Source organism: Stenotrophomonas sp. Steno-Z4 (assembly GCF_056393145.1).
This window is the reverse complement of record NZ_JBWJPC010000001.1, coordinates 682,298-796,372: the sequence shown is the minus strand read 5'-3', so window position 1 is coordinate 796,372 and position 114,075 is coordinate 682,298. Positions and strand designations below refer to the sequence as shown.

Annotated in this window: 96 protein-coding genes, 1 pseudogene and 1 riboswitch (2 of these 98 only partly in view); of the genes and pseudogenes, 48 read left to right on the top strand and 49 right to left on the bottom strand. The window is 67.2% G+C overall.

Annotated features, from left to right (window positions below; translation table 11 throughout):
- Both AC06E7_RS03520 and AC06E7_RS03515 read left to right on the top strand, forming a co-directional pair.
- On the top strand, nt 1-245 hold the 3' portion of the coding sequence (locus AC06E7_RS03520) for a DUF2845 domain-containing protein (RefSeq protein ID WP_143584386.1). It extends 25 nt beyond the left edge of the window; 245 of the gene's 270 nt are visible here — the last part of the coding sequence; its start codon lies off the left edge, out of view; it ends in the stop codon at nt 243-245.
- 348 nt (nt 246-593) lie between these two features.
- Nucleotides 594-1,574: an AraC family transcriptional regulator gene (locus AC06E7_RS03515; protein ID WP_478063011.1), complete on the top strand. Its 981-nt coding sequence runs from the start codon at nt 594-596 to the stop codon at nt 1,572-1,574.
- Nucleotides 1,575-1,590: 16 nt separating this feature from the next.
- Here AC06E7_RS03515 and AC06E7_RS03510 read toward each other — a convergent pair whose 3' ends face one another.
- The 3 genes from AC06E7_RS03510 to AC06E7_RS03500 form a co-directional block, all read right to left on the bottom strand.
- Nucleotides 1,591-4,386 carry a PAS domain-containing hybrid sensor histidine kinase/response regulator gene (locus AC06E7_RS03510; protein WP_478063009.1) on the bottom strand — a complete coding sequence of 932 codons (2,796 nt, stop codon included), beginning with the start codon at nt 4,384-4,386 and terminating at the stop codon, nt 1,591-1,593.
- A 108-nt stretch (nt 4,387-4,494) separates the two neighbouring features.
- Nucleotides 4,495-5,445 (bottom strand): cation diffusion facilitator family transporter, encoded by a 951-nt coding sequence (locus tag AC06E7_RS03505; protein WP_095362922.1) that lies wholly within the window; start codon nt 5,443-5,445, stop codon nt 4,495-4,497.
- A gap of 28 nt (nt 5,446-5,473) precedes the next feature.
- A complete protein-coding gene (locus AC06E7_RS03500; RefSeq protein WP_478063007.1) occupies nt 5,474-5,764 on the bottom strand; it encodes a hypothetical protein in 291 nt (96 codons plus the stop codon).
- Nucleotides 5,765-5,885: 121 nt separating this feature from the next.
- Between AC06E7_RS03500 and frmR the strand changes: the two genes are divergently transcribed.
- Genes frmR through fghA form a run of 3 tightly spaced genes read left to right on the top strand, consistent with a single transcriptional unit; the run spans nt 5,886 to nt 8,174 of the window.
- Nucleotides 5,886-6,161, top strand: coding sequence for a formaldehyde-responsive transcriptional repressor FrmR (gene frmR / locus AC06E7_RS03495; RefSeq protein ID WP_068853984.1), 276 nt, complete (start codon nt 5,886-5,888; stop codon nt 6,159-6,161).
- 55 nt (nt 6,162-6,216) lie between these two features.
- A complete protein-coding gene (locus AC06E7_RS03490; RefSeq protein ID WP_478063005.1) occupies nt 6,217-7,326 on the top strand; it encodes an S-(hydroxymethyl)glutathione dehydrogenase/class III alcohol dehydrogenase in 1,110 nt (369 codons plus the stop codon).
- A 17-nt stretch (nt 7,327-7,343) separates the two neighbouring features.
- Nucleotides 7,344-8,174: an S-formylglutathione hydrolase gene (gene fghA / locus AC06E7_RS03485; protein WP_068853982.1), complete on the top strand. Its 831-nt coding sequence runs from the start codon at nt 7,344-7,346 to the stop codon at nt 8,172-8,174.
- Nucleotides 8,175-8,177: 3 nt separating this feature from the next.
- Here fghA and AC06E7_RS03480 read toward each other — a convergent pair whose 3' ends face one another.
- From AC06E7_RS03480 to AC06E7_RS03445, 8 genes are all read right to left on the bottom strand, one after another.
- On the bottom strand, nt 8,178-9,038 hold the full coding sequence (locus AC06E7_RS03480) for a PA4780 family RIO1-like protein kinase (RefSeq protein WP_068853981.1): 861 nt from the start codon (nt 9,036-9,038) through the stop codon (nt 8,178-8,180).
- 129 nt (nt 9,039-9,167) lie between these two features.
- On the bottom strand, nt 9,168-9,839 hold the full coding sequence (locus AC06E7_RS03475; RefSeq protein WP_478063003.1) for a M23 family metallopeptidase: 672 nt from the start codon (nt 9,837-9,839) through the stop codon (nt 9,168-9,170).
- Between the two features lie 6 nt (nt 9,840-9,845).
- Nucleotides 9,846-10,811 carry a L,D-transpeptidase family protein gene (locus AC06E7_RS03470; RefSeq protein ID WP_478063002.1) on the bottom strand — a complete coding sequence of 322 codons (966 nt, stop codon included), beginning with the start codon at nt 10,809-10,811 and terminating at the stop codon, nt 9,846-9,848.
- A gap of 121 nt (nt 10,812-10,932) precedes the next feature.
- Complete coding sequence (locus tag AC06E7_RS03465; protein WP_478063001.1) at nt 10,933-11,268, bottom strand: hypothetical protein; 336 nt, start codon at nt 11,266-11,268, stop codon at nt 10,933-10,935.
- Nucleotides 11,269-11,348: 80 nt separating this feature from the next.
- A complete protein-coding gene (locus tag AC06E7_RS03460; protein WP_068853977.1) occupies nt 11,349-12,293 on the bottom strand; it encodes a DegV family protein in 945 nt (314 codons plus the stop codon).
- 83 nt (nt 12,294-12,376) lie between these two features.
- The gene (locus AC06E7_RS03455; protein WP_478063000.1) at nt 12,377-13,012 is read right to left on the bottom strand and encodes a DsbA family protein; all 636 of its coding nucleotides are present in this window, start codon (nt 13,010-13,012) and stop codon (nt 12,377-12,379) included.
- A gap of 58 nt (nt 13,013-13,070) precedes the next feature.
- Nucleotides 13,071-14,342 (bottom strand): amidohydrolase family protein, encoded by a 1,272-nt coding sequence (locus tag AC06E7_RS03450; protein WP_478062999.1) that lies wholly within the window; start codon nt 14,340-14,342, stop codon nt 13,071-13,073.
- Nucleotides 14,339-15,748: an amidohydrolase gene (locus AC06E7_RS03445; protein WP_306987562.1), complete on the bottom strand. Its 1,410-nt coding sequence runs from the start codon at nt 15,746-15,748 to the stop codon at nt 14,339-14,341. The genes AC06E7_RS03450 and AC06E7_RS03445 overlap by 4 nt, the downstream gene beginning before the upstream one ends.
- Nucleotides 15,749-15,850: 102 nt before the next feature.
- Between AC06E7_RS03445 and AC06E7_RS03440 the strand changes: the two are divergent.
- Together AC06E7_RS03440 and AC06E7_RS03435 are read left to right on the top strand one after the other, a co-directional pair.
- A pseudogene (locus tag AC06E7_RS03440) lies at nt 15,851-15,937 on the top strand (AMP nucleosidase); the annotation flags it as partial.
- Nucleotides 15,938-15,990: 53 nt separating this feature from the next.
- A complete protein-coding gene (locus AC06E7_RS03435) occupies nt 15,991-16,530 on the top strand; it encodes a DUF924 family protein (protein WP_095362913.1) in 540 nt (179 codons plus the stop codon).
- A 62-nt stretch (nt 16,531-16,592) separates the two neighbouring features.
- On the opposite strand, the gene grxD is transcribed toward AC06E7_RS03435, so the two are convergent.
- Nucleotides 16,593-17,519: a Grx4 family monothiol glutaredoxin gene (grxD, locus tag AC06E7_RS03430; protein ID WP_095362912.1), complete on the bottom strand. Its 927-nt coding sequence runs from the start codon at nt 17,517-17,519 to the stop codon at nt 16,593-16,595.
- 57 nt (nt 17,520-17,576) lie between these two features.
- Between grxD and AC06E7_RS03425 the strand changes: the two genes are divergently transcribed.
- Nucleotides 17,577-18,428 (top strand): polysaccharide deacetylase family protein, encoded by an 852-nt coding sequence (locus tag AC06E7_RS03425; RefSeq protein ID WP_478062996.1) that lies wholly within the window; start codon nt 17,577-17,579, stop codon nt 18,426-18,428.
- On the opposite strand, the gene AC06E7_RS03420 is transcribed toward AC06E7_RS03425, so the two are convergent.
- From AC06E7_RS03420 to AC06E7_RS03405, 4 genes are read right to left on the bottom strand one after another with little or no spacing between them, the layout of a single operon-like run.
- Nucleotides 18,331-18,690 carry a hypothetical protein gene (locus AC06E7_RS03420; RefSeq protein WP_478062994.1) on the bottom strand — a complete coding sequence of 120 codons (360 nt, stop codon included), beginning with the start codon at nt 18,688-18,690 and terminating at the stop codon, nt 18,331-18,333. The genes AC06E7_RS03425 and AC06E7_RS03420 overlap by 98 nt on opposite strands.
- Entirely contained in the window at nt 18,687-19,328 is a 642-nt protein-coding gene (locus AC06E7_RS03415; RefSeq protein ID WP_083214206.1) for a methyltransferase domain-containing protein, read from the bottom strand. Before AC06E7_RS03415 ends, AC06E7_RS03420 begins: the two co-directional genes overlap by 4 nt.
- Before the next feature lie 56 nt (nt 19,329-19,384).
- Complete coding sequence (locus AC06E7_RS03410) at nt 19,385-20,008, bottom strand: SGNH/GDSL hydrolase family protein (protein ID WP_336442586.1); 624 nt, start codon at nt 20,006-20,008, stop codon at nt 19,385-19,387.
- A gap of 1 nt (nt 20,009) precedes the next feature.
- Nucleotides 20,010-21,284: a pyridoxal phosphate-dependent aminotransferase gene (locus AC06E7_RS03405; protein ID WP_068853968.1), complete on the bottom strand. Its 1,275-nt coding sequence runs from the start codon at nt 21,282-21,284 to the stop codon at nt 20,010-20,012.
- Between the two features lie 125 nt (nt 21,285-21,409).
- On the opposite strand from AC06E7_RS03405, the gene rsgA reads away from it, so the two are divergent.
- On the top strand, nt 21,410-22,501 hold the full coding sequence (gene rsgA / locus AC06E7_RS03400) for a ribosome small subunit-dependent GTPase A (RefSeq protein WP_320458004.1): 1,092 nt from the start codon (nt 21,410-21,412) through the stop codon (nt 22,499-22,501).
- A gap of 20 nt (nt 22,502-22,521) precedes the next feature.
- Here the strand turns inward: rsgA and AC06E7_RS03395 are convergent, their stop codons facing one another.
- Together AC06E7_RS03395 and AC06E7_RS03390 are read right to left on the bottom strand one after the other, a co-directional pair.
- On the bottom strand, nt 22,522-23,004 hold the full coding sequence (locus AC06E7_RS03395; RefSeq protein WP_095362906.1) for an RES family NAD+ phosphorylase: 483 nt from the start codon (nt 23,002-23,004) through the stop codon (nt 22,522-22,524).
- Nucleotides 23,001-23,465: an antitoxin Xre/MbcA/ParS toxin-binding domain-containing protein gene (locus AC06E7_RS03390; RefSeq protein ID WP_176472588.1), complete on the bottom strand. Its 465-nt coding sequence runs from the start codon at nt 23,463-23,465 to the stop codon at nt 23,001-23,003. Before AC06E7_RS03390 ends, AC06E7_RS03395 begins: the two co-directional genes overlap by 4 nt.
- A gap of 208 nt (nt 23,466-23,673) precedes the next feature.
- Here AC06E7_RS03390 and AC06E7_RS03385 point away from each other — a divergent pair, with 208 nt between their 5' ends.
- The gene (locus AC06E7_RS03385) at nt 23,674-24,942 is read left to right on the top strand and encodes a flavohemoglobin expression-modulating QEGLA motif protein (protein WP_414715862.1); all 1,269 of its coding nucleotides are present in this window, start codon (nt 23,674-23,676) and stop codon (nt 24,940-24,942) included.
- 143 nt (nt 24,943-25,085) lie between these two features.
- Complete coding sequence (locus AC06E7_RS03380; RefSeq protein ID WP_478062991.1) at nt 25,086-27,380, top strand: TonB-dependent receptor; 2,295 nt, start codon at nt 25,086-25,088, stop codon at nt 27,378-27,380.
- Between the two features lie 116 nt (nt 27,381-27,496).
- Here the strand turns inward: AC06E7_RS03380 and phbB are convergent, their stop codons facing one another.
- Genes phbB through AC06E7_RS03365 form a run of 3 tightly spaced genes read right to left on the bottom strand, consistent with a single transcriptional unit; the run spans nt 27,497 to nt 30,789 of the window.
- A complete protein-coding gene (gene phbB, locus AC06E7_RS03375; RefSeq protein WP_068853963.1) occupies nt 27,497-28,237 on the bottom strand; it encodes an acetoacetyl-CoA reductase in 741 nt (246 codons plus the stop codon).
- 16 nt (nt 28,238-28,253) lie between these two features.
- Nucleotides 28,254-29,579 (bottom strand): CitMHS family transporter, encoded by a 1,326-nt coding sequence (locus AC06E7_RS03370; protein WP_447786616.1) that lies wholly within the window; start codon nt 29,577-29,579, stop codon nt 28,254-28,256.
- 28 nt (nt 29,580-29,607) lie between these two features.
- Nucleotides 29,608-30,789 carry an OprO/OprP family phosphate-selective porin gene (locus AC06E7_RS03365; protein ID WP_478062989.1) on the bottom strand — a complete coding sequence of 394 codons (1,182 nt, stop codon included), beginning with the start codon at nt 30,787-30,789 and terminating at the stop codon, nt 29,608-29,610.
- Nucleotides 30,790-31,005: 216 nt separating this feature from the next.
- Here AC06E7_RS03365 and AC06E7_RS03360 point away from each other — a divergent pair, with 216 nt between their 5' ends.
- From AC06E7_RS03360 to AC06E7_RS03340, 5 genes are all read left to right on the top strand, one after another.
- The gene (locus AC06E7_RS03360) at nt 31,006-31,695 is read left to right on the top strand and encodes a response regulator transcription factor (RefSeq protein WP_217538567.1); all 690 of its coding nucleotides are present in this window, start codon (nt 31,006-31,008) and stop codon (nt 31,693-31,695) included.
- Complete coding sequence (locus tag AC06E7_RS03355; protein ID WP_478062988.1) at nt 31,682-33,067, top strand: sensor histidine kinase N-terminal domain-containing protein; 1,386 nt, start codon at nt 31,682-31,684, stop codon at nt 33,065-33,067. The genes AC06E7_RS03360 and AC06E7_RS03355 overlap by 14 nt, the downstream gene beginning before the upstream one ends.
- A complete protein-coding gene (locus AC06E7_RS03350; RefSeq protein WP_478062987.1) occupies nt 33,064-34,125 on the top strand; it encodes an ABC transporter substrate-binding protein in 1,062 nt (353 codons plus the stop codon). The genes AC06E7_RS03355 and AC06E7_RS03350 overlap by 4 nt, the downstream gene beginning before the upstream one ends.
- A gap of 156 nt (nt 34,126-34,281) precedes the next feature.
- Nucleotides 34,282-34,935 carry a LuxR C-terminal-related transcriptional regulator gene (locus AC06E7_RS03345; RefSeq protein WP_093533592.1) on the top strand — a complete coding sequence of 218 codons (654 nt, stop codon included), beginning with the start codon at nt 34,282-34,284 and terminating at the stop codon, nt 34,933-34,935.
- 1,864 nt (nt 34,936-36,799) lie between these two features.
- Nucleotides 36,800-37,135, top strand: a complete 336-nt coding sequence (locus AC06E7_RS03340; RefSeq protein ID WP_478062986.1) for a SymE family type I addiction module toxin — start codon at nt 36,800-36,802, stop codon at nt 37,133-37,135.
- A 300-nt stretch (nt 37,136-37,435) separates the two neighbouring features.
- Here AC06E7_RS03340 and AC06E7_RS03335 read toward each other — a convergent pair whose 3' ends face one another.
- Together AC06E7_RS03335 and AC06E7_RS03330 are read right to left on the bottom strand one after the other, a co-directional pair.
- On the bottom strand, nt 37,436-40,084 hold the full coding sequence (locus tag AC06E7_RS03335) for a hybrid sensor histidine kinase/response regulator (RefSeq protein WP_478062985.1): 2,649 nt from the start codon (nt 40,082-40,084) through the stop codon (nt 37,436-37,438).
- A gap of 56 nt (nt 40,085-40,140) precedes the next feature.
- Entirely contained in the window at nt 40,141-41,307 is a 1,167-nt protein-coding gene (locus tag AC06E7_RS03330) for an OprO/OprP family phosphate-selective porin (protein ID WP_068853954.1), read from the bottom strand.
- Nucleotides 41,308-41,567: 260 nt separating this feature from the next.
- Between AC06E7_RS03330 and AC06E7_RS03325 the strand changes: the two genes are divergently transcribed.
- Nucleotides 41,568-42,917, top strand: a complete 1,350-nt coding sequence (locus AC06E7_RS03325; RefSeq protein ID WP_093533597.1) for a dicarboxylate/amino acid:cation symporter — start codon at nt 41,568-41,570, stop codon at nt 42,915-42,917.
- A 253-nt stretch (nt 42,918-43,170) separates the two neighbouring features.
- Nucleotides 43,171-45,459, top strand: a complete 2,289-nt coding sequence (locus tag AC06E7_RS03320; protein WP_068853953.1) for an NADP-dependent malic enzyme — start codon at nt 43,171-43,173, stop codon at nt 45,457-45,459.
- Nucleotides 45,460-45,878: 419 nt separating this feature from the next.
- On the opposite strand, the gene AC06E7_RS03315 is transcribed toward AC06E7_RS03320, so the two are convergent.
- A complete protein-coding gene (locus tag AC06E7_RS03315) occupies nt 45,879-49,229 on the bottom strand; it encodes a GH92 family glycosyl hydrolase (protein WP_478062983.1) in 3,351 nt (1,116 codons plus the stop codon).
- A gap of 325 nt (nt 49,230-49,554) precedes the next feature.
- Here AC06E7_RS03315 and AC06E7_RS03310 point away from each other — a divergent pair, with 325 nt between their 5' ends.
- The 3 genes from AC06E7_RS03310 to AC06E7_RS03300 are packed head-to-tail and all read left to right on the top strand — an operon-like array spanning nt 49,555 to nt 52,184.
- Nucleotides 49,555-49,752 (top strand): zinc-finger domain-containing protein, encoded by a 198-nt coding sequence (locus AC06E7_RS03310; RefSeq protein WP_068853951.1) that lies wholly within the window; start codon nt 49,555-49,557, stop codon nt 49,750-49,752.
- A 16-nt stretch (nt 49,753-49,768) separates the two neighbouring features.
- Nucleotides 49,769-50,881 (top strand): glycosyltransferase, encoded by a 1,113-nt coding sequence (locus AC06E7_RS03305; RefSeq protein WP_307106233.1) that lies wholly within the window; start codon nt 49,769-49,771, stop codon nt 50,879-50,881.
- Nucleotides 50,862-52,184, top strand: coding sequence for an O-antigen ligase family protein (locus AC06E7_RS03300; RefSeq protein ID WP_478063618.1), 1,323 nt, complete (start codon nt 50,862-50,864; stop codon nt 52,182-52,184). The genes AC06E7_RS03305 and AC06E7_RS03300 overlap by 20 nt, the downstream gene beginning before the upstream one ends.
- A 105-nt stretch (nt 52,185-52,289) precedes the next feature.
- Here AC06E7_RS03300 and AC06E7_RS03295 read toward each other — a convergent pair whose 3' ends face one another.
- Complete coding sequence (locus tag AC06E7_RS03295) at nt 52,290-52,721, bottom strand: REP-associated tyrosine transposase (protein ID WP_449324583.1); 432 nt, start codon at nt 52,719-52,721, stop codon at nt 52,290-52,292.
- A gap of 147 nt (nt 52,722-52,868) precedes the next feature.
- Nucleotides 52,869-53,789 carry an LpxL/LpxP family Kdo(2)-lipid IV(A) lauroyl/palmitoleoyl acyltransferase gene (locus tag AC06E7_RS03290; protein ID WP_068853949.1) on the bottom strand — a complete coding sequence of 307 codons (921 nt, stop codon included), beginning with the start codon at nt 53,787-53,789 and terminating at the stop codon, nt 52,869-52,871.
- 98 nt (nt 53,790-53,887) lie between these two features.
- Here AC06E7_RS03290 and waaA point away from each other — a divergent pair, with 98 nt between their 5' ends.
- Complete coding sequence (waaA, locus tag AC06E7_RS03285) at nt 53,888-55,189, top strand: lipid IV(A) 3-deoxy-D-manno-octulosonic acid transferase (protein WP_184125520.1); 1,302 nt, start codon at nt 53,888-53,890, stop codon at nt 55,187-55,189.
- A 48-nt stretch (nt 55,190-55,237) separates the two neighbouring features.
- Here waaA and AC06E7_RS03280 read toward each other — a convergent pair whose 3' ends face one another.
- The 3 genes from AC06E7_RS03280 to AC06E7_RS03270 form a co-directional block, all read right to left on the bottom strand.
- Nucleotides 55,238-56,605, bottom strand: coding sequence for a TolC family outer membrane protein (locus AC06E7_RS03280; protein WP_478062981.1), 1,368 nt, complete (start codon nt 56,603-56,605; stop codon nt 55,238-55,240).
- Between the two features lie 16 nt (nt 56,606-56,621).
- Nucleotides 56,622-57,275 (bottom strand): protein-L-isoaspartate O-methyltransferase family protein, encoded by a 654-nt coding sequence (locus AC06E7_RS03275; protein WP_478062980.1) that lies wholly within the window; start codon nt 57,273-57,275, stop codon nt 56,622-56,624.
- A gap of 137 nt (nt 57,276-57,412) precedes the next feature.
- Entirely contained in the window at nt 57,413-58,084 is a 672-nt protein-coding gene (locus AC06E7_RS03270) for a TetR/AcrR family transcriptional regulator (protein WP_478062979.1), read from the bottom strand.
- Between the two features lie 123 nt (nt 58,085-58,207).
- Here AC06E7_RS03270 and AC06E7_RS03265 point away from each other — a divergent pair, with 123 nt between their 5' ends.
- Both AC06E7_RS03265 and AC06E7_RS03260 read left to right on the top strand, forming a co-directional pair.
- Nucleotides 58,208-59,338, top strand: coding sequence for an efflux RND transporter periplasmic adaptor subunit (locus AC06E7_RS03265; protein WP_478062977.1), 1,131 nt, complete (start codon nt 58,208-58,210; stop codon nt 59,336-59,338).
- Nucleotides 59,339-59,342: 4 nt separating this feature from the next.
- The gene (locus AC06E7_RS03260) at nt 59,343-62,516 is read left to right on the top strand and encodes an efflux RND transporter permease subunit (RefSeq protein ID WP_478062975.1); all 3,174 of its coding nucleotides are present in this window, start codon (nt 59,343-59,345) and stop codon (nt 62,514-62,516) included.
- 301 nt (nt 62,517-62,817) lie between these two features.
- On the opposite strand, the gene leuB is transcribed toward AC06E7_RS03260, so the two are convergent.
- The 9 genes from leuB to ilvC all read right to left on the bottom strand — a co-directional run bounded on the left by leuB (nt 62,818) and on the right by ilvC (nt 72,457).
- On the bottom strand, nt 62,818-63,879 hold the full coding sequence (leuB, locus tag AC06E7_RS03255; RefSeq protein ID WP_478062973.1) for a 3-isopropylmalate dehydrogenase: 1,062 nt from the start codon (nt 63,877-63,879) through the stop codon (nt 62,818-62,820).
- Nucleotides 63,869-64,447 (bottom strand): 3-isopropylmalate dehydratase small subunit, encoded by a 579-nt coding sequence (gene leuD, locus AC06E7_RS03250; RefSeq protein WP_478062972.1) that lies wholly within the window; start codon nt 64,445-64,447, stop codon nt 63,869-63,871. Before leuD ends, leuB begins: the two co-directional genes overlap by 11 nt.
- Nucleotides 64,447-65,868 carry a 3-isopropylmalate dehydratase large subunit gene (gene leuC, locus AC06E7_RS03245; protein ID WP_478062971.1) on the bottom strand — a complete coding sequence of 474 codons (1,422 nt, stop codon included), beginning with the start codon at nt 65,866-65,868 and terminating at the stop codon, nt 64,447-64,449. The genes leuD and leuC overlap by 1 nt, the downstream gene beginning before the upstream one ends.
- Nucleotides 65,869-65,916: 48 nt before the next feature.
- Nucleotides 65,917-66,699, bottom strand: coding sequence for a methyltransferase domain-containing protein (locus tag AC06E7_RS03240; RefSeq protein WP_478062969.1), 783 nt, complete (start codon nt 66,697-66,699; stop codon nt 65,917-65,919).
- A gap of 11 nt (nt 66,700-66,710) precedes the next feature.
- Nucleotides 66,711-68,264 (bottom strand): 2-isopropylmalate synthase, encoded by a 1,554-nt coding sequence (locus AC06E7_RS03235; RefSeq protein ID WP_478062968.1) that lies wholly within the window; start codon nt 68,262-68,264, stop codon nt 66,711-66,713.
- Nucleotides 68,261-69,358, bottom strand: coding sequence for a threonine dehydratase (locus AC06E7_RS03230; protein WP_478062966.1), 1,098 nt, complete (start codon nt 69,356-69,358; stop codon nt 68,261-68,263). Before AC06E7_RS03230 ends, AC06E7_RS03235 begins: the two co-directional genes overlap by 4 nt.
- Nucleotides 69,359-69,463: 105 nt before the next feature.
- A complete protein-coding gene (locus tag AC06E7_RS03225; RefSeq protein ID WP_068853936.1) occupies nt 69,464-69,724 on the bottom strand; it encodes an ACT domain-containing protein in 261 nt (86 codons plus the stop codon).
- Nucleotides 69,708-71,444, bottom strand: coding sequence for an acetolactate synthase 2 catalytic subunit (ilvG, locus tag AC06E7_RS03220; protein WP_478062965.1), 1,737 nt, complete (start codon nt 71,442-71,444; stop codon nt 69,708-69,710). The genes AC06E7_RS03225 and ilvG overlap by 17 nt, the downstream gene beginning before the upstream one ends.
- A 38-nt stretch (nt 71,445-71,482) precedes the next feature.
- A complete protein-coding gene (gene ilvC / locus AC06E7_RS03215; protein WP_093533610.1) occupies nt 71,483-72,457 on the bottom strand; it encodes a ketol-acid reductoisomerase in 975 nt (324 codons plus the stop codon).
- Between the two features lie 507 nt (nt 72,458-72,964).
- Between ilvC and ggt the strand changes: the two genes are divergently transcribed.
- Nucleotides 72,965-74,683 (top strand): gamma-glutamyltransferase, encoded by a 1,719-nt coding sequence (gene ggt / locus AC06E7_RS03210; protein ID WP_478062964.1) that lies wholly within the window; start codon nt 72,965-72,967, stop codon nt 74,681-74,683.
- A 547-nt stretch (nt 74,684-75,230) separates the two neighbouring features.
- On the opposite strand, the gene AC06E7_RS03205 is transcribed toward ggt, so the two are convergent.
- A complete protein-coding gene (locus AC06E7_RS03205) occupies nt 75,231-76,802 on the bottom strand; it encodes a BCCT family transporter (protein WP_478062962.1) in 1,572 nt (523 codons plus the stop codon).
- Between the two features lie 68 nt (nt 76,803-76,870).
- Nucleotides 76,871-76,972: riboswitch (TPP riboswitch) on the top strand.
- 113 nt (nt 76,973-77,085) lie between these two features.
- Here AC06E7_RS03205 and thiC point away from each other — a divergent pair.
- From thiC to AC06E7_RS03180, 5 genes are all read left to right on the top strand, one after another.
- A complete protein-coding gene (gene thiC / locus AC06E7_RS03200) occupies nt 77,086-78,855 on the top strand; it encodes a phosphomethylpyrimidine synthase ThiC (protein WP_478062961.1) in 1,770 nt (589 codons plus the stop codon).
- Nucleotides 78,856-78,969: 114 nt separating this feature from the next.
- The gene (locus AC06E7_RS03195; protein ID WP_068853930.1) at nt 78,970-79,647 is read left to right on the top strand and encodes an ion channel; all 678 of its coding nucleotides are present in this window, start codon (nt 78,970-78,972) and stop codon (nt 79,645-79,647) included.
- Between the two features lie 293 nt (nt 79,648-79,940).
- Nucleotides 79,941-82,247 carry a winged helix-turn-helix domain-containing protein gene (locus AC06E7_RS03190; RefSeq protein WP_478062960.1) on the top strand — a complete coding sequence of 769 codons (2,307 nt, stop codon included), beginning with the start codon at nt 79,941-79,943 and terminating at the stop codon, nt 82,245-82,247.
- A gap of 123 nt (nt 82,248-82,370) precedes the next feature.
- Nucleotides 82,371-83,252 (top strand): helix-turn-helix transcriptional regulator, encoded by an 882-nt coding sequence (locus tag AC06E7_RS03185; RefSeq protein WP_093533616.1) that lies wholly within the window; start codon nt 82,371-82,373, stop codon nt 83,250-83,252.
- A gap of 68 nt (nt 83,253-83,320) precedes the next feature.
- A complete protein-coding gene (locus AC06E7_RS03180; RefSeq protein ID WP_093533617.1) occupies nt 83,321-86,164 on the top strand; it encodes a TonB-dependent receptor plug domain-containing protein in 2,844 nt (947 codons plus the stop codon).
- A gap of 178 nt (nt 86,165-86,342) precedes the next feature.
- Here AC06E7_RS03180 and AC06E7_RS03175 read toward each other — a convergent pair whose 3' ends face one another.
- A complete protein-coding gene (locus AC06E7_RS03175; RefSeq protein ID WP_095363564.1) occupies nt 86,343-87,464 on the bottom strand; it encodes an HDOD domain-containing protein in 1,122 nt (373 codons plus the stop codon).
- 152 nt (nt 87,465-87,616) lie between these two features.
- Entirely contained in the window at nt 87,617-88,153 is a 537-nt protein-coding gene (ppa, locus tag AC06E7_RS03170; protein WP_068853925.1) for an inorganic diphosphatase, read from the bottom strand.
- A gap of 185 nt (nt 88,154-88,338) precedes the next feature.
- Between ppa and AC06E7_RS03165 the strand changes: the two genes are divergently transcribed.
- From AC06E7_RS03165 to AC06E7_RS03140, 6 genes are all read left to right on the top strand, one after another.
- Entirely contained in the window at nt 88,339-88,854 is a 516-nt protein-coding gene (locus AC06E7_RS03165) for a hypothetical protein (RefSeq protein ID WP_306987590.1), read from the top strand.
- Nucleotides 88,855-88,863: 9 nt separating this feature from the next.
- A complete protein-coding gene (locus AC06E7_RS03160) occupies nt 88,864-90,087 on the top strand; it encodes a helix-turn-helix domain-containing protein (RefSeq protein WP_478062957.1) in 1,224 nt (407 codons plus the stop codon).
- A gap of 44 nt (nt 90,088-90,131) precedes the next feature.
- The gene (locus AC06E7_RS03155) at nt 90,132-90,800 is read left to right on the top strand and encodes an NHL repeat-containing protein (protein ID WP_478062955.1); all 669 of its coding nucleotides are present in this window, start codon (nt 90,132-90,134) and stop codon (nt 90,798-90,800) included.
- A 53-nt stretch (nt 90,801-90,853) separates the two neighbouring features.
- Nucleotides 90,854-91,354 carry an RNA polymerase sigma factor gene (locus AC06E7_RS03150; protein WP_478062954.1) on the top strand — a complete coding sequence of 167 codons (501 nt, stop codon included), beginning with the start codon at nt 90,854-90,856 and terminating at the stop codon, nt 91,352-91,354.
- A gap of 76 nt (nt 91,355-91,430) precedes the next feature.
- A complete protein-coding gene (locus tag AC06E7_RS03145) occupies nt 91,431-92,393 on the top strand; it encodes a FecR family protein (RefSeq protein WP_478062952.1) in 963 nt (320 codons plus the stop codon).
- Nucleotides 92,394-92,527: 134 nt separating this feature from the next.
- A complete protein-coding gene (locus AC06E7_RS03140) occupies nt 92,528-95,452 on the top strand; it encodes a TonB-dependent receptor domain-containing protein (RefSeq protein ID WP_478062950.1) in 2,925 nt (974 codons plus the stop codon).
- Between the two features lie 80 nt (nt 95,453-95,532).
- Here the strand turns inward: AC06E7_RS03140 and AC06E7_RS03135 are convergent, their stop codons facing one another.
- Nucleotides 95,533-95,778 (bottom strand): DUF2789 domain-containing protein, encoded by a 246-nt coding sequence (locus tag AC06E7_RS03135; protein WP_478062947.1) that lies wholly within the window; start codon nt 95,776-95,778, stop codon nt 95,533-95,535.
- A gap of 182 nt (nt 95,779-95,960) precedes the next feature.
- Here AC06E7_RS03135 and AC06E7_RS03130 point away from each other — a divergent pair, with 182 nt between their 5' ends.
- Complete coding sequence (locus AC06E7_RS03130; protein ID WP_426805717.1) at nt 95,961-96,548, top strand: biliverdin-producing heme oxygenase; 588 nt, start codon at nt 95,961-95,963, stop codon at nt 96,546-96,548.
- A gap of 28 nt (nt 96,549-96,576) precedes the next feature.
- Complete coding sequence (locus tag AC06E7_RS03125) at nt 96,577-96,939, top strand: YbaN family protein (RefSeq protein ID WP_320458074.1); 363 nt, start codon at nt 96,577-96,579, stop codon at nt 96,937-96,939.
- A 233-nt stretch (nt 96,940-97,172) separates the two neighbouring features.
- On the opposite strand, the gene AC06E7_RS03120 is transcribed toward AC06E7_RS03125, so the two are convergent.
- Nucleotides 97,173-99,200 carry a sodium-translocating pyrophosphatase gene (locus AC06E7_RS03120; protein ID WP_478062946.1) on the bottom strand — a complete coding sequence of 676 codons (2,028 nt, stop codon included), beginning with the start codon at nt 99,198-99,200 and terminating at the stop codon, nt 97,173-97,175.
- A 350-nt stretch (nt 99,201-99,550) separates the two neighbouring features.
- Between AC06E7_RS03120 and AC06E7_RS03115 the strand changes: the two genes are divergently transcribed.
- Nucleotides 99,551-100,054: a hypothetical protein gene (locus tag AC06E7_RS03115; RefSeq protein ID WP_478062944.1), complete on the top strand. Its 504-nt coding sequence runs from the start codon at nt 99,551-99,553 to the stop codon at nt 100,052-100,054.
- 62 nt (nt 100,055-100,116) lie between these two features.
- On the opposite strand, the gene AC06E7_RS03110 is transcribed toward AC06E7_RS03115, so the two are convergent.
- The gene (locus AC06E7_RS03110; RefSeq protein ID WP_068853914.1) at nt 100,117-101,373 is read right to left on the bottom strand and encodes a 6-phosphofructokinase; all 1,257 of its coding nucleotides are present in this window, start codon (nt 101,371-101,373) and stop codon (nt 100,117-100,119) included.
- Nucleotides 101,374-101,512: 139 nt separating this feature from the next.
- On the opposite strand from AC06E7_RS03110, the gene AC06E7_RS03105 reads away from it, so the two are divergent.
- The 3 genes from AC06E7_RS03105 (at nt 101,513) to AC06E7_RS03095 (ending at nt 104,432) form a co-directional block, all read left to right on the top strand.
- Nucleotides 101,513-102,076 (top strand): adenylate kinase, encoded by a 564-nt coding sequence (locus tag AC06E7_RS03105; RefSeq protein ID WP_068853913.1) that lies wholly within the window; start codon nt 101,513-101,515, stop codon nt 102,074-102,076.
- A 368-nt stretch (nt 102,077-102,444) separates the two neighbouring features.
- On the top strand, nt 102,445-103,809 hold the full coding sequence (mpl, locus tag AC06E7_RS03100; protein ID WP_478062943.1) for a UDP-N-acetylmuramate:L-alanyl-gamma-D-glutamyl-meso-diaminopimelate ligase: 1,365 nt from the start codon (nt 102,445-102,447) through the stop codon (nt 103,807-103,809).
- Nucleotides 103,810-103,820: 11 nt separating this feature from the next.
- Complete coding sequence (locus AC06E7_RS03095; protein ID WP_095363574.1) at nt 103,821-104,432, top strand: LON peptidase substrate-binding domain-containing protein; 612 nt, start codon at nt 103,821-103,823, stop codon at nt 104,430-104,432.
- A gap of 108 nt (nt 104,433-104,540) precedes the next feature.
- Here AC06E7_RS03095 and AC06E7_RS03090 read toward each other — a convergent pair whose 3' ends face one another.
- Nucleotides 104,541-106,529, bottom strand: coding sequence for a bifunctional DedA family/phosphatase PAP2 family protein (locus AC06E7_RS03090; protein ID WP_478062941.1), 1,989 nt, complete (start codon nt 106,527-106,529; stop codon nt 104,541-104,543).
- A 56-nt stretch (nt 106,530-106,585) separates the two neighbouring features.
- Here AC06E7_RS03090 and AC06E7_RS03085 point away from each other — a divergent pair, with 56 nt between their 5' ends.
- From AC06E7_RS03085 to AC06E7_RS03075, 3 genes are all read left to right on the top strand, one after another.
- The gene (locus tag AC06E7_RS03085) at nt 106,586-107,248 is read left to right on the top strand and encodes a protein kinase family protein (protein ID WP_282247339.1); all 663 of its coding nucleotides are present in this window, start codon (nt 106,586-106,588) and stop codon (nt 107,246-107,248) included.
- A 30-nt stretch (nt 107,249-107,278) separates the two neighbouring features.
- The gene (locus tag AC06E7_RS03080) at nt 107,279-107,566 is read left to right on the top strand and encodes a hypothetical protein (RefSeq protein WP_478062940.1); all 288 of its coding nucleotides are present in this window, start codon (nt 107,279-107,281) and stop codon (nt 107,564-107,566) included.
- 496 nt (nt 107,567-108,062) lie between these two features.
- On the top strand, nt 108,063-108,557 hold the full coding sequence (locus AC06E7_RS03075) for a hypothetical protein (RefSeq protein WP_478062938.1): 495 nt from the start codon (nt 108,063-108,065) through the stop codon (nt 108,555-108,557).
- 186 nt (nt 108,558-108,743) lie between these two features.
- Here the strand turns inward: AC06E7_RS03075 and AC06E7_RS03070 are convergent, their stop codons facing one another.
- A complete protein-coding gene (locus AC06E7_RS03070; protein WP_478062936.1) occupies nt 108,744-109,430 on the bottom strand; it encodes a hypothetical protein in 687 nt (228 codons plus the stop codon).
- An 86-nt stretch (nt 109,431-109,516) separates the two neighbouring features.
- Between AC06E7_RS03070 and AC06E7_RS03065 the strand changes: the two genes are divergently transcribed.
- The gene (locus AC06E7_RS03065; protein WP_184127132.1) at nt 109,517-110,359 is read left to right on the top strand and encodes an SDR family oxidoreductase; all 843 of its coding nucleotides are present in this window, start codon (nt 109,517-109,519) and stop codon (nt 110,357-110,359) included.
- Between the two features lie 53 nt (nt 110,360-110,412).
- On the opposite strand, the gene AC06E7_RS03060 is transcribed toward AC06E7_RS03065, so the two are convergent.
- Complete coding sequence (locus AC06E7_RS03060; protein WP_184127134.1) at nt 110,413-111,285, bottom strand: ion transporter; 873 nt, start codon at nt 111,283-111,285, stop codon at nt 110,413-110,415.
- A 74-nt stretch (nt 111,286-111,359) separates the two neighbouring features.
- Between AC06E7_RS03060 and AC06E7_RS03055 the strand changes: the two genes are divergently transcribed.
- Nucleotides 111,360-112,589 (top strand): acetylornithine transaminase, encoded by a 1,230-nt coding sequence (locus AC06E7_RS03055; protein WP_068853906.1) that lies wholly within the window; start codon nt 111,360-111,362, stop codon nt 112,587-112,589.
- 172 nt (nt 112,590-112,761) lie between these two features.
- On the opposite strand, the gene AC06E7_RS03050 is transcribed toward AC06E7_RS03055, so the two are convergent.
- Nucleotides 112,762-113,376 carry an HAD-IA family hydrolase gene (locus AC06E7_RS03050; RefSeq protein ID WP_478062934.1) on the bottom strand — a complete coding sequence of 205 codons (615 nt, stop codon included), beginning with the start codon at nt 113,374-113,376 and terminating at the stop codon, nt 112,762-112,764.
- A 125-nt stretch (nt 113,377-113,501) separates the two neighbouring features.
- Between AC06E7_RS03050 and azu the strand changes: the two genes are divergently transcribed.
- On the top strand, nt 113,502-113,948 hold the full coding sequence (azu, locus tag AC06E7_RS03045) for an azurin (RefSeq protein WP_478062932.1): 447 nt from the start codon (nt 113,502-113,504) through the stop codon (nt 113,946-113,948).
- A 25-nt stretch (nt 113,949-113,973) separates the two neighbouring features.
- Here azu and hemL read toward each other — a convergent pair whose 3' ends face one another.
- A protein-coding gene (gene hemL / locus AC06E7_RS03040; RefSeq protein WP_478062931.1) for a glutamate-1-semialdehyde 2,1-aminomutase crosses the window boundary here: on the bottom strand, nt 113,974-114,075 show its end. It continues 1,188 nt past the right edge of the window; the window shows 102 of its 1,290 coding nt (coding positions 1,189-1,290); its start codon lies beyond the right edge, outside the window — the gene reads right to left on this strand; its stop codon occupies nt 113,974-113,976.

Sequence of the window (114,075 nt, the reverse complement as noted above, 5' to 3'; positions counted from 1 at the left end):
CGCTGTGCCTGATGGCCGGCGCGGCGATGGCTGACAGTGTCCGGTTCGGCAACAATCTGGTGAATTCGGGCGACAACGCAGGCCGGGTCGTCCAGGTGGCCGGCAAGCCGGACCGGGTCATCCAGGAAGAAAGTGACCAGGGCGGGAACCTGGGCGAGCGCTGGGAGTATTACCAGTCGCGCAAGACCGTCCAGATTGTTTTCCGGGACGGCCGGGTCACTGCCATCCGGGAAATCTTCAACTGACCACGCCGGCGGCGGACCATTTGTCCGCCAATGCGTTGCGCACCCCCGTGATGTGCCATGCTTCCTCCTTCCAACAGGGAGCATGCCGTCATGGCCAAGGGTCTGGACAAGCAGAAAGAGCAGAAGAAGAAACCTGCCAAGACTGCGAAGGAAAAGAAGGCGGAAAAAAACGAGAAGAAGAGCACGCGCGGTTTCGCACCGACCTGATCCCTTCCGTTCGCTTCACCGCTTTCACAACGTAGGGGCTCTACCCCCGGCAGTACAAATACCGGTCGTGCAACCGTGCAAGTTCGGTTTCGCGGCCGGCGTTGCCGACGCATCCTGTCCCACCGGAACCGGGTAACTCCGATGCCGTTGCTGAGCTTCACCGACTTCGAGGCCTACGCAGACGCGCTCGCCGGCGTGGACGGCCTGATGCGCGTGACCGGACCGGTGGGCCGTGCATGGACGCTGGACATCCTGGACGCCGGTGAGGTCACCGCGATGCTCGGCGTGGACGGCGCCCCGGCGCTGTACAACGGGCTGAGCCAGCCCGGTCGATACGTGGTCCACATCTCGCTGCCCGGCAGCGATGCGTTCATGCAGGGGAGCGCGACGGCCGATGACCAGTTCGTCTGGTTCGCACCGGGTGTGGAGGTGCACGGCTTTACCCGCAGGCAATCACAGTTCCTCGCGCTGGACCTGGACGCCGCTGCGGTGGTGCAGCGTGCGCGCGAAGTGGCCGGACTGTTCGACGACCATATCGATCGTACCTACGCGGTGAATGTCGGCCGTGCCGGGATGGCACCGATCATCACCCTGGTCACCCGCGCACTGGCGATCCACCGGCAGAGCCCCAGCGTGTTCGATGAGCCCAGTGTGCGCCGCTCGTTCAGTGGCCAGGTGATCCACGCACTGCTGCGCTGCATGGTGCTGGCCAATCCCGAAGCCGTGCGGCGCACGCGCGGTCGCCCGACCTTGCCGCGCAACGAGATCATCCGCCTCAGCCTGGACCACATCCACAAGAGCATCCGGGGGGAAGCGGTGATCGGTGACCTGGTGCTGAGCGCGGGCACCTCGCAGCGTTCGTTGAGCCGCGCGTTCGATGAAGTGTTCGGCATGGGGCCGCACCAGTACTTCATGCTGGAACGGCTGCACGTGATCCGCAAGGCGCTGCGCGAGGCTACCCCGGGCGACACCGTCACCTCGGTGTGCGCACGTTACGGGGTGTGGGACCAGGGGCGCTTTGCCGGCATGTACCACCGCACGTTCGGCCTGCATCCGTCGATGGAGCTGGCGGCGGCGCTGGAGTCATGGCGGGCCAATACAACCGCCAGGGACAAACGCTGAGGCGCCGCGCCGCGGCCTAGCGTGTCTCGGCCAGTACCGCGCGCACGCGCGAGGCCAGGGTATCCACGTTGAACGGCTTGCCGATCAGCTGTACGCCCGGGGCGATCACCCCATCGCGCTCCAACGCGTTGCGGCTGTAGCCAGTGGTGAACAGCACCTTGAGATCCGGTCGGCGACGCAGGGCCTCGTCGGCCAGCTCGCGTCCGTTGACCTCCGGCATCACCACATCGGTGAAAAGCAGCGCGATGTCCGCATGCTGGTCAAGCAACACCAGCGCCGCGGCCGCGCCATCGGCGGCCAGCACGTCATAGCCCAATGCAGTGAGCGCTTCCACCGAGAACTGCCGCACGGTCGGCTCGTCTTCCACCACCAGGATCAGCTCGCGGCTGCCTGCGGGCATCCGAAGCCCGGCCGGTGCCGCAGGCGCCACCGGCGCCACCTCGGCCACCAGTCGGGGCAGGTAGAGTTTCACCGTGGTTCCCCGGCCGATTTCCGAGCACAGCTTCACGTGGCCGGCCGACTGTTTGACGAACCCATAGACCTGCGACAGCCCCAGCCCGGTGCCCTGACCGACCTGCTTGGTGGTGAAGAACGGATCGAAGGCCTTGGCCACCACCTCGGGTGACATGCCGCAGCCGTTGTCGGCCACGGTGATGAGGATGTACTCGCCACGGGGCACCCCGGGGTGCTGCTCGGCGTTGCCGGCGTCGATCGTGCAGTTGGACGTCTCCACTGCCAGCCGCCCGCCACCGGGCATGGCGTCGCGCGCGTTGACCGCCAGGTTGAGGATGACGTTCTCCAGCTGGTTGGCGTCGGCGAAGGCCAGCCACAGGTCGGCGGCCAGCAGGGTTTCCAGCCGGATCGTGCCGCCGAGCGAGTGCACGAACAGGTCGGACATGCCCGACACCAGCCGGTTGGCATCCACCGGCACCGGCTGCAGCGGCTGCTGGCGGGAAAACGCGAGCAGGCGCTGGGTAAGCTGGGCGGCGCGGTTGGCGCCATCGATGGCCATGTCGATGTAACGGCTGACCAGCGGGTCGCTCTCGCCCAGGCGCAGCGACAGCAGGTCCAGCGGTCCGATCACGGACGCGAGCATGTTGTTGAAATCGTGCGCGATACCGCCGGTGAGCTGGCCTACCGCTTCCATCTTCTGGCTCTGCCGGAGCGCATCCTCGACCCGGGTGCGCTCGGCGACTTCCTCTGCCACCCGGATCTCAAGGTGCTCATTGAGTTCCTTCAGGCGGGCCTCGGCGGCTTTGCGCGCGGTGACCTCGATCGCCACGCCGACCACGCGCACGCAGCGGTCGCCCTCGAAGTGGCCACGGCCCTTCGCCGCGACCCAGCGCACCACGCCGTCCTCCTTGCCGATGGTGCGGTATTCCACATCGTAAAGCGCGCGTTGCGCAGGATCGGCGGCGGCGGCGAAGGCGGCGCTGGTGGCCTCGCGGTCGAGCGGATGCAGGCCGTTGTAGAAATCGTCCAGGCGCACCGCAACATCGGGTGAGATGCCGAACATCGCCTTGGTGCGCGGCGGCCAGATCAGCACGTCGTGCACCAGGTCCACGTCCCAGAAGCCCATGTCACCGGCCTCGGTGGCGAAGCGCAGCCGTTCCTCGCTTTCGGCCAGGGCGGCTTCGGCTGCCTTGCGCCCGGACAGGTCGAGCATCGCGCCGATCATGCGCACCGGCTCGCCCGCCGTGCCGAGCAGCACCGCGCCGCGGTCCAGCACGTCCGCGTAGCTGCCATCGGCGCGGCGGAAGCGGTACTCGCCGTACCAGATCGTGCCGCCGCCGTCGATCACGGTGTGGATGTCGGCATCAATGCGCGGGCGGTCGTCGGGATGGATGTGGTCGAGCCACCACTGCGCGTCGGTTTCCATCCGGTCGTGGCCGAACAGGTCGGCCAGCGCCTCGTTCCAGACCACCTGGCCATCGGCCATGCGCCAATCCCAGATCGCATCGTTGGTGGCGCGTGCCGCCAACCGGTAGCGCTCTTCGATCTCCCGGTGACGTGCTTCGGCGGCCTTGCGCTCGGTGATGTCCAGCGAGGTGCCGATCAGCCCCACCACGTTGCCGTCGGCATCGCGCAGGGGGGCCTTGGTCGAGAGCCAGTAGGCGCGACGGCCGTCGGGGAAGCTGATGTCCTCCTCCAGCTGCTGGGACTGGCCGGTGGCCATGATGCGTTCATCGGTGGCCATCACGGCAGCGGCCTGCACCGGGTCGTTGAGCAGTTCCGCATCGGTGCGCCCGACGTACTGCTCCGGCGGCAGCCCGATCAGCTCGGTCGTGCCGTGGTTGCCCATCAACAGCCGGCCCTGGCGGTCCTTGGCGTAGACCACGCCGGGGGCCGCGTCCAGGAAGGAGCGCAGCAACGTCTGCGCCTGGTCGCGCTCGGTCTCGATCAGGCGGCGTTCGTCGATATCGATCAGCACGCCCTGGAACCCGGTGGCGCGCCCCTGCGCATCCAGGTCGACCCGGCCGATGGCCTCGATCCATCGGTACTCGCCGTCGGCATTGCGCGCGCGGTACTGGTGCGCATAACGCCCGCCGCGCATGAGCGCATCGCTGATGGCCGCTGCCAGCTCCGCATGATCGTCAGGGTGTACGGCGGACAGCACCTGCTCCAGGCGCAGCTCGCGATGCGATGAGCCCGGCTCCAGCCCGAATGCGTGGGTCAGCGCGTCGTCCACGGTCAGCCGGTCGTGGGCCACGTCCCAGAACCACGTGCCGACGATGGCGCCGGCGGCAAGCGCCATCTTCACCCGCTCGGTGTCGCGCCCGCTGTGCTTGTCGGTGGGATCGGTAACGTTCAAAGGGCTCTCGCGGGCGAAATGGGGCGTGCGCAGGCCGGGTAGATTATCTGATCGCGTGTAGCGACCATGAAGACGGACCCGGCGCGGCCGGCGCGCGAGCTGAAGGCTTCATCCCGGGTCGCCCAACGCCGCGCGCCGCGCGTGGTACACCTCCGGCGTCTGGGGCTTGACGAACAGCGCCACCAGCTCCGGGTACTCCTGTTTGACCGCGCGTTCGATACGCGTGATGCACGCCTCGATCTGCGGGGTGGTGCGGTCGTCCTCGAATTCGGCGCTCAGCATCGCCACCACCTGGTCCGGGCCCATCTGCATGGTGGTCACCCCGTTGGCGTTGCGCAGGTCCGCATCGGTGTTGGCCACGGCCATGATGCGCTGTGCCACGTGCGGGTGGGCCGGCTCGCCGACCAGCAGCCCCTTGGTCTCGCGCGCCAGCAGGAACGCGGTGGCGGCCAGGACGCCGGCAATGCACAGCGAGGCCACGCCGTCGAGGACCGGCATGTCGAGCCATTGCGCCGCGGCCAGGCCGATGGCGGCGAACGCCAGGCCGAGCAACGCGGCGCTGTCTTCCAGCAACACGGTGAAGGTGGTGGGGTCCTTGCTGCGCCGGAAGGCTTCGAAATAGCCCTGCGACCCCTTGGTCGCGCGGAATTCGCGCAGCGCCACCCACCAGGAAACGCCCTCGAACACGAACGAGATACCCAGCACCACGTAGCTCACCGTGTGGTTGGTGGCCGGTTCCGGGTGGCGGATGTGCTGGATGCCCTCGTAGGCCGAAACCCCCGCACCGGCGGCGAACACCAGCAGCGCCACGATGAAGCTCCAGAAGTACAGCTCACGGCCATAGCCGAACGGGTGCAGGGTGTCGGGCTTCTTGTCGGCGCGGTGCAGGCCGTACAGCAGCAGGAGTTCATTGGTGGTGTCGACCAGCGAGTGCACGCCCTCGCTGAGCATCGCCGAACTGCCGGAAAGCCCGGCCGCGACGAACTTGGCGATGGCGATGCACAGGTTGCCGACCAGCGCGGCGTAGACAACAAGACGGGAGCCGGACGGCTTGGCCATGGCGTGCCTTCCGAGTGCAGGGCGCCGCTCAGAAGCGGATGGTGACCATCGGTGCCCTGCGGCGCATGGCGCTGTCGCGCAGCACCGGTGCCGGGGCGGTACTGGCATCGAGTCGTGCGTGGCTGATGGCCTGGTGCGAGCCGCACTGTTCGCAGCGGAACAGCGCGCCACCGGGCAGGTGGATCAGCTGGCTGGATCCGCAGGAGGAGGTCGTACCGCAATTGCAGTCAACGGTCAGCGACAGGATCCGCTCGACACTGCCGGACGCGGCGTAGTTGGCTTCGAAGGAGCGGACAACGAAGGAGGGGGCGTCGGGCATCGTCGGTCCGGGTGGGGTGGGGTTGGAACGAGCATCCATGGACGGCCGTGACGGCCTCGTGCAGCACCCGGATTCGATCTGTGTATACTATCCCCCAGTATAGTTCTCTGGTCGCGCTGCCGTGCCGCATTCCCCGGAAGAAAAGAAGAAGGTCCTGGCCCGGGTGCGGCGCATCCGCGGCCAGTGCGATGCGCTGGACCGCGCGCTGGAAGCCGGCGCCGAGTGCGGCCCGGTGCTGCAGCAGATCGCCGCCATCCGTGGCGCCGTCAACGGGCTGATGTCCGAGGTGATGGAAGCCCACCTGCGCGAAGAATTCGGCCAGCCGGCGCAGTCCGATGCGCAGCGTGCCGAGCGCGTGCGCGACATGAGCGCGCTGATCCGTTCCTACCTGAAGTAAGCGCGCGTCCTGCCGCGCGCTGTCCCGCCCTGTCATCTGTCCTGGAGCCCTCCCCATGAAATCCCGTGCTGCCGTTGCCTTCGCCGCTGGCGAACCGCTGAAGATCGTCGAAATCGACGTTGCCCCGCCGCAGAAGGGCGAAGTGCTGGTGCGCATCACCCACACCGGGGTCTGCCACACCGATGCCTTCACCCTGTCCGGCGATGATCCGGAGGGCCTGTTCCCGGCCGTGCTGGGCCATGAAGGCGCCGGCATCGTGGTGGAAGTGGGCGAGGGCGTGACCAGCGTCAAGCCGGGCGACCACGTCATTCCGCTGTACACCGCCGAATGTGGTGAGTGCCTGTTCTGTACCTCGGGCAAGACCAACCTGTGCGTGGCCGTGCGCGCCACCCAGGGCAAGGGCGTGATGCCCGATGGCACCACCCGCTTCTCCTACAACGGCCAGCCGATCTACCACTACATGGGCTGCTCGACCTTCAGTGAGTACACCGTGGTGGCCGAAGTCTCGCTGGCGAAGATCAACCCGGAGGCCAACCCGGAACACGTGTGCCTGCTGGGCTGCGGCGTCACCACCGGCATCGGCGCGGTCCACAACACCGCCAAGGTGCAGGAAGGCGATTCGGTGGCCGTGTTCGGGCTGGGCGGCATTGGCCTGGCAGTGATCCAGGGCGCGCGCCAGGCCAAGGCCGGCCGCATCTTCGCCATCGATACCAACCCGTCCAAGTTCGAGCTGGCCAAGCAGTTCGGCGCCACCGACTGCATCAACCCGAAGGACTTCGACAAGCCGATCCAGCAGGTCATCGTGGAAATGACGACCTGGGGCGTGGACCACACCTTCGAATGCATCGGCAACGTCAACGTGATGCGTGCGGCGCTGGAATGCGCGCACCGTGGCTGGGGCCAGTCGGTGATCATCGGTGTGGCCGGCTCGGGCCAGGAAATCTCCACCCGCCCGTTCCAGCTGGTCACCGGCCGCTCGTGGAAGGGCACTGCCTTCGGTGGCGTCAAGGGTCGCAGCCAGCTGCCGGGCATGGTTGAAGATGCGATGAGGGGCGATATCGAACTGGCGCCGTTCGTCACCCACACCATGGGCCTGGAAGCGATCAACGAAGCCTTCGACCTGATGCATGAAGGCAAGTCGATCCGCTCGGTCGTCCACTACTGATCACGGCGGGAATGCCCATGGAACGCATCGAACACCGCGCCGCCTTCGGCGGTTGGCAGGACGTGTACCAGCACCGCTCGGCGGTGCTCAACTGCGAAATGAAGGTGGCCGTGTACCTGCCGCCGCAGGCGGCCACGCAGAAGCTGCCGGTGCTGTATTGGCTGAGCGGGCTGACCTGTACCGAGCAGAACTTCATCACCAAGGCCGGCGCGCAGCGATATGCGGCGGAACATGGCGTGATCCTGGTTGCGCCCGATACCAGCCCGCGCGGCGATGATGTGGCCGATGCCGAGGGCTACGACCTGGGCAAGGGCGCGGGGTTCTACCTCAATGCCACCGAGCAGCCCTGGGCGGCGCACTACCGCATGCACGACTACATCGTCGACGAGCTGCCGGCGCTGATCGAGGCGCACCTGCCGGCCACCGGCGTGCGCAGCATCAGCGGGCATTCGATGGGCGGGCATGGCGCGCTGGTGATCGCGCTGCGCAATCCGGGGCGCTACCGCAGCGTCTCGGCGTTCTCGCCGATCGTGGCCCCGACCCGGGTGCCGTGGGGGCAGAAGGCCTTCGGCGCGTACCTGGGCGAGGATCGCAGCGGCTGGACGCAGTGGGATGCCAGCGAACTGGTGGCCACGGCCGCCGAAAAGCTGCCGCTGCTGGTCGACCAGGGCGCAGGCGATGAGTTCCTGGACAGCCAGCTGCAGCCGCAGTGGCTGCAGGCTGCGTGCACCGCGGCAGGGCATCCGCTGCAACTGCGGATGCAGCCGGGGTATGACCACAGCTACTACTTCATCGGTACGTTCATTGGCGAGCACATCGCGTATCACGCCAAGGCGTTGTACGCCTGACGCTTACGCGTCTTCTTCTTCCGCCGCTTCGCGGCCCTGCTGGCGGATCAGCGCTTCTTCGCGCGCATCGTTGATGGCGTGGCGGACGCTGTCCAGGTCGATGGTGGATTCGTCGTGGACGAATTCACCGGTCAGCGGGCTGTCCGGCAGCAGGTCACCGGCCTCGAACAACGCCCACATCTCTTCGCCGTACCAGGTGTCCAGCAGCTCCGGGGCCGAGCGCCCCAGGTAGGCGGTGAGGTTGTTGACGTCGCGCAGCAGCATGCTGCGCGCGGCGTTGTTGCCCCCGGCGCTCACCACCTGCGGGAAGTCGATCACCACCGGGCCATCGGGGCCTACCAGCACGTTGTACGGCGACAGATCGCCGTGGATCAGGCCGCAGCACAGCATCAGGACCACCTGGCGCACCAGGATCCGGTGGAACTCACGGGCCTGGTCCGGCTCCAGTTCGACCTCGCCCAAGCGCGCGGCGGAGAAGCCTTCGGCATCGGTCACCAGTTCCATCACCAGCACGCCGTGGAAGTACCCATGCGGCTCGGGCACGCGCACGCCGGCATCGCGCAGCTGGTACAGCGCATCGACCTCGGTGTTCTTCCAGGCGGTTTCCTGCTGCTTGCGGCCGTACTTGCTGGCCTTGCCCACCGCGCGCGCCTCGCGGCTGCCCCGCACCTTGCGGCCTTCCTGGTACTGCACGCGCTGCTGGAAGCTGCGCTGGGCCATGTCCTTGTATACCTTGGCGCAGCGCACGTCGTCGCCGCTGCGTACGACGTACACGGCCGCTTCCTTGCCGCTCTTGAGCGGGCGCAGTACTTCGTCGATCACGCCGTCTTCGATCAGCGCCTGCAGGCTTTCGGGGGTCTTCACGTAATCTCGGTCAGGAGGGCGGCGCCAACGCGCCAACCGGCAAGGGAGGGCCGGCGATTCTCGCACCTTCGCGGCGGCCGGGCCAATTGCGCACCCCATCCCGGTTCAGCCACGCCGGCCGGGCAGGGCTCAGGGCAGGGCCTGCTCACCGCGCAGCACCGGGTAAGGATTGAGCGACTCGCCCTTCCACCACTGCTTCTCCGGGCCCAACCGGTGGATCTCGAAGTGCAGGTGGGGGGCGTCCGGGCTGGCGTTGCCGGTATGCCCGACATAGCCGATCACGTCGCCGCGCTTGACCGCCTGCTTCTCGGCCAGCCCGTCGGCGTAGCGCTGCAGGTGGGCGTAGTAGTAGCAGTAGGTGCCGCCCGGCTCGAACTGGTACACGGTCAGCCCGCCGCGTTCGCTGTCGAACAGCTTCTCGATGGTGCCATCGGCCACCGCCAGCACCGGCGTGCCCTCGGCGGCCAGGATATCGATGGCATCGTGCACCCGGCCCTGGCTGCGCGCATCGGTAAAGGTGTCCTGCAGCTGCGCGGCCGTGATCCCCTGCACCGGCAACAGCAGCCCCGACGGGGTTGCGGCAGTGCCTGGCCCTGCCTGGGTGCCTTCAGCAGGTGCGACCAGATCCGCCCTGGGTGCGCCAGTCCCTGTCTGGCGGCTTTCAGCCACGGGCGCCGCTGCCACCGGCGCGGCCACCACCTGCGCCGCAGCCGCCTTCTCCGGGACATCATTCCCGGACGCCAGCAACCACCACCCGGCCACGCCAATCACCACACCCAGTGCCAGCAATCGCGTCAGCATCGTCGTTTACTCCTGCATCACCACGGGCACCGAGGCGTCCACCGCATCGGCCACCTGCAGCGCGTCCCAGTTGGTCATCCGCACGCAGCCGTGCGATTCGGTCTTGCCCACGTGGCCCGGTTCGGGGGTGCCATGCAGGCCGTAATGCGGTTTGGAAATATCGATCCAGACCGGCCCCACCGGATTGTTCGGGCCGGGCGGCAGGGTGGCCTTGCGGTCGCCGGCCTTGGCATCCCAGAACAGCTTGGGGTTGTAGTGGAACGGCGGATCGCGGGAGATGCCCAGGATCTTCCATTCGCCGATCGGCAGCGGGTCGTGCTGGCTGCCCGACGACACCGGGAACTGCGCGTACACCTTGCCCTGCGCGTCATACAGGCGCAGCGTCGAATCGGACTTGTCGATGACCAGCTTGGCCGCCTTCGGCAGCGCAGCAGGAGCGATGTTCGGCACCTGGATCGTGCTGCCGGCCTTGCCCAGGTCCACGCCCGGGTTGAGCGCCTGCAGCAGCTTGGGATCGGCATGGAAGCGCTCGCCGAGTGCCTCGCCTACCGAGGTGAAGCCCATTGCCTTGAGCTTGGCCTGCTCGGCAGGCTGCTTCGGAATCGGCTGGAAGGGGCCCGCCACGTCTTCGGCGGCGAGGGTATAGCTGACCAAAGGCGGCGTGCTGTCCGGCTGCAGCGCCTGCCAGGTGGCGTCGTCCAGCTCGCCGGTCACCTTCAGGCCACGTGCGGCCTGGAAACCGGCCACCGCGCGCTTCTGGTTGGAGCCCACCATGCCGTCGATCTGTCCCGGCGAAAAGTGCGCCCGGTCCAGCAGCACCTGCGCATGCAGGTCCGAGCGCGGGCCGGTGGCCACGGCGCCGTCTTCAGCGATGGGCGCGGGCAGGGTAGCCGGTGTCTGTGCCAGTGCCGGGGTTGCGGCGGCCAGGGCAAGGGCAAGCAGGGAAGCGGAAGCAGGCAGGCGCAGCGGCATCGAATACTCCAGGGCAGGTTCAACCCCACCATGCCGGAGCGCGCTGCACAGGCCCTGTGAAATGCCTGACGGGCAGCTGACCGGCAACGCGATGTGGTGGCGTCGCCGGTCGGGTCGGTTTTTACCGGACGTCGCGCAGTTCCCAGTGGTGGCCGGCGAGCAGGCGCAGCCGCTCCTTCAGCACATCGCTGTTGATGGTGGTGCTGACCACCAGGTTGATGCGCAGGTCCTTCTGCTCACCCGTCACGGTCGCATTCGGGTCGGTTGCACCCCACTGCGGCTCGACGGCATCGGGATCCGGCTGCTTGGAGCGCCAGCGGTCGAACAGGCCGGTGGTGCGCAGCGCGGCCTGCAGCTCCTCGGCGAAACCGCCGGCGCTCTGCGAACGGAAAGAAAGATCGGGATCGTTGCCGTGTGCCTTGGAAGGGTCCGGCAGGCTGATGAAATACTGCGACATGGTGGTCTCCGTTGAATGCGCCAAGGCTGGCAGATGCACGGTGGAATCGGTGTGCAGAAACCGGCCGCTCGTCCGCTGGCTCAAGCGCTGAAGGTGTGCGGTTCGTCGGCAAAACCAATCGTGACCGCGCCCTTGCCCACGTTGACCATGCCGGTCAGGCTCATCACCGATTCGTACACGTCCACCCCGTGCGCCTTGCAGGTCTCGCGCAGGCTGGCATAGCCCGGCAGCGCCTGCAGGTCGGCCAGTTCGCCGCCATAGCTCACGCACACCGTGGGCGTCATCAGGCCGCCCTTGACCCGCTGGCCGACGAAGTCGAACAGCTTCTGCACCGCATTGTCGAAGCCCTTGATCTTGGCCACCGGGCCGGTGGTGCCGCGGTAGCCGTGCAGCACCGGCTTGATGTCCAGCGCGCTGCCCAGCGCCGCGCTGATCAGTCCCACGCTGCGGTCGCCCTTGTGGCGGGCGCGGGCGCGCATGTAATACAGGTCGCGGGTGACCATGTACCCGTGCACGTTCAAGGCCAGCTGCTCCAGCCGCTCGCGGATCTGCTGCACGCCGGCGCCGCTGTCGCGCAGGCGCACCGCTTCCACTGCAGTCACGCCCTGCGCGGCGAACAGGTTCTGGGTGTCCAGCACGCGCAGCGCGAACGGCGAGTTGTGACCCGCCGCCTGGCGCACCGGCTTGTAGTCGTTGAGGATGGCGAAGCTGGCCTGCATCGCGTTGTCGTGGATCGGGCTGCGGGTCTTGGTGATCGTCATGCAGAACACATGGTCGTAATCGATCACCAGCTTGCCCAGGAACAGATCACGGATCTGCACCACGCTGAAGGGAATGGTTTCGGCCTCGGCGCCATGCTCGGCCACGTGGGCGTGCAGGAAACTCAGGGTGGCCTGTTCGTCGCGGTGGTCGGCCAGCACGGCCTCGCCAATCCGGACGGTGATGGGCAGCAGCACGATGTTGTGCTGCTGGATGAAGTCCTGCGGTAGATCACAGGCAGAGTCGACCACGATTCCGATGCGCATCCTGTTTGCCCCCTCCAGGCAGGGTGTCCGTTCGAAAGTGTGAAAGCTATCTCAAATCGCGTCCGGCTGCCTGACCACGCCGGTCAGCTTGGCCGGCTGCGCTCCACCGCCACCGGCAGCGTGTCGATCCGCTGCCATTCCGGCTGCTGCAGCAGACCGGGATCGGCCAGCACCGCGGCCATCAGCGCGTGGCTTTCGTTGCCCCAGAACAGCTCGCCATCGATGGACAGGGTGGGGACCCCGAACACACCGGCAGCGATGGCCGCCTCGGTGTTCTGGCGCAGCTGTTCCTTGACCGACGGCGCCGAGACGGCGACCACGACGTCGCGCACGTCCAGCATTGCCGCCGGCAGCGCCAAGGCCTGTGGCGTATCGGCCGCGCGGCCGTCGCGCCAGATCCAGTTGAACAGGATGTCCACCGACGCCGGCGTGGCGTCCGCCGCCAGGCACAGGCGCAGGGCCGCCAGCGGGTTGAACGGGTGGCCGGGCGGGAAGCGCAGCGGCACGCCCTGCTGCTGCGCCTGCCACAGCACCTGGCGGTAGGTGAAGCGACGCTTGGCCGGGATTTCGGCCGGGCCCAGGTTGCCCAGGTGGTGCAGCACCGCGCCCAGCGCGATCGGCACCGGGGTGATGCGCTCGAACTGCGGCAGCGTTTTCAGCTGCTGCCAGTGCAGGTAGGCGAACGGTGAGACGAAATCGAAGTACCAGCGCAGGGTCATGACGTTCCTTGGCGGTGCAGCCAGGCAGGGCCTGGCTCTACGGGTGGGTGAGCGGACCTTATCGCGAATACGCCCTGGGTTCGCGGGTGGCCGGGGCGGCGTAGCGGTCGCGCAGTTCGGTCTGGCGCGAGCGCATCGGCATGGCACGGCCCCCCAGCCAGACCTGCTCGGCGTAGTGGCCCACGTCCAGCGGGTCGCCTTCCCACAGCACCAGGTCGGCCAGCTTGCCCGGCTCGATGCTGCCCAGCGTGTCACCCACGCCCAGCACCTGCGCCGGTACCCGGGTCAGCCCGGCCAGGCCATCCTGCCAGGGCAGGCCGTTGGCCACGGCATTACCGGCCAGCTGCCGCATCTTGCGCGCGTTGTGCGAGGCATCGTCGCGCTGGGCGAAGCTGACCTGCACCCCGGCAGCGTGCAGCCGCGCGGCATTTTCCAGGGTCGCACCGAGCTGGTCGAAGCTGGTGGGCAGGTTGCCCAGCGCATCGACGAACACCGGCACCTTCGCCTGGGCCAACAGCGGCGCCACCCGCCACGCTTCGGCACCGCCGGCAATGGCGATGCTCACCTTCTCGCGCGCCGCCCAGCGCAGCAGCTGGCGGATGTCCGCCGCGCGGTCCACCTCCACCACCAGCCGCCCCTGGCCGGCCAGGTAGCGGGCCAGCGTGGCGCGGCCGGCGGGGGTGAGCAGGGCATGCGGCGAATCGACCGGCACCCGGTTGCGCGCTTCGCTCACCATCTGCTCCAGCAGCATCCACTGCGCCGCCCGCGAGCTGCCGGTGAGTTCGGCACCGGACGCGCCGAGCCGGATGAACAGCGCGCGCGGGCCGATCGGATCGGCGCTGCCGTCCAGCCGCATCACCCCGCCCTGTCCGGCGATGAAGCTGCCACTGGTGTTGGCCCCCAGCGCGGTGAAGCCGATGCCGTCCAGCCGTGCCACCGGGATCAGTACCGAGGCCGGGTTGTAGGCCAGCGTCACGTCGAATTCGGGGCGCAGCGGCTGGTCTTCCAGCTTGAGGCCGCTGTCCACCGTGGTGGACTCACCGGACACTTCGTCGATGCCGATGTCGGTGATGCCGCCAAACAACGCCGGGGTGAGCGGGCGACCGTTGGCCTCCACCACGGTGGCACCGGCCGGCGCGACCAATCCGGTGCCCACGGCGCGGATCACGCCGCCCTGGACCAGCACATCGCCGTGCTCCAGGCTGCCGCGCGCGCTGGCGGTGTGTACCGTGGCATTGCGGATCAGCAGATCCTGCGCCCAGCTCGCCGGCGCGGCGCCAAGCAGTGCAAGAAGCAGCACGCTGCGCTGTAGTACGCGGGTGCCAGTCATGGGCGTGCCTCCTGGCCGAGCATGAAGTCCGACAGTGGCTGCCGGCGTACGTCCTGGCGGTCGTAGACCTGGTGGCCGTCGATGTAGACCTTCTCGGCCAGCGCGTAGGAACTGAAGGGGCTGCCGTTCCACACCACCACATCGCCCATCTTGCCCACCTCCAGGCTGCCGGTCTGCTTCTCCACGCCCAGCGAGCGGGCGGCGTTGAAGGTCAGCCAGCCGATGGCGCGCTCGGGCGCGATCTGCATGCCGGCGCGGCGCGCGTTGGCGATCACCTTGGCCGCCTCCTGGTTGAGCCGCTGGATGCCTTCGGGCGAATCCGAATGCACGATCGCGCAGCTGTTGGCCGGGCGGTCCACCAGCGCGATGTTTTCCTGGATGCCGTCGAAGGCTTCCATCTTGAAGCCCCACCAGTCGGCCCAGAGCGCACCGCAGACGCCTTCGGCGGCCAGCCGGTCGGCCAGCTTGTAGGCCTCCACGCCGTGGTGGAACGCGGCGATCTTGAAGCCGAACTCCTTGGACAGGTCCAGCATGGTGGCCATTTCATCGGCGCGGTAGCAGTGGATGTGCACGCGGATGTCGCCGTCGATGGCGCCGGCCAGCGTGTCGAGCTTCAGGTCGCGCTTGCCACCGGTATCGCCGGCGCTGTCGCCCTTGTCGCTGCCGCCGAACCAGCGCTTCTTCTTGACCTTCTTCGGGGCGTTCTTGGCCAGGTATTCGCTGGCGTCGATGAAGGCAGCGCGGTAGCCGGCCACGTTGCCCATGCGCGTACCCGGCGCAACGCCTTTGCCGCCGCCATACACCCGCTTGGGGTTTTCGCCGCAGGCCATCTTCAGGCCCCACGGCGCACCGGGGAACTTCATGGCCTGGTAGGTGGTGGCCGGGACGTTCTTCAAGGTCACCCCGCGCCCGCCGACCAGGTTGGCCGAGCCGGGCAGTACCTGCATCGAGGTCACCCCGCCGGCCAGCGCGGCGGCAAAGCCCGGGTCCTGCGGCCATACCGAATGCTCGGCCCACACGTTGGCGGTCACCGGTGCAGTCATTTCATTGCCATCCGCATGCGCGCCGACCCCGGGGCTGGGATACACGCCCAGATGCGAATGCACGTCGATGATGCCGGGGGTGACCCACTTGCCGGTGCCATCGACCTGCACCGCGTTGGCCGGTGCCTCCAGCGCGCTGCCCAGCGCGGCGATGCGGCCATCGCGCAGCAGAAGGTCGGCCTGCTCCAGGCGCGCGCCGGTGCCGGTAAGCACGGTGGCGTTGCGGATCAGCACCGGGGCCGAGGTGATCGGCGCATAGGTGCTGGGGTAAGGGTCCTGGGTGAAGCGCGATGCTGCCGGCGCCGAAGGCGCAGCCAAGGTGAACAGCGCCAAGCCCAGCCCGGCGGTCAATCGTGTACGCATGTCATCCCCGATGCGGCGTGAAAGATCCCCCGCGACGCTAGCCGCTGGCCGGCGCGTTGCCAAGTGGCCAAGTGCATGCCCGGTCCGCCGCCATCTTGCCAAGAAAACCATATCCAGATCGGTGTCGAGGCGCTTAAGCTTATACGGCGCAACGGCAAGTCGGTCCGCCACCTGCGCGTTGACGAATGATGGTAATGGCATGGGTGGGCGCCGGGATGGCGCGCCGCCCGCAGGGGTAGTGAATGGACGTGGCGGCACAAGTGGTGGAATTCTGGCGCAACGCGGGACCGCAGCAGTGGTTCGCGCGCGATGACGCGTTCGATGCGCGTTTCCGCGAGGCATTCCTCGACGAACACTTCGCTGCCGCACGCCGTGCGCGCGAGCATTGGCTGGAAACGGCCGATGGCGCGCTGGCGCTGATGATCCTGCTCGACCAGTTTCCGCGCAACTGCTTCCGCGACACCGCCCATTCCTACGCCACCGACGGCCTGGCCCGCCACTACGCCATGCGCGCGGTGGAGGAAGGCCTGGACCTGCAGCTGGTGCCCAAGCTGCGCGCCTTCATCTACCTGCCGTTCGAGCATTCCGAAGACCCGCAGGACCAGGAACGTTCGGTGGCCATGTTCGACGTGCTGGGCGACAAGGAATACCTGCAGTATGCCGAACTGCACCGCGACATCATCCGCCGCTTCGGGCGTTTCCCGCACCGCAACGCGGTGCTCGGGCGGATGCCAACGCCTGAGGAGCTGGATTATCTTGCCGAGGGTGGGTTTGCGGGCTAGCCGTTTGAACAAAAAAAACGCCGGCAATGCCGGCGTTTTTTTCATCGCGATTGAATCCGCGATCAGTACTTCGGCACGCTGTTGTCCACCGCATCCGACCAGGCATCGATGCCGCCGGTGATGTTGTAGACCTTGCTGAAGCCCAGCGCACGGAACTGTTCCGCCGCCTGCGCGCTGCGGCCACCGTGGTGGCACAGGAACGCCAGCGGGGTGTCCTTGGGCAACGCTTCTAGGCGGGCACGGTTGTCGCCGTCGAAGGTTTCGAACGGGGCGTTGATCGCGGCAATCGCGCGTTCGTCCGCTGGGCGCACGTCCACGATGGTCACGGTGCCGGCGCGGCGCTGGTCGTCAGCGTCACGAACGGCGAGTTCCTGCACGGCCTTCGGTGCGTTCGGGTTGTCGATGGCCAGGCCCTTGCCACGGATGTCGTCCACCCAGTCGATGGTGATGCCCTCGGCGCGGCGCGCGCTGGCCAGGTCGAACTGCACGCGCAGGCCGTTGGATTCGGCGGCAATCGCGTTGTCGTCGTGCGGGGCCAGCTGGAAGTTCGGCTGGAAGCTGGCATCGATGCTCAGCTGCAGCGAGGCACCCGGTGCATCAGCCAGCGCACCGCGCAGCATTTCCACTGCGGCCGGGGTCACGGTGATGCGCGGCGGGGTACGGTCCGGCGCGGCCAGGCCCAGCACGCTGCTCAGCTCACCGCTGCTGGCCATCTGCAGGATGATGTCGCTGCCGCCGACCAGTTCGCTGTCGATGTACAGCTGCGGGATCGTCGGCCAGTCGCCGTAGGCCTTGATGCCTTCGCGGATTTCCGGGTCGGCCAGCACGTTGACGTGGGCGAACTCCACGCCCAGGTCCTGCAGCGCGCCCACGGCCTTGGCCGAGAACCCGCACTGCGGCATGGTCGGCTGGCCCTTCATGAACAGCACGACGCGGTTGGCGGTAAGAATGGATTCGATGCGCGAGCGCAGGGCAGGATCAAGGGACATGGTGGTCGGGTCCGGAGTTTCGAACCGTACATTCTACGCGGCATGGCATCATGGGGCATGACCGTACCGGAAACGTTGCATCGCATTCCCCGCCGCCCGTGGCGCTGGCTGCCCTGGCTGCTGCTGTCCCAGCTGGCGGTGGTGCTGGCCTGGTGGGCCTGGGGCTGGGCCATCGGGCTGCCGTTGATGGTGGCCTCGCACGCCCTGTTCCTGGTGCCGGTGTTCCTGCCCAACAGCCGCTTCTACGCCCCGGTGCTGAGCCACCTGCCGGCCCCGGCCGGACACGTCTGGCTGACCATCGACGACGGCCCCTCGGATGAGACGCCGGCGGTGCTGGACCTGCTGGACCGCTACCAGGCCAAGGCCACCTTCTTCATGGTCGGCGAGCGCGCCGCCGCCCGGCCGGAACGGGTGCGCCAGGTGCTGGCCCGGGGCCACGACCTGGGCAACCACAGCCACCGCCATCCGCAGACCCGCTTCTGGCGGCTCGGCCCGGCCGCCATGGCCGACGAGATCGCGCAGTGCCAGCAGACCCTGACCGGGATTGCCGGCACCCCGCCGCGCTGGTACCGCTCGGTGGTGGGCATGACCAACCCGTTCGTGGCACCCGCGTTGAAGCGCTGGGGCCTGACCCGGGTGGGCTGGAGCGCGCGCGGTTTCGACGGCGTGGACTGCCAGCCGCAGGCCGTGGTCGACCGCATCGTCGCCCAGCTGCGTCCGGGCGCGATCGTGCTGCTCCACGAAGGCGCCGCCCACGGCCATAACCTCGCGATCATCGAAGCGGTGTTGCAGGCCATCCAGGCCCGTGGCCTCAGAGCGGCGTTGCCTCTGCGTCCGCTGTCGGGTGCGCATCCACCCATTGCTGGTGGATCCAGCTCCCCAGCGACGCCTGCGCCCACAACAAGGTGATCGACAGCCCCAGCGCCAGCACGCCGGTGACCCGGCGGCGCTGGTGCTGCAGCGCGCTGCCGATGCCCAGCAGCAGGCCCACCACCGTGACGCCCAGCGCCACGAACAGCATCGCCAGCACCGCCACCGGCACCTCGTGCATGCCCGCATAGCGGGGTAGGTGGGCCACATGCGCGGTGACCGCGAACAGCACCAGCGCCACCAGGCTCACCACCAGCGCGGCGATGCCCAGCGCGGAATGGCGGGGGCGCGGCGTGTTCATGCCGGCTGCCCGCGTTCGGCGGTGACCAGCCAGTTGTTGAACGGCGTATTGCCGTACAGCGGCGTCATCTCCAACTGCAGCCCGGCGGCCTCCAACGGTGCGCGCACACTGGCCGCATCGGGATAGTGCCGGGGCCGCGTGCCCATCCAGCCGACCAGATGCGCCAGCATGTCGGTGATCCGCGTCGTGCGGTCGCGCCCGCTGTTGTCGGCCAGCGTGGTGCGGATCACCAGCCGCCCGCCGGGTGCGACCCGTGCCGCCGCTTCACGCAGCAGCACCGGCTGTGCGTCGGCCGGCAGGTACTGCAGCACGTCCAGCAGCGCCACGCTGCCGTGGTGGTCGGGCAGGGAAGCGCTGGCATCCACGCAGTCGAAGCGCGCATCGTGCAGTGCCGCGCGCGCACCGGCGCGCTGTGCACGGGCAATCTTGTCCGCGTCGATATCCACGCCATGGTAGGGCTGCGTGCGCTGGTTCTGTCGCAGCACATGGGCCAGCAGGCCCAGCCCGCAGCCGATGTCCAGCAGCGGCAGCGAACAGGGCGCGAGCGCGCCGAGCACGCCCGGGTACAGCGGGTCGCTGCCGAGCTTGCCCCGGCTGTAGTAGTAATCGCGGCGGTTGCCGAAGCGCTGCGCCGGCATGAAGGCATCGGCGATGCGGTGGGCCTGTTCCCTGGCCAGTGGTAACGCGTCCGTGCTCAGCGTGCTGCCTCATCATCCAGGTGGGCGCGAACGACCGGGAAGGCCCGGCGCGTCCACTCGGTATACATCGCCGCCGACGGGTGCAGGCCATCGTCGACCAGCATGTCAGGTTGCGCACCGCGTTCGCGGCTGATCGCGGTGATGTCCACGAACGCCACCGCGTGCTCGGCACAGATCGCCTGCGCCGCGGCATTGTAGGCATCCAGCTCGCGTGCGATCTGTGCCGGATCGCGGTTGTTGTCGCGCGCATACGGGGTCACGCCCCAGTCCGGAATGGACAGCACGAACACCCGCCGGCGCTGCTGCCCGGCAAAGCCGAGCGCGCGCTGCAGCAGGGCGGTGAAGCGCGGGCGGTACTCCTCCACGCTGCGGCCGCGGTACTGGTCGTTGACCCCGATCAGCAGGCTCACCAGCCCGAATGGCCCGGTCGGGGCCGCCGCATCGATGCCGGAATCCAGCTCGTCGGTGGTCCAGCCGGTGGTGGCGATGATCTGCGGCTCGGCCACCACGTGGCCGGCTTCCTGCAAGGCCGTCGCCAGCTGTACCGGCCAGCGTCCGGCCGGGGCCACGCCTTCACCGATGGTGTAGGAATCGCCCAGGGCCAGGTAGGACAGCGCCACCTCAGGCCACCGCGCTGCGCGGCTTGAGTGGCACCACCTTGGTATTGGCCTCGGCGCGGCGAGCCAGCGCCCGGTCGATGCGTGCGAACACATCGCGCATCACCTCGGCTTCCGGCAGCAGCGTCACCCGGAAATGGTGGCGGTAGGGCACGTTGAAGCTCGAACCCGGCACCACCAGCACGCCTTCCTCGTTCATCAGTTCCAGCGCGAAATCGTGGTCGTCGAAGCTGCGCGCGGCCGCGCCCACCACCGCCGGGAACGCGTACAGCGCGCCGGCCGGGGCCACCAGCGACAGATGCTCGCTGGCGTTGCAGGCCTCGATCACCGCACGGCGGGTTTCATACAGGCGGCCACCGGGGGCGCACAGCGCCGACACCGTGTCCGGCCCGTTCACCGCCGCATCGATGGCGTACTGGCCCGGCACGTTGGCGCACAGGCGCAGCGCGCTGAGCAGGTCCATCGCAGCGCGGAACTCGCCCAGCCGTTCGGCTGCACCGGACAGCATCGCCCAGCCCACGCGCCAACCGCAGGCGCGGTGCACCTTGCTCAGGCCGCTGAAGGTGATGCAGGGGTGCTCGCCGGCCAGCGGGGCCACCGGCTGGAACCGCGCGTCGTCATACAGGATCTGGTCGTAGATCTCATCGACCATCAGCAGCAGGTTGTGCTTCGCGGCGATGGCCACGATGCGCTCCAGCAGCTCGCGCGAATAGCTGGCGCCGCTGGGGTTGTTCGGATTGATCAGCACGATGGCGCGGGTGCGCGAGGACACCAGCGTTTCGATTTCCACCGGGTCCGGCTGGAAGCCGTTCTCCGGCGCGCAGCGGTAGTACACCGGGCGGCCGTCGTTGAGGATGGTGGCCGCCGACCACAGCGGGTAGTCGGGCGAGGGCACCAGCACTTCGTCGCCCGGGTTGAGCAGGGCGCGCAGCGACAGGTCGATCAGCTCGCTCACCCCATTGCCGATGAACACCCGGTCCGGGTGCGCATCGGGTGCACCACGGCGGGCGTATGCGGCGGCAATCGCCTCGCGCGCTTCGGGCAGGCCCTGCTGGTGGGTATACGGATCGGTGCGGCCCATGTCGTCGGCAATGGCACGCTGCAGGTGTTCCGGCGCGCGGAACCCGAAGTTGCCGGGGTTGCCGATGTTCAGCTTGATCAGCTTGCGGCCCTGCGCCTCCAGCTCACGCGCTCGCCGCGCCAGTTCGCCCCGGATCTCGTAGCGGACTTCGGACAGGCGCTCGCGGGTGGCAAGCGGCTTCAGCGGGGGCGTGGACATGACTGGGCCGTGGTTCGGGCATGGAAATCGCATACTAGCGGAAATGCTGCGTTGCAGGGCAAGGGCTCCGGGGCAAATTCCCAGTATTGGCGGGCAGTTGCCGCCGATGCCTCTAGAATGGGCGCATGAGCGAACCGATCGACTACCGCGCCCTGCAGACCATGGGCTGGCCCTGGGCAGGCGCCCCCGAACTGCCTGCCTGGCAGGCCCTGTTCGAGCAGCACCCCCAGGCCCGCCCGGGCCGGGTGGTGGAACAGCACCGTACCGGCTATGTGGTGGCCGACGCCCCGGGCGCGGCGATCAAGACCGAATCGCCCGCCGAATGGCAACGTCCGCGTTTCCCCAGCCACGAACGCGCGGCGGTGGGGGACTGGGTGCTGCTGGACGGCATCCTGATCGTGGCCCTGCTGCCCCGGCGCACCGCGATCAAGCGCGGCGCGGCGGGCGAGCATTACCACCAGCAGGTGATCGCGGCCAACATCGATACCGTGTTCATCGTCTGCGGGCTGGATGCGGACTTCAACCCGCGCCGGATTGAGCGTTACCTGATGCTGGTGGGCGGTGGCGGCGCGCAGCCGGTGGTGGTGCTGACCAAGGCCGACCAGACCGAATACAGCGAAGATGCCCTGGCCGTTCTGGAAGAACTGGCCGCGCAGGACATCCCGCTGCTGGCCATCAACGGCCGCGACCCGGCCAGCGCCAGCGCACTGCTGCCGTGGCTCGGCGCCGGGCAGACCGTGGTGCTGGTCGGTTCCTCCGGTGCCGGCAAATCGACCCTGACCAACACGCTGCTCGGCTACGAGCTGATGAAGACCGCCGAAGTGCGGGGCAACGATTCCAAGGGTCGCCACACCACCACCCACCGCGCGCTGATTCCGATGCCGTCGGGCGCCTGCCTGATCGACACCCCCGGCATGCGTGAGCTCAAGCCCACCGGCGAAGAGGCGCTGGGCGAAGTAGGGTTCGCCGACGTGGAAGCGCTGGCCGCACAGTGCCGCTTCCGTGATTGCGCCCACCAGCGTGAGCCGGGGTGCGCGGTGCGCGCGGCGATCGACTCCGGTGAACTGGATGAAGAGCGGCTGCTCAACTACTTCAAGCTGAAGGACGAAGTGGCTGCCGCAGCCGCCAAGCTGGCGGTGCGCCAGGCCCAGCAGGCACTGGAGCGCAAGCATGTGAGCAAGGGTGCGCAGTGGCGCCCGCCAGGCAAAAAACGCTGAGGCGCATCTCGGCGCCTCGATTACCGGCCTCTGCTCCGGAACAGCAGGTTGTACTGAAGTCGGCGCGTGGCCCGCGCGGTCATGCGCTGGGCATCGGGATGCTGGGCATTGATGAGAACAATGGTCTCTTCCGGAGCGATCACCGACGGTAGCTCGATGATCGCGTGAGCGCCCTCGCTGTACCACGCAGATCCCGTGTTCACCGAGATCATGCCGTGTGGAATGGCGTCCCAGCCTGTCGGCAACGTGGCAGCGGAAGTAACACGTCGCGCCGCCCAGACATCATCCGGTACGTCGATCTCGATGACGTACCTGTTCAGCGGCAGGCCGTTGTCATCGATGTGCGCGGCGGTCTCCAGGACCGCCATGGCGAGGCTGGGGGCCGCATACACCACCTTCTCGCCAGGCCGGTTCCAGCGGCCCGGCGAACAGGCGGCGCCGGTGCCGCTGATGTCGTCGGGCGCCCACGCAGGCCCTGTCGAGCCAATGCGGGCAAGCTTCATTGATAGGCGCCGCTCTGGATGGCCCCCAGCACCCGCATTACCGACGCACGGCCGGTGGGCGTATCCATCACGTCAGCCGGCGCCAGGCCACCCAGCGCAGGTTGCGGCCGCTGGATCCACTCGCCCACCCATTTTTCGACGTCGAAGCCACGCGCCTGTTCGTTGTCGCGTTCGGCCGCGAGCATGTCTTCCACGCGGTTGATCAATTCCATCAACCCCACGACGGACTGCCCGGTGGTGCCGGCGAACAGGGACTTGTCCCGCATCTTCTTTGTAAAGGTGGCTTTGGGAATGCGCACGAAGGTCTGGAATTCGGTACTGCTGTCGAATATCTCATCGATCAGGCCCTTCACCACCTGGTAGGGCACGCCTTCGCGTTCGATCTGCACGCGCTCGGCAAGTGGTGCGGTGCGCAGCAGGGCCCGGAACGAATCCAGCTTCACCGGCAGTTTGAATTTCACGGTTGTCGCATCGCGCACAACCTGCGCGGAACGGGGTTCTTTCAGGGGTCCGATGGCGTACGACTCAACCTTGGCCGACGCGGGGGCACGCTTGCTGGCGGCGGACATCGTCATCTCCTCTGGCTACCAATAGTCCAACTATAGGCCAATAGTGCTCCATCCGCACATGGCCGCCCATCCCCCTTTTGACCCTGCTAATGTCCGCTTCATGAGCATCGCTCCTCACCGCCCGCCGATGACCGTGGACCGGGACGTGGCCCACCACACCGAGCTGGACGCCCGCCTGGTGGAGGCCGTGGGGGGCCTGCGGCTGCTGGGCCTGACCAGTTGGCCGGCCGCCCTGCAGGCCCCGTTCCTGGCCAGCGTGGCGCGCGGCCGGCCGGTGCTGCCGGTGCTGGACTACCCGAAGCTCGATTTCGCCCGCACCCGCCGCGAACTGGCCGCGATCAGCGCCCAGTGCGATGTGGACCACCCCATCGGCCTGTACATCCGCCGCTCCGCCCACAGCTGGGACCTGGCCGCCGGCCTGCTCGAATCGCTTGGCACCGCTGCCGTGGACCGTTACTCGGTGGAGCTGTTCGGCTCGCCCGAACAGCCGCTGCCGGGCAACGGCCCCAGCACCCGCGAAGCGGCCCGGCACTTCATCCAGATCGCGCAGGAACTGGACCACGAGCTGCTTGCCCCGGAAGAGCAGGTGCCGGTCTCGGCCACCGCATTGCAGCTCCAGCTGCAGAGCGACCTGGATGCGTTTTTTGAATCGCGCATCATCAGCGTGCAGCTGGATCCGGAGCTGATCTCCAAGGCCGCAGCCGGCCCCACCCGCATCCGCCTGCGTACCAGTGCGCGCTTCAGTGCCTACGACCGCGCGCAGCTGTTCCACCATGAAGCGCTGGTGCACTCGCTCACCGCGCTCAACGGGCGCGAACAGCCGCACTTGCCCAGCTTGGCCTTGTCCTCGCCCCGGGTGACCGCCACCCAGGAAGGCTTGGCCACGTTCGCCGAACAGATCACCGGCAGCATCGACATCGAGCGGCTCAAGCGCATCAGCCTGCGCACCGAAGCGATCGCGATGGCACGCGAAGGCGCGGATTTCATCCAGGTATTCCGCTACTTCTGCGATGCCGGGCAGAACAACGAGGAAAGCTTCGCCTCAGCCCAGCGGGTGTTCCGCGGCGTGCCCGCCACTGGCGGTGCGGCCTTCACCAAGGACACCGTGTACCTGCGTGGGCTGGTGTCGGTGCATACCTTCTTCCGCCATATGCTGGCCGAAGACCGCCTGCAGAACTGCCGCTGGTTGTTTGCCGGCAAGATGTCACTGACCGACGCGGTGGATTTCGCGCCGCTGTTCGAAGAAGGCATCCTGCGCCCACCGCGCTGGCTGCCGCATTGGGTCAGCCGCGCCAACGGGCTGGCCGGCATGCTGGCGTTCTCGCTGTTCGCCAACCGCATTCGCATGGATCAGCTGGCGGCCGAGTAATCGCCATTGGACCCACGCATTCCATGCATCCGGTCGCACTTTGCGACGCGCCTCGCCAACCCGTAAGAATCCTTTCATCTTCCGTCCCCATGATGGCCGCGCACCTGCACCACGCAGGCACCTCCATCATGTAACGGACCCTCATGCTCAACCGACCCCTGACGATCGCCGTGGCGATCGCGCTGTGCGCTGCCAATGCGCACGCCGCCGACGTGGACAGTTCCCTCGACGCCAGCGGCGCGCCCAGCGCCCGCACCCTGGACGCCGTATCGGTGATCGGCCAGGGCGAAACCCGCCAGGTGCAGCGCATTACGGCCGTGGACAAGCAGGTGCTGCCGCCCGGCACCAGCGCGCAGAAGATCCTCGACCGCCTGCACGGCGTGTCGGTACAGTCCAACGATGCCTTCGGCGCCAACGAGGAATCGCAGACCATCAGCCTGCGCGGCTTCGACAAGAGCCGCTTGGGCTATACGCTCGATGGCATTCCGCTGGGCGACAACAGCTATGGCAACTACAACGGGTTGAGCATCGCGCGTGCACTGATCGCCGAGAACCTGGCCGGCGCCGAACTGTCGCAGGGCATCGGCTCGCTCGGTGTGGCCTCCACCAGCAACCTCGGCGGCACCATCCAGTACTTCTCGCAGGACCCCTCCACGGAGTTCGGCGGCCGGGCCAGCGTCACCGTGGGCGACGACAACCAGCGCCGCGGCTTCCTGCGCGTGGATACCGGCGACCTCAACGGCTTCTCGGCGTATGTTTCCGGTGTGCACCAGGACGCGGACATGTGGGCCGAACCGAACCAGAACCAGACCACCCGGCAGTTCAACGCCAAGGCCGTGTGGAACGTGGGTGACCACCGCTTCGGCGCATTCGCCGCCACCTCGCGCGTGAGCCAGGCCAACTACGCCTATCTGTCCAAGAGCATGCTTGAGCGCGGCCTGGGCTGGGACTGGAACATCTACGCACCGGACTGGGATCGCGCCCTGGCCGTAGCCTACTGCGCGCCGGCCACCTACAACGCGCAGCGCTGCGCCTTCAGCGGTGGTGTCAACAGCATCGACGATGCGTACTACCAGAGCCGTGCGCTGCGCGATGACAACCTGTACTCGCTGGATGCCGATCTGGCACTGGGCGACAGCGCCCGCCTGAAGCTGCTGGCCTACCACCACGAGAACCGCGGCCAGGGCCACTGGTGGGCACCGGGGCAGGCGTCCAATCCAGGTACGCCGCAGGCGCTGCCGATCTCCATCCGCAGCTCCAACTACACCATCAACCGGCAGGGCATCACCGCTGCGCTGAGCTGGCAGCTGGGCCTGCACGAGCTGGAAGCCGGGCTGTGGTACGAGCGCAACGACCACAATGTCGAGCGCAACTTCTACTACATCACCGGGCCGTTCCTCGATGATGGGTACCTCAATTACCCGAACCGCCGCCTCTTCGATCAGGACTACGACATCCGCACCCGCCAGTTCTACGTGCAGGACCGCATGCGTTTCCTCGACGACAGGCTGACCGTGGATGTGGGCATCAAGAGCCCGAACACGCGCATGACCGCCGTGTCCAAGCCGGGTACCGAGGCCAGCTATGCCTCCGGTACGCTGACCGCCAAGGAATCGGTGCTGCCGCAGGCCGGTATCGGCTTCAAGCTCAACGCGAACAACGAGCTGTTCGCCTCCTACGCGGAGAACATTGCCGCGTTCGTCGGCGGTGGCAGCGGTGGCCCGCTGCAGGTGTCGCCGGAATCGTTCGCGGCCAGCGTGGACGATCTGGAGCCGGAGAAGTCGCGTTCGTTCGAAGCCGGCTTCCGTACCTTCGGCGAGAAGTACCAGGCCTCGATCGCGGCCTACCACGTGATGTTCGACAACCGCCTGCTGTCGCTCAATCCCTGCACCAGCATTGAAGTGGGCACGCGGCCGGAGTGCATCACCCGCTTCATCAACGTCGGCTCGGTGAAGAGCCAGGGTGCGGAGCTGACCTTCATCCTCAAGCCGGTGGACGGCCTGCAGTGGTACAACGCGGTGTCGTGGAACAAGAGCACCTACGAGGATGATTACACCTCGGGCGGCGCGGTGGTGCCGGTGGCCGGCAAGATCACCGTGGATACGCCGCAGCGGATGGCCTCCAGCGAGATCAGCTGGAACCGGGATGGCTTCTTTGCCAGCCTGCGTGCCAAGTACACGGGCAAGCGCTATTACACCTATACGAACGACCAGTCGGTGCCGGGCGTGACCACGTTCGATGCGGGCATGGGGTATTCGTTCGGGCCGGGCCTGGGCCTGCGCGACGTCAAGGTCTCGCTCAACGCCACCAACCTGACCAACAAGCGGTACGCGGGTCAGCTGAGCTCATTTGCCCCGACCGACCCGACCGGTACGCGCTACGCGATCCATGCGAGCGCGCCACGGCAGTTGTTCATGACCGTAAGCGCGGAATTCTGACGGTGGGTCGCCGCCCGACCAACGGTCGGGCGCTACCGTCGAGGGCGACATCGATCCGGGATGCAGGGTAGGTGCCGACCGTTGGTCGGCACATTGCCCGTCATCCCGGCACTGCATCAGAACATATGCAACCCGCCGTTCACGGCGTAATCGGCGCCGGTGACATACGCCGCATCGTCCGACGCCAGCCATGCGCACAGGCTGGCCACCTCTTCAGGCTTGCCCAGCCGGCGGATCGGCACCGACCCGGCCAAGCGGTCCAGCACATCCGGCGGAAAGCTGCTGATCGACTGGCTGGCAATGTAGCCCGGCGAAATGGTATTGACCGTCACCCCGCGCGTGGCCACTTCATTGGCCAGCGCCCGGCTGAAGCCGTGCATCGCCGCCTTGGCGGTGGCGAAGTTCACCTGGCCGATCTGGCCCTTGTGTGCGCTGACCGAGCCGATGTTGATGATCCGGCCCCAGCCGCGGCCGGCCATGCCGTCGATCACCTGCTTGGTGATGTTGAACAGCGCATGCAGGTTCGAGCCCATCACCGCGTTCCAGTCGTCCTGGGTCATCTGCCGGAACAGCACGTCGCGGCTGCCGCCGGCGTTGTTGACCAGTACGTCGATCTCACCCACTTCGGCCTTGACCTTGGTGAAGGCCGCCACCGTGGATTGCCAGTCCGCCGCATTGCCTTCAGAGGCGATGAAATCAAAGCCCAGCTCACGCTGTTCGCGCAGCCAGCCGGCCTTGCGCGGTGAATTGGGCGCACAGCCGGCTACCACCGTGTGCCCGGTGCGAGCCAGCTTCTGGCAGATGGCGGTGCCCACGCTGCCCATGCCGCTGGTGACGTATGCGATACGAAGGGTCATGTCGGAATCTCCCGGGTCAAGCGGCAAGGGGATACAGCGCGAACAGCAGGCTGCCGGCCATCAGCACCAGCGACACCATCACCGCCCACTTCAGGGTGAACTTCTGGTGGTCGGCAAATTCCACCTTGGCCAGGCCCACCAGCAGGTAGGTCGACGGCACCAGCGGGCTGAGCAGGTGCACCGGTTGGCCGGCCAGCGAGGCGCGTGCCATTTCGACCGGGGTGATGCCGTAGTTGCCGGCCGCCTCGGACAGGATCGGCAGCACGCCGAAGTAGAAAGCGTCGTTGGACATGAAGAACGTGAACGGCATCGAGGCCAGCGCGGTGATCACCGCCAGGTAAGGGCCCCAGGCATCGGGAATGATGGCCAGGAAACTGTGCGACATCGCCTCCACCATGCCGGTGTTGTTGAGGATGCCGGTGAAGATGCCCGCCGCGAAGATCAGCGACACCACCGACAGCACGTTGCCGGCATGGTTCACCACGCGGCGGCGCTGCTCGGCCAGGTTCGGGTAGTTGATCACCAGTGCGATCGCAAAGCCGACCATGAACAGCACCGGCATCGGCAGCACGCCCATCACCAGCGCCGTCATCAGCGCCAGGGTCAGGCCCAGGTTCACCCACAGCAGCTTCGGCCGCTTGGTGTCTTCGGCATCTTCCACGGTGGGCAGCGCGCCGTCATCGGAAACGCTGGCATCCATCCAGCTGCCCCCCTTGGGCAGGGTCACCACGCCCAGCCGGCGTCGTTCCTTCAGGCCCAGGTACCAGGCCAGCAACAGCACCGAAATGCAGGCCAGCACCATCGCCGGGATCAGCGGAACGAACACATCGGCCGGGTCCACGTGCAGCGCCGTGGCCGCGCGCGCGGTTGGCCCGCCCCACGGGGTGAGGTTCATCACACCACCCGCCAGGATGGTCACGCAGGTCATGTTCAACGCGCTCATGCCCAGTCGCTGGTACAGCGGCAGCATCGCCGACACAGTGATCATGTACGTGGTCGAGCCATCGCCATCCAGCGAGATCAGCATCGCCAATGCGGCCGTGCCCAGCACGATCTTCATCGGGTCGCCTTTGACCAGGCGCAGGATGATCCGCACCAGCGGGTCGAACAGGCCGGCATCGATCATCACCCCGAAGTACAGGATGGCGAACATCAACATCACGCCGGTGGGCGCGATCTTCTTGATGCCATCCAGCATCATCTGGTCGATATCCGCACCGAAGCCGCCCATCAGCGCGAACACGATGGGAATGGTGATCAGCGCGACCAGGGGCGACAGTCGTTTGCTCATGATCAAGTACATGAACGTAATGACCATGCCAAAACCGAGGATGCTCAGCATCATCTGCGGGTTTCCTTGCAAGGGGGAGTTAGAAATCGAACTGCAGGCGGCCGGTGACCGCGCGGGTGTGGTCCACGGTGGCTGCGGTGATGTAATCGCGGTTGCGGCTGTCGATCAGGTTCAACATGAAGCGCAGGTTCGGGCGCAGGTACCAGTTGCCGCCCAGGGTCCAGGCGTCGGTACGCCCATCGATCAGGTCCGGCTGGCCGGTCAGGTGCTGCTCACCGCGCATCTGGTCGTAACGCAGCGCCAGCTCGAACGCACCGGCCTTGTGGCGGATGTCCTTGATGCGCGCGAAGCGCCCGGTCTTGCGGTCGTAGCCGCGCGATTCGCCGGTGACGAACCAGCTCAGCATCCCGTAGCCCGCCAGCACCGTGCCGCGCTGGCTGCCGTCATCGAAGGTGGCACCGCTGAACTCGCCCTGCCACGACAGCGGGCCGCGCACCTGCGCGTATTCCAGCGACCACTTGTTGACGTCGGTATCGCGCCCGGAAGAGAAATCGATCAGGGTCAGCCGGCTGTTGTCGGACAGGTGCCCAGCCGGGCGCGGGCGGATGCGCAGCGCCGGCACGCCGTTGGCGCCCGGGGTGTCGTAGCGCTCATGCGCCAGCGACAGCCCCAGGTGCAGCACGTCGCCGGCAGTGGCGCCCGGCGCCCAGGTGGCGCGGCCGCCGGCTGCACGGCCCTTCACCTGCCACGCATCGATGCTCTCCAGGCTGTAGGCACTGGCCGCCCAGGTCATGTCGTTTTTGGCGGCCTGCCACGACGCGCCCAGCCGGTACAGCGGCGCCAGCGTGGTGCCCGCGTTGCCGCGCTCCAGGAAGCTGCCGTAGTTGGAGCCGGTGCGGTCATCCAGCGAGAAGAACTGCTTGAACTGGCCCACGCTGAGCTTGCCGCCGCTGAAATCACGGCTGACGTAGACATCCTTGGCTTCCACCTGGTCGCCGGAGAAGTCCGCTTCCAGCTTGTAATCCACCACGAAGAACCTGCCCGACATGTCCAGCCAGGCACGGCGGATCTCGGTGTCGTCCTTGTTCGGGGTGCCGCGCGCATCGTTGTTGAAGTCGGCGAAATCCAGGTGCAGGCGGCCGCCGAAGGTGGCGGTGACCGGGCGGTCCGCATCGACCTCATCGGCGGCCCAGAGCGGGGCGATGGGCAACAACAGGGCGCAGGCGGCTAGCCCGCGGCAACGCAGGAGATTGAAGTGCATGAACCCTCCCAGGTACATGGCGGTGGGCGGGCAGGGCGTGTGGGCCATGCCAACCCGCAGGTTGTCGGGACGCGTCCGCACGGGGGTGCCTGGCGATGGCGCAGCCTAGTGCGGGGAAGCTGTCATCCACCTGTCGGCGCCTGCTGCAGCGCAGCGCAACCCACGGCACACCCCGCTCGCGCTAGGATTCCCGCACCCCCGCCTGTTTCTCCCTCGATGCGCATCCTGCTGGTAGAAGACAACCCGGACCTGGCCGACGCCATCGTCCGCCGCATGCGCCGCAGTGGCCACGCGGTGGATTGGCAGAACGACGGCCTGGCCGCCGCCAGCGTGCTGCGTTACCAGAGCTTCGACCTGGTGGTGCTGGATATCGGCCTGCCCAAGCTCGATGGCCTGCGCGTGCTGGCCGGCATGCGCGAGCGTGGCGATGCCACCCCGGTGCTGATGCTCACTGCACGCGATGGCATCGAAGACCGCGTGCAGGCGCTGGACGTGGGCGCGGACGATTACCTGGGCAAGCCGTTCGACTTCCGCGAATTCGAAGCGCGCTGCCGCGTGCTGCTGCGGCGCACGCGCGGGCAGGCCAGCGAAGTGGTGCAGATTGGCGCCTTCCAGTTCGACAACGCCTCGCACCGGGTCAGCCTGGATGGCCAGCCGATTGAGTTGCCCAACCGCGAGTACCGCCTGCTGGAAATCCTGATGGGCCGGCTGGGCCACGTGGTCGGCAAGGACGAGATCGGCAACGGGCTGTTCGGCTTCGATGACGAAGCCGGCCCGAATGCCATCGAACTGTATGTGGGCCGCCTGCGGAAGAAGCTGGCCGATGCGCCGCTGCGCATCGTCACCGTGCGTGGCAGCGGTTACCTGCTGGAAGCCATCGACGGCACGCCCGATGCCGAAGGCTGAAACCCGCGCGCCCAGCTCGCTGCGGCGCACGCTCACCCTGTACCTGGGCGTGCTGCTGGCGGTGTTCGCGGTGGCGTTGCTGTTTGCCGCCCGCCATTACGGCCAGCGTGCCGCCAACCGCTCCTACGATCACCTGCTGGTGTCGTCAGCCCTGTCCATCATCGACTCGGTGGCGCTGGTGGATGCGCAGTGGCAGGTGGACCTGCCCTATGCCTCGTTGGATCTGTTGTCGATGGCGCCGGACGACCGCGTGTTCTACCGCGTGTTCGACGGCCAGAACCGCACCGTGACCGGCTACGCCGATCTCCCTCTGCCGCCACGCACGCCTTCCGACGAACCGCAGTTGTTTGATGCCCGGTACAGTGGTGAAACCGTGCGCTTCGTGGTGGTGTCGCGGCGCGTTTCCTCGCCCTCGGCGCAGGCCGAAGTGCGGGTGCAGGTCGGCCAGACCCGCCGCGCGCGCGAAGCGGTAGCGCAGGACATCGTCAACCGCGCGTTGCTCGCCATTGGCGTGCTCTCATTGCTGTCGCTGGCGCTGGTTGCGTTCGGCGTGCACCGCGCCTTCCGCCCTCTGGTGAAGGTGGAGCGCGAACTGTCGCGGCGTGAGCCGTCCGACCTCAGCCCACTGGATGCGCGCGTGCCGCGCGAGATGGACCAGATGGTGGCGGCCCTGAACCGCTTCATGGCGCGCCTGTCCAGCAGCAATGAAACCCTGCGCGCCTTCATGGCCGAAGCCGCCCACCAGATGCGCACCCCGCTGGCCGCCCTGCGTGCGCAGGCACAGCTGGCGCTGGACGACGACGACCCCGAAGACATGCGCCGCAGCCTGGCCGCCATCGACCGCAACGCCACCCATATGAGCCGCCTGCTCAACCAGCTGCTCAGCGATGCGAGCGTGATCCACCGCTCCAACCTGCAGCGGTTCGCCCCGGTGGACATGGTGGAAACCGTGCACCAGGCGCTGCACGAAGCGCTGCCGCAGGCCTTGCCTGCACCACGCGTGCAGCTCGCCGTGGGCGTGGCGTCTTCGCGCGTGCAGGGAGACGCCCTGCTGCTGCGCGAAGCGATCAAGAACCTCATCGACAACGCCCTCAAGTACGGCGGAGACGGCCCGTTGCAGGTTGCGCTCACCGAAGAGGGAACATACAGCGTGGTCACCATCGCCGACCACGGCCCGGGCATCCCGCCGGGCGATGCCGAGCGCGTGTTCGAGCGCTTCGCCCGTGGCGAGGACGCCGCACCGGGCGGCGCAGGGCTGGGCCTGGCCATCGTCAAGCGCGTGGTGGACAGCCACGGCGGCCAGATCGACCTGAGCAACCGGCCCACCGGCGGGCTGGTGGCCACCATCCGTCTGCCGAGGCTGCACGCATGATGCGCACCGTGTTCCTGTTGTTGCTGCTGGCGGCAGGACCCGCGTTCGCCGCCCCCGGCGATGTGCAGCGCTTCCCGGCCAAGGGCACCGCCACGGCCGAGCTGCGCATCCACGGCTCCACCGACATCGAAGTGTTCGCGACTGTCATCACCGATTACCAGCGCCTGCACCCGGGCACCGAGATCGTCTACGAGGACGTGATCACCCAGGACATGTACGCCCAGTACCTGCGACAGCGCCACAGCCCCACCGGCCCGGACATGCTGATCAGCAGCGGCATGGACCTGCAGGCCAAGCTGGTCAACGACGGCCACGCCTTGCCACACCGCTCGCCGCAGACCGACGCACTTCCCGCGTGGGCGCAATGGCGGCATGAAGCATTCGGCATCAGCTACGAACCGGTGGCGATGGTCTACAACACCCGCACCCTGCCAGCGGCCCGCGTACCGAAAACCCGCCGCCAGCTGCTCGAACTGCTGCGCGCCCCGGATGCGCCGCTGGCCGGCAAGGTAGGCACCTACGACGTGGAACGCAGCAGCGTCGGCTACCTGCTGGCCACCCAGGACGGCCAGCGCGGCAGCATGGCCGGCGCACTGCTAGGCGCGCTGGGCGACAACCAGGTACAGCTCGAAGAACGCACCGGTGTACTGCTGGACCGCGTAAGCAGCGGCCAGCTCTCGCTCGTGTACAACGTACTCGGCTCATACGCCCAGGCCCGAATCGACGCCGGCGCTCCACTGGGCATCGTCGAGCCCGAGGACTACACCCTCGTCGTCCTGCGCACCGCCGTCATCCCGCGCACGGCCCAGAACGCAGCAGAAGCCCGTCGCTTCCTCGACTACCTGCTATCCCCCCGCGGCCAGCAGGTGCTCTCCCGCGAAGCGCGCCTGATGTCGATCGTCCCCACCCAACGCGGCCGCGCCCCCGGCCGCAGCTACCGCCCGATCCTGCTGGGCCCGGGCCTGCTGGTCTACCTGGATGCCCTCAAGCGCCGCCAGTTCCTCGACGCCTGGCGAGGTAGCACGCGCCAGCAACCTCCCGGGCCAGATATCCCCTGACGGGCACCATCGCGAACCGCAACGCCCCCGTGGCGGCGCTCCGCACGGCCCAACGCCCTGCGTCGCCGCGCTCCTGACGACCCGAACGCCTGCGTAGAGCCACGCCCTGCGTGGCTGCTCTTCGCCGCACCCCAAAATGCGACCTACAATGCAGGCATGAGCGAAACCACCATCCTCGTAGCCGACGACCACCCGCTACTCCGCGCCGCCGTCGTCCACTCCCTGCGCCAGGCTCTTCCGGCCGTCCAGGTCATCGAGGTGGCCAGCGCCCAAGCCCTCGAGGCCGCCCTCAACCAGCACCCGGAAATCGAACTGGTCCTCTTGGACCTGACCATGCCCGGCGCCCGGGGCTTCTCCTCACTCCTCCACGTACGCGGCTCCCACCCGGACATCCCGGTGGTCATCGTCTCCTCCAACGACCACCCGCGCGTCATCCGCCGCGCCCAGCAGTTCGGCGCGGCCGGCTTCATCCCCAAATCCGCCCCGGCCGAAACCATCGGCCAGGCCGTAGCAGCAGTACTCGACGGTGGCCTCTGGTTCCCGGCGATGGCAGCAGAGCGCTCCGAATCCGACGCATTGCTCGCAGCCCGCCTGGCCCAGCTGACCCCCCAGCAATTCCGCGTGCTCCTGTGCCTCGCCGATGGCCTGCTCAACAAGCAGATCGCCTACGAACTGGGGCTTGCTGAGAACACCGTAAAAGTCCACGTAACCGCCATCCTGAAAAAGCTCGAATGTGTCAGCCGCACCCAGGCAGCGGTACTGGTAAAGGCCCTCGAACCAGAAGGCGACGCAGGCGCAGACCTCACCTAGGCCCGGCGTGTGTGGCTATGCGGTGCAAACCATGCGCTGCCCCAACCGGTAGGGTCGCATCCCAATCGACCGCCGATACGGCCCATCATCGCGATAACGGCATGACCCAAACCGAAGACGCGCTCTTACCTCAGGTCGCGCGAACCCGGTAACGATCTCAAGGAAGAGCCAAACCATGCCAGCGACGGGCGAGCAGATCTTCGCAAAATGCCTGAAAGCAGTCCTCCTGATGGGAGCGGGCTACTTCCTGTTCGCACTAGGCAGCTTGATGGTCACGGTGTCGTGCACATCAACCGGCCCCTCAGGCGCCTTCATGTGGTCATGGCTGCTCTCGCTGCCGCTCGTAGGTTTGTACTCAAGGGTAGACCTCCTGTCGAAGGGGCTCTTCAAGGCCAACGTAACCTACGTGCGCATAGCCGCTGCATGTCTGCTATCGATCGAAGTGACAGTCGCCGCGCATCTGGGTGCCCAACTCTCATCCTGCAAGGGCACGAACGAAGGAGCAATAGTTCCCCCGGCCGCTTTCCTGATGCTTTACACGGCGATAGCGCTTTCACTGCTGTTCGGAGATGGCTGGCTAGGCGTGATTCGCCATGTGCTCCGCCGCGGAAGAAGGCCGTTCGACTTCTCGAACCCTGACGGACCACAGCCAGGTGCCATACAACCCCGCACTCAGCGCCGCAAAAGGAAGCGTCGGCGATAGCCCGGAAGGGCTAAAGCCACTGGTAGAGCGGACTGTTAGTCCGCTGCTCTCCGCAGGATGCTGATCTCTCGAGGTATACCCATGTGCAGCTATTCTCGTGCCGAACAGCGAAAACCATAAAGGGACGCCCCTTCCGGTAAAGCAGCTGTCGAGACTCCTTTCCAAGCTCGTCCGGTCTGCCACTGAGTACGTCTGGACGGTGGATCATCCAACATCTCCATATCAAGGCACTTTTGGGAAAACCCCGGATGGCAAGATTGACAGAGCAAAGCCTGATGAAAGGATCTATTTTGACGAAGTCGGGAGGTAACGATGAATCCTGACCTGCTCGTACTGATCATAGCTGCGCTGGTGGCTGCGAGTGTAGATGCAAAAGCTGCATCGCAACCGCCGCCCCCGCCAAGCCCACCGATTGAGGTCGTCGCCGACCCTCGTTCGATTGACAGTGGCTCGCAATTGAATGAAGTGCAGCTTCATCAGCAATCTGTCCTGGCCCGAGACGGTGATGCGGATGCAGCCTTTAGGCTGTCAAGGCACTATGAGGCAGTTGGAGATGAACTAGAAAAGCGGTACTGGTTGGTCATATCCGCGGCGCGTGGTCATCGTGGGGCCCAGTACAGTCTCGGCTTCTGGAAATTGGATGAGGCATCCTGCGTGTCCGCTGTGGAATCTTATGCATTTCTCAGTGAGTCCACGCGCGGTGAGGGAGAAGGGCCATCCCGGGAGGTTCTCAATTCTGCCAAGGCGAGAGTCGCGGCTCTTTGCAACGGATTGGCAGGATAGTCATTGCTCCCGCGTTGGAGATCATGCCTTCGTCGCGCCGCTCATCCGTCCGTGCAGTCGGCAGGTGCGCGACCCTACCTCGGTTTCTGCGTGAATAGTATGCCTTTCCGCGCTGATTGCGACGAACCAAAGTGTGCGCCTATCAATCCTCGAATATCATTCAAAACAAGCGATTTAACTTTGCGCGCGGTATAGCGCATGGTGTTGCCTCGGAGCTTGAAATCTCCATCGGTGTCGCAGTTGTGGATGTCCTATGTCGGGAGGGTGGCGAAATACAACACCTTCGCGGGAATACGTCATGCCGTGCACATCCGAGCGGATTTCAACCTCCCGACTCCCTCGCCATTCCGGCGAGGGAGACTTCCTTGGAGGTGGCAAATGCGTCGTTCAAGTTCGAATCTGCATTCCAACGAACAGCCCCAAACCCGCATCGGCATGCATGTGCCGGAGAGTCTGCGTGTCGGGTCATTCTCACATCCTGGTGGTCATGCGCTCCCTGACGGTGGTCGCATTCCCTGCCTGGTACTGCGGGGCATGTGGATGGAGCGGTTTGAGCTACCGGTAGGCAGTCGCGTCATGGTTGAAGTGGAGCACAAGCGCATCACGCTGACGTTGGATGAGACGCCGATCCCGGTGCCGTATCGGTATCTGGACCATGCCCCGAAGAAGAGCCGATGGGTGGCCGATACGACAACCGAAAAGGCGTCGGAGTAACGGGATTGGTCCGGTATCGCGGGGTGCGCCCGGTAGGGGCGCATCCCGATCGACCGCCGACGCCGTTCGAACGTTCGGTAATGGCGCGACCGTCAGCGAAGAAGCGCATTCCGTTCGGAGGTCATGCGTTCGTCGCACGTAGCAGCGTTACGTGCAGTCGACCGGGGTCCGACCCTACCGAAGCAGCCGGCGGATTCCGGTAGGGTCGCATCCCGATCGACCACCGACCTCGTTCGAACGTTCGGTAATGGCATGACCATCAACGAAGAACAGCATTTCGCGCTGGTGAATTACACTGGATTACGCCCGGTGCCGCACCAGCAACTGCGTCATCAGCGCCCGCAAGGCCGGCGGGCGCACCGGCTTGGACAGGAAGCCCCAGCCGTTCTCCGCTGCCTGCGCCTTCAACGCATCATCGCGTTCGGCCGTAACCAGAATCACCGGCGGCCGTGCCTTCCACAGCTCGCACAGCTGCTCGTACAGGTCCGGCCCATGCCACTGACCCATGCGCACATCCAGCAGCACCAGCTGCGGCACGTTCAATGCAGAGGCAATGTCGAGCGCGGCATGCGGGCCATCAGCCAGGTCCACCCGGCAGCCCCAGCGTTCCAATAGTGCACGGGTAGCCGCACAAACACGCGGGTCATCATCAATGCTCCACACCCGGCACTGCCGCAGCGGGCTGTCATCACCCGAATCCGCAGACACCACCGGGGCAGGGGCGGGCGCCGGTATCGCGTCGGCGCTGCCCAGCGGCACGGTCACGGCGAACACGCTACCGCTGCCCAGTGTGGAGCGCAGGTTGATGCGGTGCCCCAGCAGCCGCCCGATGCGCTCCACGATCGCCAGGCCCAGCCCGGCGCCGCGCTCCTGATCCACGCCATCATCCAGCCGCCGGAATTCCTCGAAGATCTCGCCCTGCAGGCTCTCCGGGATACCCGGGCCCTGGTCATGCACCTCAATGCGCAGCTGGTCGCCCACCCGGCGGCACCCGATCAGCACCCGCCCACGCGGCGTATAGCGCAGTGCATTGGAGAGGAAATTCTGCAGGATGCGACGCAGCAGCGCCTCATCGCTGACTACCACCGCACGGGTATCCACCCAGTCCAGCCGCAGCCCACGCGCTTTGGCGGCAATGCCAAACTCACGCGCCAGCGTTTCCAGCAACGGCGACAGCGCAAACGCGCGCACATGGGTCTGCAGCGTGCCCGATTCCAGCCGCGAGATATCCAGCAGGCTGTTGAGGATGGAATCCTGCGCGGCCAGCGCCGCATCCACATGCTCGCTCAGCTCGCGGGCGTCGCCACTCAACTTGCCGCGCAGCACCGAGACGAACATGCGCGCCGCATTGAGCGGCTGCAGCAGGTCATGCACGGCCGAGGCCACGAAGCGGGTCTTGTAGCGGTTGGCGCGCTCGGCCTCACGCCGCGCCTCGTCCAGGTCGCGGGTGCGCTCGGCCACGCGGTGTTCCAGCGCATCGGCCAGCGAGCGCAGCTCACGTGCGGTGTTCTTGTAGGCGGTGATGTCCGCGTAGCTGGTGACGAAGCCGCCATCGGGCAGCGGGTTGCCACGAATCTCCAGCACCGTGCCGTCGTCCTTCTCGCTCTCGCGCATGTGCGGCCGGCCGCTGCGCAGGTGGTTCAGGCGACGCTCGATGGCCTCGTCAATCGGCCCCGGGCCGAGCAGGCCACGGCGGGCGTTGTACCGAAACGCCTCGGCAATGGGCACACCCACCCGGATCAGGTCCGGCGGGAACCGGAACAGCTCCAGGTAGCGCGCATTCCACGCCACCAGCCGCTGCTCGCTGTCGATCACCACCACGCCCTGCGGCAGGTGCGCCAGGCTGCGGCTGAGCCCGCTGTCGGCCTGCTGGGCGGCCTGCAGCACGCCGTCCTGCGCGGTGCGCAGTTCCTGTGCGTGCTGCTGCAGCACCGCCTCCAGCTCCAGCCGGCTGCGCTGCCGATGCGAGGCCAGGCGGCGGCGCTGCTGCACGAACAGCGCCAGGAAACAGAGCGCCAGCCAGATGCCGCCGGCGGCCAGGGCAGTGCTGCGGCCTACGGCGGCGCTGGCCCCGGCATCGTGCAGCAGGTGCAGCTTCCACTGCGGGTCATCCAACACGTAGGTCTGCCACAGCATGGGGCGCGGCAGCGAGGGCTGCTCCAGCCGCACCATGCGGCCGCCATCGGCCAGCACATCCAGCGTGCGTGCCTGCAGCGGTTGCAGTGAACGGTCGGCGTACTGGCGGGTGGCAAGCATCTCGTTGCGCTCGGCCGGGGAGAGCGGGCGCAGCAGGCGGTAGCGCCAGGCATCGCCGTTGGCCAGGAACACCACGTCATGCGCATCGCTGGCCATCACGATGTCGGTGCTCTGCAGCCATTCCTGCTCCAGCGCCCGCAGCTCGATCTTGATCGCGATGACACCCAGCACATCGCCGTCGTGGTCGAGGATCGCCTGCGACAGGAAGTAACCCGGCACCGCCGTGGTCATGCCGATGCCGTAGAAGCGCCCGGTGCCCTTGGCCATGGCCTGCTGGAAGTAGGGCCGGTAGCTGTAGTCCTCACCCACGTTCGTGGTGGGCTGGTCCCAGTTGCTGGCGGCCACGGCCACGCCATGGCGGTCGATCAGTGTCAGGGTGGAGGCGCGGGTGACGTTGTTGGCCTGCTGCAGCTTCAGGTTGAGCTGGTGACGCTCGGCGTCATCCAGCGGGTTGCTCACCGCCTGCAGCAGTTCCGGGTCCAGCGCCAGCAGCTGGGGCAGGGTGCGGAAGCGGTCGATGCGCTGCTGCAGGGTCTGCGCGTACAGGTCCAGCTGGCGGCGCACCTGGCTGCTTTCGGCCGCGAGGGCGCGCTGCTGGGCATAGCGGCCGGCAACTAGGCCAGCCAGGAGCGTACCGCCCACCATGACCAGCAGGGTCAACAGCAACGGGCGGTAGCGGGAGACGCGGTACATGGCGTCAGTTTACGGCGTGCCGGCGGGTGCGCGTTGCACGCACCCGCCGTTGAACATCAGAAGTGAACCTGCGCCCGAAGCTCGAAGATCTCCGGCTTGGTCCGCACGCCACGGCGGCTCGCATCCGCCCACACGTAGTTCGCCTGGAACTTGAAGTGGCTGGTCAGGTACCAGTTCGCACCCACGGTCCAGTCGTGCTGGCGGCCACCGAACACGTCGGCGTCGTCCAGGTCGATGCGGCTGTAACGGGCCAACAGTTCCACCGCGCCGTAATCGTGCGCCGGCTTCACGTTGGCCACGGCGCCCGCGCTGTACGGGCGCGATTCGCCGGTGACGATCCAGCTGCCCATCACGTACTGGCCATCACCGGTGTAATCCGGCTTGCCATCACGGGTGACGGTGGTGCGCAGCGCTTCGGCCTGCACCGAGAACGGGCCATGGATGTAGATGCCCTCCAGGCCGGTGCGGCGGATCTGGTCGGCGGTGACCAGCGAGCCAGAATCCACCAGGCGGATATCGGTCAGGCCGGCTTCCGGGCGCGCGCGCAGGCGGGCGCTGGCATTGAAGTGCACATCGCGGCCGTCGCGGTAGCCGCGCGGGTTTTCCTGCGAATAGGCCAGGCCCAGGTGGATCACATCGCCCGGTGCCTTCACCGGGGTCCACACGCCGCGCACGGCCTGGGTGGTGCCGGGGTTGTCACCCTGCAGGTCCTTGCCGCCATAGGCGCCGACCTGCATCAGGTACTGCGGGCGCTCCAGCACCCACTCGGCACCGGTGCGGCGGCCGGCGTAGAAGGCCTGCACGGGCAGGGCGGTTTCCACGAAGCTGCCGGCGCGCGAGGAGGTGTTGGAATCCAGGCCGACCGGGGTCTTCATGTAGCCGAAGCGGAAGCGGCCGATGTCCTTGCCGAACACGGCCTTGCTCTCGAAGCGGAAGAACACGTCCAGCCAGGTGTCGGCCTGGAAGTCGTAGTACACCATCGCGTCGTACACGCCCTTCTTCTTCAGGGTCGCGCCGAACTCCTTGCGGCGTACCGCATCGTCATCTTCGAACGCGTCGGCGCCGGAGAAATCGTTGAGGTCATAGGCGATGTTGGCAGTGGCGGCCAGTTCGGTGCCGTCGCTGAAGGACACCTTGGTCGGCCAGTTGTCCCAGTCCGCGGCGGACGCGGCGAGGGGGGCGGACAGGGCGGTGAGGGCGATAAACAGGGGGGTCAGGCGCATGGATATGGTCTGGCTTCTAAAAAGTGGGGCAGAACAACAACGGCCGCGAGCGGGAAAACTGTTGGGCCACAAGGCCCGGAACGACACGGCCACCCGCCGCCGTGGGGGCGCGGTGCCCGTGCAGTGTAGGCACTGGGCTTGGCTGAACAGGGGGGCTAGTACCAATAGGTTATCTGCGTGGCGATGCAGCGGGCGTAAAAAGACCACGCCCGATGCCGCCGCCTGCGGCCGGCATCCCCGTGACACTGCCGGAGTTTCCCATGCACGTTCCCACCGCTGCCCCGCTTGCAGCCAAGCCATTGCCGTTCTACCGCCAGCTGTATTTCCAGGTGGTGGTGGCGATCGTGCTGGGCGCCATCCTTGGCCATTACGAGCCGGCCTTCGCCGAATCGCTCAAGCCGCTGGGTGATGGCTTCATCAAGCTGGTGAAGATGATCATCGCCCCGGTGATCTTCCTGACCATCGTCACCGGCATCGCCGGCATGACCCACCTGCGCACCGTGGGCCGGGTCTTCGCCAAGTCGATGGCCTACTTCCTGTTCTTCTCCACCCTGGCGCTGATCGTGGGCATGGTGGTGGCGCACGTGGTGCAGCCCGGCGCCGGCATGAACATCAACCCGGCCGACCTGGACCAGACGGCGGTGCACAGCTACGTGGAAAAATCCCACGAGCTGACCCTCACCGGCTTCGTCATGGACATCATTCCGGCCACGCTGGTGAGCGCGTTCGTGGATGGCAACATCCTGCAGGTGCTGTTCGTGGCGGTGCTGTTCGGCATTTCGCTGGCCCTGGTGGGTGAGCGCGGCCGCCCGGTGCTGACCTTCCTGGAGGCGCTGACCGCCCCGGTGTTCCGCCTGGTCCACATCCTGATGAAGGCCGCGCCGATCGGTGCGTTTGGTGCCATCGCTTTCACCATCGGCAAGTACGGTGTCGGCTCGCTGATCAACCTGGCCTGGCTGGTGGGCTCGTTCTACCTCACCGCGTTCCTGTTCGTGGCAGTCATCCTGGGCGTGGTCTGCCGCCTGTGCGGGTTCTCGGTGTTCAAGCTGGCCCGCTACCTGAAGGCCGAACTGCTGCTGGTGCTGGGCACTTCCTCCTCGGAATCGGCGCTGCCGTCGCTGATGGAAAAGATGGAAAAGGCCGGCTGCAGCAAGTCGGTGGTGGGCCTGGTGGTCCCCACGGGCTACTCGTTCAACCTGGACGGCACCAACATCTACATGACCCTGGCGGCGCTGTTCATCGCCCAGGCCACCAACACCGAACTGACCCTGGGCCACCAGATCGCGCTGCTGCTGGTGGCGATGCTCAGCTCCAAGGGCGCTGCGGGCGTGACCGGGGCGGGCTTCATCACCCTGGCCGCCACCCTGGCGGTGGTGCCGGAAGTGCCGGTGGCCGGCATGGCGCTGATCCTGGGCGTGGACCGCTTCATGAGCGAATGCCGCTCGCTGACCAACTTCATCGGCAATGCGGTGGCCACGGTGGTGGTGTCGCGCTGGGAAGGCGCGCTGGACCGCAACCGCCTGGCGCTGGCCCTGGATGGCCGCGAGGCCGAGCTGCCGCCGCTGGCCACCGACGACCTGCCGTCGCCGCTGACCGCCCCGGCGCGCTGAACACGCCCCTCCCCCTGATGTGTGTGCAGCAGGTCCGTGCCGTCCCCCCTTGGGCGGCACGGCCTGCTTTTTCATAGGGGTTTCCGGTGATGTAAGTTGTCATCGGAGCCCGTCAGGCTGGCGTGGCATACGCCGGCGCACGGCCTGCCTGATGTGCGGTCGCAGCATGATCGCGACAGCGTAGCGACAGGTCCAACACCGCCAACGGGGGTATGATCCCCTGTTCCTCTCGCCCATTCATCTGCAGAAAGCGATGTCCAACGAAGATTTCAAACAGGCCGCCCTCGACTATCACCGCATGTCGCCGCCGGGCAAGATCAAGGTCACGGCGACCAAGCCGATGCTGACCCAGCGCGACCTGTCGTTGGCCTATTCGCCGGGCGTGGCCCACGCCTGCGAAGCCATCCTGGCCGACCCGCAGCAGGCCAGCGAGCTCACCGCCCGTGGCAACCTGGTGGCCGTGATCTCCAACGGCACCGCCGTGCTGGGCCTGGGCAACATCGGCCCGCTGGCCGGCAAGCCGGTGATGGAAGGCAAGGGCGTGCTGTTCCAGAAGTTTGCCGGTATCGATGTGTTCGACATCGAGATCAATGAAAACGACCCGGACAAGCTGGTCGACATCATCGCCTCGCTGGAGCCGACCTTCGGCGGCATCAACCTGGAAGACATCAAGGCGCCGGAGTGCTTCATCGTGGAGCGCAAGCTGCGCGAGCGGATGAACATCCCGGTGTTCCATGACGACCAGCACGGCACGGCGATCATCGTCGGCGCCGCGGTGCTCAACGCCATGGTCGTCACCGGCAAGAAGATCGAAGAAGTGAAGCTGGCCACCACCGGCATGGGCGCCGCCGGTGTGTCGTGCGTGAACATGCTGGTGTCGCTGGGTCTGAAGCCGGAAAACATCCTGGCGTTCGACCGCGAAGGTGTGATCCACACCGGCCGTGCCGACCTGGACCCGGAAAAGAAGCGCTATGCCCGTGATACGGACAAGCGCACGCTGGCCGAGATCGTCGATGGCGCCGATATCTTCCTGGGCCTGTCGGCCCCGGGCATCCTCACCGCGGACATGGTCAAGACCATGGCCAAGGACCCGGTGATCTTCGCGCTGGCCAACCCCACCCCGGAAATCATGCCGGAAGTGGCGCGCGCGGTGCGCCCGGATGCGCTGATCGGCACCGGCCGTTCGGACTACCCGAACCAGATCAACAATGTGCTCTGCTTCCCGTACCTGTTCCGCGGTGCGCTGGACGTGGGCGCCACGGCGATCAACGAAGAAATGAAGATCGCCTGCGTGCACGCGATCGCCGCGATGGCACGCCGCGAAGCCAGCGACCTGGGTTCGGCCTATGGCGATGACACCCCGAGCTTCGGCCGCGACTACCTGATTCCGCGCCCGTTCGACCGCCGCCTGCTGGTGGAGCTGTCGGCCGCCGTGGCCCAGGCCGCGATGGATTCGGGCGTGGCCACGCGCCCGGTGGCCGACATGGGTGCCTACCGCGAGAAGCTGGCCCAGTTCGTCTACCGCACCAGCCTGATGATGAAGCCGGTGTACGACCGTGCGCGCGCGGACAAGCAGCGCGTGGTGTACGCCGAAGGCGAAGAAGAAGTGGTGCTGCGCGCGGTGCAGAACGTGGTCGACGAAGGCCTGGCCTTCCCGATCCTGATCGGCCGCCCGGACGTGATCGAATCGCGCATCGAGCGCATGGGCCTGCGCATGAAGGCCGGCGTTGATTTCGACGTCACCAACATCAACGACGACCCGCGTTTCAACGACTACTGGCAGTACTACCACAACCTCACCGGCCGTCGCGGCGTGACGGTGGCGGCGGCCAAGAACCTGATGCGTTCGCGCCCGACCCTGATCGCGGCGGTGATGGTGGCACGCGGCGAAGCCGATGCGCTGCTCACCGGCGTGGTGGGCCGCTTCCACAAGAAGCTGGGCTACGTGCGCAGCGTGCTGCCGCTGGAATCGAAGGTCACCTCGACCTCGGCCATGACCGGTGTGATCAACCAGCAGGGCGTGTTCTTCTTCGTGGATACGCACGTGCAGGAAGACCCCACCGCCGAGCAGATCTGCGAAGCCACGCTGCAGGCGGCCTACCGCATGAAGCTGTTCGGGATCGAGCCCAAGGTGGCGCTGCTGTCGCACTCCAACTTCGGCAGCCACGATTCCAAGGACGCACTGAAGATGCGCACCGTGCGCGAGCTGCTGCTCAAGCGCAACCCGCGTCTGAACGTGGACGGTGAAATGCAGGGCGATACCGCTTGGGATGAAGCGCTGCGCCAGAAGCTGCTGCCCGACAGCACGCTGAAGGGCCGCGCCAACCTGTTCGTGCTGCCCAACCTGGAAGCGGCCAACATCGCCTACAACCTGGTTCGCGTGTTCACCGACGGCGTGGCGATCGGCCCGATCCTGATGGGCGTGGCCAAGCCGGCGCACATCCTGACCACCAGTGCCACCTCGCGCCGCGTGCTCAACATGACCGCCATTGCCGCGGTGGATGCGCAGATCCGCAAGCAGCTGGAAGCAGAGAAGGCGTAAGCGCCTTCGCTGCATCCGGCGCGAAACGCGAATGGGTAGCTACCGACCGTTGGTCGGTAGACCTTGAAGAAGGGACTGGTGCACCGCACCGGTCCCTTTTGCATTTGATGTTTCCCCGTGTACCGACCAACGGTCGGCACCTACCGTGTGCACGTCGTCCGTGCTTCACGGTCGCAATCTCTCCGCAGCCCCGCCGTCACCCGTCTGCAACGTCCAAAAGGCCAAATACCCCCACGCGGCCCGGCCGTGGCGGTGGTCCGCTGGACCCCGCCACCCTGGGCCCGACCACTTCCCCCCCTCTGGAACAGCGCCATGCGCACTCGTCCTGCAAAGCGGTACTTCAAGCAGCTGTTCGCGTTGTATGCGGGTCTTGTAAGCGGCAGGTAAACCGAAAAGGGGGCGCATCGCGCCCCCTTTCTTCACGGCGCGGCCGGCGCGAGCAACTCCACTTCCGCCAGCTGCATCCGCCCCGGCCCTTCAATCCGCAACCGGTACTCGGCATAACGGCCCGGCTTGGCGATCCGGAACGGACGGGTCTGCTGCTGCCACTCGAACGTTTCACCGCTGCGCTGGTCCAGCGTGACCCAGCTGCCACCGGCCGTGCGTGCTTCCAGGGTCCAGTTGCCACCCCGGATCGGCGCATTGCCGCTGGTCAGGGTGTACATCGACGGCGTGCCGTCAGACACCCCGGTGAACACCACGCTGCCCTTGCCGCCGAACGGCACCACGGTGCCGGCGTCATCATCGGTCAGCGCCGCCAGCACCTTCCCATCATCCAGCTGCGCACGCGCGCCGCTACCCAGCAGGTCATGCAGAATCGCCGGGCGTTCACCGCGCGCGGTCAACGAGCGCGGCGCATCGTCCGGCCCGGTGCCCCACCTGGACGGCGCCGGACCCATCTCGAAGTCCAGCGTGGCGCCCTTGGCAATCACCTCATGCGGCACCCACGTTTTCGTCCACGGCTGGCCGTTGATCTTCAGAGACTGCACGTAGACGTTGCGGTCCGAATTTTCCGGGGCATTCACGGTCAGCACCGCGCCGCCCTGCAGTTCCACCTTGGCATGCCTGAACGCCGGCGAGCCGATCGCATATTCCGGCGAGCCCATGCGCAGCGGGTACAGGCCCAGCGAGGCCAGCACATACCACGCCGAGGTTTCGCCGTTATCCTCATCGCCCGGGTAGCCCTGGCCGATCTCGCTGCCCACGTACAGCCGCGACAGGATCTCGCGCACGTGCTGCTGGGTCTTCCACGGCTGCCCGGCGTACAGATACATCCACGGAATGTGGTGCGAGGGCTGGTTGCTGTGCGCGTACATGCCCATGCGCACATCGCGTGCTTCGGTCATTTCATGGATGGTGCCGCCGTAGGAACCGGAGAATTTCGGGTCGGCGGTTTCCGGGGTGCTGAAGAACGTATCCAGTTTTTCAGCCAGCTTTTCGCGGCCACCGTACAGGCCGGCCAGGCCTTCGCCATCGTGCGCGGCGGTGAAGGCGAACGTCCAGCCGTTGGATTCGGTGTAATCGTGGCCCCACACGCGCGCATCGTAGTCCTTCGCAGCCACGCGCCAGCTGCCATCGTCCTTGCGGCCCTGGAAGAAGCCGGCGGCCGGGTCGAACACGGTGGCGTAGGTGCCGGCGCGGGCGCGGAAATACGCCGCTTCGGTGCTGTAGCGCTCGCGTGCGGCGGGGCTGCCGGCGGTTTTCGCCAGCGCGGTGGCCATGTTGGCGATGCCGAAATCGTTGAGCGCGCCTTCCATCGTCCACGACATGCCTTCGTGCACGTCGGCGCTGGCGTAGCCACGGAACGTAGATTTATCCATGCCCTTGCGGCCGACATGGCGGTCCGGCGGCACCACGGTGGCGTTCTTCAATGCAGCCTGGTAGGCCTCATCCGGATCGAAGCCCTTGATGCCCTTGAGGTAGGCATCGGCAAAGGCCACGTCCGAACTGGTGCCCACCATCAGGTCGGCATAGCCCGGCGAGGACCAGCGCGCCACCCAGCCCCCGGCGCGGTACTGCTCCAGGAAGCCCTGCACCAGCTGCCCGGCATCGTCCGGGGTGAACAGTGCATACGCCGGCCAGGTGGTGCGGAAGGTGTCCCAGAAGCCGTTGTTGACGTACACCTTGCCATCGCGGATCGGTGCGAAGCTGCGCACCGCGCTGCCATCGGTGTTGTCGTCGGCGGCGCTGGCCTGGCTGGCGTAACGCCAGTCGGGGGCGGCAGCGGTACCGGCATTCTCAAACCCGGAATTCGGGTACAGGTAGAGGCGGTACAGGCTGGAATACAGCGTGGTCTTCTGGTCGTCGCTGGCCTGGCCGATGTCGAAGCGGGCCAGGCGCTGGTCCCAGGCGTCCTGTGCGCGGGCGGCGACGGTAGCGAGCGTGTCTTCAGCAGCCAGTTCCAGCGCCAGGTTGTGGCGGGCCTGCTCGACCGAGATCAGCGAGGTGGCGATGCGCATGGTCACCCGACGGTCGCTGCCCGGGTCGAACTTGATGTAGCCGGTGGGCCGGCCGCTGGCGATGGTGCCGCTGCTGCGCCAGGGTCGGTCGAAGCTGGCCACCACGTACATGCGGGTAGCGCCGTTGGACAAGCCGCTGCGCGTATCGGTGTAGCCCGACAGCGTCTGCGTGGCCGCATCCAGTTTCAGTCCGCCACGCGCGTCAACATTGTCGAACAGCAGGTTGGCATCGCCGTCCTTGGGGAAATCGAACTGGAACAGCGCGGCGTGGTCGGTCGGGGCGATGGCGGCGGCAATGCCGTTGTCGAAGCGCACCGCATAGCGGTACGGGCGCGCGCTTTCGTTGTCGCGCGAGAACGACAACGCACGCTTGGCGCGGTCCGCTTCCGGCACGCCACGGGTGGCCGACGGCATCACCTGGAAGGTCTGGCGGTCGCCCATCCACGGGCTGGGCTGGTGGCTCAGGGCCAGTGCCTGCAGCTGCGGGCGGTTGGCCGCGTTGTTCTGCTCGTTCCAGCGATACAGCCAGTTCAGCGCGCCGGCATCGGTCACCGGGGTCCAGAAGTTGAACCCGTGCGGCACCGCCGTGGCGGGGAAGTTGTTGCCGCGCGAGAAGGTGCCGTTGGCCTGGGTGCCGCGGGTGGTGAGCACCCAGTCGGACGGGCGGGCCGGGGCGGTGCGCGGCTGGCTGTCCAGGCGTACATCGTCGATCCAGCCGGACACCGGCGCGTTGGCGGCGCTGCCCAGATCCAGTTCGATGGCGACCACGCGACGGCCACGCAGTGCTTCAACATCGCCCAGGCGCACCGACTTGTGCGCCCACTGCTGCGGGTAGAGGGTCTTGGAATCCCCTTGGGCCTTGGCGCCGAGCGCAATGCCGTGCAGGTCGCGCGCGGCGCTGGCCGAGACCCGGCTGCCATCGTCCAGCACCAGATCCAGCGAAACGTAGGTGGAGGCCACCGTGTCTTCGCCCACGATCTCCGGCAGCACCAGCCAGGACAGCGTGGTGTCGGCGTCGATGGTTACATCGGTGGTGAACAGCGTGGTGGTGGCGGTGCCGCCGGCACTGGCGTAGTGCAGCGCACGCAGGCCGCTGTAGCCCACCTTGGGCTTGGCCGCATACGGCGCTTCCGGGCCCTTGCCGATCTTCACCTGCACGCCGCCCTTGCTGGCCTGCGGGGCGGGTTCGCCGGGCTCGAAGGAGGTCTGCACGCCCTGCGCGAAGACGGGCAGGGCAACCGGCGCGCAGGCCAGGGCGAGGGCCAGCGGAAGCAGGGCGAGGCGGGCAGGGCGGGGGTGCGGCAGGGTCATGCAGGGATCTCCCGGGTGGGACAGGCGGCAGGCGGAGCCCGCATCGGCGACCTCGGCAGACAGCACCGCGCCGGCCGCCTGGAAGGGCAGTCGAAGCGATGCAGGTCCGGCGGGGGACGGGCCATGCGATCGGGTGTTTGATCGGAACGCACCCGATCCTGCAACACCCGGAGCGGGCTTGGCAAGTGAAATTAGTTCGATCTAAACCCGGAAAAATCGCATATCGGCGTTTTCCCTGCGGCGTCCCGCACGGAACCGGCCGCGCCGCGCGCGGCGCCCCGGGTGCTAGAATCGAGCCCCTCGCAATTCCTTTCCGTGCCCCGCCATGAGCCATACCGCCACCGCGCCCGCCAATGCCGAAAAGCGTTACACCGTGCACCGCAGCGACCTGCCGCTGAGCTGCCCGACGCCGGAGATGGCGCTGTGGAACTCGCACCCGCGCGTGTACCTGCCGATCGAAGACGAGCCGAACTGCGAAGCCGCGTGCCCGTACTGCGGTTCGGTCTTCGTGCTGGCCGACTGAGCAGGCGGAACCGAACGTGCGCCGACTGACCGTGGTGCAGCTGCTGCCGGCGCTGCACTCCGGCGGGGTTGAGCGCTCGACGCTGGAAATTGCCGCCGCGCTGGTCGCGGCCGGGCACCGCGCCATCGTGGTCTCCGCCGGTGGGCGGCTGGTCGAGCCGCTGCTGGCCAGTGGCGCCGAACACCTCACCCTGGATATCGGCCGCAAATCGCTGTGGACGCTGCGCCACGTGCGCACGCTGCGCAACCTGCTGGCCGAAACCGGCGCGGACATCGTGCACGCGCGCTCGCGCCTGCCGGCCTGGCTGGGCTACTACGCCGTGCGCAACCTGCCGGCGGCCACCCGCCCGCACTGGGTGACCACCGTGCATGGCTTGAATTCGCCCAGCCGCTACAGCGCGGTGATGACCAGCGGCGAACGGGTCATCTGCGTGTCCAACTGCGTGCGCGAATTCGTGCTCCAGCATTACCCGAGCGTGCCCCCGGAGCGCCTGCAGGTGATTCCGCGTGGCGTGGATACCGCGCAGTTCCCCCGCGTGGGCCGCCAGGACCGGCGCCCGCGCCTGGCGGTGGCCGCGCAGCATCCAACGCTGGCCGGCGATGCGCCGCTGCTGTTGTTGCCGGGCCGTGGCACCCGCCTCAAGGGGCACCACCATGCGCTGGGGCTGCTGGCCGGGCTGCATGCGGCCGGGGTGCGGGCGCTGCTGTGGATGCCGGGCACCCGCGAGCCGGGGCGTGAGCGCTACGTGGCCGAGCTGGAGGCGCAGGCGCGCAGCCTGGGCATCGCCGATGCGGTGCTGATGACCGCGCCGACCTCGCGCATCGCCGAGGCCTACGCCGCCAGCGATCTGGTGCTGCAGCTGTCCGACAAGCCCGAGGCCTTTGGCCGCACCGTGGTCGAAGCGTTGTCGGTGGGCCGACCTGTACTGGGCTGGAACCAGGGCGGGGTGGGCGAGCTGCTGCAACACCTGCAGCCATCCGGCGCGGTACCCTTGGGCGACGCCGGGGCATTGCAGGCGCGCGCGCTGCAGTTGCTGGCGCAGCCGCCGTCGCTGCCCTCGCGTATTCCGTTCACCCTGCAGGCGATGCAACGTGACACGCTCCAGCTCTATACCTCCCTCGCTGGCTGAGCCGGTCAAGGCGCCCGGTTCGCCGGGCTTCCGCGCGGGCCGCTGGGCGCCGTGGTGGGTCATTGCATTCGTGGCACTGCTGCCGCTGCCCGGGATTGCCGAAACCGTACTGGGCCTGGGCGCGATCTACGCCGCCGCGCGCATGGTCCAGCTGCGCCTGCAGGGCAAGCAACGCATGCTCAGCAGCCCGGCCTGGGCGCTGACCAGCATCCTGTTCCTGGGCTACTGGCTGCCACAGGCGTTCTCCGCCTTCGATGCGATCGATCAGGGCGCGGCGTGGCGCAAGACCGCTGCGGGCCTGCGCTATTTACCCTTCATGTGGCTGGTGGCGATCGCGGTGGCCACGCCCGGGCGACGCGCACTGACCCTCAAAGGCATTGCGCTGATTACCGGGGTCTGGACGCTGGACGGACTGGCGCAGGCCGTACTCGGTACCAGCCCGCTGTTCTGGTCGATGGACCAGTTGAAGTGGGCGATCAGTGGGCATGGCTTGTGTTCACCGGCGGAGATGGCGGCAGCCGATCGCCTGAGCGGCGTGCTGGGGCCGTGCAATCTCAAATTCGGCCAGGTGCTGGCGAGCCTGTCACCGTTCCTGTTGTTTGCCGCCGCCGCGCGCTTCGGCCGTTGGGGCTGGATGCTGGTGGCGGCTGCCGTGGGCGTGGTGCTGGTGCTGGCCGGTTCGCGCGCGGCGTGGCTGACCTATGCGCTGGTGCTGGTGTTTTCCGGCTGGCGCCTGCTCGGCGCGCGCGGCCTGCTCGCGTGCCTGGCGGTGGGCCTGGTGGCGGCGGTGGCACTGGCCGCCGGCTCGCACCAGGTGCGCGATCGGTTGGAGCGTACCGCGATGGCGTGGGAAGGCGAGAGCGATGGCGTGAACCAGGCGTTGTCCGGGCGCGCGCAGATCTGGGCCGCGGCGGGCTGCATGATCGAGCAGCATCCGATCAACGGCGTAGGCGCACGGGGTTTCCGCGATGCCTACCCCGACTGCAATCCGCGGCCTGAAGAACAGGAAGTATGGGGCGCCGGCCCGGCGTTGCATGCGCACCAGATTCTGCTGGAGATCCTGGCCGAAACCGGCGTGCTCGGGTTGCTGCTATGGCTGGCGGCCGCAGCGCAGGCGTGGCGCGCGTGGCGCTTCGCACCACTGCCGGCACGCGAGCGCGCGCGCCCGTCGATGCTCGCCCTGGCGTTCACCGTGTTCCCGATCAACACCCACCTGGCGTTCTATTCCACCTTCTGGGGCGGCCTAACGCTACTGCTCGCCGCCCTCTACGCAGGCAGCCTGCTGGCCAGCGACGACCCGTAGAGCCACGCCCTGCGTGTCTCAAGCAACGTCAGCCACTTCGTAGAGACACGCCATGCGTGTCCGGCACGATCCCCGACACCCCGCGCAGACACGCATGGCGTGTCTCTACAGGCCTCTGCACCATGCGTAGGGATACTGGCCCGCTTGCTCCGCCAACCCTGCCCGCAACGGGTTGGCAACGATGTAACGTGCGGCCTGCAACAGCGATTCTTCCCGCCTCAACGCATGGTCGTGATACCCGCGCTGCCAGACCCGGTCGCCACCCATCAATCGGCTGCTGCGCGATTTGAAGATGTTCATGCAGGTGGCGAGGGTGCCGGATCTGAGTTCGATCAACCAATGCACGTGGTCGGGCATCACCACCCAGGCATGCGTGCGGCTGCGACCGCTGCGCTCCACGTGGCGTATTGCTTCGATGACGGCGTGGGCGTTCTCGGGCACCTCGAACCATGGTCGCCGATGGTGGGTGACCGTGGTGAGGATGTAGAGGGCCCCGACCGCCGACACCCGCCCGCGTTGAAGGCGTGAGCTGGACATGGGAGCAGGGTGGGGCCGTGGGTGCGGACCGGGTATCGGCAGAAGCCACAGCCCGGCGTAGGGGCACGCCTTGCGTGTCAGGGCGTCAGCGCGTGGTAGCCGGCAGTACGTGGGACACGCATGGCGTGTCGCTACGCGGGGCGCGCGTTATTTGTAGAAATCGCTGCGGCCGCCCGGTTGGCGCTTGAAGCGGCGGTGGATCCACAGGTACTGGTCAGGGGCCTCGCGCACCATTGCTTCGATGGCCTGGTTGACCCGTGCGGTATCGGCTTCCACATCTTCGCTGGGGAAGTTCTCCAGCGGCGCGCCGATCTTCAGGAAGTACTTCCCGCCTTCGCGGCGGTGGAAGTACGGAATCACCGCGCAACCGGTCATCCGCGCCAGCTGGTGGGTGGCGGTGATGGTCGAGGCGGTGTGCCCGAAGAACGGCACGAACACGGTGTCCTTGCCGCGCATGTCCTGGTCCGGCGCGTACCAGAGGAAGCCGCCCTTCTTCAGGTGACGCACGGTGGCGCGGATGTCCTCGTTGGCATACATCGCCTTGGCATAGCGCAGCCGGCCGAACTTCACCGCCCACTCGTACACCGGGTTGCGGTGCTTGCGGTACATGCCCGACAGGTCGACGTGGTCGCACAGCAGCCGCCCGCACATCTCCAGGGTCATGAAATGGCCCGATACCAGCAGCACGCCGCGGCCTTCGGCCTGCATGCGGTGCAGGTGCTCCAGGCCTTCCACCTGCACCTTCGGGCGGATGCTGTCGATGCTGCCCCACCAGGCCCGGGCGAATTCGAAAATGCCCACGCCCAACGCGTCGAAGCTGTCACGCAGCAGGCGCTGGCGCCAGGCGTCATCCTTCTCGGGGAAGCACAGCTTGAGGTTGACCTCGGCCGCGCGCCGGCGGCTGCTGGCCACATGGTAGGCCACGGTGCCCACGCCCCGGCCGAGCGCGCGCTGCAGGCCCCAGGGCAGCCGGGCGATCACGAAGGCGGCCAGGATGAAGGCGAAGGTCGGCCAATGGCGGGGATTGCGCAGGGACGGCCGGGTGGCGGTGGAAGCGTTATCTGACATGCCCCGATTCTAAGTCATGCGTCCCCGCAGGTGCGTCAGCGCGGGGATCGGCCCGCTCCTGCATGTTTTTCCCGGTGCCGCTCCCGTATCCTCTGCGCATGCGTAAAAGTCCCGTCGAATGGATCCTGCGCGGCCTGTATTCGGTCGTGCTGTACCTGTTGCTGCCCATCACCGTGTACCACCTGGTCTGGCGCGGATTCCGGGTGCGCGAGTACTTCCAGCGCTGGGACGAGCGCTACGCTTCCTACCCCGATTCCACCGCGCAGCCGCGGGTCTGGCTGCATGCGGTATCGGTGGGCGAGGTGAACGCGGCGGCGCCGCTGGTCAATGCGCTGCGCCAGCTGCGCCCGGACATCCGCTGGGTGATCACCACCATCACCCCGACCGGGTCGGAACGGGTGCGCTCGCTGTGGGGCGATGCGGTGGACCACGTGTACCTGCCCTACGACGTGCCGGGCAGCGTGGGCCGTTTCCTGGGCCACTTCAAACCCAGCCTGGCCCTGATCCTGGAAACCGAACTGTGGCCGAACCTGCTGTTCGGCTGCCGCGACCGTGGCATTCCGGTGTACATCCTCAATGCCCGGCTGTCGGCGCGCTCGCTGCGCGGTTACCGCCTGCTGCGCCCGCTGATCGGGCGCACGCTGCGCACTGTCACCTGCGTGGCCGCGCAGTCGGCCGACGACGCCGAGCGTTTCATCGAACTGGGCGCGCTGCCCGAACAGGTCAAGCCGCTGGGCAACCTGAAGTTCGACATCGCCACGCCGAACGTGCGCGAGTTCACCGCCGACTTCCATGCCGCCGTGCCCGGCACGCGCCCGGTATGGATCGCGGCCAGCACGCACGAAGGCGAGGAGCAGGCCACCATCGACCTGCACCGCCGCCTGCGCAGGGAAATCCCGAACCTGCTGCTGTTGTGGGCACCGCGCCATCCCGAGCGCTTCCCGCGCGTGGAAGCGCTGGCGCGCGAGCAGGGCTGGAAGGTCAGCACGCGCCGCCAGCAGCACTGGCCGCAGGCCGACAGCGACGTGTTCGTGATCGATACGCTGGGCGAACTGATGGCGTTCTATGGCTGCGCGCAGGTGGCCTTCGTTGGTGGCAGCCTGCAGCCGATCGGCGGGCACAACCTGCTCGAGCCGGCGGCGATGGGCACCGCCACGGTGACCGGCCCGCACCTGCACAACTTCGCCGAGATCTCACGGCGCATGCGCGAAGCGGGCGCTGTGTTGATTGCCGACGACGTGGCCGGGGTGGGCGACGCACTGCTTACCCTGCTGCGCGATCCGGAAGCACGGGAAGACATGGCCAGTGCAGGTTGCGCACTTGTCAGCAACGGACGTGGCGCGCTCAAACGCACGGTCGAATTGATCGCCCCGCAGCTCCCGCCGCCGCTGGACCCATGAAAAAAGCCACCCTTGCAGGTGGCTTTTTCGTTTCCGGTTACGCCTGGGTTACTGGCTGTTGACCGTGGTGCTGGGCGTCGCGGCCTGCTGGGTGAGCAGGCGGTTGATGTCCTGCAGTTCGGCGATGTCCAGCGTGCCGATCGCCTGGCCCAGCTGCAGGCGGTTCTGCAGGAAGGTGTAGCGGGCATTGGCGTACTCGAGCTGGGCCGAGAACAGGATGCGCTGGTTCTGGATCACGTCCAGCACGGTGCGGGTACCCACTTCCAGGCCGACCTGCGACGCGTCGTAGGCGCTCTGTGCCGAGACCACCGCCAGGCGGCGCGCTTCCACTTCGCTGATGCCGGCCACCAGGGTCTGGTAGGCGTTGCGGGTGTTGCGGTCCAGGGCGCGCTTCTGCTGCTCGTAGCCATCCTGGGCAATGTCACGCTGGGCCAGCGCCTGGCGCACGCCGGACTGGGTGGCGCCGCCGGAGAAGATCGGCACGCTCAGGGTCAGGCCGACGCTGTTGCTGCGCGCATCGGGGCTGAAGTTCGACCCGCTGCCGACCACGTCGCCCCAGCTGGCCTGGCGACCGACGCTGGCGCCGAGCGAGAGGGTGGGGAGGTGGCCCGCACGCGCCGCCGACACGCTGGCTTCCGCCGCGCTCACCTGCAGTTCCTGCGCCTTCAGCGCCGGGTTCTGGGCGACCGCCTCGTTGACCAGCTGGTCAACGGTGGCGTACTTGGCCGGCAGTTCCGGGCGGAAGTCGGCCGGCAGTGCACGCAGGTCGGTAACCGGCTGGCCGGTCAGTTCGGTCAGCGCCTGGTAGGCGTCGGCCAGGGTGTTCTGCGCGATGATCGTGTTGGCACGGGCCTGGTCGTACTGGGCGCGGGCTTCATGCACGTCGGTGATCGGGGCCAGGCCCACTTCCAGCCGCTTGTCGGCAAAGTCGAACTGCTTCTTTGCCGCCGCTTCGTTGGTCTGCGCCGCCGACAGCGATTCAATGCCCACCAGCACGTTGAAGTACGCCGCCGAGGTGCGCACGATCAGGTCGTCGTTGGCCGAATCCAGGTTGAAGTCGGCCGCCTTGCTGAGCTCGCGCTGCGCACGCAGGTTGGCGAACTGGGTGAAGTTGACCAGCGTCTGCGAACCACTGATACCGTAATTGCGGTTCTTGGTGGTGTACGAGGTGGAACTCACATCGTGGTTCGGGTTGGTGCGGTTGCGGGTGAGCGAGGCTTCGCCATTGATCTGCGGCAGCAGCGCGGCACGGGCCTGCACGGCGCCTTCCTTGTCGAACAGACGGGTCGATTCAGCCGCAGACAGCTGCGGATCGCCGTTGCGCGCCATTTCGTAGACCTGCAGCAGGTCGGCGGCAGAGGCGGTCATGGGCAGCAGGGCGGCGGCCAGCGCAATAGCGAGGTATCGGCGGATCATTGCGGCTTCCTTGGACTCAGAGGTGGAACTGGGGTGCCGGCGCGGCACCGCGCAGGTAATCGATATCGGTTTCAAACAGCGAATCGCTGATGCTGCCATCGGTCTTGACCAGCACCGCTTCCATTGCCGGCGAATGGCCACGGATCACGAACAGGCGGCCACCACCGGTACGCAGCCACTGGGTGAAGCGGGCGGGGATGGTCTCCACCGCGCCGGTGACGCAGATGGCATCGAAGCGGCGCTCGGTATCCCAGGTCAACGCGTCGGCGGTTTCAATGCGGACATTGGTGCCCAGGCCGGTTGAATCCAGGCGCGCACGCGCGGCCACGGCCAGTTCCGGGTCGATTTCCAGGCTCAGCACTTCGCGCGCCAGGGCGCCCATGCAGGCGCTGAGGTAGCCGCTGCCGGTGCCGATTTCAAGGACTTCATCGCCCGGCTGCAGGTTCAGCGCCTGCAGGGTGCGGCCTTCGATGACCGGCTTCATCATCTTCTGGCCGTTACCAAGCGGCAGCTCGACATCGGTATAGGCGAGGGTACGGTTCGCATCGGCGACGAACGCCTCGCGCGGCAAACGTGCCAGTACGTCGAGCACACGGATGTCCAGCACGTCCCAGGGACGGATCTGCTGTTCAACCATCAGTTCGCGGGCGTGGGCGTAATCGATCGTCATGAGGTTCTTAATCCAGCGCAGTGGGCCGGCCATTTTACCGGTGCCGGGAGCCGGCGGCGCGCTGAGAGCATCGCTGCCGTCGCGCCGGGGTCGCAGTGCCGGAAGTCACCGCGACCTCCGGTCCATTCATGTTGTCATCACCGCCCGGGGCGGGTGGCGTAAGCCCTCAGGAAGAAGGTCACGCTGGCCTCGACATGGGCGTCGGCGTCGCACTCGGCCGGGGCCGTTCGCAGCCCGCACATCATATGCGTATGCAGCTCACCTTTGATGAGGGTGAAGAACTGCAGGGCGGCGGTCTGGAAGTCGCTGATCTCCAGTTCGCCACGCTCGGTGCGGGCCCGCAGGAATTCGGCCAGGGCATCGCTGGTGCGCTGCGGGCCGGCTACCCAGAACATCTCGCGGATACGGTCGTCGGTATCGGGGGCCATCATCACCCGCTGCACGGCCACGGCCGCCGGCGAGGTGATCATGGTGAAGAAGGCCCGGCCGATGCCCAGCAGCTGCTCGCGCAGCGCGCCATCGGCGTCGGTGACGAACAGCGCGTCCGGCAGCATCTCGACGCAGGTTGACTTCACAGCTTCGGTGAAAAGCGTCTCTTTGTCGCCGAAATGGCTGTAAACGGTCAGCTTGGACACGCCGGCCTGGGCCGCGATGCTGTCCATGCTGACGCCGCCATACCCCTGATCCACGAACAATGCCTTGGCCGCATCAAGGATGGCCGCGCGCTTGCCCAGATCCTTGGGACGGCCGGGCCCGGCTGCCTTGGCGGCAGGCTTGGACGGCACGGCGGAAGTGGTCGGATCGGTCATGCAAACAATACTAGACCAATCGGTTCGATATTTATACTATACCGACTGGTTCACTATTAGCCGTCATGGAATAGAGTGTTGCTTCCAGACGGTTTCCCCCGGCAATTCAAGGTCCAGGACCTCATGAACAACTTGCGATGGATGGGCGGTAGCCTGCTGGCGTTGATGCTGGCGGCGTGTGGCAAACAGGACGCCGAGCCGGCCGCGCCGATCCCGGTGCTGGTGGTGCAGCCGGGCACGGTGAGCGGCCAGGAAGTGGCGGCCTACCCGGGCGAGGTGCATGCACTGCAGGAAAGCCCGCTGTCGTTCCGGGTCGGGGGCAACCTGGTCAAGCGGCATGTCGATGCCGGCCAGCGCGTGCGCAAGGGCGACCTGCTGGCCGAACTGGATGCCGCCGATTTCGCCTCGCAGGCAAGCGCCTCGCAGGCGCAGCTGGCCGCAGCCGAAGCCGACCTGGTGCGCGCCCGCGATGACCAGAAGCGCTACGCGAAGCTGGCCGAGCAGCAGCTGGTCAGCCAGTCCACCCTGGATGCACAGACCGCCGCGTTCAAGGCCGCGCAGGGCCAGGCCAATGCCGCCCGCGCCAACCTGGCGGTGGCCCGCAACCAGACCGGTTACGCGCAGCTGCGCGCGCCGGCCGACGGCGTGATCGCCAGCCGCCAGGCTGAAGCCGGGCAGGTGGTCGGTGCCGGGCAGACGGTGTTCACCCTGGCCGCCGACGGCGGCCGCGAGGTGCTGATCGCGCTGCCGGAAAGCAACATCCGCGATTACCAGGTCGGCCAGGAGGTGCAGGTGGAGCTGTGGAACAGGCCGGGCCAGATGCTGCCGGGCACGATCCGCGAGATCGCCCCGGCCGCCGATGCGCAGGCGCGTACCTACGCTACCCGGGTCAGCCTGGCGCCGGAAGCGGCCGCTGAAGTGGAGCTGGGCCAGAGCGCGCGCGTGTTCGCTGCCGCCGGCCGAAACGGCACGCTGCAGCTGCCGCTGGGCGCGGTGCTGCGCGGCGCCGATGGCAAGGCCAGCGTGTGGGTGGTGAACCCGTCCAATGGCGCGATCAAGGCCACGCCGGTCACCGTGGGGGCTTATGGCCCCGACGCGGTGCCGGTGCTGTCCGGCGTGGCCGCGCAGGATTGGGTGGTGGCCGCCGGTGGTCACCTGCTGCGCGACGGCCAGGCGGTCACCCCGGTGGACCGGCAGAACCGTCCGGTGCTGAAGCCGGCCGCCGCGCCCGCTGCCACGGCCAAGGGGCACTGACCCCGTGCGCCGCTTCAATCTTTCCGAATGGGCGCTGGGCAACCGCGCGCTGGTGCTGTTCGCGATGCTGGCCTTCGCGATCATCGGGGCGTGGTCGTACAAGCACCTGGGCCAGTCCGAGGATCCGCCGTTTACCTTCAAGGTGATGGTGGTGCGCACGATGTGGCCGGGTGCCACCGCCGAGCAGGTCTCGCGGCAGGTGACCGAGCCGATCGAGAAGGCATTGCTCAACACCGGGCAGTACGAGTTCATCCGCTCGTATTCGCGCCCCGGCGAATCGCAGGTGATCTTCGTGGCCCGCGACAGCCTGCGCTCCAAGGCGATTCCCGACCTGTGGTACCAGGTGCGCAAGCGCGTGGGCGACATCAAGGCGACCCTGCCGCGCGAAATCGTCGGCCCGTTCTTCAACGATGAGTTCGGCGATACCTTCGGCAACATCTACGCGTTGACCGGGCAGGGCTTCGACTACGCGGTGATGCGCGATTACGCCGACCGCATCCAGCTGGAACTGCAGCGGGTGCCGGACGTGGGCAAGATCGAACTGGAAGGCCTGCAGGACGAGAAGGTCTGGATCGAGCTGTCCAACACCAAGCTGGCCACCCTCGGCGTGTCGCTGCAGCAGGTGCAGCAGGCGCTGGCCGACCAGAACGCGATTGCCGCCACCAGCTTCTTTGAAACCCCCACCGACCGCGTGCAGCTGCGCGTGACCGGCCAGTTCCAGAGCGTGGACGACATCCGCCGCTTCCCGATCCAGGCCGGCGACCGCACCGTGCACCTGGGCGACATCGCCGAGGTCAAGCGCGGCTTCGCCGACCCGGCCTCGCCGAAGATGCGCTTCATGGGCGAAGACGCCATCGGCATCGCGGTGGCGATGAAGGACGGCGGCGACATCCTCAAGCTTGGCGCCACGCTGGATGCCGAGTTCGAACGCCTGCAGAAAACGCTGCCGGCCGGCATGCAGCTGCGCAAGGTCTCGGACCAACCGCACGCGGTGGAAGAATCGGTGGGCGAGTTCGTGCAGGTGCTCACCGAAGCGGTGGTGATCGTGCTGCTGGTGAGCTTCTTCTCGCTGGGCCTGCGTACCGGTCTGGTGGTGGGCGTGACCATTCCGCTGGTATTGGCGATGACGTTCTTCGTCATGCACTACTTCGACATCGGCCTGCACAAGATCTCGCTCGGCGCGCTGGTGCTGGCGCTGGGCCTGCTGGTGGACGATGCGATCATCGCGGTGGAGATGATGGCCACCAAGATGGAGCAGGGCTACGACCGCCTGCGCGCGGCCAGCTTCGCCTGGGAAAGCACGGCATTCCCGATGCTGACCGGTACGCTGATCACCGCGGCCGGCTTCCTGCCGATCGCCACGGCCGCGTCCAGCACCGGTGAATACACCCGTTCGCTGTTCCAGGTGGTGACCATCGCACTGGTGGTGTCGTGGATCGCGGCGGTGCTGTTCATTCCGTACCTGGGCGACAAGATGCTGCCGGACCTGTTCAATCCGCAGCCGCCCAAGCCGGACAGCCTGGCCGGGCGCTGGCGCGCCAGGCGCCTGCAGTGGGCCGAACGCCACCCGGCGTTCGCGCGCTGGATCGCGCCGAAGGAGCTGGCGCACGATCACGACCCGTACCAGCGGCCGTTCTACACGCGCTTCCGCCGCTTCCTGGATGCATGCCTGCGCCACCGCTGGTGGGTGATCGCGGCCACGGCCGCGCTGTTCGTGTTCTCGCTGCTGATCTTCCGCTTCGTGCCCCAGCAGTTCTTCCCGGATTCGACCCGCCCGGAACTGATGGTGGACATCGAACTGGCCGAAGGCGCCTCGCTGCAGGCCACCCAGGCCCAGGCGAGCAAGCTGGAGAAGCTGCTGAAGGGGCGCGACGGCATCAGCAACTACGTGGCCTACGTGGGCACCGGTTCGCCGCGCTTCTACCTGCCGCTGGACCAGCAGCTGCCGGCGACCAACTTCTCGCAGTTCGTGGTGCTGACCGAAAACGCCGAGGCACGCGAGGCCACGCGCGATTGGCTGCTGAAGAAGGTCATTCCGCAGTTCCCGGACGTGCAGATGCGCGTGACCCGGCTGGAGAACGGCCCGCCGGTCGGCTACCCGGTGCAGATGCGCATTTCCGGCGAGCACATCGAGCAGGTGCAGGCGATCGCGCGCAAGGTGGAAGCCAAGGTGCGCGAGAACCCGCACGTGATGAACGTGAACCTGGACTGGAGCGAGCCGAGCAAGGTGGTGCGGCTGGTGATCGACCAGGACCGTGCGCGCGCGCTGGGCGTAAGCAGTACGCAGGTGAGCCAGCTGCTGGGCACGTCGTTGTCGGGCATGAGCGTGAGCACCTACCGCGAGGGCAACCGCCTGATCGAGATGCTGCTGCGCGGGCCGGACAACGAGCGCGTGCGCCTGGACATGCTGGGCAGCCTGGCCATTCCCACGGCAAGCGGTACTTCGGTGACGCTGTCGCAGGTGGCGCGCCTGGAGTACGTGTTCGAGGACGGCATCATCTGGCACCGCAACCGGTTGCCGACGGTGACGGTGCGCGCGGATATCGGTGATGGCAGCCAGGCGCTGGACGTGGTGCAGCAGATCCTGCCGACGCTGGAAGGCATCCGTGCCGAGCTGCCGTCCGGCTACCTGCTGGAAACCGGCGGCACGGTGGAAGATTCGGCACGCGGCCAGAACTCGATCAAGGCCGGCATGCCGCTGTTCCTGATCGTGGTGGCCACGCTGCTGATGCTGCAGCTGCGCAGCTTCTCGCGTGCGGCGATGGTGCTGGTGACCGCGCCGCTGGGCATCATCGGGGCAACGCTGTTCCTGCTGCTGTTCCGCGCGCCGTTCGGGTTCGTGGCGCTGCTGGGCACCATCGCGCTGGCGGGCATGATCATGCGCAACTCCGTGATCCTGATCGACCAGATCCAGCAGGACATCGACGCCGGCCACGACCGCTGGCACGCGATCATCGACGCCACCGTGCGCCGCTTCCGTCCGATCGTGCTGACCGCGCTGGCTGCGGTGCTGGCGATGATCCCGCTGTCGCGTAGCGCGTTCTACGGCTCGATGGCGATTTCGATCATGGGCGGGTTGATTGTCGGCACCGTGCTGACGCTGGTGTTCCTGCCGGCGCTGTACGCGGCATGGTTCCGGGTGAAGCCGGATGAAGCGGGCAAAACGTCGGCGCCTTGATCGTTACGTAGCTGGGAGGAAGATGGGCAGCCCCTCGGGGGGCTGCCCGCCGGCCGCCCCAGACAGATGGTCGTGGGCGGACGGTTGCGGGCGGAGGGTAGGGTCGGTTCCCAAACGAATGCACGGAACGGATCAATGCCCGGTAACGCATGGAAATGATCGACCCAGGCGTTTGATGTTGCGCACTCGCCGGCATGCAAGCGCATCTTCGGTGGGGGTTCATGCGTTCCCGCGCCGATCAACCTTATCGGCAGTCGTTTGGGAACCGACCCTACCCGGGCCCGCGTCCGGCTATTGGACGTCAGCCCAGCCGGGCCAGTACAGCGTCGGTTGCCTGCGAAGTCGAAACAGCCTGGCCTTTAGCAGCCAAGTCAGCAGTAAACACCCCGTCATCCAACGCCGCATGCACCGCCGCCTCAACGGCAGCCGCTTCAGCTTCCAACCCCAACGAATGCCGCAGCAGCATCGCAGCGCTGAAGATGGTGGCGTACGGGTTGGCGATGCCCTTGCCGGCGATATCCGGCGCAGACCCGTGGATCGGCTCGTAGATGCCGACCGCGCCTGGCTCGCCCAACGACGCCGACGGCAGCAGGCCGAGCGATCCGGCCAGCATCGAGGCCTCATCGGTGAGGATGTCGCCGAACATGTTCTCGGTCACGATCACGTCGTACTCGCGCGGCTTGGCCAGCAGGTGCATGGCCATTGAATCCACCAGCTGGTGCTCCAGCGCGATCTCCGGGAACTCCTCGCGGCCGACGCGGGCCGCCACGTCACGCCACAGGCGCGAGGTTTCCAGCACGTTGGCCTTGTCCACCGAGGTGACCTTGCCACGGCGCTGCCGTGCCAGCCGGAACGCACTGCGCATCACCCGCTCGATCTCGCCCACGCTGTAGCTGCACAGGTCGCTGGCGCTGTCGGCCGTACGGGTCTTCTCACCGAAATAGATGCCGCCGGTGAGCTCGCGCACCACCACGAAGTCCACGCCTTCCAGCAGCTCCGCCTTGATCGGCGACGCGCCCAGTGCCGCGGGGTGGGTGCGCACTGGGCGCAGGTTGGCATACAGGCCCAGCGCCTTGCGGATTGCCAGCAGGCCCTGTTCCGGGCGCACTTTCGCGTTCGGATCGGACCACTTCGGCCCGCCCACCGCGCCCAGCAGGATCGCATCGGCCTGGCGGCAGGCGTCGAGCGTGGCCGCCGGCAGCGGCTCGCCGTGGCGGTCGATGGCGATACCACCGATATCCTGTTCGCTGAAACGGAAGGTATGGGCAAAGCGTTCGGCCACCGCGCCCAGCACCGCAACCGCGGCCGCAGCGACTTCCGGACCAATGCCATCACCGGGCAATACGACAATCTCAGCGTGCATGTTCACTCTCGTAACGTTCAATGTCAGGGGTGCGACCCAACAGATACCCCAACTGGTCCACGCCTTCCAGCAGGCAGGTCTGCGAGAAGCCGTCCAGCGGGAACGAATACACCCGGCCATCGGGCGTGCGCAGCTCGCGCCCGGCGATGTCCACGGTCAAAGCATCGTCCGGGCGCTGCATCAGCGTCTGCACGTCGGCTTCGTCGAGCACGATCGGCAGCAGCCCGTTCTTCAGCGCATTGCCGCGGAAGATGTCGGCGATTTCGCTGCTGACAATCGCACGCAGACCCAGGTCGGCCAGTGCCCACGGCGCGTGTTCGCGGGAGGAGCCACAGCCGAAGTTGCGCCCGGCCAGCAGGATGCTGCGCCCGGCGTTGTGCGGCTGGTTGAAGGCAAAGCCCGGGTTCGGGCTGCCATCGGCCTGCCAGCGCCAGTCGTTGAAGGCGTGCTTGCCCAGCCCGGCGCGTTCGGTGGTGGACAGGAACCGCGCCGGAATGATCTGGTCGGTGTCGATGTTGGTCTCGCGCAGCACCACGCTGGTCGAGGTCAGGCTACGGAAGCCGCTCATCAGGCCACCTCCTGGCTGGCATACAGTTCACGCGGGTCGGCCACCCGGCCGTTCACCGCTGCCCAGGCGGCCGTCATCGGCGAGGCCAGCAGCGTGCGCGAGCCCGGGCCCTGGCGGCCTTCGAAATTGCGGTTGCTGGTGCTCACCGCCAGCTGGCCGGGGGCGACCAGGTCGCCGTTCATCGCGATGCACATCGAACAGCCCGGCTCGCGCCATTCGGCACCGGCCGCGCGCACGATGGCATCAATGCCTTCGGCTTCGGCCTGGCGCTTGACGATCTCCGAGCCCGGCACCACCAGCATGCGCACGCCGTTGGCCACGCGCCGGCCCTGCAGCACCTGCGCTACTTCGCGCATGTCGCTCAGCCGGCCGTTGGTGCATGAGCCGACGAACACCACGTCCACCGGCGTACCGGCCAGGGTCTGCCCGGCGTGGAAGTGCATGTAGTCCAGGCCCTTCTGGTCGGCCGCGTCGTTGGCCGCCGGGATCGGGGCGTCCACCGCGATGGCCGTGCCCGGGTGGGTACCCCAGGTCAGGGTCGGACGGATGTCTGCCGCATCGATGTGTACCTCCACGTCGAAGCGCGCGCCGGCGTCGCTGCGCAGCTGCTTCCACTGCGCCACGGCGATGTCGAACTCCCCGCCCTTGGGGCCGCGCGGGGTGTTGGCCACCCAGTCGAAGGTGACCTGGTCCGGCGCGACCATGCCCGCACGCGCGCCCGCTTCAATCGACATGTTGCACAGGGTCATGCGCTGCTCCATGTCCATCGCGGTGATCGCGCTGCCACGGAACTCCAGCACATGGCCGGTGCCGCCGTTGACCCCGATCACCCCGATGATGTGCAGCACCACGTCTTTGGCGCCCACGCCTGGCGCCAATGCGCCATCGACGGTGATCGCCATGGTCTTCGCTTTGCGCTGCAGCAGGCACTGGGTGGCCAACACGTGGCCCACTTCGCTGGTGCCGATGCCGAACGCCAGCGCGCCGAACGCACCGTGGGTGGAGGTATGGCTGTCGCCGCACACGATGGTCATGCCCGGCTGGGTGAAGCCCTGCTCGGGTGCGATCACGTGCACGATGCCGCGGTTGGCCGACTGCAGGTCGAACAGCTCGATGCCATGCTCGGCGCAGTTGCGTGCCAGCATCGTCACCTGCGCTTCCGAAGCGGCGCTGGCATACGGCAGCTTGCCGTCGGCGCCGGCCGGCAGGGTCGGGGTGGAGTGATCCATGGTGGCCTTGGTCCGGTCCGGGCGGCGCGGCGACAGCCCGCGCTCGCGCAGTTCGGTGAAGGCCTGCGGCGAGGTCACTTCGTGGATCAGGTGCAGGTCGATGTACAGCACGGCGGGCGCGCTGTCCGATTCGGGCACGACCACGTGGGCGTCCCACAGTTTGTCGTACAGGGTGCGGGGAGCTGGGGTCATGGAATGGCCTTGCTGTGGTTCATGTGACGATAGGGCGGTTCGGGTCGGTCAGGAAATGCGCAGCCGCGCGTCGAAGCGCAGCCGCACGTAATCGGCGGTCCATTGGCCGTGCTTGTCGCGCTGGGCCGGGGCGAGCAGTGCCACGGCGTCGTCCAGCACGCGTTGGCGCTGGCTGGCCTCCAGACCGACCAGGAACGGCGAGGCGAAGGTGCGCAGCCAGCCCTGCATGCCGGTGGGCAGCACGGTCGGGCGCGCCAGGCATTCGATATGGCGCACCTGGAAACCGTGCGCGCGCAGGCGGTCGGCGTACGCGTCCGCGCTGGGGAAATACCACGGGAACGCCGGCAACGCATGGCCATTGCTGCACAGCGCGGCCTGCAGCGCGCTGGTGATGGCGGCCACGTTGCCCTGGCCGCCCATCTCGGCGACGAAGCGGCCACCAGGGCGCAGCGCACGGCGCACGCCGTCGATCACCTTGTCCGGTTCGCGCATCCAGTGCAGCGCGGCGTTGCTGAACACCGCATCGAAGCGGTGCGCGAAGGTCATCGCATGGGCGTCCATCAGCTGCGCGTCGATGCCGCGGGCGCGCGCGGCGCCGATCAGCTCGGGCGAACTGTCCACGCCGGTCACATGCGCACCACTCAGTGCCAGGTCGAAGCTCAGCACGCCATCGCCGCAGCCCAGGTCGAGGATCCGCTCGCCGCGCTGCGGGTCGAGCAGGCGCGCCACCGCACCGCCAAGCAGCGGCACGAAGCCGGCGTCGATGGCGTAGTCGTGCGCGTTCCAGTGCTGGGAAACGTCGGCGGTGTAGGGGCTGTCGAAGGCACTCATGCGGGGGTTCCTCAGGCGGCGGCGGTGGCCGCGGGGTGTTCGGCGCTGGCCTGGCGCTGGCGCAGCAGGCGGTTGGCCACGTCCAGCCAGGCCAGCGCCGAGGCTTCGATGATGTCGCGGCTGGTGCCGGTGCCTTCGTACTCCACGCCGTCGTGGCGCACGCTCAGGTTGGCTTCGCCGCGCGCGTCGGCACCGATGCCCACGCTGTGCACGTGGTAGCTGTCCAGCATCAGCTGCACGCCGGTGGCGGCGGCCAGCGCGCCAAACAGCGCGTCCACCGGGCCATCACCCTGCGCGGTTTCGGCCACGCGGTTGCCGTCCGGATCGGACAGTTCGACCAGCGCGTTGGCGCGGCTGCCCACGTCGCTGATGGTCATCGAGGCCAGGCGGTAGCCGTTCTGGGTGGAGCTGCCCTGCATCAACACCTGCAGGTCAGCGTCGGTGACCACGCGCTGCTGCTCGCACAGGGTCTTGAACTGCTCGAACACCAGTTTCAGCTCTTCCTCCTCCAGCCAGAAGCCCAGGGCACGCAGGCGCGCTTCCACCGCCGCGCGGCCGCTGTGGCGGCCCAGCACCATCTGCGAGTTCTCCCAGCCCACGTCTTCCGGGCGCATGATTTCGTAGGTGCCGCGGTGGCGCAGCATGCCGTGCTGGTGGATGCCCGATTCGTGCGCGAACGCATTGGCGCCCACGATTGCCTTGTTCCGCTGCACCGGCATGCCGACTAGGCGCTGCAGCAGCTGCGAGGTGGACACGATGCGCGGGGTGTTGATGCGGGTGTCTTCCTCGTAGAAGGCGTTGCGTACCTTCAGCACCATGGCCAGCTCTTCCAGCGAGCAGTTGCCGGCGCGCTCGCCGATACCGTTGATGGTGCACTCCACCTGGCGGGCGCCGCCTTCGATGGCCGCCAGCGAGTTGGCCACGGCCAGGCCCAGGTCGTTGTGGCAGTGCGTGCTGAAGATGATGCGGTCGCTGTCGGGCACCCCGGCGATGACGCGCTGGAACATGCCGCGGATCTCTTCGGGGGTGGTGAAGCCCACCGTGTCAGGCAGGTTGATGGTGGTGGCGCCGGCGGCGACGGCCACGCGGGCCACTTCGATCAGGAAGTCTTCCTCGGTACGGGTGGCATCTTCGGCCGAGAACTCCACATCGTCGATGTAGCTGCGCGCCAGGCTCACGTGCTTGTGCACCGATTCCAGCACCTGTTCGCGGCTCATGCGCAGCTTGTGCTCGCGGTGCAGCGGGCTGGTGGACAGGAACACGTGCAGGCGCGCATTGGCGGCTGCGTCCAGAGCCTTGGCCGAGGTTTCGATGTCGGCCGCCAGGCAGCGCGACAGCACGGCCAGGGTCGGGCGGCGCACTTCGCGTCCGATCATCGCCATCGCATCGCGGTCGGACTGCGAGCTGGCCGGGAAGCCGGTTTCGATGACGTCCACGCCCAGCTCGTCGAGCGCGCGTGCCATTACCAGCTTCTGCTGCGGGCTCATGCTGCAGCCGGGCGATTGCTCGCCGTCACGCAGGGTGGTGTCGAAAATTCGAATTCGGGGGGAGGTGGGCGTGGTCACCAGGAGGTCTCCTCGACGGCAAGGTCGGATGGCAAGGCAGGGGAAGGAAGGAAGATGGAATTCGGGGGAGGCGCGAGCACGGTCGGTAGTGGCGGCCGTGTTCGCTCGCTGGCGCGGCGGCGCGGTTTGCGCGGCGGACGCGGGCGGATGTCGGACAGCAGCTGGGCCAGCACCATGGCGTCGATGTTGCCGCCGGAGACCACCGCGCACTTGCGCTTGCCGGCCACGCGACGGCCGGCGGCCAGCGCCAGCGCACCGGCGCCTTCGGCGATGATGTGTTCTTCCAGCGCCAGCCGGACCAGGGTTTCGCGCAGTTCGGCTTCGCGCACGATCACCACGTCGTCCAGCAGTGCACTGCACAGGCGGCGGGTCAGGGTGCCGGGGATCTTCACTTTCACGCCGTCGGCCAGGGTGGCCACCGGTGCGATCTCGCGCGTGTCGCCGCGGATCGCGCGGGCCATCGAATCCACACCCTCGACCTGCGCGCCGACGATGCGCACGCCCTGCGACTTCAGCGCCAGCGCCACGCCGGACGCCAGCCCGCCACCGCCGATCGGCACGATCACCACGTCCGGCGCATGCGCGGCCAGTTCGATGCCCAGCGTGCCCTGGCCGGCGATCACGTCCGGATCGTCGAAGGCGGACAGGAAGCGGTAGCCGTGCTGGTCGGCCAGGGCGCGTGCGAAGGCATACGCCTCGTCGTAGCTGTTGCCGTGCTGGCGTACGGTGGCGCCCCAGTGGGCGACCCCGGCGATCTTGGTGGCGGGGGCGCCGTGCGGCATCACCGTAATGGCCGGGATATCCAGCCGGTAGGCCGACCATGCCACGCCCTGGGCGTGGTTGCCGGCCGAGGCGCAGATCACCGGGCGGTCATCGCCGCGCTCGCGCCCGGCCAGCAGCGCGTTCAATGCGCCGCGCACCTTGTACGAGCCGGTGCGCTGCAGGTTTTCCAGTTTCAGCCAGGTGCCGAACCGCTCCGCATAATGCAGCGGCGTGGGCGGCAGGAACCGGCGCAGCCGCGCCTGCGCGGCCAGCACGTCGGCGACGCTTACATCGCCTACTTCCGATTCCTGCGGGGCACGGCTAGCCGGCATGACCACTCCGCAGATCGCACGCGGGATGACGGACGCGGTCGTGCGTGGCCGACGGGCCTTGAAGAAGACCCCTCCGTACCGGCACCGGAACCACGGCGCGGGCGTTCATACGGTGACTCCAGTACCCGGCTCCAGCGCGCTGATCCGCACCGAAACACAGTCATAGATCTTCTCGATCTGGCGGCACAGCGTCTCCGGCGGACGGGTGCTGTCTACCACCAGCTGCAGGTGCCAGCGGCCATCGTCGGCCGCATTGGGCGCACCCACGATCGCGCGCGGCGCGAAGCCACGGCGTTCGGCCATGCCGATCACGCGCAGCAGCGCGCCTTCGGCGGGAACCAGCACCAGGTCAAGCCGGTATTGCATGGGGGAACTCCTGGGGCTGATGGGCAGGATTGCTTTCCAGCATCGTGCTGTTGGCGTTGTTGGGCGGCACCAGCGGCCATACGTTGGCCCGCGCATCAATGGCCACGTGCAGCAGCGCCGGGCCGGGTTCGGCCAGCAGCGCGGTCAGGCCGCCTTCGACGTCGTCGCGGTTTTCAATGCGGGTGGCCGGAATGCCGAACACCCTGGCCAGCGCGGCGAAGTCCGGGTTGTCGGACAGGTCGATCTCGCTGTAGCGCTCGGCGAAGAACAGCTCCTGCCACTGGCGGACCATGCCCAGCGAGCTGTTGTCCAGCAGCACGATCTTCACCGGCAGGCGGCAGCGGGCGATGGTGGCCAGCTCCTGCACGTTCATCATGAAGCTGCCATCGCCGGAGACCAGCACCACGGTGCGGTCGGGGCAGGCGAACTGCGCGCCCATCGCGGCCGGCAGGCCGAAGCCCATGGTGCCCAGCGCACCGCTGGTCAGGTGGTTGCGCGGGTGGTTGAAGCGACAATGCTGGGCCACCCACATCTGGTGCTGGCCGACATCGCAGGCAATGATCGCGTCGGCCGGGGCCACTTCGCTCAGGCGCTTCAGCAGCGCCGGGGCATAGATGTGTGCGCCCGGTGCGTCGTAGCGTGCGGCGAAGCGCTCGCGGTGCCCGGCGCAGCGTTTGCGCCACGCCTCCTGCGATGCGGCTGCGCGCGGCAGGGCTGCGGTCAGCGCGCGCAGTGCGGTGCCGACGTTGCCCGGCACCGCCACATCGGCGGTACGCAGCTTGGAGATCTCATACGCATCGGCATCGATATGGATGACGCGGGCGAACGGCGCAAACTCGTTCAACTTGCCGGTGGCGCGGTCGTCGAAGCGCGCGCCGACCACCACCAGCAGGTCGCTCTCCTGCACGGCCATGTTGGCCGCGCGGGTGCCGTGCATGCCCAGCATGCCCAGATAATGCGGATGCTGCGCCGGCAGCCCACCCAGGCCGCGCAGGGTCAGCACGGTGGGAATGGCGGTGGCGTCGACGAAGGCACGGAAGTCCTCCACCGCATCGCCCAGTGCCACGCCGCCGCCGGCGTAGATCACCGGCTTCTCGGCGGCCTGGATCGCGGCGATGGCATCGGCCAGTGCGGCGTCGGCCGGGGCCACCGGCGGGTTGACCGTTTCCGGCACGTGCGCGGGCAGGTGGCTGGCGTCGGCGATCTGTACATCCTTGGGCAGGTCGATCAGCACCGGGCCGGGGCGGCCTTCGCGCGCAATGCGGAACGCCTCACGGACGATCCGCGGCAGGTCGTCGACCGAGCGCACCAGCCAGCTGTGCTTGACGATCGGCAGGGTCAGCCCGAACACGTCCAGTTCCTGGAACGCGTCGGTGCCCAGCAGCGGGGTGGCGACCTGGCCGGTGATGCAGACCATCGGCACCGAATCCAGCATGGCATCGGCGATGCCGGTGACCAGGTTGGAGGCGCCCGGGCCGGAGGTGGCCACGCAGACGCCAACGCGGCCGCTGGCGCGGGCATAGCCGTTGGCGGCCAGCGCCGCGCCCTGTTCGTGGCGCACCAGGATGTGCTTCAGCCCTGAATCCACCAGGGCGTCGTAGAAGGGCATGATGGTGCCGCCCGGATAGCCGAACAGCGTATCGACGCCCTCGGCTTCCAGGGCCTGCGTCAACCAGCGTGCGCCGTTGCGGGGCGCGGTGCTGTGTGCGGAGGTGTTCATGCGGTGACCTTTGCGAAAGCGGTGGGGGAGCCGCGCGGTTACGCGGCTTGACTTTGCAACCAGACCATCTTGGCGCGCAGTTCCTTGCCTACCTTCTCGATCGGGTGTTCCAGGTCGGCCTGCTTGAACTTGTTGTAGTTCGGCAGGCCCGCTTCGTATTCGGCCACCCAGTTCTTGGTGAAGGTGCCGTCCTGGATGTCGGCCAGCACCGCCTTCATGCGCTCCTTTGTGCCGGCGTCGATCACCCGCGGGCCGCTCACGTAATCGCCGTACTGCGCGGTTTCGGAGATGAATTCCAGCATGCGGGTGATGCCGCCTTCGTAGAACAGGTCCACGATCAGCTTCAGTTCGTGCAGGACTTCGTAGTAGGCGATTTCCGGCTGGTAGCCGGCTTCCACCAGCGTTTCAAAACCGGCCTGGACCAGTGCCGAGGCGCCGCCACACAACACGGCCTGTTCGCCGAACAGGTCGGTTTCGGTTTCTTCCTTGAAGGTGGTCTGGATCAGGTTGGCGCGTGCGCCGCCCAGGCCGGCGGCATAGGCCAGCGCGTACTCGGCGGCCTTGCCGCTGCGGTCCTGGTAGACCGCCCAGATGCACGGCACGCCACGGCCGATTTCGTATTCGCGGCGGACCAGCGCGCCCGGGCCCTTCGGTGCAACCAGCACCACGTCCAGGTCATCGCGCGGGGCGATCATGTTGAAGTGCACGTTCAGGCCGTGGGCGAACAGCAGCACCGCGCCCTGTTTCATGTTCGGCGCCAGCACGTCTTCGTAGAGCTTCTTCTGCACCATGTCCGGGGTCAGCACCGCGACCAGGTCCGCATCCTTCACCGCCTCGGCCGGTGCCTTGACGGTGAAGCCGTCGGCCTGTGCCTTGACCTCGGTCGGGCCGCCCGGACGCAGGCCGATGACCACGTCGAAGCCGGATTCACGCAGGTTCAGTGCGTGGGCGCGGCCCTGGCTGCCGTAGCCGACAACAGCGATCTTGATCTGGGGCAGGTCGTTGGTGCTCATGGGGGAGGTCCTTTGGAGGAAGAAATCGGAGGGTTCTGAAACGAAAAAACCCGCACCAGGGTGGGTGCGGGTTTTGATGGATACCTGGCAGTTCTACTTACACGCCGGTCCGTCCCGCACCTGTTGGTTGGGTAATAAGTACGAGGACAAGAAGCGAACGGATGGAGGCCGCGCCGGGACCGGCGTGCTCGATGGATTCGCGAATGGGCGTGTGGCGCTGCAACATGTGATCGAGAAAACCACAGCGGTTTTGCCGCTGTCAACCGTGTCTCGACAATTTCCAACGGTTTCGGCTGTATCCAGCGCAAACCCCCGCCGTATAAGGATGGTTGCGCGTGAAAGCGTTCCGGTGAACCCCAATTCAAGTATTGAAGCCCGGTTTCTGCGCGGATAGGGCTGTCGTGGATGACCCCGCCGATGCGGCCGTGCATGACCATTGTCGGATGTGCGCAGGCGGCTCCAGCCGCCACCATCGAGCGCTTGCCACCCCTCCAGGAAACCCTCTCCGTGACCCGACCTCTTGCCCGTGCCGTCTTGGCCGCCGCGCTGCTGTGCGCCCTGCCGATGCTGTCTTCTGCCGCCGACCGGGTCACCGGGCACGGCTTTGCCACCCGCTCGGAAGTGATCGCCCCGCATGCGATGGCGGCGACCTCGCAGCCGCTGGCCACCCAGATCGCGCTGGATGTGATGAAGGGCGGTGGCTCGGCGGTGGATGCGGCGATCGCCGCCAATGCCGCGCTGGGGCTGATGGAGCCCACCGGCAACGGGGTGGGCGGGGACCTGTTCGCGATCGTGTGGGATCCGAAAACGCAGAAGCTCTACGGCTACAACGGCTCGGGCCGTTCGCCGAAGTCGCTGACCCTGGCCGAGTTCCAGCGCCGGGGGCTGAAGGACATCCCGGCCACCGGCCCGCTGCCGGTGTCGGTGCCGGGCGCGGTGGATGGCTGGTTCGCGCTGCACGACCGCTTCGGCCGCAAGCCGATGGCCGACAACCTCGCGCCGGCGATCCGCTACGCGCGCGAGGGCCATCCGGTGGCGGAAGTGATCGCCTACTACTGGGACCGCTCGGTGCCCAGGTTGTCGCAGTACCCGGGCTTCAAGGAGCAGTTCACGATCAACGGGCACGCGCCGCGCAAGGGTGAGCTGTGGAAGAACCCGAACCTGGCCAACACGCTGGAGCAGATCGCCCAGGGCGGCCGCGATGCGTTCTACAAGGGCGACATCGCGCGCACGATCGGCACGTACTTCAAGGCCAACGGCGGTTACCTGAGCTACGACGACATGGCCAGCCACCACGGCGAGTGGGTGGAGCCGGTGAGCAGCAACTACCGGGGCTATGACGTGTGGGAGCTGCCGCCGAACAGCCAGGGCATTGCGGCGCTGCAGATCCTGAACGTGTTGGAGGGGTATGACTTCTCGAAGATTCCGTTCGGGTCGCCGGAGCATGTGCACCTGTTCGTGGAGGCCAAGAAGCTGGCGTTCGCGGACCGTGCGCGCTTCTACACCGATCCGGCGTTCCAGCCGGCGCCGGTGGCCAAGCTGGTGTCGAAGGAATACGCGGCTGAGCGGCGCAAGCTGATTTCGATGGACAAGGCGCTGCGCGAGGTGCAGCCGGGCACGCCGAAGCAGCTGGAAGAAGGCGACACGATCTACATGACGGTGGCCGATGCGGACGGGATGATGGTGTCGCTGATCCAGTCCAACTACCGCGGCATGGGCAGCGGCATGGCGCCGCCGGGGCTGGGCTTCATCCTGCAGGATCGCGGCGAGATGTTCGTGCTGCGCAAGGACCATCCGAATGGCTATGCGCCGGGCAAGCGGCCGTTCCAGACCATCATTCCGGGCTTCGTGACCAAGGACGGCAAGCCCTGGATGAGCTTCGGCGTGATGGGCGGTGCGATGCAGCCGCAGGGCCACGCGCAGATCGTGATGAACCTGGTGGACTTCGGCATGAACCTGCAGGAAGCCGGCGATGCGCCGCGCATCCAGCATGAAGGGTCGACCGAACCGACCGGGCAGGCCACGGCGATGAGCGACGGTGGCGAGGTGAACCTGGAAACGGGCTACCCGTATGAAACGGTGCGCGCGCTGATGCGCAAGGGTCACCGCGTGACCTTCGCCGACGGTCCGTACGGCGGGTACCAGGCGATCATGCGCGACCCGGAAACCGGTGTGTATTACGGCGCTTCGGAAAGCCGCAAGGATGGGCAGGCGGCGGGGTACTGAACCGTCCTGTATCGCCGGGCTCGGCCCGGCTGCTTCTGAACGGTTCCGTAGAGCCGGGCTCTGCCCGGGTGCTCCATGCATCTGGGCGAACAGCCGGTTGTTCCCGCTTGGCCTGAGCAGGGCCGGCGGGTGCGGGTTTGCGGGACACGCCGTGAATCCGTCCATGGAGGCTTGTCAAAAACATCCATGTTTTTGACAGTCCCGCAAACCCGCCCCCGCCGACCTTCGACGATGTGTTGGTGGCCACGGGAAGATCAACGGCGGCTTCGATCATTCTCATGCGTTACCGGACGGTGGTGCGTTCCGTGCGTTCGTTCGGGAACCGAACCTACCAGCGACACCTCGTAGAGCCACGCCCTGCGTGGCTGCCTTTTCCATCCGCACGCGGCCATCTGTCGGGGGCGGCCGGCGGGTAGCCACCGGAGGGACTGTCAAAAACATGGATGTTTTTGCCAAGCCCCCATGGATGGGTTTACGGCGTGTCCCGGAGCGTGGCTATCCGACGGCCGCCCCCTGCCAGTAAGAACTGAAACGCCGCTCTTACGCGCTAACCATCCGCCCGCGACGCCTCATCGCGCGTCTCTTCCTGCGCGGCGATCTCGCGCTCGATCCAGGCATCCATCATCCGCCGCGCGCGCAACGCGCGCCGGCGCTGCAGCGCGTATTCCATGTCGAGCACGCGGTACAGCGACCACATCACCGCCAGCATCAGCAGGGCGAAGGGCAGGGCGGCGATGGTGATCATGCCCTGCAGCGCATCCAGGCCGCCGGCCAGCAACAGCACGGCGGCGATCAGGGCGATCGCCACGCCCCAGGTGATTCGCCGGGACAGCGGTGGGTCGCCGGCTTCGTCGGTGGACATGCTGGCCAGTACCAGCACGGCCGAGTCGGCCGAGGTGACGAAGAAGATCATCAGCAGCACCAGCGCGATCACGGAGAGCACGGTGGGCATCGGCAGGCTGTCGAACATGGTGAACAGCACGGTTTCGTAGCCGGTGCCAAGTGCCCGCACCAGGTCGACATGGCCGAAGATCTGCGACCACAGCGCGGTGCCGCCGAACACCGAGAACCAGAGGAAGCCGAGCACGCTGGGCGCGATCACCACGCCGAGCACGAATTCGCGGATGCTGCGCCCGCGCGAGACGCGGGCGATGAACGAACCGACGAACGGCGCCCAGGCGATCCACCACGCCCAGTAGAAGATCGTCCAGTCGGCCACCCAGGTGCTGCCCGAGAACGGCGACATGCGCAGGCTCATGGTCACCAGCTGGTTGAGGTAGGAGCCAATGGTGGTGGTGAAGGTATCGAAGATGAAGGCGGTGGGGCCCAGCACCAGGACCAGCGCCAGCAGCACGGCGGCCAGGCCGAGGTTGAAGTTGGAGAGCCACTTGATGCCACGGTGCACACCACTGGCGGTGGAGGCCATGTACAGCACGAAGGCAACGGCGATGATGGTCAGCTGCAGCGGCGCGCCGGCGTGCAGGCCGAACACGCGCTCGATTCCTGCGGCGATCTGGATGGTGCCAAAGCCCAGCGTGGTGGCCACGCCGATCGCCGTGGCCACCACCGCCGCGACGTTCACCACGGTGCCGATCCAACCGCGGTGGTGCGCGCCGATCAGCGGCTGCAGCAGGTCGCTGATCAATCCACGGCCGTTGCGGTTGAACTGGAACCAGGCCATCGCCAGGCCGATCAGCGCGTAGATCGCCCACGGGTGCAGGCCCCAGTGGAAGAACGCGTAGCGCATCGAGGCGCGCGCCGCTTCCATGCTCTGTGGGGGCAGCCCTTCGGGTGGGGTGACGAAGTGCGAGACCGGCTCGGCCGCGCCCCAGAACACCAGGCCGATGCCCATGCCGGCGGCAAACAGCATCGACATCCAGCTGGCGTTGGAGAAATCCGGTTCGGCGTCTTCGCCGCCGATCCGCAGCGAACCCAGCCGCCCGAAGGCGAGGTAGAGCAGGAACGAAAGGGTGATGAACACCACCAGCAGGTACAGCCAGCCGGCACTGCGGATGATGTGCACCAGCCCGCCGCGCACGATCTCGTTGAACGGGTCGGGTGCCACGCCAGCGGCCAGCACCAGCAGCACCACCAGGGCGATGGAGAGTCGAAAGACCATGCGCGGCAGTCTAGCCAAGGCGGCATGACATGGCTGTTCACACTTCCGGCGCAGGTGTGGTCTAATCCGCCCCGAAGCGGGGGTACCGCGGCCATGTGGCCACGGTTGAGACAGTCCCTTCGAACCTGATCCGGTTGATACCGGCGTAGGGAAGCTTCGCAACAGCCGATGCACCGCGCCGCCCAGCCCCCGCCTGGAAACCGCGCGCCGTGCGCCTGCCGTGCGCCGCCGCTTCGTCCCTCGCCGTGCGAACCCTCGCACCGACAACCCAGGACGATGCCCGATGAACGCACACCCTTCCGCCCTTCAGCAACAGGCCCAGCAGCTGTCTGAATCGGTCACCCGACCCATTCCCGGCTCACGCAAGATCTACGTGCCCGGCTCGCGCAGCGACCTGCAGGTGCCGATGCGCGAGATCGCGCTGAGTGGCGGCAACGCCCCGCTGACCGTGTACGACACCTCCGGCCCGTATACCGATCCTGATGCCCGCATCGACCTGTCCACCGGCCTGCCGGCGTTGCGCGCGGGCTGGGTCGCCGAGCGCGGCGACACCGAGCTGCTGGGCCGGCCCAGCTCGGCGTTCGGGCGGTCGCGCGCAACCGATGCGCGGCTGGACGCGGTGCGCTTTTCGTCGCGGCTGCAACCGCGACGCGCCGTGGCCGGCGCCAACGTCACCCAGATGCACTACGCCCGGCGCGGCATCATCACTCCGGAAATGGAGTTCGTGGCGATCCGCGAAAACCAGCGCATCGAGGCGATCCGCGAGCAGGCGCTGCTGATGCAGCACCCTGGGCAGTCGTTCGGTGCCTCCATCCCCGCCTCGATCACCCCGGCGTTCGTGCGCGAGGAAATCGCGCGCGGGCGGGCGGTGCTGCCCAACAACATCAACCACCCCGAAAGCGAGCCCATGATCATCGGCCGCAACTTCCTGACCAAGATCAATGCCAACATCGGCAACAGCGCGGTGTCGTCCGGCATCGCCGAGGAAGTGGAAAAGCTGGTGTGGGCGATCCGCTGGGGCGGTGACACGGTCATGGACCTGTCCACCGGCAAGCACATCCATGAAACCCGCGAATGGATCCTGCGCAACTCGCCGGTGGCGATCGGTACGGTGCCGATCTACCAGGCGTTGGAGAAGGTCGATGGCCGCGCCGAGGACCTGAGCTGGGAGATCTTCCGCGACACCCTCATCGAGCAGGCCGAGCAGGGCGTGGACTACTTCACCATCCATGCCGGCGTGCTGCTGCGCCACGTGCCGCTCACCGCCAATCGGGTCACCGGCATCGTCTCGCGCGGCGGCTCGATCATGGCCAAGTGGTGCCTGGCCCATCAGCGCGAGAACTTCCTCTACACGCACTTCGAGGACATCTGCGAGATCATGAAGGCCTACGACGTGACCTTCTCGCTGGGCGACGGCCTGCGCCCCGGCTGCATTGCCGATGCCAACGATGCGGCGCAGTTCGGCGAGCTGGAAGCGCTGGGCGAGCTGACGAAGATTGCCTGGAAGCACGATGTGCAGACCATGATCGAAGGCCCCGGCCATGTGCCGATGCAGCTGATCAAGGAGAACATGGACAAGCAGCTGCGCGAATGCGGCGAGGCGCCGTTCTACACGCTGGGGCCGCTCACCACTGATATCGCGCCGGGATACGACCACATCACCAGCGCGATCGGCGCGGCGATGATCGGCTGGTATGGCACCGCCATGCTCTGCTACGTCACGCCCAAGGAGCACCTGGGCCTGCCCAACCGGCAGGACGTGCGCGACGGCATCATGGCCTATCGCATCGCTGCCCACGCCGCCGACCTGGCCAAGGGCCACCCGGGCGCGCAGGTGCGCGACAACGCGCTGAGCAAGGCGCGCTTCGAGTTCCGCTGGGAAGACCAGTTCCACCTGGGCCTGGATCCGGACAAGGCGCGCGAGTTCCATGACGAAACCCTGCCCAAGGACGCCCACAAGGACGCCCATTTCTGCTCGATGTGCGGCCCCCATTTCTGTTCGATGAAGATCACCCAGGACGTGCGCGACTACGCAGCGGGCCAAGCGGGGTAGGTCACGACCGTTGGTCGTGACCCGCCAGGACGGGCGGCCAAGGCGGACCGTCATGCCGCCTCAGCGCGGCAGCCGTTAAGCTTCGGCCACCGACACAGGGGCAGGGACACCACGATGGCCATAGCGCGCACCACCCGATGGCTGGCCATCGCCCGCCGGCACCCCTCGGCCTGGTTGCTGGGGGTGCAGCTGCTGGGCGTGCTGCTGTACCCGGCCATGGACGAATCCGGGGCCGGCCGCGCGCTGTTCGGCGCCTTCGGCATCGCGGTGCTCGGCCTGGCGCTGTGGGTGGTGCGGCGCAGCCCGCTGGGCATGTGGGTGGCCCTGCTGCTGGCCATTCCCTCGGTGGTGTTCTCCCTCTCGGGGGCGCTGCTGGGGCGGCCGGCGCTGGTCACCACCGCCCAGCTGCTGGAATGTCTGCTGTACTTCTATACGGCGGGCAGCCTGATCGCCTACATGCTGCAGGACCACAAGGTGACCCGCGACGAGCTGTTCGCCGCGGGCGCCACCTTCACGCTGCTGGCCTGGGCATTCGCCTTCGCCTTCGCGGTCTGCCAGCAGTGGTTCCCAGGCAGTTTCGTGGCCACCAGCGAGAGCGAACTGCGCACTTGGATGGAGCTGCTTTATCTCAGCTTCAGTTTGTTGTCCGGGGTCGGCCTGAGCGACGTGGTGCCGGTGCATCCACAAGCACGCGCGCTGGTGATGCTGGAGCAGTTCGCAGGCGTGATGTACGTAGCGTTGGTGGTGTCGCGACTGGTCGGATTGACCATGATCCGCAACGCGCGAAACTGAATCGTCGATAAAAAATTACTGAATCGATGCTAAAAAGTTGCTGAATCGCAGATAAAAAATTCGCGCCCGAAGGCGCGAATGTTGACGCAGTTTATGTGGATTCGTCGGCGAGAGAGGCCTGATGTCCTCTGCGCGCACAGGCGCAGTTAACCGGCATAGGCTAGTATTCGCGCGCTTCAGTGTCTTTGCCCTTTGCACTGATGACGTGTGCGGAATCTGGCGGTTCGTTCGATCTGTGGTTGATTCGATGAATGCTGCGTTCCTGTTGTTCAGTGGTATTACGTAGCGCCGGAATGATCAGCCTGGATAGTGAGACACCCGCTGCCGACCGACTGAGGATCGGCGATTGCACCATCACGCTGTCGTCGCGTGAGGTGGTGGTGGAGGGCGCGCGTCGTCCGCGCCGGCTCACGCCCAAGGCACTGGGTGTGCTCAAGGTACTCATGCGCGTGCCCGGTGCGGTGGTGACTCGCGATGAACTGTTCGCCGAGGTCTGGCCGGACACGCTGCCTACCAATGATGTACTGACCCAGGCCATCACCCAGCTGCGCAAGGCGTTCTCGCGCGACGATGACGCGGGCACTGCCTATATTGAAACCATCGCCAAGACTGGTTACCGGCTGCTGCAACCTGTGTCGGTCGTGGTGGAGCCCGGCCCGGAGGTGGATGCCGCGCCCAATGAAGACGAACGCGATGCGCTGGCCGCTGTGTTCGCCGCGGCAACCCCGGCGCCGCGCCCGCGCAGCCGCTGGCGGCGCAACCGGCGCTATGTGTTCCTGGCCATTGGCCTGGGGATGTTCATCGCCCTGCTGGTGATGGCTGCACTGCTGCTGCAACGCCCGCCCCGCGGGCCTGAAGGCAGTGGCGTGCTGGAAGACGGCAGCCGCGTGGTCGGCAGTCCGCAGCGCCCCTATCGTTTGATCACCGCCACGGCCGGTTTCGAAACCTACCCGACCGTCTCGCCGGATGGCTCGCAGGTGGCCTACGAGGCCGATGATGCGGCCCGCGGCGGCAGCGCGATCAAGGTGCAGACCTCCGGCAACGCACCGGCGCGCCTGCTGACCGACACGCCTGCGGGCCATTCGGACCGCTTCCCGAACTGGTCGCCGAACGGCCGCGACATCGCGTTTGCGCGGTTTGGCCCGGAGGGCAGCTGCGAAGTGCTGATCGCCAGCGCAACCGGCGGTGCGATCCGCCACGTCACGCGCTGCGACGGCACCGAGCTGCTCAGCTTCGACTGGACGCCCAACGGGCGCAGCCTGGTGTTCGGCTCGCTGTCCGGCCGCCATGCCCATCGCGGCATCCGCGTGCTGGACATCGCCAGTGGGGCCTGGACTCCGGTCGACTACCCGCTCGCAGACGACAGCTTCGACTACGCCCCGCGCTTCTCGCCGGATGGGCGCTGGATCGTGTTCGTGCGCAACCCGCAGATCGGCGATCTGTGGCGGCTGCCCGCCACTGGTGGCGTGCCCGAACAGCTCACCAACGATTCGGCCGAGATCCGTGGCTGGGCGTGGCGGGGCGACAGCCGCCACATCGTGTTCGGGCGCCGCGTGGACAGCGAGGCCCGCCTGTACGAACTGGATACTGAAACGCGCACGCTGCGTGATGTGGGGCTGGACGATGCGCAGTCGCCGGCGTTGTCGCGCAACAACAACATGCTGGCCTTCGTCCACCGCAAGGCACAGTTCGGCCTGTTCCGCGTGCCGGTGAAGGACGGCCGCCCAGGTACGCCCGAACGGCTGTTCCCCTCCAATGGCCGCGATGCCCAGCCGATGCTGGCACCCGATGGCCGGCAGCTGGTGTTCACCTCCGATCGTTCCGGCAACTACGGCCTGTGGTGGGCCGACCTGTCGCGCCCTGAATCGCTGCGGCCGGTGGAAGGCCTGCGCCCGGAAACCCGGCAGTCCGCTGATTGGTCGCCTGACAGCACCCATCTGCTGGTATCGGGCCGTGATGCCCAGGCGCGGCCGGTGATCTACGAGGTTTCACCGCGCGACGAACAGATCGTGGCGCTGCCGGTGCCGGTGGCGCAGCCGCTGCAGGCCTTGTACGCGGGTGACAACGACCACGTGCTGGTCGTGGAGCGCGACGAGGACGAGCGCATGCGCCTGTCGCTGTTCGACCGGCGCGCCACGCCGTGGAAACTGCTGGGCCATGTCGATGGGGTGTCCCAGGCGCGGCTGGATGCGGCCCACCAGCGCGTGCTGTTCACCCGGTTGGCGGCGGGCGGGCTGTGGTCGGTCGACCTGCGCCTGGATCCGGCCAGCATCCAGCAGGTCAGCGAGGACCGGCCCTCGCGTTGGCGCTACCGCACCTGGGCCGTGGCCCGCGATGGCAGCCTGGATTACCTCTCCAGTCGGGCCGATTGTTCGACCGTGTTTGCACGGATCAACAGCCCGTCGCAGGGGGCGGAGTACTGCCTCGACCGTGACCGGCTCAGCGCCGGCAACGGCTTCAGCGCGCAGCCCGATGGCAGCGCCCTGTATCTGGCCCTGGCGGTCGCCGACGGCGCCGACATCGGGGTGATGACGCTGCCCGAACCGCCCCGCCCGGTGTTCTCGTCGGTGCCCAACCTGTTGTTCTGGAAGGGAAAGTAGTCGTCGTACTTCTTTCGTAACGGCGTCGTGACGAATTCGCATCAATCTCGTCGAAACGTCCTGACGCAGACCGCCTGACTTGGCAAAACGGTTGCCCCGTAACGGCAAACCCCGGTGTACGTCATGCGTCAGCTTTCCCTCGCCGATCGCGGCCAATCGCTCTCCCTGGACAAGATCGTCGATGACGGTCCGCTGCCCACCTGCCTGGGCGTGGCCCGGCTGGGCAGCCTGCAGACGGCTGGCACCACCTTCACCGTGTGGATGCAGCTGCGTGGCAGCGCGTGGGTGGAATCCAAGGAAGGCCGCTTCCGCCTGCGCCAGCGCGAGTGGATCGCGTTCGAGAAGGAATCCAAGCCGATGATCCAGGCCGGCCGCGATGGCCTGTGCATCGGCCTGAGCCTGGCCCCGGAAGCCCTGCGCGCGCTGGGTGAACTGGCCGACTGCAGCCTGTACGCCGGCCGCGGCAGCATGAGCCGAGGTGAAGTGCGGGTGGCGCTGCGGCTGTGGCGCGATGCGCTGGCCAGTGGCCAGCCCGCGCAGGCCCTGCGCCCGGTGCTGCTGCACCTGGCCTCGATGCAGCGTGGCATGGCCACCGGCGTGCAGCGCTGCCCGGGCCGCTCGCGCATCCGCAAACGCCAGGTGTTCGGCCGCATGCAGCGCGCGCGCCTGTACCTGGAAGGCAACAGCCACCGGGTGGTGCGCATCGGTGAACTGGCCGAGCTGACCAACTTCTCCAGCTGGTATCTGTCCAAGACGTTCCAGAGCCTGTACGAAGAGAGTCCGCAGTCGCTGTCGGCGCGCCTGCGCCTGGAGCGCGCCGCGGACCTGCTGCGCGACACCGACATGATGATCGGCGAAGTGGCCGCCGCCAGCGGCTTCGACAACTGCTGCAGCTTCGCGCGTGCGTTCCGCGCCCGTTATGGCCAGTCGGCATCGGGCTTCCGGCAGACCGGCGGATCGCTTTCGCCAAAGTCGGCAAAGAGTCCGGTGGCATCGCGCAAATAATTAACGGTAACGCAATCGTAACTTTCCGAGGCGGTTTAACACGCTACTAACGTACCTTGGAGAGATTGATGAATTTTCGTACTCCCGCAGTGCGGCTGGGTCTTCTGCCGGCCGGCATTGCGCTGGCGCTCGTGCCGAGCTTCGCTTCGGCACAGGAAGCAGCCTCCGGCACCACTGACCTGGATCGCATCTCGGTCACCGGCTCGCGTATTCGCGGCGCCAACATGGAGACCCAGCAGCCGATCCTGACGATGACCCGTGAAACCCTGGAAAAGCAGGGCTTCTCGAACGTCGCAGACGTGCTGAACAACCTGACCTCGGCCGGCTCGCCGGCCATCTCGCGTTCGGATTCCCTGTCCTCGGGCGAGAACGTGGGCGGTTACTACGTCGACATCCGCAACCTGGGCGCCCAGCGCACCCTGGTGCTGATGAACGGCAAGCGCCTCGGCGCCACCACCGGTGGCTACCAGGATCTGAGCCAGATCCCGATGTCGGCCGTTGAGCGCATTGAAGTCCTGAAGGACGGCGCCTCCTCGATCTACGGTTCCGACGCCATTGCCGGCGTGGTCAACGTGATCACCCGCAAGAACTTCGACGGCGGTGAAGTCAACGTCTACTTCGGTCAGTACGACCAGGGCGACGGCGAGAACCAGCAGTACTCGATGACCCTGGGTGCTACCGGCGAACGCGGCAGCCTGACCCTGTCGGCCGAATACTCCAAGCAGGATCCGGTGTGGGCCAAGGACCGTTGGTACAGCCGTGATGGCGGCCGTGGTCCGAACTCGGTGGCCGCCGATGGCAGCCCGATCAGCCAGTACGGCAGCTGGTGCAACCCGCTGCAGGTCAACTGCGCCGATTCCAAGACCGCCGTGTGGCAGACCCTGAACCAGGGTGGCAACCCGAACAACCCGAACGACTACCACACGCTCACTGCCGAGGAGTACGCCAACTCCAACGAGCAGATGAGCCTGCTGACCGGTATCGAGCGCAAGTCGCTGTACGTCAACGGCACCTACGACTTCACCGACACCATCAGCCTGAACACCGATGTGCTCTACAACGAGCGCAACACGTTCCAGCAGATCGCCGGCTACCCGTACCAGTCGTCCTCGTTCGGCACCCCGCTGACCGCTGAAAGCGCCTTCAACCCGGTTGGCCAGAACGTCGACTTCCGTCGCCGCCTGTGGGAAGTGCCGCGCACCACCGACAGCCAGCTGAAGACCCTGCGCTTCGCCCCGACCGTCAGCGGCTACTTCGAGCTGGCCGGCAAGTCCTTCGATTGGGACGTCGGCGCGCTGTGGAACCGCAACGAGTCGATCAAGACCCAGCGCGGCGACATGAGCCTGATCGCTTCCGAACAGGCCCTGGGTGCGTCCTTCATCAACGCGCAGGGCGTGGCACAGTGCGGTACCGCTGCCAACCCGATCGCACTGGGCGACTGCCGTCCGTGGAACCCGCTGCTGCCGTACGGCGTTGCAGGCCAGGGTTCGCTGGCGGATCCGGAGCTGCAGGACTTCCTGTTCCCGACCTACACCACCCGTGGCGTGACCAAGACCACCAGCTTCACCGCCAACCTGTCGGGTTCCATCGTGACCCTGCCGGCCGGTGACCTCGGCTTCGCCGTGGGCGTGGAGCACCGCAAGGAAGAAGGCAGCTACGTGCCGGACGCCTTCGCACAGTCGGGCATGTCCACCGGCCTGGGCCAGAAGCCGACCCAGGGTGAGTACGATCTGAACGAGGTCTACCTCGAACTGAACGTGCCGATCCTGGCCGACATGGCGTTCGCCAAGGAACTGACCCTGAACCTTGCGAGCCGTTATTCGGACTACAGCAACTTCGGTGGCACCACCAACAGCAAGTTCGGCCTGACCTGGCGTCCGATCGACGAGCTGCTGGTCCGCGGCACCTACGCCGAGGGCTTCCGCGCTCCGACCATCGCCGACCTGTACGGCGGTCTGAGCTCGAGCTTCGAGCGTTACACCGATCCGTGCGCCGTTGGCGTGTCGGGCAGCGTGGCCGGCAATGCCGCCTGCCTTGCTGGTGGCGCTCCGGCCGACTACGTGCAGCTGGGCCAGGGCAACGTCCCGTGCTCGACCACGCCGTGCCAGTCGGGTGACCAGTTCATCTCGGGTGCCAACCCGAACCTGGCGCCGGAAACCTCCAAGAGCAAGACCGTCGGTCTGGTCTGGAGCCCGCGTTGGGTGCAGGGCCTGGACGTCTCGCTGGATTGGTACCGCTACGAAATCAGCAACATGATCATCGACGACTCCGTCGATCGCATCCTGCGTGATTGCTACGTGCTGGGTGATTCCAGCCGTTGCGGCAGCGTGACCCGTGCGGCCGATGGCCACATCAGCGCGATCACCTACGGCACCGCCAACCTCGGCAAGATGGACACCGAAGGTTACGACCTGGGCATCAAGTACCGCCTGCCGGAGCTGGCCATCGGTCAGTTCGCCATTGACTGGCAGACCAGCTACCTGTCCAAGTACGACGAAGCCGCACAGAACGCCGCTGGCGACGACATCATGATCGGCCGCGTCGGTCAGGATGCGCTGTTCCGCGTACGCTCGAACCTGGGCGTCAACTGGTCGCTGGGCAGCTTCGGTGTGAACTACACCGCGCGCTACTACTCGGGCCTCAACGAGCCGTGCATCGCGATCGGCTGCACCGATCCGGACCGCATCGCTTACGGCGAGACCGCTCCGCTGCGCAAGACCGGCTCCAACACCTTCCACGACCTGCAGGTCAGCTGGAAGGCACCGTGGGATGCCACCATCGCCCTGGGCGCGAACAACGTGTTCGACCACAAGGGTCCGCTGATGTACTCGCAGCAGAACTCGAGCTTCGCCTACTACGGCGGTTTCGATATCGGCCGCTTCCTGTACATGAAGTACACCCAGAAGTTCTGATCCATCGAACCGCTGGTGCAATAAAAAGAGGGCGGCCCGCAAGGGCCGCCCTTTTTCTTGATCACGACCCACGGTCGTGATCTACCGTTTGCATGGCGCAAAAAAATGGCGTGCCGAGGCACGCCATCATCGTTTCTCAAACCATCGCCGGTAGGCAACGACCGTTGGTCGTTGCGCCTTATGCGTCCGCCGTAGCGAGTCCCATCAACCCATTGGCGTGATCGCGCCACTGCGGCAGCTTGGCCAGCACGCCCGCGCGCTGCAGGTAGTCCTCGTCCACCGGGTCGCCGTTGACCAGCGCCAGCGCCACGTGCACCGCACCGGTCACCCAGAAGCTGCGCGTGTTGGAGCGTTGCGGCTGCAGGTGGAAGGCCACCGCCTCGATGATCGGCATCGGCAGGCCCCACAGCCCCAGCAGGTAGGCACCGGCTTCGCTGTGGCCCGGGCGCGGGTCGGCGTCGTCGGCCGGCTCACTGCGCTCGTTGCGCACGCCGGGCAGCAGCAGGCCGATATCGGCCAGCAGTGCGGCGGTCGCGCCCAGTTCGGCGCTGGAATCGGGCAGCAGCTTGGCGGCCAGCCGCGAAGCGAGCAGCGCACGCTGCTGCAGCGCGTTGCGTTCACCGCTGGACAGCGGCGAAGCCGAGAACACCTCGCTGGCCAGCACCAGGTCGCGCAGGGTCGACAGGCCCAGCCGGGTCACGGCGGTGCGCAGGTCGGAAATGGTGCGGCCGCTGTTGAAGAAGGCCGAGTTGGACAGCTGCAGCACCTTGGCCGCGATCGCCGGATCGGCCGACACCAGCTTGGAGACATCGGCCGTGTCGGTGTCGTCGTCGTGCTCCAGCGCCTGGGTCAGGCTCAGGTACAGGTGCGGCGGCGAGGGCAGCTTCTCGATGCGGCCGATGGCGCTGCGCAGGCGCGCGCTGTCGAGCAGCTCGCGCAGCTCTTCCAGGCTGGTGAGCGCTTCAAGCAGCACTTCCGGTGCCAGCGGCAGCGGCAGGAAACGGTGGGCAACGCCGATCAGGCGTGCCGGCGGCGGGCGGTTGCCCTGGGCCGCATCGACCAGCGCGATGCGGATCGTCTCCGGACGCAGCGTCCGGATCTGGCCCAGCAGCGTGGTGGCGTTGAGATCGGGCAGGGAGGGGCAGGCGATGACCGCATCCACCGGCGTGGACGCCACCATGTTCATGGCCGTCTGGCCATCGGGTGCCCGCAAGGGCTGCCACTCTTCCCCAAGATCGGCAATGAAATCCATCAGCTCAGCCGACAGGCTGGCTTCGTCCCCAACTAGCAGAATACGCACGACACAATCCCCTGGGTGACCACGGTGAACCCCACCGTGGACGGTGTAGAAGTCGCAATGTACTCAATCCGGCGCAAACAGTGATGTGCCGCATTGTAAAAACGTGATGCCCATCGCTCCGGCGACCAGCGCCGGAGCAGGGTCATTCAGCCTCAGCTGTTGCTGGACAGGTAGCGCTGGTGCGCTTCAACCAGGATCTGCTTGGCTTCGGCGGCGCCGCCCCAGCCGTCGAGCTTGACCCACTTGCCCTTCTCCAGGTCCTTGTAGTGCTCGAAGAAGTGGCCGATGCGCTCCAGCCAGTGCTTGGACACCTGCTCGATGTCTTCCACGTGCGCGTAGCCGCTGAACACCTTGGAGATCGGCACCGCCAGGATCTTTTCGTCGCCGCCGGCTTCGTCGCTCATCTTCAGTACGCCCACCGGACGGCAGCGCACCACCGAACCCGGAACCAGCGGCAGCGGCAGCACGACCAGCACGTCGGCCGGATCGCCGTCGCCGCACAGGGTGCTCGGCACGTAGCCGTAGTTGCAGGGGTAGCGCATCGGGGTGGACAGGATGCGGTCGACGAAGATCGCGCCGGTTTCCTTGTCCACTTCGTACTTGACCGGCTCCGAGTCCTTCGGGATCTCGATGATGACGTTGATTTCTTCCGGCGGGTTCTTGCCGGGCGAGACGAGTTCCAGACCCATGGTGTGCTCCGAGAGGGGGGATGGCGCGATAAGACCTCCCATTTTATGCCTTTGCCGGCCAACGTGCAGGGTGGGGGCTATCCGACCCGCCGCAGTGGCGATCGCCGACCGCCACCAGCGCACCCGGCTGATCCCGCCCGGACCTGGGCAGGCGCACGGTGGAGGTCCCTTCACGGAGCACGCCCATGACCCTTCCACTGCCTTCCCGCCACCCCTGCAACGCCCTGGCCGCGTTGATCCTGTTGGCGCTTGCCGTTGCAGGCCCGGCCGCCGCCAGCCCGCCGCCCGCTGCGCCCCTGCACGTGGACCTGGTCGACTACCCCACGCCGCAGGCGAACTGGTCCGCCTTCCGCGACCTGCGCCATCGTCTTGAAGCCGGCTTCGACGATGTCTGCCCCGATACCTTCTGCGAAGGCGAGTACACCGATTACCAGCCGCTGAAACTGCGCTGCTCGGTCGAACGGGCCACGGGCAGGGTCAATGTCTGCGGCTGGGCATTCGCTGCAAGCGAGCTGCGGGTGGACCCCGCGACCGGTGCCCTGCAGCGGCAGCAGCCCACCTGGCTGTGCCACTTCCCGACCGGCGGCGGCACCACCGTGGCGGCGTTGCTGGCGGCACTGGACGGGCCGCAGCCGCTGTTCCAGCGGCTGCCCGGTACCGGAAAAACCGTGTTCGAGGCACTGGGAGACTGCCTGCGCTAGCCTGCGCGCATGGACTCCCTGCTCGCCGCCGCCGCACGTGCCCTTGCCGCTGGCGACGTACTGACCGCACTGGGCCATGTGGCCCTGCGCAGCGACCCGCCGGCACTGGCGCTGCGCGGCGTGGCCATGGCCCAGCTGGGCGAGCTGCAGCGGGCCCGGGAACTGCTGCGGCTGGCCCACCGCGGCTTTGGCGCCGGTGAGGTGCTGGCCCGGGCGCGCTGTGTGGTGGCGGAGGCGGAAGTGGGGCTGGCGCTGCGGGATCTTGCCGGTACCCCCGCGCCGCTGCTGGCTGCCGCCCACGCATTGGAGGAGCGCGCCGATCCGCACAATGCGCTGCAGGCCTGGTTGATCCTGGCCCGTCGCTGGCTGTTGCTCGGGCGTCGGCAGGAGGCCGAATCGGCCTTGGCACAGGTGCAGGGCAGGGCGCTGACGCCGGCCCTGGCCGCCATGGCCGGGCTGGCCGAAGCGGCCTTGGCGGCGCGCGCGTTGCGGGTGTCGCAGGCGAGGGCGGCGCTGGACGCGGCTGCGGCCGCCGCGCGGGCCTCGGGTATCGCCGCCCTGCACGCAGAGGTCGTGCAGGCCCGCAGCCATCTGGCCCAGCCGGCGGCGCGCCAGGTGGCCCGGGAGACGGCTGACCGCCTGCTGGATCTACAGGCCGTGCAGGACCTGTTGGCCTCACCGGCCTGTGTGGTGGATGGCTGCCGGCGCGGTGTGTGGATGGGTGGGCGCTGGCGGTCACTGGCACGCCGGCCGCTGCTGTTTGCGCTGCTGCGAGCCGTCGGCCAGGCGTGGCCGGGGGATGTTGACCGCGACGTGTTGATTGCCGAGGTATTCCGCACCCGTGATGGCGACGACAGCCACCGCGCGCGGCTCCGGGTGGAAATGGGGCGCGTCCGCGCTGCGGTGAAGGGTCTGCTGTCGGTAGAAGCGACCGCCAACGGCTACCGGCTGGTAGCCGCGCCCGGCATCGCGGTGGTGGTGCTGGCGCCTCCGATCGAAGGCGAGCAGGGCGCCGTTGCCGCATTGCTGGCCGATGGGGCGGACTGGTCCAGTTCGGCATTGGCCTTGGCGCTGGGCGCCAGCCAGCGCACGGTGCAGCGCGCGTTGGCGGCACTGGAAAGCACCGGCCAGGCACGCGCGACCGGGGGCGGGCGCACGCAGCGCTGGTGGGCCATGCCGCTGTCCGGATTCACGACGATCTTGTTACTCCCGGCAGCGCTGCCGGGCGACTAGGGTTGTTGCCAGGCACCCCTTCCGATGTGCCAGGAGATGCTGCAATGAACACTGGAACGCTGAACCCCGCCGCTGCCCCGCGCGTGCACGACGCCGAGGTGGCCCGCGAATATGGTCCCTTTGACGGCGCCGACTGCATCCACGGCGTCAGCTTCGATGGCCGCCATGTCTGGGCCGCCACCGGCCCGGCGCTGCTGGCCTTCGATCCGGACAGCGGCGCCCCGGTACGCACGCTGGCCGTGCCCTGCGATGCGGGCACCGCGTTCGACGGTACCCACCTGTACCAGATCGCCGAAGCGCGCATCGACAGGATCGACCCGCAGACCGGCAACGTGCTGGCCTCGATTCCCGCGCCTGGCGGCGGCACCGATTCGGGCATGGCCTGGGCCGAAGGCAGCCTGTGGGTGGGGCAATACCGCGAACGCCGCATCCACCAGGTGGATCCGGCCACGGGCGAGGTGCTGCGCACGATTGAATCGGACCGCTTCGTCACCGGCGTGACCTGGGTCGATGGCCAGCTCTGGCATGGCACCGACGATGGCGAGCGCAGCGACATCCGCCGCGTGGATGCCCAGAGCGGGCAGGTGCTGGAGCAGCTGCGCATGCCCGAGGGCATGCATGTCAGTGGGCTGGAGGCCGATGGCGCGGGCCTGTTCTACGCCGGCGGCGGCCGTAGCGGCAAGGTGCGGGCGGTGCGTCGGACGCGCGCTTAACGTGACGCATTCTCATTTGAGGGGTAAGATGCCGCCGCACCGGGCCCCTCTGCATGTCCTCCAACGCATCCACCCTGACCGACCTGTTGATCCGCGAACGCCCGGCGCTGCTGCGCCGGGTGCAGCGGATACTGGGCAGCGACGGCAGTGCCGAAGACGTGATCCAGGCCATCTGGTTCAAGGCGCGCGGGGTGGATGCCGGGGTGACCATCGACAACCCGCGGGCCTATCTGTACCGTCTGGCCACCAACCTGGCCACCGACCAGGGCCGGGAACGCAGCCGCCAGACGCGGCTGTTGGCCGACCACTACCTGTGGGGGGCGGATGAAGTGCTGTCCACGGAAGAACAGGCCATGGCCCAGGACGAGCTGCAGCGCGTGCTCGCCGCCGCCGACCACCTTCCCGAACCGACCCGCACGATCTTCCGCCTCAACCGGTTGCAGGGGCTGACCCAGGCGGAAATTGCCCGGCGCCGTGGCGTGTCGGTCACGACCGTGGAAAACCATGTACGCGCTGCGTTGCAGCGGCTGGCATGGGCGCGCAGCGGGCGGTGAGGCGCGGGGGCTTGGGGAAGTGCCGTTCCCACACGTCTTGATGGTATCGGCGCTGCCCTTCGCACCCTTGCCAGCCATGAGCCCGCACGACCTGCCTACCGACCCGACCGCGCCCACCTCGCCCGACCTGCTTGCCGAACAGGCACAGTCGTGGATCACGTGGCTGGCCTCCGGCGCCGTGGACGCGCCACGCATGCAGGCCTTCGAACACTGGCTCAGCCTGCCCGGGCACCGCCGCGCGTTCGAATACGAGCGCCAGCTGTGGCAGGCCGTGGCGCAGCCGCCGGCGGGGGCGAAGCGTCCGCATGTCCGCCGTCGTCGCGTTCCCCGCCTGGTGCTGGCCGCTGCCGCCGCGCTGGCGCTGGTATGGGTGTCACCCGAAGCCTGGTTGCGCCTGCGTGCCGATTACCGCAGCAGCCACGACGTGGTCACGCTCGCCCTGCCCGATGGCAGCCGCGCGGTGCTCGATGCCGATTCGGCGATTGCCGTGGACTATGACGACCAGCGCCGCAGCATCCGCCTGCTGCGCGGGCGCGCCTGGTTCGAAGTTGCGCCCGGGCGCGCCCAGCCGTTCCAGGTGACCGCACAGGACGGCGTGGTGGAGGACATCGCCACGGCATTCGCGGTGGCCAGCACCCCGCAGGGAGTGGAAGCGGAAGTCTCGCAGGGCCAGGTCCGCGTCGCGGCCTCGCCCAACGGCGGCTGGACCTACCTGCTGGCTGGCCAGCGCGCCGGCTTTGCGCCCGGCGGCCGGGTGGTGCGCCATGACGACCTGGCCCCCGACCGCATTGCCGCATGGCGCGACGGCGAGCTGCTGCTCGATGCCAGCGGCGTGGCCGATGCGGTCGCGCAGATTGCCCGCTATCGCCAAGGCCCCACGTTCGTGCGCGGCGACCTGTCGTCGCTGCCCGCCGTCAACGCCGCACTGCGCGTGGACCAGCCCGAGCAGGCGCTGGATGCGCTGGCGATGTCGGCCGGGCTGCGCATCACCCGCCTGCCGATGGGCGTGGCGATCGTGAGCGCCGCCCCCGCGCGCTGAATGCGCCTTGGGGAAGGGATCGCCCCGCACGTCTTACCCCCGAACGTACCCGCCGCCGCCACGTACGTCGCAGCGCCCGCACCCCGTGCGGGGAAGCCGTGCTTTCGCGGCATCGCCTCTCAACAGGTTTCAACATGCTTCCCATTTCCCGACCGGCGCCGATGCTGCGCCCGTCCCGCCTGTGCACCGCGTTGTTGGCCGCCGGCCTGGCCTCGGCCACCGCGTTGCCGGCACTGGCCCAGTCCGGCGACACCGCCCCACTGGCCGCCACCCGCCCGTTCGATATCCCCGCCCAACCGCTGGCCGATGCGCTGCGCAGTTACATGCGCCAGTCCGGTGTGCAGGTGGCCTACCCGGCCGCACTCGCCAACGGTGCCAGCTCCACCGCGGTATACGGCGCGCTGGATGCGCAGGCCGCACTGGCGCAGCTGCTGCAGGGCAGCGGCCTGGCGTCGCGCGCGCTGGGGCCGGGCGCGGTCACCCTGGAACGCGCGCCGCGCGGCCAGGGCGAGGATGGCGTGATCCACACCGCGCCCCTGCGCGTGGCCGGTGACCAGGCCAGCGCCGAAGGCACCGCCGAGCGTGCGCTCGAGCAGTACCGCAGCAGCGGTTCGAGCGTGTATGTGCCACGGACCACCCTCGAGCGCTTCCGTGGCAGCTCCACCGCCGACATCGTCAAGGGCGTGGTCGGCGTGACCGCCGGTGATCCGCGCACGGCCAACGCGTTGGACCTCAACATCCGTGGCATCCAGGGCCAGAGCCGCATCCCGGTGATCATCGACGGCGGGCAGTCCACCATGGACACCTACCGCGGCTATGCCGGCCAGTCGCAGCGCACCTACCTCGACCCGGACCTGATTTCCAGCCTCACCGTGACCAAGGGCCCCAGCCTGGGCGCCAATGCGTCGGGCGGCATCGGCGGCGTGGTGGAAATGGAAACGCTGAACATCGGCGACGTGCTGCGCGACGGCCAGGACGCCGGCCTGCGCGTGCGCAGCGGCATCTCCAACGGCAGCGCGCGTGACCTTCCCGCCTACAACGGCACCCCCGGTACCGACCGCAGCAGCCTCGGCGGGCAGTTCTTCAACATCGCCGGCGGCAAGCACTGGGAAAGTTTTGACCTGGTGGCGGCCTACGCGTGGCGCGATACCGGCAACTACTATTCGGGCAAGCATGGCTACGACGATTTCCCGCAGACCCGGCGCACCCTGGCACCGTTGAACCCGCCCAACACCGAAGTGTTCAACACCTCCTCCAAGTCCAACTCGGTGCTGCTCAAGGGCACCTGGCGGATCGATGACGTACAGACGCTGGAGGCCGGCTACCGCCACTACAGCGGCCGCCAAGGTGAAATCATGGCCTCGCAGATCATCCGCGTGGACCGCGACCGCGTGCCGCAGTGGGAGCCGGGCAGCGTGGACCTGGATGCCTACAACCTGCGCTACCGCTTCAACCCGGGAAACGACATCGTCGACCTGAAGGCCAACCTCTGGTACACCCAGGCCGACAGCCTGATGTACAACGGCCTGACCGGCATCACGCCGTGGTACTTCGACCGCCGCACCGAATGGTATGACGGCCCGACCTTCAATACCGACCCCGGTTACAAGGACGCCTACCGCAACGACATGAGCCAGACGCGGTTCGGCCTGGACGTGTCCAACACCACGGTGATGACTACCGACAGCGCAGGCTTGTTCACCTTCGACTACGGGCTGTCCTTCAGCGATGAAGACGTGGGCCCGGGCGACAGCGCGCCGATCATGCACGACGACCTGGTCAACAACCGCTTCCTGCGCAATGCCACGCGCAGGGAATACAGCGCGGTGGCCTCGATGAAATGGCAGCCGGGCGAGCGCTGGGACATCCTGGTGGGTGGCCGCTTCAACCGCGTCAGCATCCACGACCGCAACCGCCTGGCCACGCCGGAAACCGAGGAAGTGATCGGCCAGTACCGCTATACCCAGCTGCTCAACGGCAACCCGGCGCTGCCGGCCTGGCGCGCGCAGCGGATCGCCATGCTCAACTGGTACCCGGATGCGAACGGCCAGTTCACCGAGGCCTCGCTGCTGGCTTCGCCGTACAAGAAGGGCACGGTGGCCGACATCACCGGCTGGAATTTCCACGATGTCACCGCCACCGAAGACCTGGTCGTGCCCACCAGCTGGACCTGGTCGCAGCCGATCCGCCGTACCGACAACGCGTTCATGCCCACCGCCAGCGTCACCTGGCACGCCGATGAAGACAGCCTGGTCTACCTCAAGTACGCCGAAGGCGTGAAGCTGCCCAGCCTGTTCGAAAGCACCCTGGGCCTGTTCACCGCGGCCAAGCCGGTGGGCGGCGAACTCAAGCCCGAGCGCGCGGGCACCTGGGAAGTGGGCGCCAGCACCGTGCGCCATGATCTGTTTGCCGAAGGCGACCAGGCTGCGTTCAAGCTGGCCTACTTCAACACCCGCATCGACGACCTGATCACGCGCGACTACCGCACGCTGTCGGCCGGCTATATCCGCAACATCGACCGCTTCAAGGTCTCCGGCCTGGAGTTCCAGTCCAGCTATGACGCCGGCAAGGTGTTCGCCGATCTGTCGGCGCATTACTACTTCGAAGCCAAGACCTGCGCCCCGGACATCGCCGCCGAGCGCCGCGCATACGGCGTGCAGCGAAAGAACGAAGAACTGGCCAACACACCCGACTGCGTCGACGGTGGGTTCGAGGGTTCCTACAGCAACACCCAGAATCCGCCGCGCTACACGGTCAACCTGACGCTGGGCTCACGGCTGCTGGACCAGCGGCTGAGCTTCGGCACCCGCGTGATCCACAACAGCGGTCCGATCAGCAAGCTGGACAAGGAATGGAACGTGGGCCTGTCGGCGATCCAGCAGCTGTACCAGCCGGCGACCATCGTGGACGTGTTCGCCAGCTGGCAGGCCAGCGAGCAGCTGGCGGTCGACTTCAACGTGGACAACCTGACCGACCGCTACTACCTCGACCCGCTCGCACTGGGCGTGATGCCGGCCCCTGGCCGGATCATGCGCCTGGCGGTCACCTGGCGGTATTGATCAAAGGGGGGGCGCGGTGGATGAACCGCCGCGCCTGCCGCGTAGTGACACGCCATGCGTGTCCCACGTAACCCCAAACGTCAACGCGCAACAGAATCCGCATGCAGCGCTTCATTGAGCTCATCGACCACGATGGCCCAATCCGCATCGGACTTCAGCTGTTCGCCCAGGAACTGGCGCTGGCTGGTGCTCCAGTACGGCGCTTCGGTCACCTTCGTATCGGCAGGCAACTGGTGGCTGAGAATGAACTGGGCAATCGCCTCGTTGCTCGACTCCAGCCCCAGCTGTTCGAACAGGGTGGTCATGCGCGTTTCGGTGGTATCCATCATGGCAATCCTTGTAGGGCGGGACGATGAAGCATTATCGCCAAGCCCGGGTGAGGATGGCATCGCCGGAATGGGGGGGAGGGCAGCACCGGCAATCCGGGTTGGGGTAGTCTGCGCGACAGGCGTCTTATCCCTGTGCCGGACCTTGCCCGGCGCTGCCACCTTCTTTCTGCCAGAACGCCATGAACGCCACCGATACCCTTGAAGCGACCCGCAGCCAGCGCCTGAAGGCCGCCACCCGAGACAGCCACGGCGCGCTGGACAAGCGCATCATGGCCGGCGAGATATTTGCCGACCGTGGGCGGTTCGCGCGCTTCCTGCGGGTCCAGTACCGCTTCCACCGCGATATCGATGGCCTGTACGCCAACGCCGCGCTGGATGCGCTGCTGCCCGACCTGGCCGAACGCCGGCGGCTGCCGCAGGTCACCCGCGACCTGCGCGATCTGGAACAGACCCTGCCGGCCCCGGTGCCGCTGCGGCTGGACCCGGACCTGCCACTGGCTGCCGCATTGGGCTGGTTGTACGTGGCTGAAGGCTCCAACCTGGGCGGCACCATCCTGTACAAGATGGCCGCGCAGCTGGGCCTGGACGCGGACTTCGGCGCACGCCACCTGGCCGCGCATCCCGATGGTGCCGCACGCCACTGGCGCGAGTTCACCGCCGCGCTGGACCGCGTCGTACTCACCGACGTCGAAGAGCAGCAGATGATCGATGCGGCCGATGCCGCGTTCCGCAGCGTGCACGATCACGTGGAGCTGGAATTCGCATGAGCAGGGGCGTGCGCGCCATGTCGCGCTGATGCGCTGGCTCTGGTTCTGCCTGGGCTGGGTGATGGTGGCGCTGGGGGTGATCGGCGCGCTGTTGCCGGTGATGCCCACCACCATCTTCCTGATCCTGGCGGTGGGCTGCTTCGCGCGCAGCTCACCGCGCTTCGAGCGCAAACTGCTGGAGCATCCGCGTTACGGCCCGTCGCTGCGCGCCTGGCGCGAGCAGGGCGCGGTAAGTCGCAAAGGCAAGGCATTTGCCGCCGGCGGCATGGCATTCGGGTTTGCGATGTTCTGCTGGGGCGCGAGGCCGTCGTGGCCGTTGCTGCTTGGCGTAGGCGTATTTTTCGCGGCGAGCGCAGCCTACGTGCTGTCACGCCCGACCCCGTTGCCGTGATGGTGCGGGTGGGGCGACACCCCATGGGACACGCACGGCGTGTCGCTACGGACTCGAGCGACCATGGATCGTAGTGACACGCCATGCGTGTCAAAGCCATGTTCCTGTGCACGTACACCGCCATGCGTGTCAAAGCCATGATCCTGTGCACGTAATCCGCCATGCGCGTAGCACGGAACGTCGAACGAAACCGATACCGCGACACCCTGTGAGGTGTCGCGGCACCATGACCGTTACAACAACGGCACCAGCAGCAGCGCCACGATGTTGATGATCTTGATCAGCGGATTGATCGCCGGGCCGGCGGTGTCCTTGTAGGGATCACCCACGGTATCGCCGGTCACCGCGGCCTTGTGCGCCTCGCTGCCCTTGCCGCCGAAGTGGCCGTCTTCGATGTACTTCTTGGCATTGTCCCAGGCACCGCCGCCGGTGGTCATCGAGATCGCCACGAACAGGCCGGTCACGATGGTGCCGATCAACAGCCCGCCCAGCGCACGCGGCCCCAGCAGCAGGCCCACCACCACCGGCACCGCGACCGGCAACAGCGAAGGCACGATCATTTCGCGGATCGCCGAGCGGGTCAGCATGTCCACTGCGCGGTCGTACTGCGGCTTGCCGGTGCCTTCCATGATCCCGGGAATCTCGCGGAACTGCCGGCGCACTTCTTCCACCACCGCACCGGCGGCGCGGCCCACTGCTTCCATCGCCATCGCGCCGAACAGGTAGGGGATCAACCCGCCGATCAGCAGGCCGATGATCACCGTGTGGTCGGACAGGTCGAAGGCGAATACTTCACCCGGATGCGCGGCCTGCAGGTTGTGGGTGTAATCGGCGAACAGCACCAGCGCGGCCAATGCCGCCGAACCGATCGCATAGCCCTTGGTCACCGCCTTGGTGGTGTTGCCCACCGCATCGAGCGGATCGGTGATGTTGCGGATCTCCGGGGGCAGCTCGGCCATTTCGGCGATGCCGCCGGCGTTGTCGGTGATCGGGCCGTACGCATCCAGCGCCACGATCATGCCGGCCATCGACAGCATCGCGGTGGCCGCGATGGCGATGCCGTACAGGCCGCCGTGCAGGTGCGCCAGCCAGATCGCCAGGCATACCGCGATCACCGGCAGCGCGGTGGACTTCATCGACACGCCCAGGCCGGCGATGATGTTGGTGCCGTGCCCGGTGGTGGAGGCCTGCGCCACATGCTGCACAGGCTTGTACTGGGTGCCGGTGTAGTACTCGGTGATCCACACGATCAGCCCGGTCAGCACCAGCCCGATCAGCGCGCAGATGTACAGGTTCGTTGCCCCGTGGACGTTGTCCGGCATCAGCTGCAGGGTGATCGGGTAGAAGGCGATGGCGGCCAGCACGCCCGACACGATCACGCCCTTGTACAGCGCGCCCATGATCGAGCCGCCCGGCTTCACCTTGACGAACAGCGCGCCGATGATCGACGCGATGATCGACACCCCGCCCAGTACCAGTGGATACAGGATCGCGTTGCGACCGGCTTCGGCGATCATCAGGCTGCCCAGCAGCATGGTGGCGATCACCGTCACCGCATAGGTTTCGAACAGGTCGGCGGCCATGCCGGCGCAGTCGCCCACGTTGTCGCCCACGTTGTCGGCAATCACCGCCGGGTTGCGCGGGTCATCCTCGGGAATGCCGGCTTCGACCTTGCCGACCAGGTCCGCGCCCACGTCGGCACCCTTGGTGAAGATGCCGCCGCCCAGCCGGGCGAAGATCGAAATCAGCGAGGAGCCGAATGCCAATCCAACCAGCGCATGCAGCGCTGCGGCAGTGTCCAGCCCCATCCGCAGCAGCAGCGCGTAATAGCCGGCCACGCCGAGCAGGCCCAGCCCGACCACCAGCATGCCGGTGATCGCACCGCCACGGAACGCCACGTCCATGGCGGCACTGAGGCCATGGCGTGCCGCTTCGGCGGTGCGTACGTTGGCCCGCACCGACACGTTCATGCCGATGTAGCCGGCGGCACCGGACAGCACCGCACCGATCGCGAACCCGATCGCGGTGTACCAGCTGAGGAAGATGCCGACCAGCACGAACAGCACCGCGCCGGCGATGCCGATGGTGAGGTATTGGCGGTTGAGGTAGGCGCGCGCGCCTTCCTGGATGGCGGCGGCGATTTCCTGCATCCGGGCATTGCCCGCCGGTTGCCGGAGGATCCAGCGTGCCGACACGATGCCGTAGAGAATCGCGAGAATGGCGCAGAACAGCGCCAGAGAAAGCCCATAACGTTCCAGCATGTCCCCTCCCGGGTGATGGATGGCATCCAGTTGACGGACGAACCTCACCACGCGGGGCACAACGGGCTGCAACGATGGACCAACCCGTTCAGACCGTACCCGGTCATCAAGCGTGTGGCTTTGTTCAGCAATCCCTGGTGCCCCCGAGTATGCAGTGAAATCATCGCCCCTGCCCAGCGCTTGCGCCGAACAGCCCAACGAAGCCCTGATCCAAGGCGCACGAGGTTGTAGCGCCGACCGTTGGTCGGCTCCGCGGTTGGCGCAATCCCATCAGCCCCCGTGCGCGCCCCTTGCCACACCGTTCATCCCCCCCAAGCCACCCTCACTCCACCCCAACGGAGGCTTCCCGCATGTCCCCCCGCCACCTCATCCTGCTGGCCCTGCTTCCTGCCCTGGCGGCTACTGCCGCCGAAACCCCCGAACGCCAGCGTCCGGTCGGCGCAGCCCAGGCAGTGAACGTCACCCACACCCTGCGCCAGATCCCCGAAGCCTGCGCCCGCCTGGAAGGCACCTTTAACGGCGACGCAGCGCAGCCCTACCGGTTCGCGGTCGCCCGCACCAGCGAGCAGTGCCAGCCACGCGCGAAGTTCGTCGACTTCGACAAGGCGCAGCCCAGCGAAGCCAAGGGCTGGAAGCTCAACGACGTGATCCGCGTGCCCAGCGCGGCCTGTCCCACCCAGCAGGCAGTAGTGAGGGTCTGGCGCCTGCCGATGGAACAGAAGCTGCAGCTCGATGGCCAGGGCCAGTCGCGCATCTACCTGGAAGAGGCCAAGAAGCAGGCCGCTGCCGGCCAGATCGCGGAGATTCCGATGTTCGCGGCGAAGATGACCGTGGAAGGCAAGGCCTGCCCGTAACGCGCGCAACAAAACGCCCGTAGAGCCACGCACTGCGTGGCTGCACAGTGCCCGCAGGCCCGTTACGCCTCAAATGTCGGCAGCTTCTTTTTCACCGCCACATTCTTCAGGGTCACGTACTTCGGCAGTCCATCGGTGCCGTAGGGCAGCGGTGCCTCGCCCTTGATCAGCGGCGACAGGTACGCCCGGGCCTTTTCGGTGATGCCGAAGCCATCGCGGCGGATGAAGCCGGCCGGCATCTTCTTCTCGTGGTTGGCCACCTTGTGCAGCGGCGCCGGCTCGATCTTCCAGCGGTACGGGGCGTCGCTGCTGCGCACGATCACCGGCATCACCGCGTTCTGGCCCTTCAGCGCGTACTGCACCGCCGCCTTGCCCACCGCCTGCGCCTGTTCCCAGTCGGTCTTCGAGGCAATGTGACGGGCCGAGCGCTGCAGGTAGTCGGGCAGGGTCCAGTGCACCTTGTAGCCCAGCGTGTCCTTGACCCGCGCGGCCAACTGCGAAGCCACCCCGCCCAACTGGGTGTGCCCGAACGAATCCTTGCCGCCGCCGGCATCTGCCACGAACCGGCCATCGGCGGTCTGGATGCCTTCGGAGGCCACCACCACGCAGTGGCCCACGCGTTCCACCACCTGCTTCACCTTGGCCAGGAACGCGGCTTCGTCGTAGGCGCGCTCGGGCAGCAGAATGATGTGCGGGGCTTCGTCCGGTCCGTTTCCGGCCAGCCCGGCCGCAGCCGCCAGCCAGCCCGCATGCCGGCCCATGGCCTCGTACACGAACACCTTGGTGGAGGTTTCGGCCATGGCCGCCACGTCCAGCGCCGCCTCGCGCACCGACACGGCGGTGTACTTGGCCGCCGAACCGAAGCCCGGGCAGGTGTCGGTCACCGCCAGGTCGTTGTCGATGGTCTTGGGCACGCCGATGCAGGTGAGGTCGTAATCGAAGGCCTTGGCCAGCTGGGAGACCTTCCAGGCGGTATCGGCCGAATCGTTGCCGCCGTTGTAGAGGAACCAGCGCACGTCGTGGGCGCGCAGCACCGCCAGCAGGCGCTCGTAGCGGGCCCGGTCGGCCTCCAGCGATTTGAGCTTGTAGCGGCAGGAGCCGAAGGCGCCGCCGGGGGTATGGGCCAGCGCCGCAATCGCCGCGGCCGACTCCTTCGAGGTGTCGATCAGCTCCTCGCGCAGCGCGCCCAGGATGCCGTTGCGCGCGGCCAAGACCTTGATTCCCTTGGCCCTGGCGGTGCTGATCACCGCCGAGGCGGTGGCATTGATGACGGCGGTGACGCCGCCTGACTGGGCGTACAGCAGGGTACCTTTGGACATGGTGGGACCTTTGTCGGGGGGAAGGACATTGCAGGGACATTACCGGTATGAGGTAAAGTGCGCGTATTGCGGTGCAGCGTGATTGTGGACAATCCCGGGCGCGCGCCCTTCCGTTTTTTACCAAGTTGGAGTCAGGTTGATGCGATTGGTTCTGTTGGGACCGCCCGGTTCGGGCAAGGGGACGCAGGCGACGCGCCTGAAGGAACACCTGAACATTGCGCACATTTCCACCGGTGACCTGCTGCGCGCCGAAGTGGCTGCCGGCACCGAGCTGGGCAAGCAGGCCAAGGCCGTGATGGACGCCGGCAACCTGGTGTCCGATGACATCCTGCTGGGCATGCTGGAATCGCGCCTGGGCCAGGCAGACGTGGCCAATGGCTTCATCCTGGACGGTTACCCGCGCAACGTGGCCCAGGCCAACGCGCTGGACGCCGTGCTGGCCAAGATCGGCCAGCCGCTGGATGCGGTGGTGCAGCTGGATGTGCCGAGCGAACTGCTGGTCGAGCGCATTGCCGGCCGCGCCCAGGAACAGGGCCGCGCCGATGACAATCCCGAATCGGTGCGCAAGCGCCTGCAGGTCTACACCGACCAGACCGCGCCGGTGGTGGATTTCTATGCGGGCCGCGGCACCCTGGCGCGCGTTGATGGCGTTGGCGAGCTTGCCGACGTGGAAGCGCGCATCCAGGCAGCGCTCAAGCGCTGACAACCTACACGCGCACGCCCGGTCCTATCGGAACCGGGCGTGCGGTGTAGAGCGCCAGCGATCGGGCCTGCTCAGGGCCCCACACCATGAGCCCCCCTGGGGACGGCCTCTTGGGGAGTAGGACCATCGGGGGTAGTGCGGCTGGCGCGCTGAATTGTGTACGTGTTCACAGTACACCGCTATCGGGAATTCCCTGACAGCACGCGTAAAGCCGCGCGCTGTCGTCCCACAGTCTGCTCTGCAAACAGCGGGCCCCATTGTCTGCTTCCATACCCTGGCCGCTGCGCGGCCGCCCCCTGACTCAGGGGGCTACCCCCCACATGCTTTGCGTCTCCCCTTCAGAGTGGGCTTTGGGCGACAATCGGGTGATGAGCACGATCCACATTCTTGGAATTGCCGGCACCTTCATGGGCGGCGTGGCCGCCCTGGCGCGGGAACTGGGCCATACGGTCCGTGGCAGCGACCAGGCGATCTATCCGCCGATGTCCACCCAGCTGGAACAGCTGGGCATCGCCCTGGACCCGGGCTATCGCGCCGACAGCGTGGCCCGCGACTGCGATGAAGTCGTGGTCGGCAACGCGTTGTCGCGTGGCAACCCGGCCGTGGAAGCGGTGCTGGATGCCGGGCAGCGCTACATCTCCGGCGCGCAGTGGCTGTCCGAACAGGTGCTGCCGGGCCGCGACACGCTGGCCGTGGCCGGTACCCATGGCAAGACCACCACCACCACCATCCTGACCTGGCTGCTGCAGGCCGCCGGCCGTGAGCCGGGCTTCCTGATCGGCGGCGTGGCCGAGGATTTCGGCGTGTCCGCACGGGTGGGGCAGGGCCGCGAGTTCGTGGTCGAGGCCGACGAGTACGACACGGCGTTCTTCGACAAGCGCAGCAAGTTCGTGCACTACCGCCCGCTGGTGGCGATCCTCAACAACCTCGAATACGACCACGCCGACATCTTCCCGGACGTGGCCGCGATCCAGCGCCAGTTCCACCACCTGGTGCGCACCGTGCCCGCGCGCGGACGGCTGATCGTCAACGGCGAAGACACCTACCTGGCCGAAGTGCTGGCGATGGGCTGCTGGACGCCGGTGGAACGCTTCGGTTTCGACCCCGGGTTGGAATGGCATGCCGAACTGGTCAATGCCGACGGCAGCGCCTTCATCGTGCACCACCGTGGCGTGGCGCTGGGCGAAGTGCGCTGGTCGCTGCTGGGCCGCCACAACGTGCTCAACGGCCTGGCCGCGTTGGCGGCCGCTCACGCGGTAGGCGTTGCGCCGGCCAGCGTGATCCCGGCATTGGCACGGTTCCGCAGCGTCAAGCGACGCATGGAAGTGATCGGCGTGGCCGACGACATTACGGTCTACGACGATTTCGCCCATCATCCCACCGCCATCCGCACCACGCTGGAAGGCCTGCGCGCCAAGATCGGCCAGCGCCGCATCGTGGTCGCGATGGAGCCGCGCAGCAACTCGATGCGGCTGGGCGCACACGCCGATGCGCTGGCCCCTTCGCTGGGGCTGGCCGACGCGGTGGTGTTCCTGCACCGGCCGGAACTGGCCTGGGATGCGGCCAGCGTGATCGCCGCCGTGCGCGGCGACGCGCACGCCGTGCCCGATACCGACGCACTGCTGGCACGACTGGGTGCCACCGCGCGGCCGGGCGACCACGTGGTGTTCATGTCCAATGGCGGCTTCGACGGCGCGCCGCGCCGCTTCCTGGCCCAGCTGCAGGCGCGGTGATCGGGTTGGCCATGACCGATTCCGTTGCCACGCTGCCGCTGTTCCCGTTGCACGCGGTGCTGCTGCCCGGCGCCACGCTGGGCCTGCGCGTGTTCGAGCGCCGCTATCTGGACATGCTGCGCGAGTGCAGCCGCAACAACACCCACTTCGGGGTCTGCCTGATCCTGGACGGTGATGAAGTCGGGGCCCCGGCCACCCCGGCCGCCCACGGGGTGGAAGCGCGCATCGACGATTTCGACATGGGCGACGACGGCGTGCTGGTGCTGCGCCTGCGTGGCCATCGCCGGTTCCATGTGCGCCAGGTACGGGTGCGCGACAACGGCCTGATCATGGCCGAGGTGGAATGGAGCACGCCCGACCACGACGACGAACTGCGCCCGGAACATGCGCTGCTGTCCACCGTGCTGGGCCACATCATCGAACAGGCCGGCACCGCGTTCGCGCCCGCGCATCCGGCGCTGCTGGACCAGGCCGCCTGGGTCGGCTGGCGGCTGGCCGAACTGCTGCCGCTGGAGGAATCGCAGCGCCTGCAGCTGCTGCAGCACGACGACCCGCACCAGCGCCTTGACGCGCTGCTGCGCTGGATGCCGGCCAACTCAACGCCGATCGACGAGAACTGGTAACCCGAACCGGGTGACCCCCCCGGGTGCCTCCGCCCGGGTGCCCCCGACCGGTAGATCACGACCGGTAGATCACGACCGGTAGATCACGACCGTTGGTCGTGATCGCTCTCAATACGTCCGCACGCGCAACACCGGCATGCCGGTCTCAGGATGCGTGTCCACTTCCTGCGGCAACCCTTGCAGCGCCTCGCGCACCGCCTTCAGCGACGGATCGATGCCGCGCATCGGCCGCCACATCCCGATCAGGTGGAAGTGCTGGTAGTGCAGCGTCTGCGCGCTGCCCAGCCACAGCGGCTGGTCGCCCGGCTGCAGCTGGGTAGCGGCCGGCCACAGGCGCAGCGCGAAGATCTCGTTGGGCGCATTGCCCGGGCGCAGCAGCAGCAGCGATTCGACCTGCGTATCCAGCGTGGCCGGCAGCACCGGCACTTCGTCCGGGGTGGCCGATTTGTCCAGCATCAGCAGCGCCTGTTCCCAACCGGCCTGCGGCTGCACGCGCCAGCCCTGGCTTTCCAGGCGCTCGCGCAGCGGCGCCAGCGGCCCGGCCACCTGCACGTCCAGCGGCCAGCGCTGGTCATCATCGAATTCATTGCGGCGCGAAGGCTGGGCGCGCCACTGGCTGCCCCACCAGTCCTGCGCCGCCACATTGGCCGGCGCCGGCTGGGCCGGCTCGAAACGCTCCAGCTTCGCCTCGGTATTGCGCGGCGCATACCACAACGCGGCCACCGCGAAAGTACCGTAGAACAGCCACGACACCGGCTTGACCCAGAACGAGCGGTTGAAGCGGCGGCGGTAGGCGATGCCCAGCACCAGCAGCCAGAAGATGCCGAACAGCATCCCGCCGACCACGTCGCTCAGCCAGTGCGCGCCCAGGTACAGCCGCGAGAAGCCGATCAGGCTGACGATGATGCCCGACAGCAGGTACGGCCACACACGGGTGCGGCCGGGCAGCTCGCGCGCGATCAGCACTGCGAAGAAGCCGAAGGTGATGGTGGCCATGGTCACCGACACCGACGGGAAGCCGAAGCCGCTGCTCGCCCCCGGCGGGCGCACCACGGTCACCGTGGCGCCCAGCAGCTTGGTCAGCGCCAGCCCGAAGGCCAGCGCGGCCAGCCAGTGCGCGGCCGCCATCCAGCGCCGGCGCCAGATCAGGTAGCCCATGGTGACTGCCGTGGCAGGCAGCAATACCGGCCAGGCGCCCAGCGAGGCCAGTGCCGCCATCGGGTAATCAGCCAGCGGATTGCGCAGCGCCAGCATCGCCTGGTGCACGGCCAGGTCCAGGCTGAGCGGTTCGCCGTGGGCCACCACCGCCATCAGCAAGGCGAACCAGCACCAGCCCAGCAACAGCAGCATCATTGCCAGCATCGCCAGCGGGACCGATTCACGGCGCTGGGGGTCGAACACCGACACCGAGTAGCGACCCAGGGTGGGGTGGCGCTGCGACCAGCGCAGCAGGCCGGCCAGCCAGCTGTCCATGCGCGCGGCCGACCAGCGGTAGCCATACAGCACGATCGCCCAGACCACGCCCATCACCACGCCCACCAATGCCAGCACCATCACCAGCCGTCCCGCCACGGCGGCCACCGCGTCGTAGGCCTCGCCCAGCACCCAGCCCGGGGCCAGGAACAGCACCGCCCAGGACAGGCTGGCGATGCCGCTGGCCTGCACATAACGCATGGCCGGCATGTTCATCATGCCGGCGATGGCCGGCACGAACGGGCGGATCGCGCCTACATAGCGCGCCACCAGGATGCTCTTGAAGGCATTGCGGCGGAACATCGTCTCGCCACGGTCGAGCAGCTGCGGATAGCGGCTGAACGGCCAGAAGCCGCGCAGGCGGTCACCCCAGCGCCGGCCGATCCAGTAGCTGATGCCATCGCCGGCGAACGCGCCCAGCGCCGCGCACGCCACGGCGTACGGTCCGGATATCTGGCCCAGGCCGATGAACACGCCCACCGCGAACAGCAGCGGCAGCGCGGGCACGATGGCGCCAAGCACGATGACGGCATCGCAGAAGGCGATGAGGAAGATGACCGCACCGGCAAGCACGGGGTGAGCTGAGATCCACGCAAGCGTGGCATCGATCCATGACGAGTCCATCGGGGGATTATAGAGGGGGCAAAGTGACTGACTCCCGGCCAGCTAGAATGGCCGGCATGAATCGCCCGCTCCCGCCTGCCGCACACGCCCTCAAGGCCGACAGTTTTGGCCGCATCCTGCTGATGGAGGAGGGCGGCACGCGCTTTGTCCGCCGCGACCTGCTCGCCACCCCGTGGTGGCTGCGGCTGCCGGCCTGGTGGCTGGCCCGGCGTGAAGCCCGCGCGCTGGCGCATCTGGATGGCATGCCCGACACCCCGGCGCTGCTGGCCTGGAACGGGCGCTGGCTGGACCGCAGCTTCATGGCCGGCGACGCGATGTACCAGCGCCCGCCGCGCGGCGACCTGGCCTACTTCCGCGCCGCACGTCGGTTGCTGCAGCGGGTGCACCGCCACGGCATCGCCCACAACGACCTGGCCAAGGAAGCGAACTGGCTGGTGCGCGAAGACGGCAGCCCGGCGCTGATCGACTTCCAGCTGGCCGTGATCGGCAACCCGCGCTCGCGCTGGATGCGCCTGCTGGCCCGCGAAGACCTGCGCCACCTGCTCAAGCACAAGCGCATGTACTGCCGCGAGTCACTGACCCCGGTGGAAAAGCGCGTACTCAAGCGCCACTCGTGGGTGCGCGACCTGTGGTTCCGCACCGGCAAGCCGGTGTACCGGTTCGTGACCCGGAAGATCCTGCACTGGGAAGACAATGAGGGGCAGGGGCCGAAGCCTTGACCGACAGCTATGTGCCACATGAGTAGCGACATGCAGAGGATCAAAGCGGCGTTGGCTGCCCTCAACGAAGGCCGGGTTGAGGTCGATGCATTCTGTAGGAACTTCGAAGACCTCTGGAACTTTCATGTCGATAGGTCGATCCTGCCGGACGACCTGTGTGCGTGTCTAGGCTCGCTCTTCGATGAGGTGGTGTGGTTCAGTCCGTATCCGCGTGAGGATTGGGACTACCCGGGGTATCGCGACGAAGTTCAGATCAGGCGCGCCGTGGCGCCTGTAATGGCGATGCTTGGCTTGAATGCCAAGCCTGAAATGGGTTGATGCTGATGAATCCTGTAGCTTGAAAAGTGCTCTGCCCAGCTTGAACAGAGCCTTGGCGCAAACAGCGCCTCTCGAGGCCAAGGGGAACTGGTTGATATTTCCCCTGCGATCAGTCCTTACGACGAACTCAAGCGCGCAATTGCGAAGATCGAGGTTGCTACCCCTTGTTTGTAGATTGGAGTGGTCAGGTATATGTTGCCTCGATTCGCTCACCTCGATGGAAAAGCGCATGCTAAATACGCCCCACGTAGCACTCGCACTGGCAGCGCTCGCGCTCGGCATCTGGGCGTATTGCGCGATGCCCGGCTGGGTGGGGCTGCTTGTGTGTGGCTTTCTGCTGTTGTGCGCGTTGGTCGCAACCGTCATTGCCGCGCTGCGGCGTGGGGCGCGGAATCGGGTCGCACGACTCTGGAGGGAATTCTTCGATTCCCTCTACGGACTCTGAAGCACCAATGAGATGTGAATACTGGGGTCAACGCCGCAGGAAGGTGAGGTAATGAGCAGTTTTGTTGAACCCGCAGATATTGGGGAGGCACTCGCCGAGTACAGGCGCCGCCTGGCTGATCATGCGAATGATGAGCTCATCGCGGATTTCATTGTTTTCTGCTGGCAGGCCGTCGACCCCGGCCGAGTGGCGACTTTGGATTTGTCTGATGAGTTGGTCGATGCATGTGCAGATCAGCTGTCCGAGCTCTTGAAGTTGGCCACCACCACCTGTGGCAAATGGAGTGCCCCACTGTTCTGGAAGCGCTACATTGAGTGGGCTGACTTGGCAGAAGTGCTGTCAATCGATGAATGCAAGTTGTTCATGCATAGGTCGGCGGAGTACGTTGAGCCAGCGTTCTTCGTGTTCCTGGCGTCTGGTGGAGCGGAAATGCGCTCTGAAGCGATGATCTTGCTTGCGCAGCATTCGGATGCGACTACCACGCGGTCCCGATACGTCAGATCTGTTCTGGAGAGTCGGCGAAGGACGGAGCGTGCGTTTCGTTAGGGAAGCCGCGGTTCCGATTTGTGGAACACAACCAGCTCAGAGCTCGCTGATTACCCTCGCGCCAGTGCGTGCGGACCCGAGGTCGGCACGCGAATCAAGGGCTGCGGCGTGGAGCACGGCAACGGGTTGCACGGCTGTGGAGGGAATTCTTCGATTCCCTCTACGGACTCTGATGCACCGACATGCTTACGGTGCCACGGGCACCAACGCGATGAAATTGCGCTTGGCGTCGAAGTCATAGCCCATCTGCACGCTTCCCAGGTCGGGGCAGGCGTGGCACTCGCGCAGTGGCGTGCGGTACAGCAGGCGAACGCCGCCGCCGTCCAGCGGGGCGGTGCCCGCCGCCTGTGCCGGGGCGAACGGTGTCGCCTGCGGATCGGTGGCCAGCAGCGCCTGTACGGCTGGGTCGGCGCGCAGCGTGTCGTCAAGCTGCACGTTGTCCACGTCAATGCGCTTGCCGCTGGCATCGATCAGCCGCGTGCCTTCGTTGGTGTTGGCGCGGAACGGGTAGTTGACGGTCGCCACGCCGACGCCATCCTGGTCATGCCAGGCAACCACATGGGCCAGCTCGCCGGCACTGCTCAGCTGCTCGGCGGCGGTGACGGCATCGTCACTTGCACCACCGGCCAGCATCGCCTTCATCAAGCACTCGCGGGTGGCTGCGGCCTCGCCCTGGCGGCAGGCATTGAGGTCGCCACTCCAGACCACCGCGTTGCTCCAGCGCAGGGTGCCGTTGGCGGGTGATTGGGCGGTGGGGGTGTTGGCGGTGCCAGCAGGTGCTGCATCGGGCGCGGCGGCGGTCGGCTCGCGTTGGCAGGCGGTGGCGACCAGGACCACGCCGACGGCAATGAACAAACAGCGGGAACGGCGCATGGTGAATACCTCGCAGCAGTAGCCGGGGCAACAACTATCGTCAAGGGGCGGTTAATTGCGCGTGGGCGCGGCATACTTGGCCGATCATGAGACCGCAGGAGTTGATCGACGTGGCCAGTCTGCAAGGGAAAACCCTATTCATCACCGGCGCCTCGCGCGGTATCGGTCTGGCAATTGCGTTGCGCGCTGCGCGCGATGGCGCCAACGTGGCGATTGCGGCGAAGTCCGCCGTGCCCAACCCGAAACTGCCGGGCACCATTCATAGCGCCGCCGAAGCGGTCACCGCTGCGGGCGGGCAGGGCCTGGCACTGAAATGCGACATCCGCGAAGAAGACCAGGTGCGCGCAGCGGTGGCGGCCACCGTGGATACCTTTGGTGGCATCGACATCCTGGTCAACAACGCCAGCGCGATCTGGCTGCGCGGCACGCTGGATACGCCGATGAAGCGGTTCGACCTGATGCAGCAGGTCAATTCGCGCGGCAGTTTCCTGTGCGCGCAGGCCTGCCTGCCGCACCTGCTGCAGGCGCCCAACCCGCACATCCTCACCCTGGCGCCGCCGCCGAGCCTGGACCCGAAGTGGTGGGCCCCACATACCGGTTACACGCTGGCCAAAATGGGCATGAGCTTCGTTACGCTGGGCCTGGCGGCAGAGTTCGGGCCGCAGGGCGTGGCGGTCAATGCGCTGTGGCCGCGCACGGTGATCGCCACTGACGCAATCAACATGATTCCCGGCGTGGACGTGGGCGGCTGCCGCACACCGGAGATCCTGGCCGATGCCGCGCACGCGGTCCTGACCCGCGAGGCGGCGGGTTTCAGCGGCCAGTTCCTGCTGGATGACGAGGTGTTGGCGGAGGCTGGAGTTACCGATCTTTCCGGGTACGCGGTGGATCCCTCGCGCCCGTTGCTGCCGGATCTGTTCCTGGATTGACGGGGTGGCAGGCATTGCGCGGGACCCGCCATGCGTGTCCCACGTAGACCCGATCATTGATTGAACGTCTCCGGCAGCCGCTCACCGCACTGCCGGCAATGCTTCGCATCCGGCTCATGCCCTTCCAGCCCGCACGCCGGGCACCCGCGCGCATCGCGCTTGGACGCGCGTTCGGCATCGCGCATGGTATTGGCCAGCTCCGCGGTGTAGATGCCGGTAGGCACGGCGATGATGCTGTAGCCGATCAGGATCAGCACCGAGGTCACGAAGCGGCCCAGTACCGTCTGCGGCACGATGTCGCCAAAGCCCACCGTGGCCATCGTCACCACCGCCCAGTACATCGCGCTGGGAATGCTGGTGAAGCCATGGTTCGGCCCTTCGATCACGTACATCAGGGTGCCGGCGATGATCGTGATGGTGATCACCGTGAACAGGAACAACAGGATCTTGCGCCGGCTGCGCCACAGCGATTCCATCAGCACGCCGCTTTCTTCGATGTAGCGGGTCAGCTTGAGGATGCGGAATACGCGCAGGATGCGCAGCGCACGCACCACCAGCAGGCTCTGCGCGCCGGGGATGAACAGCGACAGGTAGGTGGGCAGGATCGAGGCCAGGTCGATGATGCCCCAGATGCTGAAGGCATAGCGCAGCGGCCGCTTCACCACCACCAGCCGCAGCAGGTATTCGGCGGTGAACAGGATCGTGAAGCCCCACTCGACCACGTACAGCCAGCTGGCGTGTTCGATATGGAAACGCTGCACGCTGTCGAACATCACCACCAGCACGCTGGCGATGATGGCGTAGACCAGCAGCAGGTCGAAATTGCGCGACGGCCGGGTGTCGTGGCGGTAGATGATGTCGAACCAGGTCCGGCGCCAGCCGGAGTCGGTGGCGGGGTTCAGCTGGGGGGCGCGCAGGGGGTGCATGGGCCGCATTGTGCCCCAGCCGGTGGAGGGGGAGAATGGACCCCCTTCCCGGACCCCTCGGACCCCTGACCGCCATGACCGCTGCTGCCCCCGATCCGCTCCTGTCCCTGTCGCATTACTACCTGCCGGTGTACAAGCCGCGCCAGGTGGTGCTCGAACGCGGCCAGGGCGCCCGCGTCTGGGACAACCAGGGCCGTGAGTTCATCGACCTGGCCGCCGGCATTGCCGTGTGCGGCCTGGGCCACAACGATCCGGACCTGAAGGCCGCGCTGATCGAGCAGGCCGGCAAGCTGTGGCACACCAGCAACGTGTTCTACAGCGAACCGCCGCTGCGCCTCGCCGAAGAGCTGGTCACCGCCTCGCGCTTCGCCGAGCGCGTGTTCCTGTGCAATTCCGGCGCCGAAGCCAACGAAGTGGCGATCAAGCTGGTGCGCAAGTGGGCCTCCTCGCAGGGCCGTCCGGCCCACCAGCGCGTCATCGTGACCTTCCGTGGCAGCTTCCATGGCCGCACCCTGGCGGCGGTGACCGCAACTGCGCAGCCGAAGTACCAGGAAGGCTACGAGCCGCTGCCCGGTGGCTTCCGCTATGTGGACTTCAACGATGAAGTGCAGCTGGAAACGGCGATGGCCGCCGGCGACGTCGCTGCGGTGATGCTGGAGCCGATCCAGGGCGAGGGCGGGGTGATGCCGGCCAAGCCGGGCTTCATGAAGCGCATCCGCGAGCTGTGCGACCAGCACAACGCGCTGATGGTGCTTGATGAGATCCAGGTCGGCATGGGCCGCACCGGTACCCTGTTCGCGCACTGGCAGGACGAGATCAAGCCAGACATCGTGACCCTGGCCAAGGCGCTGGGTGGCGGCTTCCCGATCGGCGCGATGCTGGCCGGCCCCAAGGTGGCCGAGACCATGCAGTTCGGTGCGCACGGCACCACCTTCGGCGGCAACCCGCTGGCGGCGGCCGTGGCGCGCGTGGCGCTGCGTAAATTGTCGTCGCCGGAGATCGCACGCAACGTGAGCCGCCAGTCGCAGGCGCTGCGCGATGGGCTGGGGAACATCAATGACGAGTTCAAGGTGTTCAGCCAGGTGCGCGGCCGCGGCCTGATGCTGGGCGCGGTGCTGGACAAGGATTTCGCCGGGCAGGCCGGGGCCATCCTGGATCATGCTGCCGAGCATGGGCTGCTGACGCTTCAGGCCGGGCCGGATGTGCTGCGGTTCGTGCCGGCGTTGAACATCAGCGATGAAGAGATTGCCGAAGGCCTGAAGCGGTTGCGGGCTGCGGTGCAGTCGTTCGTCGCGTCGCGTTGAGGAAGGGCCGCCGACTGACGGTAGCCGACTAAGAGCAGCCGACTAACAGTCGGCTCTACACGTCGGTGTTCCCGTCCCGTTGGGGGTAGAGCCGACTGTTAGTCGGCTGCCCTGCATCAGGCATCGATGCCGAACCGCGGGGTAGAGCCGACTGTTAGTCGGCTGCCCTGCATCAGGCATCGATGCCGAACCGGTGCATGAGCCTGCCGAAGCTGCGGCTGTCGCGCGCGGTATCGGCTTGCAGCCCGGCCAGGCGCGCGCCGCGCACATTGACGAACAGGTCGTCGACGAACAGGGTGCGGGCGGGACGTGCGTCGAGCCGTTCCACCGCTTTCAGGAACACCGCCGGGTCGGGTTTGCGCCCGCCCAGTTCGCCACTGCACAGGATGCGCCCTTCCAGCATCGGCGCCAGCGTAGGCAGGATGCGTGGAATGGTCTGCGCCATCAGTGCGCCGTTGTTGGTGAGGATGGCGATCGGCATCACCTGCGCGATGCGCTGCACGCGCTCTACCACGCCTGTCTGCGGCGGCGAGGCGGCGATGCGCGCGTCCTGCCATTGGGCGAGGCTGATGGTCACGCCGAGTGCATCACCCAGTTGCTGCAGGTAGCGCGTGCTGTCCAGCCCCAGATCGAACTGCTGTTCCAGTCCGCTGTCGAACAGTGCCGCGTGCACCTGCGCGGGCGTGCATCCGCAGGACTCGGCCAGGTGGCGCACACGCAGGTGCCGTGCGTAGTTGACCAGCACGCCATCGAAATCCAGCAGCAGGCAGTCCAGGGCAACCGGCATGTTCCACTCATGTGCGAAGCGACAGCCGACGTTACCGCACTGTCGGGGATCGCTGCGACATCCCGTCGCACCACGCCCTGCGTCGGGCTGCCTAGAATTGCAGTGACTGAAGGATGGAGAACGCCGTGAAACTGTTTGTCCCCATGATCCTGGCAGGGTTGGCATTGGCGCCCGTCGCACAGGCACGCGTGTGTGCGGTCAGCATCGACAGCACCGACCAGATGAGCTTCAGCAGCAAGGAGATCAAGGTGGCCGGCGACTGCAGCCAGGTGAAGCTGACCCTGCGCCACACCGGCAAGCTGGCGGCCACGGCGATGGGGCACAACTGGGTGCTGACCCAGGCGGCGGACTACCAGCCGGTGGCGCTGGCGGGCATGCGGATGACGCTGGCCGACAGCTACCTGCCGAAGAAAGATCCACGTGTGCTGGCAAATACCGCGGTGATCGGCGGCGGGCAGAGCACCAGCGTGACCTTCCCTACCGCAGCATTGCGCAAGGGCGGCGACTACACCTTCTTCTGCTCGTTCCCCGGGCATTTTGCGATGATGAAAGGCAGGTTTGTGTTCGGCTGATGCCGAACACAAACCTCCAGGCTGCTCAGCCCTTGGCGACCTTGAACGCCTCGCGCGCGGCGTCAATCGTTGCGTCGATGATGCTGTCATCGTGCGCGCTGGACAGGAAGCCGGCCTCATACGCCGA

Excerpts from the sequence above, each read along its gene's own strand:
- AC06E7_RS03515 (WP_478063011.1), top strand. The coding sequence starts at position 594 with ATGCCGTTGCTGAGCTTCACCGACTTCGAGGCCTACGCAGACGCGCTC.
- AC06E7_RS03505 (WP_095362922.1), bottom strand. The coding sequence starts at position 5,445 with ATGGCCAAGCCGTCCGGCTCCCGTCTTGTTGTCTACGCCGCGCTGGTC.
- AC06E7_RS03500 (WP_478063007.1), bottom strand. The coding sequence starts at position 5,764 with ATGCCCGACGCCCCCTCCTTCGTTGTCCGCTCCTTCGAAGCCAACTAC.
- AC06E7_RS03490 (WP_478063005.1), top strand. The coding sequence starts at position 6,217 with ATGAAATCCCGTGCTGCCGTTGCCTTCGCCGCTGGCGAACCGCTGAAG.
- fghA (WP_068853982.1), top strand. The coding sequence starts at position 7,344 with ATGGAACGCATCGAACACCGCGCCGCCTTCGGCGGTTGGCAGGACGTG.
- AC06E7_RS03475 (WP_478063003.1), bottom strand. The coding sequence starts at position 9,839 with ATGCTGACGCGATTGCTGGCACTGGGTGTGGTGATTGGCGTGGCCGGG.
- AC06E7_RS03470 (WP_478063002.1), bottom strand. The coding sequence starts at position 10,811 with ATGCCGCTGCGCCTGCCTGCTTCCGCTTCCCTGCTTGCCCTTGCCCTG.
- AC06E7_RS03465 (WP_478063001.1), bottom strand. The coding sequence starts at position 11,268 with ATGTCGCAGTATTTCATCAGCCTGCCGGACCCTTCCAAGGCACACGGC.
- AC06E7_RS03460 (WP_068853977.1), bottom strand. The coding sequence starts at position 12,293 with ATGCGCATCGGAATCGTGGTCGACTCTGCCTGTGATCTACCGCAGGAC.
- AC06E7_RS03455 (WP_478063000.1), bottom strand. The coding sequence starts at position 13,012 with ATGACCCTGCGCTGGTACTTCGATTTCGTCTCACCGTTCGCCTACCTG.
- AC06E7_RS03450 (WP_478062999.1), bottom strand. The coding sequence starts at position 14,342 with ATGACTGGCACCCGCGTACTACAGCGCAGCGTGCTGCTTCTTGCACTG.
- AC06E7_RS03445 (WP_306987562.1), bottom strand. The coding sequence starts at position 15,748 with ATGCGTACACGATTGACCGCCGGGCTGGGCTTGGCGCTGTTCACCTTG.
- AC06E7_RS03435 (WP_095362913.1), top strand. The coding sequence starts at position 15,991 with ATGGACGTGGCGGCACAAGTGGTGGAATTCTGGCGCAACGCGGGACCG.
- grxD (WP_095362912.1), bottom strand. The coding sequence starts at position 17,519 with ATGTCCCTTGATCCTGCCCTGCGCTCGCGCATCGAATCCATTCTTACC.
- AC06E7_RS03425 (WP_478062996.1), top strand. The coding sequence starts at position 17,577 with ATGACCGTACCGGAAACGTTGCATCGCATTCCCCGCCGCCCGTGGCGC.
- AC06E7_RS03420 (WP_478062994.1), bottom strand. The coding sequence starts at position 18,690 with ATGAACACGCCGCGCCCCCGCCATTCCGCGCTGGGCATCGCCGCGCTG.
- AC06E7_RS03415 (WP_083214206.1), bottom strand. The coding sequence starts at position 19,328 with ATGCCGGCGCAGCGCTTCGGCAACCGCCGCGATTACTACTACAGCCGG.
- AC06E7_RS03405 (WP_068853968.1), bottom strand. The coding sequence starts at position 21,284 with ATGTCCACGCCCCCGCTGAAGCCGCTTGCCACCCGCGAGCGCCTGTCC.
- rsgA (WP_320458004.1), top strand. The coding sequence starts at position 21,410 with ATGAGCGAACCGATCGACTACCGCGCCCTGCAGACCATGGGCTGGCCC.
- AC06E7_RS03395 (WP_095362906.1), bottom strand. The coding sequence starts at position 23,004 with ATGAAGCTTGCCCGCATTGGCTCGACAGGGCCTGCGTGGGCGCCCGAC.
- AC06E7_RS03385 (WP_414715862.1), top strand. The coding sequence starts at position 23,674 with ATGAGCATCGCTCCTCACCGCCCGCCGATGACCGTGGACCGGGACGTG.
- AC06E7_RS03380 (WP_478062991.1), top strand. The coding sequence starts at position 25,086 with ATGCTCAACCGACCCCTGACGATCGCCGTGGCGATCGCGCTGTGCGCT.
- phbB (WP_068853963.1), bottom strand. The coding sequence starts at position 28,237 with ATGACCCTTCGTATCGCATACGTCACCAGCGGCATGGGCAGCGTGGGC.
- AC06E7_RS03370 (WP_447786616.1), bottom strand. The coding sequence starts at position 29,579 with ATGCTGAGCATCCTCGGTTTTGGCATGGTCATTACGTTCATGTACTTG.
- AC06E7_RS03365 (WP_478062989.1), bottom strand. The coding sequence starts at position 30,789 with ATGCACTTCAATCTCCTGCGTTGCCGCGGGCTAGCCGCCTGCGCCCTG.
- AC06E7_RS03360 (WP_217538567.1), top strand. The coding sequence starts at position 31,006 with ATGCGCATCCTGCTGGTAGAAGACAACCCGGACCTGGCCGACGCCATC.
- AC06E7_RS03355 (WP_478062988.1), top strand. The coding sequence starts at position 31,682 with ATGCCGAAGGCTGAAACCCGCGCGCCCAGCTCGCTGCGGCGCACGCTC.
- AC06E7_RS03350 (WP_478062987.1), top strand. The coding sequence starts at position 33,064 with ATGATGCGCACCGTGTTCCTGTTGTTGCTGCTGGCGGCAGGACCCGCG.
- AC06E7_RS03345 (WP_093533592.1), top strand. The coding sequence starts at position 34,282 with ATGAGCGAAACCACCATCCTCGTAGCCGACGACCACCCGCTACTCCGC.
- AC06E7_RS03340 (WP_478062986.1), top strand. The coding sequence starts at position 36,800 with ATGCGTCGTTCAAGTTCGAATCTGCATTCCAACGAACAGCCCCAAACC.
- AC06E7_RS03335 (WP_478062985.1), bottom strand. The coding sequence starts at position 40,084 with ATGTACCGCGTCTCCCGCTACCGCCCGTTGCTGTTGACCCTGCTGGTC.
- AC06E7_RS03330 (WP_068853954.1), bottom strand. The coding sequence starts at position 41,307 with ATGCGCCTGACCCCCCTGTTTATCGCCCTCACCGCCCTGTCCGCCCCC.
- AC06E7_RS03325 (WP_093533597.1), top strand. The coding sequence starts at position 41,568 with ATGCACGTTCCCACCGCTGCCCCGCTTGCAGCCAAGCCATTGCCGTTC.
- AC06E7_RS03320 (WP_068853953.1), top strand. The coding sequence starts at position 43,171 with ATGTCCAACGAAGATTTCAAACAGGCCGCCCTCGACTATCACCGCATG.
- AC06E7_RS03315 (WP_478062983.1), bottom strand. The coding sequence starts at position 49,229 with ATGACCCTGCCGCACCCCCGCCCTGCCCGCCTCGCCCTGCTTCCGCTG.
- AC06E7_RS03310 (WP_068853951.1), top strand. The coding sequence starts at position 49,555 with ATGAGCCATACCGCCACCGCGCCCGCCAATGCCGAAAAGCGTTACACC.
- AC06E7_RS03295 (WP_449324583.1), bottom strand. The coding sequence starts at position 52,721 with ATGTCCAGCTCACGCCTTCAACGCGGGCGGGTGTCGGCGGTCGGGGCC.
- AC06E7_RS03290 (WP_068853949.1), bottom strand. The coding sequence starts at position 53,789 with ATGTCAGATAACGCTTCCACCGCCACCCGGCCGTCCCTGCGCAATCCC.
- waaA (WP_184125520.1), top strand. The coding sequence starts at position 53,888 with ATGCGTAAAAGTCCCGTCGAATGGATCCTGCGCGGCCTGTATTCGGTC.
- AC06E7_RS03280 (WP_478062981.1), bottom strand. The coding sequence starts at position 56,605 with ATGATCCGCCGATACCTCGCTATTGCGCTGGCCGCCGCCCTGCTGCCC.
- AC06E7_RS03275 (WP_478062980.1), bottom strand. The coding sequence starts at position 57,275 with ATGACGATCGATTACGCCCACGCCCGCGAACTGATGGTTGAACAGCAG.
- AC06E7_RS03270 (WP_478062979.1), bottom strand. The coding sequence starts at position 58,084 with ATGACCGATCCGACCACTTCCGCCGTGCCGTCCAAGCCTGCCGCCAAG.
- AC06E7_RS03265 (WP_478062977.1), top strand. The coding sequence starts at position 58,208 with ATGAACAACTTGCGATGGATGGGCGGTAGCCTGCTGGCGTTGATGCTG.
- leuB (WP_478062973.1), bottom strand. The coding sequence starts at position 63,879 with ATGCACGCTGAGATTGTCGTATTGCCCGGTGATGGCATTGGTCCGGAA.
- leuD (WP_478062972.1), bottom strand. The coding sequence starts at position 64,447 with ATGAGCGGCTTCCGTAGCCTGACCTCGACCAGCGTGGTGCTGCGCGAG.
- leuC (WP_478062971.1), bottom strand. The coding sequence starts at position 65,868 with ATGACCCCAGCTCCCCGCACCCTGTACGACAAACTGTGGGACGCCCAC.
- AC06E7_RS03240 (WP_478062969.1), bottom strand. The coding sequence starts at position 66,699 with ATGAGTGCCTTCGACAGCCCCTACACCGCCGACGTTTCCCAGCACTGG.
- AC06E7_RS03230 (WP_478062966.1), bottom strand. The coding sequence starts at position 69,358 with ATGCCGGCTAGCCGTGCCCCGCAGGAATCGGAAGTAGGCGATGTAAGC.
- AC06E7_RS03225 (WP_068853936.1), bottom strand. The coding sequence starts at position 69,724 with ATGCAATACCGGCTTGACCTGGTGCTGGTTCCCGCCGAAGGCGCGCTG.
- ilvG (WP_478062965.1), bottom strand. The coding sequence starts at position 71,444 with ATGAACACCTCCGCACACAGCACCGCGCCCCGCAACGGCGCACGCTGG.
- ilvC (WP_093533610.1), bottom strand. The coding sequence starts at position 72,457 with ATGAGCACCAACGACCTGCCCCAGATCAAGATCGCTGTTGTCGGCTAC.
- AC06E7_RS03205 (WP_478062962.1), bottom strand. The coding sequence starts at position 76,802 with ATGGTCTTTCGACTCTCCATCGCCCTGGTGGTGCTGCTGGTGCTGGCC.
- thiC (WP_478062961.1), top strand. The coding sequence starts at position 77,086 with ATGAACGCACACCCTTCCGCCCTTCAGCAACAGGCCCAGCAGCTGTCT.
- AC06E7_RS03195 (WP_068853930.1), top strand. The coding sequence starts at position 78,970 with ATGGCCATAGCGCGCACCACCCGATGGCTGGCCATCGCCCGCCGGCAC.
- AC06E7_RS03190 (WP_478062960.1), top strand. The coding sequence starts at position 79,941 with ATGATCAGCCTGGATAGTGAGACACCCGCTGCCGACCGACTGAGGATC.
- AC06E7_RS03185 (WP_093533616.1), top strand. The coding sequence starts at position 82,371 with ATGCGTCAGCTTTCCCTCGCCGATCGCGGCCAATCGCTCTCCCTGGAC.
- AC06E7_RS03180 (WP_093533617.1), top strand. The coding sequence starts at position 83,321 with ATGAATTTTCGTACTCCCGCAGTGCGGCTGGGTCTTCTGCCGGCCGGC.
- ppa (WP_068853925.1), bottom strand. The coding sequence starts at position 88,153 with ATGGGTCTGGAACTCGTCTCGCCCGGCAAGAACCCGCCGGAAGAAATC.
- AC06E7_RS03165 (WP_306987590.1), top strand. The coding sequence starts at position 88,339 with ATGACCCTTCCACTGCCTTCCCGCCACCCCTGCAACGCCCTGGCCGCG.
- AC06E7_RS03160 (WP_478062957.1), top strand. The coding sequence starts at position 88,864 with ATGGACTCCCTGCTCGCCGCCGCCGCACGTGCCCTTGCCGCTGGCGAC.
- AC06E7_RS03155 (WP_478062955.1), top strand. The coding sequence starts at position 90,132 with ATGAACACTGGAACGCTGAACCCCGCCGCTGCCCCGCGCGTGCACGAC.
- AC06E7_RS03150 (WP_478062954.1), top strand. The coding sequence starts at position 90,854 with ATGTCCTCCAACGCATCCACCCTGACCGACCTGTTGATCCGCGAACGC.
- AC06E7_RS03145 (WP_478062952.1), top strand. The coding sequence starts at position 91,431 with ATGAGCCCGCACGACCTGCCTACCGACCCGACCGCGCCCACCTCGCCC.
- AC06E7_RS03140 (WP_478062950.1), top strand. The coding sequence starts at position 92,528 with ATGCTTCCCATTTCCCGACCGGCGCCGATGCTGCGCCCGTCCCGCCTG.
- AC06E7_RS03135 (WP_478062947.1), bottom strand. The coding sequence starts at position 95,778 with ATGGATACCACCGAAACGCGCATGACCACCCTGTTCGAACAGCTGGGG.
- AC06E7_RS03130 (WP_426805717.1), top strand. The coding sequence starts at position 95,961 with ATGAACGCCACCGATACCCTTGAAGCGACCCGCAGCCAGCGCCTGAAG.
- AC06E7_RS03125 (WP_320458074.1), top strand. The coding sequence starts at position 96,577 with ATGCGCTGGCTCTGGTTCTGCCTGGGCTGGGTGATGGTGGCGCTGGGG.
- AC06E7_RS03120 (WP_478062946.1), bottom strand. The coding sequence starts at position 99,200 with ATGCTGGAACGTTATGGGCTTTCTCTGGCGCTGTTCTGCGCCATTCTC.
- AC06E7_RS03115 (WP_478062944.1), top strand. The coding sequence starts at position 99,551 with ATGTCCCCCCGCCACCTCATCCTGCTGGCCCTGCTTCCTGCCCTGGCG.
- AC06E7_RS03110 (WP_068853914.1), bottom strand. The coding sequence starts at position 101,373 with ATGTCCAAAGGTACCCTGCTGTACGCCCAGTCAGGCGGCGTCACCGCC.
- AC06E7_RS03105 (WP_068853913.1), top strand. The coding sequence starts at position 101,513 with ATGCGATTGGTTCTGTTGGGACCGCCCGGTTCGGGCAAGGGGACGCAG.
- mpl (WP_478062943.1), top strand. The coding sequence starts at position 102,445 with ATGAGCACGATCCACATTCTTGGAATTGCCGGCACCTTCATGGGCGGC.
- AC06E7_RS03095 (WP_095363574.1), top strand. The coding sequence starts at position 103,821 with ATGACCGATTCCGTTGCCACGCTGCCGCTGTTCCCGTTGCACGCGGTG.
- AC06E7_RS03090 (WP_478062941.1), bottom strand. The coding sequence starts at position 106,529 with ATGGACTCGTCATGGATCGATGCCACGCTTGCGTGGATCTCAGCTCAC.
- AC06E7_RS03085 (WP_282247339.1), top strand. The coding sequence starts at position 106,586 with ATGAATCGCCCGCTCCCGCCTGCCGCACACGCCCTCAAGGCCGACAGT.
- AC06E7_RS03080 (WP_478062940.1), top strand. The coding sequence starts at position 107,279 with ATGCAGAGGATCAAAGCGGCGTTGGCTGCCCTCAACGAAGGCCGGGTT.
- AC06E7_RS03075 (WP_478062938.1), top strand. The coding sequence starts at position 108,063 with ATGAGCAGTTTTGTTGAACCCGCAGATATTGGGGAGGCACTCGCCGAG.
- AC06E7_RS03070 (WP_478062936.1), bottom strand. The coding sequence starts at position 109,430 with ATGCGCCGTTCCCGCTGTTTGTTCATTGCCGTCGGCGTGGTCCTGGTC.
- AC06E7_RS03065 (WP_184127132.1), top strand. The coding sequence starts at position 109,517 with ATGAGACCGCAGGAGTTGATCGACGTGGCCAGTCTGCAAGGGAAAACC.
- AC06E7_RS03060 (WP_184127134.1), bottom strand. The coding sequence starts at position 111,285 with ATGCACCCCCTGCGCGCCCCCCAGCTGAACCCCGCCACCGACTCCGGC.
- AC06E7_RS03055 (WP_068853906.1), top strand. The coding sequence starts at position 111,360 with ATGACCGCTGCTGCCCCCGATCCGCTCCTGTCCCTGTCGCATTACTAC.
- AC06E7_RS03050 (WP_478062934.1), bottom strand. The coding sequence starts at position 113,376 with ATGCCGGTTGCCCTGGACTGCCTGCTGCTGGATTTCGATGGCGTGCTG.